Here is an 88449-nt window from a genome sequence, read left to right on the forward strand (position 1 = left end):
CCGACATGAGCACAACCCCGGGTCACAGATACACCACGCTAACGGACGCAACCCATAGCGGACGCGCTTGGAGTGGCTAAACCGGTGAACGCAACTATCTTGTCGTCTCCGCTACCAATCGATCCAGCTGTACCGGGAGCCTACGGAATTCTCAGCCTGGAGACCCCCTCCGATTGGGAGAAACTCTCTGGCCGCCCGCTTACATCCGAGCAACGCGCAGTCCTCGAGCATGGCGGAGTTTTAGTTCGCGACCGTGACCTGATGCAAGGCCATCACGTCGAACTAAGCGAGCAACAAGAGGACATACCACGCCTACCTGCCATGCCGGCGGATTTCGGCGAGTATTGGAAGAAACAAGTGGGAGCGCTCATGCTCACCGACGCCGCCGAAAGCCAGAAGATCAAAGGCTCAAGCAGCCAAATAATCCTTACCGGGCTATCACCGCAACAAGTGGCGGACCTTCCAAAACTCGCCGCGAGACTGGGCATCCCGCCCGAAAGCATCGCGTTGCCCACGCATTACGGTGCGTCCACACCAACAGTGTTTTACCTCAGCCTGCTCGCGGCAGTAGCTTCAGCCGTGGCGCTGTCGATTGCCATATCGCAGGCCATGCGGCGCGATATGAGAGCAATCCACGTTTCCTTCCGGCTACTTGGTCTAGATACGAGATGGAGCCGAAACACGCTCATTTGGGCACTCACTGGGACCGCATGCATTGGCCTATCCCTCGGCGTGTGTGCAGGCGTCCTTCCCCTGGCCATGTACGGAGTCATCCTTGGCGAAGGGTTCATCGTCGCTGTTGATTGGCCATCTCTGGCTGCGGTAGCGGTTGGGATAGGGCTCGGTCTCAGCGCCAGAGCAATCGCCCAGAGACGAGGGCCCAGCTAGGCCCTGCCCTTAGTCGATTTGGGCAGCAAAACGACGGGACCGCACCTGCCCTGCAGCAGTGTGCGGTCCTTGTCTTAGCCTTCAGGCTCGGAGGTAAGGAAGAATTACTTCTCCTCGGTCTCCTCGGCGGAGGTCTCCTCAGCCTCGGCCTTGGTTTCCTCTGCCTCAGCCTCAGCGGCCTTGGAAGCGGCAGCGCGGGTGGCGCGGTTAGCCTCGGCGGTCACGGTCTCCTCGAGAACGAGGGAGATCTGGGACATCGGGGCGTTGTCGCCGGTGCGGTTCTCCAGCTTGATGATGCGGGTGTAGCCGCCATCACGGTTCTGGAACTTCTCAGCCAGCTCGTCGAACAGGTAGGCAACAACATCCTTGCGCGGGATGAGCTTGAGAACCTGGCGACGGTCTGCAACAGAGCCGCTCTTAGCCTTGGTGATGATCTTCTCGATGTACGGACGAAGAACCTTCGCCTTAGCATCGGTGGTCTTGATTGCGCCGTGCTCGATGAGGCTAGCTGCCAGGTTGCTCAGGAGGTGAGCCTGCTGGGTAGCGGAGCCGCCGAGACGGGGACCCTTCTTCGGGGTTGGCATAGTGTACTCCTCGTGTGCGGATAGTTGAGCGCGCGGCAGCGACTAGGCGCCACCGCAGTTCAGGGTGAATCTTTACTCGGAATCGTCCGCAGACGGATCCTTGAAGTCACCGGTTTCTGCGTCGTAACCCTCAAGCTGGGTCGGGTCAAAGTCCTCAGGGGTGTCCTTGAGAGCCAGGCCCAGGTTAGCCAGCTTGATCTTTACCTCGTTTATGGACTTCTGACCGAAGTTGCGGATATCCAGCAGGTCGGACTCGGTGCACTCAGCGAGCTCGCCGACGGTGTGGATCTCCTGGCGCTTCAAGCAGTTGTAGGAGCGGACGGAGAAGTTTAGGTCCTCGATCGGCATGCTGTAGGCGGCGATGTACTCCGTCTCCTGCGGGGACGGGCCAATCTCGATGCCTTCAGCAGCGGTGTTCAGCTCGCGAGCCAGGCCGAAGAGCTCGACCAGGGTGCCACCGGCGGAAGCCAGGGCGTCGCGGGCAGAAATCGAGTTCTTGGTCTCGACGTCGATGATCAGCTTGTCAAAGTCGGTGCGCTGCTCAACACGAGTTGCCTCGACCTTGTAAGAGACCTGCAGCACCGGGGAGTAAATCTGGTCAACCGGAATGCGGCCGATCTCACCAGTGGTCGATGCAGCAGGAACGTAGCCACGGCCACGCTCGACGACGAGCTCCATTTCCAGCTTGGCAGTGTCGTTGAGGGAGGCAATGTGCAGATCCTTGTTGTGGATCTCCACGCCAGCCGGCGGCTGGATGTCTCCCGCGGTGACCTCACCCGGGCCTTCCTTGCTCAGGTACATGACCACCGGCTCGTCGGAGTCGGAGGACAGCACCAGACCCTTTACGTTGAGGATGATCTCAGAGACATCTTCCTTCACACCGTTGATGGTGGTGAACTCGTGGAGAACACCATCGATCTTGATGGAGGTCACTGCTGCACCCGGGATGGAGGACAGCAGCGTACGACGCAGGGAGTTACCGAGGGTGTAACCAAAGCCCGGCTCGAGCGGCTCAATGATGAACTTGGAACGAGACGAGTCGATGAATTCCTCGGTGAGCTGAGGACGCTGTGAAATGAGCATTGAATTTCTCCTTGTCGGCGACCGCTATATGACGCCGGTAGAAGGGGTAAAGATAAAGGTTTCGAAGATTCCTGATTGGTCGCACACCCCGCAACGGAGCTGCGACCACACAGTTTACTTCGAGTAAAGCTCGACGATGAGCTGCTCCTGCAGCGGGACGTCGATCTGAGCGCGCTCGGGCAGCTGGTGCACGAGGATGCGCAGGGTGTCCGGAACGACCTGCAGCCAGGCCGGGACGTTGGCGTCGATCAGGCGGTCCTGAGCCTCTTCGAACCATTCCATCTTCTGGGAACGCTCGCGGACATCGATGATGTCGTACTGCGTCACGCGGAAGGAAGGAACGTTGGTCTTCTTACCGTTAACGGTGAAGTGACCGTGGGAGACCAGCTGACGAGCCTGACGGCGGGTGCGAGCCAGACCAGCGCGGTAGATCACGTTGTCGAGGCGGGACTCCAGCAGGACGACCAGGTTGTCACCGGTCTTGCCCGGCAGGCGGTTAGCCTCGGCGTAGTAACGACGGAACTGACGCTCGAGCACACCATAGGTGTACTTTGCCTTCTGCTTCTCCTGGAGCTGCAGCAGATACTCAGATTCCTTGATGCGGTTGCGGCCAGCCTGTCCCGGGGGGTACGGGCGACGCTCAAACGCCATGTCGCCGCCGACCAGGTCGACGCGCAGACGGCGGGATACGCGGGTAGCGGGGCCAGTATAACGAGCCATTGTTTTACCTCTTCCTTTCCCTTAAACCTTGCGGCGCTTGGTCGGACGGCAGCCGTTGTGCGGCTGGGGGGTGGCATCCGTGATCGAGGAAACCTCGAGGCCTGCAGCCTGCAGGGAACGGATGGCGGTCTCGCGGCCGGAGCCCGGACCCTTGACAAAAACGTCAACCTTCTTCATACCGTGCTCCATTGCCTTGCGGGCAGCGTTCTCAGCGGCCATCTGAGCGGCGAACGGAGTGGACTTACGGGAACCCTTGAAGCCGACGTGGCCGGAGGATGCCCAGGAGATCACAGCACCGTGCGGGTCCGTGATGGACACGATGGTGTTGTTGAAGGTGGACTTGATGTACGCGTGGCCTGCGGCCACATTCTTCTTGACGACGCGACGTCCAGTACGACGTGCGCCGGAGCGAGTCTTCGGAGGCATATGCTACTTCTTCTTTCCTGCGATCGTCTTCTTGGGACCCTTACGCGTGCGAGCGTTGGTCTTGGTGCGCTGACCACGAACGGGCAGGCCACGACGGTGGCGGATGCCCTGGTAGCAGCCGATTTCAATCTTGCGACGGATATCAGCCTGGACCTGGCGGCGGAGGTCACCCTCGACCTTCCAGGAAGCTTCAATTACGTCACGCAGCGCCGACAGCTGATCATCGTCAAGGTTGTCGGTGCGCAGGTCCGGAGAAATGCCAGTCTTTTCCAGCAGTTCCTTGGCTCGGGCGGGGCCGATGCCGTAGATGTAGGTGAGAGCAACCTCCATGCGCTTGTTGCGCGGGAGGTCAACACCAGCTAGACGTGCCATGTGGCTTGTCCTTTCGGGTTGTTACGATGGTTTTCTCCTCATCCGTCCCGCTCCATGCGGCGCTTCGCCCGGTCCGTGCCGGGGCTGTGGGCCACTTACCAGTGCGGGCTCAGGCCATCGCAGCCTGAGGTAGAAAAGACGCCGTACCCGGCGCCCTGGGTGAGGAGGCTAACAGTGTTTACTTGTAGCGGTAGACGATGCGTCCGCGGGTCAGGTCATAAGGAGACAGCTCCACCACCACGCGGTCCTCAGGGAGAATGCGGATGTAGTGCTGACGCATCTTGCCCGAGATGTGAGCAAGAACCTTGTGCCCATTGTCGAGCTCGACACGGAACATTGCGTTGGGCAAGGGCTCGATAATACGACCCTCGACCTCGATTGCGCCTTCCTTAGCCATAACCTCTACTTTTCTGGTGCCAGACAAGTGCTGGTCACCTGCATGTTTGCTGTCTACTGCTGCGGCGATGCGCTGTCATAGCGGCGGTGTTCAGATGATGTTCACCGTCCCGCGCATACACCAGCGGTTAAGCATACGCGCATGTCGCGCGTTTTCCAAACCCTATTTGCCCACGGCAACGCAGAAACCCTGGCCCACGGCAACGCAGAAACCCCGGGCCGTCACGGGAACGGGCACCGGGGTCGGATGCTCTTGAGGTTGAGGTGGGCTTAGTAGATGAAGACCTTAGAGCCCACCGGCACCTCGTTCCAGAACTTCACGGCGTCCTGGTGGGTGAGGTGGATGCAGCCGTTGGAGAGCACGTTCGGGTCGCCCTCGTGGAAGGCGTGGCCGTTGTTGGTGAAGTACATGGAGTAAGGCATCGGAGCGTTGCCGAACTCGCGGGAGATCTCATTCTCCACCTTGCGGTTGATGTAGAAGGTGCCGGACGGGGTCTCCTCGCCGGGCTTGCCGGAGGAGATCGCGGAGGCCACGTAGGAGACGTTGCCGCCCTCCTGCAGCCACGTGCGGCGGCCGTCGAGGTCCACGCAGACGCGGGCGTCGGCCGGACAGGGGCCGCGGTCGAACTCATTGGCGCGGCGCTCCTCCTCCGCCTTGCGCTTGGCGGCCTCGGCAGCCTCACGCTCGCGGGCGATCTGCGCCTCCTGAGCGGCGCGGATCTCGGCGTTCTTCTGATCGATGAGACCCGGGAAGAGGGCGTTGACTGCGGCGTCGACAGCCGGCTGGATGGCGTCGGCGGCCTGCGGGTTGCTCTTCTCCACAGCGTCCAGGATCTGGTTGCGGGTGTTCCAGGCCTGCTCGCGGGTCTGGCCTACGAAGTTGTCGAGCTGAGCTTGGGCGTCGGAAGAAAGGTTCTCAATGCTCGGTACGGTCTGAGCGGATGCGGCAGGTGCTCCCAGTAGGGAAAGAGCAATCATGCCGGCGGTTGCAGGGGCAAGGACTGCGCGACGTGCAGGGAAGGACACGCGGCGGAAGCTGTTTTTCGACATAGGGGGAAGTATAAACCTAATCTGTGAGTTTGCATACTGAAGCTGCGCATAGCGGCCTCAGCCTTTTCTTAGAAACGTGCCCGGTACCGGGTCCCGTGACGGGCCCTAGTAGCGGGGCGTGAGGATGCGCGGGCCCTCGGCGGTGGCGGCGACGGTGTGCTCCCAGTGCGCGGCCCAGGAGCCGTCGGTGGTGAGCACCGTCCAGTCGTCGTCAAGCACCGCGCTGTCCTCCGTGCCCAGGGTGAGCATGGGTTCGATCGCCAGCACGCTGCCCTCCTGAATGAGGGGGCCGCGGCCCGCCTTGCCCTCGTTGGCCAGGTAAGGGTCCTCGTGCATCTCGCGGCCGATGCCGTGGCCGCCATAGCCGTCCACGATAAACAGCGCCACGCCAAACTTCTGCTCGGCGCGGTAGGTGGCCTGCTCGAGGGCGGCGGAGACATCGGTCAGGCGGTTGCCCGGGACCATGGCCTTGAGCCCCTCGTAAAGCACCCATTCGGTGGCCTCGTTGAGAGCCTGCGCCTCGGCGGAGAGCTCGCCCACGCCGAAGCTCCAGGCGCTATCGCCCACCCAGCCGTCGAGGGTGGCGCCGCAGTCGATGGAGACGAGGTCTCCCTCGGCCAGCACGATGTCCGCAGAAGGGATGCCATGCACGATGACGTCGTTGACGGAGGCGCAGATGGAGCCGGGGAATCCCCCGTAGCCCTTGAATGTAGGAACCGCGCCGGCCTCGCGGATGACCTGCTCGGCCACGGCGTCGAGTTCGAGCGTAGATACGCCAGACGCCGCAGCCGCGCGGACTGCCTGCAGGGCGCGGCCGACAATCTCGCCGGCGGCCTGCATGGCGTCAAGCTCGCCCGGGGTGCGGGCGGGGATGCGCTGGTTGCGGCGTCGAAAACCCATGAGCTACTTGCCCATCGCCTTGAGGGCGCGCTGGTTGATCTCCTCAACCTCGCCCTCGGCCTTGACCGGGATGATGGCGTCGCCGTAGTGCTGGATGAGCGGGAAGGTCTCGTCGCGGTAGACACCGAGACGGGTGCGGATGGTCTCCTCGTTGTCATCGGCGCGGCCGCGGGCGAGCATGCGCTCCACCACGACGTCCTCGGAGACCTCGAAGTTGAGAACGCCGTCGAGCTTCAGGCCCTTATCGGCGAGCAGCTTCTCCAGGATGTCAGCCTGCTCCACGGTGCGCGGGAAGCCGTCCAGGAGGAAGCCCTCGGCGGCGTCATCCTGGTTGAGGCGGTCCTCCACCATGCGTGCGGTGACGTCGGTGGGCACGAGCTTGCCTGCGTCGATGTAGGACTTAGCCTCGACACCGAGCGGGGTTCCCTCACCAATGTTGGCGCGGAAGAGATCGCCGGTGGAAATGTGCGGGACGCCGAGCTTTTCGCTCAGGATTGCTGCCTGGGTGCCCTTACCGGCACCGGGAGGGCCAAGGAGTACGTAACGCATTACTTGAGAAGTCCTTCGTAGTTGGATTGCAGGAGCTGGGATTCAATTTGCTTGACCGTGGTCAGCGCAACGGAGACCATAATCAGGATTGCGGTACCGCCGAAGGCGGAGGTACCGCTTGCCGACGCCGCTCCCACGCCCAAATCCAGCAGGATGTTGGGGAGGATGGCGATGAGCGCCAGGTACAGGGAACCCACGAACAGCAGACGGTTCATGACGTAACCCAAGTACTCCGCCGTCGGGCGGCCCGGACGGATGCCCGGGATAAATCCACCATACTTCTTCATGTTGTCCGCCTGCTCCGCGGGGTCATACTGCACGGAGACGTAGAAGTAGGAGAAGAAGATGGTGAGCACGAAGTAGAGCACGATGTACTGCCAGGAGCTCGGCGCCTGCAGGTGAGCAATGACGTTGCGCTGCCACCAGTTATCCGGCACCACGGCGGAGCCGGAGTTGACAATCTGCGTAATGAGCACCGGCATGTAGATGAGCGAGGAGGCAAAGATGACCGGGATAACGCCGGCCTGGTTGACCTTGAGCGGCAGGTAGGTGGAGGAGCCACCGTACTGGCGGCGGCCCACCATGCGCTTGGCGTACTGCACCGGGATGCGGCGCTGGCCCTGCTCGATGAAGGTAATGCCCACGACCAAGACGATGAGGCCAGCGACGACCATGGCCAGGACGAGGCCGCCGTTGTTGTTGTAGATATTCACGCCGTCGGTAGGCAGGCGGGTAGCAATACCGGCGAAGATGAGCAAGGACATGCCGTTGCCGATGCCCTTCTCCGTGATGAGCTCGCCCATCCACATCACCAGCACAGCACCCGCGGTCATGGTGATCACCAGGACCACGAGGGTGAAGAAGTTGCGGTCTTCCGCCAGCACCGGCACACCCTGACCCAGCAGCTGCTCGCGGTCAGCCAGCGCGACGATGCCGGAGGACTGCAGCAGTGCCAGCGCGAGGGTGAGGTAGCGCGTGTACTGCGTCATCTTGGCCTGGCCGGACTGACCTTCCTTCTTCAGCTGCTCGAAGCGGGGAATGACCACGGTAAGCAGCTGCACGATGATGGACGCCGTAATGTAGGGCATGATGCCGATGGCGAAGATCGACAGCTGCAGCAACGCACCACCTGAGAAGAGGTTGATGACTGAGTACAGGTTGCCGGACTCCTCGGTCAGCGTACGAAGACGGCCAGCGATGGACGCGTAATCGACGCCGGGGGACGGAATCTGCGCACCGACGCGGTACAAAATGATCATCACCAGGGTGAAGATGATCTTCTTGCGTAGGTCGGCGTCCTTAAAAGCCTGGACAATGGCGGACACTACAAAATCCTCCTGGCCAACCGCTGCCACAGACCGGAAACCCGGCCCGCAACGCACGGAGGTGGATACTCATCTGTCCCCCATGCCCGTGCACAAAAAGGGGTTCAGGCAGGGCATAAGGAACGGTTGGACACTTTTGACCTCACTACCCTACCAGCAGTGCACTGCGGCTTCCTACTGGGGGCGTCTTAAGGAAGTGTCTGGCCACGTCGCGCTCTCTCCGGTTTCGGAAGTGCGTCAAGAGGTTTAACATCTGAAATATTGCCCTCGAGCAATAAAATTCTATAATTCTCGACCCCCTCGTTCCCTCCGGCACCGAGCCAGGTTGCTCGAGGCTGGAATGGTAGCGGAACCTGGACGGCCGTTATTGGTGTGACATCGACGTACTAACTGACTAAGAGGAAGAGATGGCCAAGAAGTTCACCCCGATGACTGTGGCAGAAATTATCGACTGCTTTGTCCCCGCGCCCAACCCCTTCCGGTGGGAGGCCTTCGACGGCTCCTCCACCGGACCGAGTGATTCCCCCTTTACCGTCAAGATCAACAGCCTGCAGGGCCTGTCCTACATCGCCACCCACCCCGGTGACGTCGGCTTTGCCCGCGCCTACGTCACCGACGGCATCACCGTCGAGGGCGAGCACCCCGCTCACCCCTACGGCATCTTCGACGCCCTGCACGCCATGTATGACAAGTTCCGCACCCCGGACGCCCGCACCCTGGCGCGCATCGTGCGCTCCCTGGCCTCCATGGGTGCGCTGCAGATCCAGCCCGTACCCGAGGTGGAGCGCGCCTCCTGGCTGCGCCGCAAGCTTCACGACGGCCTCTCGCGTCACTCCAAAGAGCGCGACGCCGAGGTGATCTCTGATCACTACGACGTGGGCAACGACTTTTACGAGCTCTTCTTGGGCAACTCCATGACCTACACCTGCGCCTACTACCCCAGCCCGGAGGCCACCCTCGACGAGGCCCAGGAGAACAAGTACCGCCTCATCTTTGACAAGCTGCGCCTCAAGGAAGGCGATCACCACCTCGACGTCGGCTGCGGCTGGGGCGGCATGGTGCGCTACGCCGCGCGCCGCGGCGTGCACTCCATCGGCGTGACCCTGTCCAAGGAGCAGGCCGAGTGGGGCCAGGCCAAGATCATCGAGGAGGGCCTGGAGGAGTTCGCGGAGATCCGCTTTATGGACTACCGCGACGTCACCGAGAGCGGCTTCGACGCCATCTCCTCCATCGGGCTCATCGAGCACATCGGCGTGCAGAACTACGCGGACTTCTTTAGCTTCCTGCACGGCAAGCTCAAGGTGGGCGGCATGATGCTCAACCACAACATCACCTACCCCGATAACCACAAGACCCCCAAGGGTGGGTTCATCGACCGCTACATCTTCCCCGACGGCGAGCTCACCGGCTCCGGCACCGTGACCAAGCGCATGCAGGACGCCGGCTTCGAGGTCATCCACACCGAGTCGCTGCGCTTTGACTACATGCGCACCCTGCACGCCTGGTGCGAGAACCTCAAGGAGAACTGGGATAAGGCCTGCTCCCTGGTGGGCCTGCCCACCGCCCGCCTGTGGGCCATCTACATGGCCGGCTCCGAGTGGGGCTTCGAGCACAATGTGGTCAACCTCTACCACTTCCTCGGCGTCAAGCTCGACGAGTCCGGTTCCCGCGCCGGCGTGCCCGAGCGCCGCTGGTGGAACGACAGCCGCTTCCCCGCCGAAGAGGCGGAGGAAAGCCACAGCTAGGAAGGAGTGCGGATGAACATCTCAGATCTCAAGGAATTGCAGCCCCGCTCGGTGGATGCAGAGGACATCCGCCCGGTGGGCTGGGCGGCGCACCGGGAGGGCGTCGACAAGCTGCTCACGAGCTTCCGCGCGGTGCCGCGAGGACAACGCGTGCGCCTGGCCAAGAAGACCTCCAACCTCTTCCGCGCCCGCAGCGAGCAGCAAGCCGGTCTCGACGTCTCCGGGCTGGGCGGGGTCATCGCCATCGACCCGCAGGCGCGCACTGCCGACGTGCAGGGCATGTGCACCTACGAGGACCTCGTGGACGCCACCCTCCCCTACGGGCTTATGCCCTTTGTGGTGCCGCAGCTGAAAACCATCACCCTGGGTGGAGCGGTCACCGGCATGGGCGTGGAATCCACCAGCTTCCGCAACGGGCTGCCCCACGAATCCGTCATCGAGATGGACGTGCTCACCGGCACCGGGAAGATCCTCACCTGCTCGCGGGAGGAGAACGTGGATCTCTTCCGCCTCTTCCCCAACTCCTACGGCTCCCTGGGCTACGCGGTACGCCTCAAGATTGAGCTGGAGGAGGTCCCACCCTTCGTGGAGCTGCGCCAGCAGCGCTTCCACGACCTCGAGCAGCTCAGCCGGGTGCTCGCGGAGGTCTCCGAGTCCCACACCTTCCAGGGCGAGCCGGTACACGGACTCGACGGCGTGGTCTTCTCCGAGGAGGAAAGCTACCTGGTCTTTGCCCGCTTCACCGAGGAGGAAGGCCCGGTTTCCGACTACACCCGGGAGAAGATCTACTACCGCAGCCTGCAGCACGAGAAGGGCATCCGCCGGGACCGGCTGAGCATCCGCGATTACATCTGGCGCTGGGATACGGATTGGTTCTGGTGCTCGCGCGCCTTCGGTGCGCAGAACCCCACGGTACGCAAGGTGTGGCCGCGCCAGCTGCGCCGCAGCTCCTTTTACTGGAAGCTGGTGCGCCTGGACCGCAAGTACGAGCTGGAGTACAGCTTCATCAAAAAGCCCAAGGGCCTGCCGCGCGGTGAGCGAGTGGTGCAGGACATCGAGGTCACCCCGGAGAACCTCCCGGAGTTCCTCCACTGGTTCTTCCACGCCTCCGACATCCAGCCGGTGTGGCTGTGCCCCATCCGCCTACGAGAGGGCGTCGAGGAGCTCGTGGGCACCGGGGATATTGCCGCGCGTGCGGAGTCCCCCTGGCCCGCCTATCCGCTCAAGCCCGGCACCACCTGGGTCAACGTGGGCTTCTGGTCCGGAGTGGAGGGCAATCACGTGGATCCTTCCGCGCCCGGCAACGGTGCCTTCAACCGCATCATTGAGGCCAAGGTCAGCGAGCTGGGCGGGCACAAGTCCCTCTACTCGGAGGCCTTCTACTCCCCCGAGGAGTTCGCCGAGCTCTACGGCGGGGACCTGCCGCAGCGCATCAAGGAGGTCACCGACCCCGACGGGCGCTTCCCGGGCCTCTACGAGAAGACCGTGGACGAGGCCTAAGCCAAGGCCTCAACCGAGGCCGAGGTCGCCGGGCCCCTCGGAAGCGCATAGCAAAAGTCCCGCCGCCACTGTGACAGTGACGGCGGGACTTAAACGTTATTCCAAGCCCTACTTGGCCCTACTTGGTTGCAGTGGCGGTGCCGCCAGCAGCCTCAATCTTCTCGATTGCGGACTTAGAGAACTTGTCAGCGGTGACATTCAGCTTGACGTTGATGTCGCCGTTGCCCAGAACCTTGACCGGCTGGTTAGCGCGGACGAGGCCGGCAGCTGCGATGTCGGCAACAGTGATGTCGCCGCCCTCTGCGAACTTAGCGGCCAGGTCAGACACGTTAACAACCTGGTACTCGACGTGGTTCGGGTTCTTGAAGCCCTTGAGCTTCGGCAGACGCATGTGGATCGGCATCTGGCCACCCTCGAAAGCAGCCGAAACCTGCTTACGAGCCTTGGTGCCCTTGGTACCGCGACCAGCGGTCTTACCCTTGGATGCCTCACCGCGGCCGACGCGGGTCTTGGGTTTGTTTGCTCCTGCGGATGGGCGCAGGTCGTGCAGCTTGATGATATCAGCCATGGTTTACTCCCCTGCCACTTCTTCAACGGTGACCAGGTGGCGCACCTTCTGAACCATGCCGCGGATGATCGGGGTGTCCTGCTTAACCACAGTGTGACCGATGCGCTTGAGGCCCAGGGCCTCGATGTTCTTGCGGTGGTTCGGCTTGGTGCCCACGAGGCCCTTAACCTGAGTAATCTTCAGAGCCATTGCTTATGCCTCCTGACCTGCGCGCTTACGCAGCATCTGGGCCGGTGCGACCTCCTCGAGGGACTTGCCGCGGCGAGCAGCAACTTCCTCGGGGCGAACCAGCTGCTTGAGGCCGTCCACGGTGGCGCGGACGACGTTGAGAGCGTTGTCGGAGCCCAGGGACTTCGACAGAATGTCCTGCACACCAGCGCACTCAAGCACCGGACGTGCAGCACCGCCGGCGATGACACCAGTACCCGGAGCGGCCGGCTTCATCATGACGATGCCAGCTGCGTCGCGACCCTCAACCGGGTGGGTGATGGTGCCAGCAATCATCGGGACGCGGAAGAAGTTCTTGCGAGCCTCCTCGGCACCTTTCTGGATTGCGGCCGGGACTTCCTTGGCCTTGCCGTAGCCGACGCCGACCATGCCCTGGCCGTCGCCCACCACGACGAGAGCGGTGAAGGACATGTTGCGGCCACCCTTAACGGTCTTGGAGACGCGGTTGATGGTGACTACGCGCTCGATGTACTTATCGCGCTCGTTGTCCTGCTGATTGCGACGATCGTTGCGACGACCGCCGTGGCGACCGCCGTTGTTGCGGTCGTTGTTCTTCTCGGCGGAGCGTCCGCCGTCACGCTGTTCACGGTCCGACATTAGGCGTTCCTTCCGTTGATGTTTCCGTTTGCCATGATCATTAGAACTTCAGACCACCTTCACGAGCGGCGTCGGCAAGAGCTGCCACGCGGCCGTGGTACTTGTAGCCTGCACGGTCGAAGACAACTGCCTCGATGCCAGCGGCCTTGGCGCGCTCAGCGATGAGCTCGCCGACCTTGGCGGCCTTTGCCTTCTTGTCGCCCTCAAGCGCGCGCACGTCAGCTTCCATGGAGGAAGCAGCGACCAGGGTGTGGCCGGCCAGGTCGTCGATGACCTGGACGTGCATGTGGCGGGAGGAGCGGTGGACAACCAGACGCGGTGCCTCAGGGGTGCCGCGCAGGGTCTTACGGATACGGAAGTGGCGGCGGGCACGTGCCTCGCGACGACGCGAGGAGATGTCCTTGCCAATCGGGGTGCGCTTTGCGTTCTCAGTGTTAGCCATTGCTTACTTACCCGTCTTTCCGACCTTGCGGCGGACCTGCTCGCCGTCGTAACGAATGCCCTTGCCCTTGTAAGGATCGTCCTTACGCAGGCGGCGGATGTACGCGGCAACCTGTCCGACCAGTTGCTTGTCAATACCAGAAACGGAGAGCTTGGTAGCGCCGTCCACAGCGAAGGTGATGCCCTCCGGAGCCTCGATGAGGATCGGGTGGGAGTAACCCAGGGAGAACTCGAGGTCCTTGCCCTTCTGCTGGACACGGTAGCCGACACCGAAGATTTCCATCTTCTTGGTGTAGCCCTCGGTCACGCCAACAACGGCGTTGTTGACGAGGGAGCGAGACAGGCCGTGCAGTGCGCGGTTCTTGCGGTCGTCGTTCGGGCGGGAGACCTTGATCTCGCCGTCCTCGACAGCCACGGTGATGGGCTCCGGAACCTCGACGGTCAGGGTGCCCTTAGCGCCCTTAACCTCAACGTCCTGGCCATTGATCTTGATTTCGACGCCGTTCGGGACGGCGATTGGTGCTAGACCGATACGAGACATGTGTCAATCCTCCCTTACCAGACGTAGGCGAGAACTTCTCCGCCTACACCCTTCTCCTGAGCCTGACGGTCGGTCAGCAGACCCTGAGACGTGGAGATGATAGCCACGCCCAGGCCGCCCAGGACCTTCGGCAGATTGGTGGACTTTGCGTACACACGCAGACCCGGCTTAGACACGCGGCGCAGACCGGACAGGGAGCGCTCGCGGTTGTTGTACTTCAGCTCAAGGGTCAGCTCGCGGCCCTCGACGGAGTAATCAGCGATGTAGCCTTCCTGCTTCAGGATCTCGGCAATGTTGGCCTTGATCTTGGAGGTCGGCATCGACACGGAGTCGTGGTGCGCGTGGTTAGCGTTGCGCACGCGCGACAGCATGTCGGCGATAGGATCAGTCATGGTCATGGATGTGACCGTTACCTTTCTCGTTGCGGTTCCCTGTGTTTCTCCTAAGGACAACGTGCGATTCCTTAGGGCAACGTGCGATGCGCCAGCATCGCACCCACCAAAGCGTTTTCCGTGTGATTTCGGGCTACTCACGCTCCCCACGGTCAGTACCGTGAGGCGCTCGCCACCCTTTGATTCAGACAACGGTCCGCTATCTACGGCGGGGGGCCTACAACAAAGTTGATGTGTTCAATTCTTACGCGGCTTGACACTTTCTGCAGTTCAGGGCGCCAACTCCCGGGCGTGATTGCCTCCGGAAATAGGCATGCTGGAACCTCAGCGCAAGTCCGTCGACTGACTCTACCGCCTCAGCTGCGGTTTTCCAAACTCGTCGCAGGTCGCGCGCTAGAGTGGCACCATGACTGAATCTGCTGATCCCATCCGCACCGCACACCAGTGGCTTGAGGAGGCCGCAGAGATCCTCGGGGTGGAGCCCGCTGAGGCCACCGCGCTCATCCGCGAGCTGCTTGATCTCACCAAGGACGTCGCCCACACCCAATCCCGCCCGGCCGCGCCCTTAACCGCCTACCTCGTGGGGCTTGCCTCCCAGGACAGCGACTCCGCCCGGGAGAGCATCACCAAGCTCAAGGAGGCGCTGAACAAGTGAGTGGGCGCGTCAATGCCACGTTCGCGGTGACCAAGGTGCGCCTCGATGACACCGGCGGCGTGGCACAGGTGGATACCCGCGGGGACGTCGTGGCCGGCGAGGAGCCGCTGGAGATCCGCGTGGGCGGCACCACCATCACCACCACGATGCGCACCCCGGGCCACGACGTCGAGCTGGCCCACGGCTTCCTCCACTCGGAGGGCCACATCGCCCGGCTTAGCGACGTCTCCGAGGCCCGCTACTGCGCCGGCTCCACCGTGGATGGGAAAAACACCTACAACCTGCTGGACGTGGACTTGGCCACCCACATTCCACTGAGCATCCAGGACGTGCGGCTGACCACGACCACCTCCGCCTGCGGGGTGTGCGGCACCTCCTCCATTGAGGAGCTCACCAAGCGCAGCCGGTACGAGATTCCCCACATCCCCATCGACCCGCAGGTGGTAGCCGCGCTGCCGGGGAAGCTGCGCGCTGAGCAAAAGCAGTTCCGCAAGACTGGCGGCATCCACGCCGCGGGCGCATTTACCCTCGACGGCAAGCCTGTGGTCATCCGCGAGGACATCGGCCGCCACAACGCCGCGGACAAGGTCATTGGCCACCTGCTCATGGAGGACCGCCTGCCGGCCAGCGATCTCATCCTCGTGATGAGTTCTCGTGCCAGCTTCGAGCTGGTGCAGAAGGCCGCCATGGCCGGTTTCGGCATGCTGGTCGCTGTCTCCGCCGCCTCCTCCCTGGCCGTGGAGACCGCCCGCGAGACCGGCATGGCGCTGGTGGGTTTTGCCCGCGGGGATCGCTTCAATATCTACTCGGGTGAGCTGGCTACGCCCTAGGCCCGAATTGTGAAGGCCTCGCCTCCAGCATGAGGGACGAGCCTCCGGCCTTAGGGTCGAGCCTCCGGCGCCGGGTTCTTGCGGGGACGAATCACCGCATTAGGCAAGGTGGGCGCCGGCAGCCAGGCCATGCCCTGAGCGTTGCGGTCAGGCCCGCCCTTGCCCACGTAGCCCTCGACCTTGCCGAAGCGCTCGGTGCGCTCATTCCACTCTTCGCGCAGCGCGCGGATCTCCTCGTCGCTGCGCGCGATGAAGTTCCACCACATGACAATTTCCTCCCCGAAGGGCGTGCCACCCAGCAGCATCGCGCGGGCGGGCTCGGCACCGGTGTTCTCAAGGTGCAGGGTGCGGGCCCCGCAGCCGGTATAGCCCAAGGCCGCGCGCTCGATGGAGATGCCTTCAAGGGTGAGCTCGCCGGCATCGAGAAGCAGAGCGTGCTCAAAGTCCGGATTGACCTCAAGCTCCACGCGGGCCCCGGGCTCGAGGGTGAGCTCCGCGCCGAGAACCGGGCTGAAGGACTCCACGGGGCTGCGGGAGCCCGCGCATTCACCCAAGAAGACCAGGATGCTGCCCGCCTGCTCCCCGTTCTCATCGCGCAGCGGGGTACGCGGCGGAACGTAGTGCTCAAAGGCGCGCGAGGCGTGGTTGCGGGCGGAATCGGGAAGTGCGAGCCACAGCTGCACGCCGTGCAGGATGGTGGTGGCCTCTGTGGAAACCTCACTGTGGCAGATGCCTGCACCGGCGGTCATGAGGTTGACCTCGCCGGGGCGCACCAAGCCGGTGTGCCCGCCGGAATCGTGGTGCTCGATCTCGCCGGAGAAAAGCCAGCTCACCGTCTGCAGCCCGGTGTGCGGGTGCGGTGCGACGTCCATGCCACCGGTGACGGAGACATCATCCGGCCCGTAGTGGTCCACGAAGCACCAGGGCCCCACCATCGAGCGCTTCCTCTGCGGCAGCGTGCGCCGCACTGTCATCGCCCGCGGGCCGCCCAGGGGAACCTCGCGGGAGGTGATGATTTCTACTGGCACGAATTCACCGTGTGCCAAGTGCCTACCTGCCACGGTGCTGGGCTCGCCGCCGCAAACGTGCTCTTCGCTGTGCGCTTCCATGTTGCTCATGGCTACAGCATAGGCAAGGAAGGCTGGGTTGTTGGCCCGGTGCGGGCTTCCCTGTCCCAGGCAGCCCCAGCCATATGTGCACTCACGCCCTCAATCGAAGGTTCCGGTTTTCAGCGCATTCCCGTTAAGCGCCTTTCCTGCGCCCCGTTTCACAGCCCGGCCCCACGGGGCCGGGATGCCAACAGGATTCGACTTTCCTCACCACACATCGGCCGAATCCGCCCGGATCCCCGGCCAATGTAGTGAGGAAAGGTCAACATTCTTCACCGCCATCACCGCACAGGCTCTGGCGCGGACTCCTCCGGCGGGGAAGTTTCCCTCAGCCGGGCCGCAGCGGGAACAACGTGCAGCAGAGCGGGCAGCCCCGGGCACGGTACGTTTTGACGAGAAAGCGGGTTGTGGGAACGTTTGCACACGCCGATGTTTGCGAAAACGTACCGCGGCTGAGGCGAAAATGCGGCTGCGGGACGCGGGCGAAGCGCACGGGCGAAGAGAAAGAAGAGAAAACCGAAAAAGCGGCCCGGATAGAATCCAGGCCGCCTCGTGGCTTAGGCAGCGCCAGAACGCGCCGCGTGAAGGGAGGGAGAAGGTTTAGTCGCGGTACGCCTCCGGGCCCTTGTTGAGCCAAGCGTAGACGCCGCCGATGAGCAGGCCACCGCCGATGAAGTTACCAATCCACACCAACACCCAGTTGAGCAGGGTGTTGCCCACGGTAAGAGCGGCCGGTAGCGGATCGGAGCCGAAGAAGGTGAGGGAGAACAGGCAGAAGTTCGCAATGACGTGCTCCAGGCCCAGGCCAACGAAGGCGCCGATAATTGGCAGGATAACGAAGAACTTGGAGACGATATCCTTGGCAAAGATGGCGCCAACGATGCCCATGTTGACCACGAAGTTCGCGGCGATGCCCTCGACGAGCATGCCCTGCGGGGACTTGGTCAGCTTGCCCTCAGACAGCGTGACCAGAAGGTGCGTGGGATCCATGTTGGCGAACTTGGCGGACATGCCCATGATGGCGGCGAAGATGACCGCGCCCACCAGGTTGAAGATGGTGGTAATGAGCAGCAAATAGAAGGCCTTGCCCCAGGAGACCTTCTTGTTCACTGCGCCGTAGACCATGTACATCATGTTGCCGGTGGCTAGGTCGGCACCGAGGATGAGGATGGCAAAAAGGCCAAGGCCGAAGAGCAGGGCGAAGACGACGCCACCCAGGCCCGAAGCAACGCCTTCGACGGCATTGCCCACCACGCCGGCAAAGGCGGTGCCGATGCACAGGTAGACACCGGCGAGAGTCGAACGCACGGCGAAGCGGCCAAAGGACTGGTCAAGGAGAGTGACCTTCTTATTGACGGCAGCTGCCGCGGAATCGTTGAGAGACACGTGTTATTCCTTCTAGTAGCAGGTGTATCCGCGATAACGCTACTCCTTTGACCGAAGCAGCGCCAAAGTTTGGCAAGAATAACTGCACCGCACACCCGGTTTTCTTAAGATCCGGGCGCCTAAGCAGGCCCGACGTTGAGCAGAGCCTGAACGGCAGGCGCGAGACAGCAAAGACAAACCCCGCTGCCGCGCCCGAGACGTTGACTGGGCGCAGCAGCGGGGCTGCGAAAGCTAAGCCGCTAGCTTACTTGAAGGGGAAGCCGAGCTCCTTGAGGAGGCGGCGGCCTTCGTCGTCGTTGGTAGCGGTGGTCACGACAGTGATGTCCATGCCGCGCGGGCGGTCAACCTTGTCGATGTCGATCTCGTAGAACATGGTCTGCTCGCTGAGGCCGAAGGTGTAGTTGCCGTGGCCGTCGAACTGGCGGTCAGACAGACCGCGGAAGTCGCGAATACGCGGCAGAGCGATGGTCAGCAGGCGGTCCAGGAACTCCCACATGCGGTCGCCACGCAGGGTGACGCGGGCGCCGATGGGCATGCCCTCACGCAGCTTGAAGTTAGCGATGGACTTCTTAGCGCGACGCAACTGCGGCTTCTGGCCGGTGATTGCGGTGAGATCCTCGAGGGCGCCGTTGATCAGCTTGGAATCACGTGCAGCCTCGCCAACACCCATGTTGACGACGATCTTGGTGATGCCCGGGATCTGCATGACGTTGTCGTACTTGAACTCGTCGTTCAGAGTCTTACGGATTTCCTCGCGGTAGCGGGTCTTCAGACGCGGAGTGTAGTTCTCGCTCATGATTAGATGTCCTTCCCGTTGCTACGTGCGATGCGGACCTTCTTGCCGTTCTCATCGAAACGGTAGCCCACGCGGGTCGGGTTGCCCTCGGAGTCAACGATGGCCACGTTGGACACGTGGATCGGAGCTTCCTGGGTCACGATTCCGCCGGACTCGGCGCCACGCTCGGTAGCGGAGTTAGCAACATGCTTCTTAACGCGGTTAACGCCCTCAACGAGGACCTTTTCGCGAGACGGGTATGCCTCGATGACCTTGCCCTTCGCGCCCTTATCCGGACCCGAAATGACGATCACCATATCGCCCTTATGAATCTTCATAGGACTAGATCACCTCCGGTGCGAGAGAAACGATCTTCATGAACTTCTTGTCACGAAGCTCGCGGGCAACCGGGCCGAAGATGCGGGTACCGCGCGGCTCGTTGTCACCCTTCAGAATGACAGCTGCGTTCTCATCAAAAGCGATGTAGGAACCGTCCGGACGACGGGTCTCCTTCTTAGCGCGAACGACGACAGCCTTGACGATGTCGCCTTCCTTCACGTTGCCGCCGGGAGCGGCATCCTTGACAGTGGCGACGATGACGTCACCGATGCCAGCGAAGCGTCGGACAGAGCCGCCGAGAACGCGGATGCACAGGATTTCACGTGCACCAGAGTTGTCGGCGACGCGCAGACGCGATTCTTGCTGAATCACTATGGGTCTCCTGACCTGGTTTTATGTGCGACAAGATTTCCGGCCTTGCCACACGCGGTCTACTTGCTTGCGTAGTGAAAAGCTCTGCAACGAACGCGCCTGAAACTTGAAGCTTCAGGCTGTCGAGGGGTCTCGGGGCCGCGGTTCGGAAACGCACCGCTGACGCCGACCGGCTTGACACAACTAACCCATCGAACCACATCCGCTGCGAAATGCCAAAACCCCATCGCCGGCCCATTCCCCACCCAGCCGGAGAGGGGCGCACGACGATGAGCCCCGTAAGGGCCAGGAGCCGACCGCCGAGGAGAAAGGCCGCTTCCGAGCAGATGCTGGCTGAGAACAAGGACGCCGTGCTTGAGCAGGGCTGCTAGCTTGCCGACGCCCCGGGCGCCACCATCGCGGACGTGCCTCATATAGGCGTTAAATGCTGCGAAAATCCCCCATAAAGGGCGGGAAACCTCCTAAGTTTCCCGCCCTTTATGCACGCCCGCACTCGCAAAGCGCCTGCCAGGCCCATTGTTTTGGCTCGGAGCGGAGAAAATCCGCTGGCAGATGACCCTTTCAGCACTCTTTAAGAGTTGCCTTAGAACATTCCAATAATTACGCTAGACAGGAAAGCAATTTAAGAGTTCTCCCTGCGCACCGCGCTCCTCATCCCCTGAAAGCTGAGCCTCCATGACCACACGTGCTGTCCGTTCCCTGATCGCTTCACTCGCCGCGACCTCGCTTCTCATCGGCGGAGTAAGCGCCGCGCCGAGCGCTGTGTCTCAGCAGACCCCGCCCGCCAACGCCGTCACCCAGGGCATCCCCGCCACCGGCAACCTGCACATCCACAAGGTGCTGGGCCTGCCGCAGGGCGCCCAGTCTAACGGTACGGAAATGACCGTCGATGGTGAGAAGGGCGTGGGCATCACCTTCAACGTCTCACGCGTGAGCAACGCCGACGGCCCCATCGACCTGACCACGCAGGACGGCTGGAAGGCCATCTCCGGCATCCAGCTGCAGGAGAACGGCGCGCTGCCGAATGGCTTCACCAAGGGGGAGACCAAGAACGCTGAGACCGGCACCGACGGCTCCGCCAACTTTGACAACCTCGCCGCCGGCCTCTACCTCGTGGAGGAGCCTTCCAACCAGCTGGACGCCAACGGCAAGGCCGTGACCCCGTCTGCGCCCTTCCTGGTCACCGTGCCGATGACCAACCCGGATGGCAATGGCTGGCTGGACACCGTGCACATCTACCCCAAGAACCAGGTCACTGAGGCCCCCACCAAGAAGATCAACCAGATCATCGACAACAACACGGGCGCCGGTCTGCACGTGGGTGACTCCATCCAGTACCAGGTTGATTCCACCGTCCCGGTGATTTCCAAGCCCACCGAGGGCGCAGACGGCAAGCTCGAGCCGGGCACCGCTCTGCCGGATGCCTTCACCATCACCGATAAGCTGCCGGCAGCGCTGGGCCAGCCCACCAACATCAAGGTCACCTTCGGTGGCACCGAGCTGCAGCAGGGCGATTTCACCACCACTTCCTATCAGGTAGATGACCGCTGGGTCCTGCGCGTGCAGATTGACCCGAACACTCTGAACGCCGGAAATGCCGTCGAGGCCAAGCAGGTCTCCGTCACCTTCGACGCCCCGGTGGAAAGTATTCCGCAGACCCTCGACAACGTCGCCTGGGCCCTGCCGGATGAGATCACGGACCCTGAGCCCTGGGATCCGGAGAACCCCGGTAACACCCAGCCGGGCACCAACCCAGGTACCTCCACCGGCGGCGATAAGGACACCGTCCCGGCAACGCTGAACTTTGCCGACATCGCGGTCAACAAGACTGATGCCGCCAATGACCAGACCAAGCTGGCCGGCGCCGAGTTCCAGCTGCACCGCTGCGACGCCAACGGCAAGGTGGTCGGCGACGCCATCACGCTGGGCACCGGCGATCAGGCCAAGGATAAGTGGACCACCTCGGACCAGGGCTCCTTGGTCATCAAGGATCTCGCCTACAACACCAAGGCTTCTGATGGCACCACTACCGACATCTGGAAGACCTTCCAGGGCTTCGAAAACTCCACCCAGTTCTGCCTGGTGGAGACCAAGGCCCCGGCCGGCTACGCGCTGTCCTCGGCGCCGGTGCTGCTGACGTTCACGGACCCGGTTGCCAACGACAACCAAGATACTGAGGTCAACGAGACCCGCTACAACGCCACCGCGGACATCCAGAATGCCAAGACCAGCGGCATCCTGGACCGCCTGCCGCTCACCGGTGGCGCGGGTATCTGGCTCATCATCGCACTCGGCCTGGCTCTGGCCGCCATCAGCATCGCCCTGTCGCGCAAGAAGGCCTAACGGCCCCGGCGCGGCCGGCGTGACACGACGAAGCACACACCAACCCAAGGGAGAGGATGCACCATGAGCACCGCCAGTGATGCTAACTCCTCCCCGCAGGAGGTAGAGAGCACCCGCGGCCGCGCCCGCAGCATCCTCTCTATCGTGTTGCTCATCGCCAGCCTGCTGGTTCTGCTCTATCCGGTGGTCACCACCTACTACCAGAACCAGAAGCAGGCTGACATCGCGGACGCCTACCGCAACTCCACCATCCAGGGCAAGGATTTCTCCGAGCTCATCGAGGCGGCACACGCCTACAACGCCGAGAGCGCCGGAGCGCCCATCCTGGACCCGTGGCTTGCGCGCGTGGCCAAGAATAACCGGCCCTACCAGGATTATCTGGAGCAGCTCAACGTCACGGGGAACCCTAAAGACCCCATGGGTGTCATCGCTATCCCCAGCATCAAGGTCAAGCTTCCCGTGTACCACGGCACCGAGCCGGACGTTCTGGAGCGCGGCATCGGCCACCTCTACGGCTCCTCCCTGCCGGTGGGTGGCGAGGGCATGCACTCCGTGCTCACCGCGCACACCGGGCTGGCGCATGCCACGCTTTTCGACGACCTCGATGAAGTCGTCACCGGTGACCGTATCTACCTCAACGTGGCCGGCCAGCAGATGACCTACGAGGTGGACAAGATTGAAACCGTCCTGCCCACCGAAATCTCTTCCCTACAGCCAGTTCCCGGCAAGGATCTTCTCACCCTGATTACCTGTACCCCCTACGGCATCAATTCCCACCGCCTCCTCGTGCACGCCCACCGCGTGCCCAACGATGACGCCGCTGCCCGCGACGCCTTCAACGGCGGATCGAGCATCCAGTGGTGGATGCTCCTGGTGCTCGCGCTCATTGTCTTGATTGTCATTGCCTACTTTGCCCGGAGGAGGATGAATGCGCACCACGCCCCTCGCCACCGCAGCACTCGTTCTGCTGCTTAGCGCTGCTCCTGCCTCGGCCACGATGATCAACGTCGAGCTGGACCCCGGAAACCCCTACGACGATATCCCCCAGATCAACGTCGACGACGTGCCCATTGTGCTTATCGACGCCGCCGGTCACCGCACCACCCTGCGCACCGTCGGCGGCGCCGTGGATTTCGGCGACGTCGCCGACGGCCACTACACCCTGACCTTCCCCGAGAACCCCGAGTACAAGACGGTGGAGTTCTCAGTTCCCGTCATCGATCCGCAGACCGGCAAGGAACTGCCGGGTGTGCGGGTTTATCCCAAGCACGAAAGCGGCAGTGGTGACGGTAACGGTGAGGGCGACGGTAACAACGGCTCTGGCGGCAGCGGCAACAACGGTGATGCGCCGAGCACCCCGATCATTCCGCCGTGGGCTGAGCCTACCTACCCCGGTCAGCCGAGCACGACTGCCCCGGGCACTCCCTCTTCCCCAGCGCAGCCGCCTGCCTCCTCGCAGGCGCAGGCTCCAGGGCCACAGCCGGACTCGCCGCGCTGGCCGGGCTTCTTGGCCTCCACCGGCGCCAACGTGTGGTGGCTGATCGCAGGGGCGGTCCTGGCCATCCTGGCGGGCCTTGGCCTGCTGGGCGGTGGCAGACGGCGGGAGAGCCACAACACGCAAGAAGACTCGATGCAGACAGGAGATGAACAATGACACACTTTCAAGCGCTCAGCGCACGAGTGATGGCGTTGCTCGCTGTCTTCATCGTCTGCGTGGCCACGGTGGCGGTTGCCCTGCCGCTTGCCACGGAGTCCGCGCCGACTGCAGAGGCACAACAGGATCCACCGAACAACGAGGACCTCGATCCCTGGAAGAAGCCAGCTAGCGGTACCTGCGGTACTTCGACAGCCGTGGTGATCGATAGCTCTTACAACGGCTGGTACCAGTACCTTCACTTTGGTCCTGCCGAGTACCCTCAAATTTTCACGCAGATGCTCCAGCCGGGGCTCGAGAGCTTGCTGCAGCTTGACCCGAGCGCCAACGTGGGTATTTATACCTATGACACGGTGTCCCCCGCAGAAAGTGCTAAGGCGGGTAATCTGAGCGAAACCCCAATTGCAGATCCCAACAACCCTGGCCAGCTCAACCCGACGGTGCTCAACAGGCTTAAGGATAACGGCCGCCGCGCGGACATCGCCTCCCACAACATGCACGCCGGCCTGCTCGCAGTGCTTGAGGATGTCAATAAGGGCGCCCGCTATGACCAGGTCATGGTGCTCTCCGAGTGGGGCCCTACCGCGATGCTCAATCCGGATGGAACTGTCAACGACGGTAACCGCGTCTACGGCGTTGGCCAACAGGAGCTCGATGCCACTAAGGGCGTCATCAGGCAGCTGGCCGCCAAGGGTGTACAGGTCATCCCCGTTGGTTTCGGTACTCAGTTCGACCCGAACTCCAAGGGCACCTCGGTTCCAGGCAACTACGAGCAAAATCCTAAGGACGCCAACCCCCTCAAGGGTGATTCTTATGGCTTCAAGATTTTCCAGCCCGATGGCTCGGCGCCCTACTATTTGACCGGCCCGAACCTCCTAAAGGAGCTGACCTCGGCGTCGATCTCACCCAATAATTACTACGGCGTCTGGGTTCCGAATAATCCGGAGATTCTCACCACGAACACGGGCCGTAAGGGCCAGAAACTGAGCATCACGGACTTTCTCAGCCCCTGCCTTTCTGCCAGCCTCAACGTAGTGGATAAGGACCAGAAGCTGCTTGAGCGCGTGACCGGGCGCGACGTTGAAATCGTCCCCGATCCCGCCAAGTCCTACAAGGCCACGGTCACCACGAATGCCGCGGACGGCTTTGCCCGTGAATCTGTTCCCAGCCTGCAACCTACCTCGCAGGCCACGATGACCTACACTCTCAACGAACCGCTGGAGATGCACGCGGATGTCCAGTGCTTCGCGCAGTACCCGGGGTGGGGTGCGTGGCTTGAAGTGGGAGATGAGAAGGTCACCCAAGAAGGCAACAAGCTCACCGTGAGCTTCACACGTGAATTGGACTGGGCCTATCATTGCTCCTTCATGCTCAGAGAAACCACCCAACTATCAGTGACCAAGCTCGTGCAGGCCAACGAGGCCGTCAACAACGAGGTCGGCGCGGAGGCCTACGGGCAATTCCACTTTGCCTACCGCTGCGAGGACACCTCGGCGCCCTACTCGCAAGATGAGCCCTTCACACTGGAGGGCACCATCTCCCCGGCCTTTGCTGAAGGATCCCAGCTGGCTGGTGACTACGAGGGCGACGTCGCCCTACCCCACACCATCGACAAGCGCATCCCCGTCGGGGCCAGCTGCACCGTCACCGAGGTAGAGCCGCGTACTCGGTCCGGGTACTTCTCCAGCGCCACCAACTGGGAGCTCAACGGCAAGCAGGTCCCGGGAGAGATCAGCAGTACTGTCCCTGACGGCGGGTACCAGTGGTTCGTCGACAAGCAGCTACAGCCCTACTCGCCGCAGAACGCCGATAAAAACCCGCAGACCACCTTCGAGGCCCAGCCCGCCCAGCGCGGCGGCAACATCGCCCTGAAGGCCACCAACGTTTATGACTCGCCCCAGGTGACCCAAAAGGTCAACGTCACCGTGGACAACGCCGAGGTCTTCCGCGGCGGCAGCACTGATCTCGCCCCGAAGTCCGTGTGGGTGAACTACCGCTGCCGCTACATCCCCAACGCGGCAAACCGGCCAGAGGCCTCAGAGAACCCCGACCAGTTCCCCGTCTTCATCCCCAGCGGCGGCGAGAACCCCATCGAGGTCCCGCTGGCAGAATCCAACGGCACGCTCAGCGGTAGCGTCACCCTGGGTTCCTTCCCGGTGGGTACGCAGTGCCTCTACGAGGTCACCGGCAAGCCGAGTGCAGACGGCTCCTCTGCGGAGCCCATCGCCAAGGGCTTCACGCTGGCCAAGCCGCAGTGGTCCTCCCAGGCCTGCATGAAAAACAACGACCCCAACCTTGGCGATACCTCCCTGGGCTACACCGAGACCCCGCGCGAGTGCCCGGCCAACTATTCCTACGCCTACCCGGAGCTCAACCAGAACGGTGAAGACCTCACCATGGCTGCGGATCTCACCTTCCGCCGCAACCTGCGCCAGGTGGACGTGTACAAGGAGCTCGCGGGCCAAGCAGGCGCCGAATTCGACGGCAGGGACTTCCCGGTCACCGTGACCTGCACCCAGGCAGGCGATAACACCTGGCAGCTCTTCGGTCCGAAGGACTTTGTCATCAACTCCGCCAAGCCGCTCGAGGTGGCGGATGTGCCCGTCGAATCCGAGTGCCACATTGAGGAGAAAATGCCCGAGGGCTTCGACTCCGAAAGCTATGAGTTCACCCTGCCGGATCCCGTCACTGTCGCCGTCCCGGCACCTGAGGCCGTCGCGGCCTCCGCTGCGGCTCCCGTTGAGGCCACGGTGAAGAACACCATCGAGGACAACTACGGTCAGCTCACGTTGAACTACGAGGTCAACACCGACAACGTTGACGTGAGCAACCCCAACGACCTCACCGCCGTGGACGGCACCGTCACTGCCATGTGCACACTGCCCGACGGTGAAAACCTCACCCTGAACAAGACCATGAGCCACGGTGACTTCTGGGAGGTCCTGCCAGAGGAGGGCTATAGCCAGCGCTACGACGCCACCCAGGGCCTGCCGGTGGGCACCAAGTGCGCCATCGGCGTGACCACCACCGAGGACCTTGAGGCCCTCAACGTCGAGCAGAAGCCCGGCACCACGCTGCAGTACGCGGAATACACCGTGCGCGAAGGTGCCAATGACTTAAGCGTGCAGCTCGTGCTCGATGAGCCGGCCAAGGTCTTGGAAGTTGCGTTCTCCCGCGCCCCACTGCAGGCTCCCGACGCCGCCACCTACATGCCGCGCGAGTACACGGTGGACTACATGTGCATTCCTAACGACGGGTCCGCCCCCAACGTGGGCCAGGAAACCGTCTACGCCTCGGCTGCCGACGGCCCTCAATCCATCTTCGTAGACAACGTCCGCGGCGGCGAGAACTGCACGGTCACTGTGGAAGAAGGCAGCGCCGACAAGCCCTACACGGACGTCTTCTCCCGCGAGGTTCTCTTCACCGCTGGGCCTCCCAGCAATAAGGAGGAGACCATCACCGCAGGCGGCCCGGCGAGCTTCGATCTGACTATTGGGCCGGGCAACCAGAGTGAGCTGATCCAAGCCCAATTCACCTACCGGCCTATTCTGGCGGAGCTCAACGTGTCCAAGGCGCTCAACGTCACCCAGGATGGCCAACCGCTGAGCCCGGATGATCCCGTCTACCGAGCCGTGTTCAAGGACCCCACGTTTAGGTCCTCGGTGGTGTGCACCCGCAACGAGAAGATGCTGCTGCAGACCGCCGTGCAGTTCGGCCCCGCCGCACCGGCCATCCTCAAGGTTCCCGCCGGCAGTGAGTGCACGCTCACCGAGACTCCCCGCACGACTGTCTCCACCGGCGCGCCGGAGGTGAGCGTGGACGTTGAGGGCACCACGACCCAGGGCAACGAAGCCACCCTGCAGGTAGGCACCGGCACGGGCGCCACCGCGCCGGCTGTCACGGTGACCAACTCCTATGACGTCAAGACTGGTTCGCTGCATGTGAAGAAGAAGGTCGATGGCACCGGTGTGGCCACTGTCTCCGGGGACAAGCAATTCCCGGTGGCCTGGACTTGCACTCTCAACGGAGTGGAAGTCTCCCGCGGCGAGTTCAGCATGGGCCGCTTTACCTCGGCCGTCGACAGGGCCATCGAAGAGATCCCGCTGGGCGCAGCCTGCCGCCTGAGCGAGGACCCCGCCAAGGTCAAAGACCCCGAGTCCATCGATCCGAACAACCAGGGCGATGCCTATTACTCCAAGTGGAGCACTCGCTGGGCCGTTGACGAGAGCGAGACCGGCTTCGAAACAGAGAAGCGCTGCACGGATGTCGACGAATGCGCTGTGCTCCCGGATACCCCGAATAGCGCTGAGTACTCCATTCTCTCCCCTGGCTTCAACTACACCGCCATTTTGTGGAACACCTACGATTACCTCACTGTTCCGGTGGGCGTGAGCAAGTTCCTGGATGAAGCCCAAGGCCAGAAGCTGGCGCAGAACACTGATCTTGCTCCGGCCTCGGGCACGCTGCGTTGCACCCACCCCTCCTTTGCGGGACTGGCCCCAGACCACCCGTTCATCGCCGATCCCACGCGCACCGCCACGGTGAAGTTCCCGCAGGGCGGCGGTCAGGGCGCGCTGACCTACGCTTCGCAGTCCGCCACTGGCGGCTCCTCTCAGGTCACCAGCGAAACCATGTCCGTGCCCGCCAACTTCGTGTGTACCTTCGTGGAGGACGAGCCACAAACGCAGTTCTCCGTGGCCGGTGCGAACGGCACCCGCATCGCCGTGGGCAGCACGGTGGACACCAGCTTCGCCACGGAAACAGTGAACAACGGCGCGGCCCCGCAGCCAGGTACCACCCCCTCCCCCATCGAGGGCAAGCGCGGGGCGACGTTCACCGTGGACAGCGAGCTAGTGCGGGATAACACCGCCCTCGCCGGTGACGCTGCGGGCGACCGCCAGACCCTGATGGTCACCAACGCTTACACGCTGGATACCGCGAGCATTACCGCGGAGTTCCACACGCAGCGCGTCGGCGCCGGCGACGTCTCCGAGTGGCTACCAAATACCCTCAAGCCCACAGTGCGGTGTACCGATCCACTGTTGGGTATCCGCGAGGAAAAGACCCTAGAGCTAGACGAGGGCGCCGCCGCCACCACGGTGGGTGACTACACCGTCGGCACCTCCTGCGAGGTCACCTCCCATGCCGAGGACTTGATTGGAGATCAGAGCTTCATCAACGTCGGCGGCCTGGCGGTACACACGCGCGGCAACGAATACGAGGCCCTTATCTCCCGCGTGCCGGTCACCACTGATCTCCACGTCCAGCCGCTGCGGCCTGGCTCTGACCGTGTCATTCTCGCGCCCACCTACACTGTGCTGCAGGTGGCACCCGCGGTGTCCAAGACCTTCACTGGGTATAAGGCCTCAGAGGTGGTCACCGACGCCGACAGCTTCGACTTCAACTACGAGTGCACCTTTGACAACCTCGTCGACGGCCAGCCCGAGCCCTTCGCTCCGCGTGGAACGTTTAGTATGAGCCAGCTAGCGGGCAACTGGGCCGCGCCCAGCACTATGCCCCAGGGCTCCGAGTGCGTCATCACGGAGCAGGCCCCGCCGAAGGACGTGCAGGACCGGCTCGACGCAGAGAACCTGCGCATGACGCCCTACTACACCACCTTGAGCGATGGCGGCGAGGAGTTCATCCACGCCCTCGGCGCCGACGGCGTCACCCTCAACGAGGACATGCCGCTAGCCGCCATCACCAACGGCATCTACCGCAACGATGCCGAGGTCCAGGTGCAGAAGGTCCAGGCGGATCTCACCACCGCCCTGGGTGGCGCGGAATTCTCCATCTACCACGCCGCTGAGGACGGCTCCGTGGGTGAGAAGGTCTCTGACATGACCACCGTGGCCGGCACCGCCGGCGAAGTGAGCAACACGTTTACCACCCGCCTGGAGCCGGGCACCTACTTCCTCGTGGAGACCAAGGCCGGCGAGGGCGCGTCCCTCCTGCCGGGCGCGTGGAAGTTCACGGTGGCTGCGGCCAACGATCCCTCCTTCGCGGACCTGCAGATTTCCATCAAGGGCCTGACGGAGAACTCCGGTCTTATCACCCTGGTGGATGCAGAGCCCGAGGCCAACAAGCCGGCCATCATCCAGGTGGCCAACGTGGCACAGGGCAAGCTTCCGCTCACAGGCAGCAGGGCCTTGGTGCTCTGGCTTGGTGCTGGCCTCGCGCTGGCAGCAGCGGCACTGTGGCTGAGGAAGCGCAAGAACTAGCAGCGGGCCACAGCGCCGCGCGGGAAACCGCATAGCGCCTCCGACTTGGAGAGAATAGAGCTATGCGTTTCTACCCCGCGCGTGCCCTTGCCGTGCACGCAGTTCTGTTTATCCTCGTGCTCCTGGCCTTCGTGTGGCCGGTGATCTTTGGCCAGTCGGCGCTGCTTCCAGTCCCCTTCTCCGGCGTCCTGAGCATCCTCGTTGCGCTCGCCCTGCTTGGCGACGCCTCCTACAAAGCCTTCGCCCCCACCCAACGGCCCAGCCGTGGCCTGCGGCTGCTCAGCGCGATTGCGGCGGTGGCTCTCCTGGTGGGCTGGGCCGTGTGGCTCTACATCTACGGCAATTTTGACAGCGCCGGCACCGTGGCCTACCGCGTCGGTACCTTCTGTCTTTCCGTGGGCGCGGTGCTCAATCTCTTCTGCGTGGCCATCTCTACGCTGGACCTGCTCAACCGCCCACCCCGCGCTTAACTCGCACACCCGACCCGCTCTGGCGGCAGCCCACCGCGCCAAACACACCAGGCCGAACACACCGCGCCTGACTTTCACGCCCGCGGTACGTTTTCGCGGCTAAGCCTCAACAAACCTCGCTTTTCGGGCGCTTCCCCGCAAAAACGTACCGCCGCTCCGCCGACCACGGTGCTGCTGACGCTGTCCGCCCTTCCGTCCGGCAAGCAAAACACAAGAAGACCTCACCCGAAGAATCGGATGAGGTCTTCTCTGCTGTGTAATGAGGGCAAGCCCTCACAGGCTTAGCCTGACAGGCTTACTTAGCCTTCTCCACGATCTCGACGAGACGGAAGTGCTTGTCCTTGGACAGCGGGCGGGTCTCGGCGATGAGAACGCGGTCACCGATACCGGCGATCTCGTTCTCGTCGTGTGCCTTCACCTTGGAGTTGGAGCGCATGATCTTGCCGTACAGGGCGTGCTGCTTGCGGTCCTCAAGCTCCACGACGATGGTCTTGTTCATCTTGTCGGACACAACAACACCGATGCGGGTCTTGCGGGCGCCCTTTTCCTTCTTAACGTTCACGTTAGCCTCACTCATGATTAAGCCTCAGCTCCCGGAGCAACGGACAGGCCCAGCTCGCGCTCGCGCAGAACGGTGTAGATGCGGGCGATGTCGCGCTTAACCGTGCCGATGCGGCGGTTGTTGGTCAGCTGGCCAGTGGCCTTCTGGAAGCGAAGGTTGAAGAGCTCTTCCTTCGCGTCCTTCAGGCGGGACTCCAGCTCAGCGTTGTCAAGCTCACGAAACTCGTGTGCGGGGGTACCGGTTGCCATTAGAACTGGTCCTCCTTCTTGATGATGCGGACCTTGCAAGGAAGCTTCTGACCTGCACGGCGCAGAGCCTCAATTGCGGTGGCCTCGTTCGGGTAGGACATCTCGAAGAGGATGCGGCCCGGCTTCACGTTGGCCACCCACTTCTCAACCGGGCCCTTACCGGAACCCATACGCACGCCGAGCGGCTTCTGGGTCAGCGGACGGTCCGGGAAGATGTTGATCCACACCTTGCCACCACGCTTGACGTGGCGGTTGATGGCAATACGTGCGGCCTCAATCTGACGGTTGGTGATGTAGGCCGGCTCCAGAGCCTGGATGGCGTAATCACCGAAGTTGATGCGGTTACCGCCCTTGGACACACCCGAACGCGTCGGGCGGTGCTGGCGACGGTACTTAACGCGCTTAGGAATCAGCATGGATTAGCCCTCCTGCTTCTGCTGTGCGCGCTGACGACGCTGGCCACCACGGCGCGGACGACCACCACGGTCGCCACGGCCACGGCCCTGCGCCGGAGCGTTCAGTTCGGACTCGCGGACGCCACCGACAACGTCACCCTTGTAGATCCACACCTTGATGCCGATGCGGCCGAAGGTGGTGTGGGCCTCTGCGGTGCCGTAGTCGATCTCAGCACGAAGGGTGTGCAGCGGCACGCGACCCTCGTGGTAGCGCTCGGTGCGGGACATCTCAGCGCCGCCGAGACGGCCGGACAGGAGGATCTTAATACCCTTGACCTGCGGCTGACGCATAGCGGACTGGATGGCCTTGCGCATCGCGCGGCGGAAAGCAACACGGTTAACGAGCTGCTCAGCGACCGACTGTGCAACCAGGGTTGCGTTGGCGTCGATCTGCTTGACCTCGAGAATGTTGAGGGCGACCATCTTGCCGGTGAGCTTCTCCAGCTCGCGGCGGATGCGGTCAGCCTCAGCACCGCGGCGGCCAATCACGATGCCCGGGCGGGCGGTGTGAATGTCCACGCGGACGCGGTCGCGGGTGCGCTCGATGACGACGTCGGCAATGCCGGCGCGCTCGAGGCCGTTCTCCAGGTACTGACGAATCTTGATGTCTTCGGCTACGTAGTTCGCGTAGTCCTTATCGGCGAACCAGTGGGTCTTCCAGTCGGAAGTGATGCCCAAACGTAGGCCGTGAGGATGGATCTTCTGGCCCATTACTTGGCCCCTTCCTTCTGGCTCTCGACAACCACGGTGATGTGGCTGGTGCGCTTACGAATCATGAATGCTCGGCCCTGTGCGCGCGGCTGGAAGCGGCGCATGGTCGGACCCTCGTTGGCGTATGCCTCGGAGATGACCAGGGTGCGCGGGTCGAGACCGAAGTTGTTCTCGGCGTTGGCGGCTGCGGAAGCAACGACCTTAGCGACCGGCTTAGCAGCGCCCTGCGGAGCGTACTTCAGGATTGCAAGAGCTTCAGCAACGGACTTGCCGCGAACCAGGTCGATGACGCGACGTGCCTTCATCGGGGTAACGCGGACGTAGCGGGCCGTTGCGGATGCGGAGGTGATGGTGTCACTCATCGCTTATCGACGTCCCTTCTTATCGTCCTTGACGTGACCCTTAAAGGTCTTGGTTGGTGCGAACTCACCGAGCTTGTGGCCAACCATGGAATCCTCCACGAACACCGGCACGTGCTTGCGGCCGTCGTGGACGGCGAAAGTGTGACCGATAAAGTCCGGGAGAATGGTCGAACGGCGAGACCAGGTCTTGATGACCTGCTTGGTGCCGGCCTCGTTCTGAGCATCTACCTTGTTGAGGAGGTGCTCATCGACGAACGGGCCCTTCTTCAGGCTGCGTGGCATTGTTTACCTCCTCTTAGCGCTTCTTGTTCGGGCGACGACGGCGCACGATCATGTTGTTCGAGTAACGGTTCGGGTTGCGGGTGCGACCCTCCTTGTGGCCCCACGGGGACACCGGGTGACGGCCACCAGAGGTCTTACCCTCACCACCACCGTGCGGGTGGTCGACCGGGTTCATGACGACACCGCGGACAGTCGGGCGGACGCCCTTCCAGCGCATACGGCCGGCCTTGCCCCAGCGGATGTTCATCTGGTCGGCGTTGCCAACCTCACCCACGGTGGCGCGGCAACGGATGTCGACGCGGCGGATTTCGGTGGAGGGCATACGCAGGACTGCGTACTTGCCTTCCTTACCCAGCAGCTGGATGGAGGCACCAGCGGAGCGGGCCAGCTTAGCGCCAGCGCCCGGCTTGAGCTCCACAGCGTGGATGGTGGTACCGGTCGGGATGTTGCGCAGCGGCAGGTTGTTGCCCACCTTGATATCTGCGTTAGCACCGGACTCGACGACCATGCCCTGCTTCAGGCCCTTGGGGGCGATGATGTAGCGCTTCTCGCCGTCTGCGTAGTGCAGCAGGGCGATGTTGGCGGTACGGTTCGGGTCGTACTCAATGTGAGCGACCTTTGCGGGGATGCCGTCCTTGTCGGTACGGCGGAAGTCGATGAGACGGTAACGGCGCTTGTGGCCACCGCCGATGTGGCGGGTGGTGATGCGGCCGTAGTTGTTACGACCACCGGTCTTGCTCAGCGGGCGCAGCAGGGACTTCTCCGGAGTAGATCGGGTGATCTCCTCAAACATAGAAACGGAGGATGCGCGGCGACCCGGAGTTGTCGGCTTGTACTTACGAATAGCCATAATTCTTCCTTATCCTTTCAACTCTTCGGTGGCGATTAAGCGCCGCCGCCAAAGACGTCGATGGAGTCGCTGCCTTCACGAAGCGTCACGTAGGCGCGCTTGGTGGACTTACGCTGACCGAAGCCGGTGCGGGTGCGCTTGCGCTTGCCTGCACGGTTCACGGTGTTCACGGAGTCGACCTTCACGCCGAAGATCTGCTCGACGGCATCTTTAATCTGGGTCTTGTTGGAGTCCGTGGAGACGTAGAACGTGTAGACGTTCTGCTCCATCAGGCCATAAGACTTCTCGGACACGACGGGAGCGATGATGACATCGCGCGGGTCTACGACCTTAGCCATTACTTCTCCTCCTTAGCTTCCTCGTTCGCGCCCTGGGCACGAGCGACGAAGGTGTGCAGAGCCTCCACGGAGAACACGACGTCGTCCGAGTACAGGACGTCGTAGGTGTTCAGCTGGCCAGCGTCCAGGATCTGAACGTTGGGCAGGTTGTTGGCGCTGCGGCGAGCGTTAATGTCCTCGCGGCCGATAACCAGAAGCACGTTCTTGCGCTCGGTCAGGCGCTCGATGAAAGCCTTAGCCGCCTTGGTGGACGGGGTCTGGCCCGGGACGAGCTCTTCGATAACGTGGATGCGCTCGTTGCGAGCGCGGTCAGACAGCGCACCGAAGAGAGCAGCCTTGATCATCTTCTTGGGGGTGCGCTGAGCGTAGTCGCGCGGAACCGGGCCGTGAGAAATGCCGCCGCCGGTGTAGTGCGGAGCGCGGATGGAGCCCTGGCGTGCGCGGCCAGTGCCCTTCTGACGGAACGGCTTGCGACCACCGCCGCGGACCTCGCCGCGGGTCTTGGCCTTGTGGGTGCCCTGACGTGCTGCAGCAAGCTGAGCGTTGACAACCTGGTGCATCAAAGCGATGGATGCCTCGGTGTCAAAAATCTCGGCCGGCAGCTCGACGGAACCATTGGTCTTGCCGTCAGCGGTCTGGACGTCTAGCTTGAGGTTGCTCATGCGTGTGCACCGCCCTTCACTGCGGTCTTAACGGTGACGAGGCCACCGCGCGCACCCGGGATAGCACCCTTGATGAGCAGCAGGTTGGACTCGGCATCGATCTTCTGAATCTTCAGGTTCTGGGTGGTCACGCGGTCCTGGCCCATGCGGCCAGCCATGCGCTTACCCTTGAAGACGCGGCCCGGGAAGGATGCGCCACCAATGCCACCAACGCGGCGGTGTGCAGCCTGGTTACCGTGGGCAGCGCCCTGTCCACGGAAGTTGTGGCGCTTCATGGCGCCAGCGTATCCGTGGCCCTTGGAGGTGCCGGTGACGTCAACGAAGGTCACGCCCTCGAAGATGTCCACCTTGACCTCCTGGCCGACCTCGTATGCAGAGGTGTCATCCATGCGGATCTCTGCAACGTGGCGACGCGGGGTCACGCCAGCCTTCTTGAAGTGACCAGCGGCCGGCTTGTTGGCCTTGCGCGGGTCGATCTCGCCGAAGGCGATCTGGATGGCGTTGTAGCCATCGGTTTCTGCGGTACGGATCTGGGTAACCACGCACGGCCCAGCCTCGACGACGGTCACCGGCACAACGCGGTTCTCCTCGTCGAAGACCTGGGTCATGCCGAGCTTGGTGCCCAGAATGCCCTTGATCTCGTTTTCACTCATTGTTAGTTCTCCACCAAATACGTTGTGTCGATCGCTTACTGGATATTCACGTCGACGCTTGCCGGAAGGTCGATGCGCATCAGAGCGTCAACGGTCTTCGGGGTCGGGTCGAGAATGTCGATGAGGCGCTTGTGAGTGCGCATCTCGAAGTGCTCGCGAGAGTCCTTGTACTTGTGGGGAGAACGAATAACGGCGTATACGTTCTTCTCGGTTGGGAGCGGCACCGGGCCGACAACACGAGCACCCGTACGGGTCACGGTCTCGACGATCTTCTTAGCAGAAGCGTCGATGGCCTCGTGGTCGTAGGCCTTCAGCCGAATGCGGATCTTCTGTCCCGCCACGCTTATCCTCTTCCTCGCTTCCCCACTTTCACATTCCCGGCCTATCCGGGGCGTGAAGCGGTGGGAAATTGCTTCTCGATTTCTCTATAACGTTGTCCGGGCTTGGGGCCTAGCACAACGCCAGTGGTCTGACTGTCATGACAACCAAGAGCGCAACCTGGCAAATGCACAAGTGCAGCACTCATGACGGGGTACAAGGCCCGTAGTCATATCAAGTCGAAAGAAGACGGGGCGGTCACAGGTGTCACCACTGTCTTTTTCGTATACTGCCGCTGTTTATTTGCCATGCCCCTTCTCCGGTTCATCATCTCGGGATGTCACTGCTCAAGTCGCGGACCTAGCCCGATCAGATGACCTTCTCGCCTCACCCTGAAAGGATGCGACAGCGAAGGTGTCATGTTCGCTTTACCAGCAATAACGCCGTCTCCACATCCGTGGCTCGCTACGTCACTGTGTTAAAGCAACCTCTGTATTTAAGCACGTCGCGGCGTATTTTCCAAACTTCTTTCCCAACCGTGCCCAAGATCACGTTTTGGCCACGTTTCGCGCCCTCGCTCACATTCACCCCATAAGCGTGAGTGAGCGCGTTAATCCCGTGGTGATGTGTTCCTGTGGAAACAAGCTGGGAACACCAGAGTCTAAGAGGAAAGGCACGTACATGGCTGAGAACAACTCCACCCCTGCTACCCAGAACACCACCCAGAACTCCCCCGCCAACGCTGAGGACTCCACTGCCCAGGCCCCGGTGCACAACAACCGCCTAGAGACAGAACACGGCACCACCACGATTGACGACGTCGTCGTGTCCAAGATCGCCGGAATCGCCGCCCGCGAGGTCTCCGGTGTTGCCGCTCTGGGTGGCGGCGGCGCCCGCATGATGGGCTCCATCCGCGAGTCCTTCGGCGCCTCCGAGGACGTGCGCCAGGGCGTCACCGTGACCGTGGCCAACGGCGTGGCCTCCGTGGAGATCGCCATCATCGCCGAGTACGGCGTGGCCATCCACGAGCTGGCAGAGGCCATCCGCCGCAACATCATGAACGCGGTCGAGCGCATGACCGGCCTGGACGTGGACCGCGTGGATGTCGTCGTGCACGATGTCAAGCTCCCGCGCGAGGAGTCCTCCTCCGAGTCCAACACCACCCCGGCGGTTACCCAGGGCCAGGCTTAAGTGGCGAACAACACCTCCACGACCCCCACGCGGTACGGCCAAGCCCAGGAGCGTAGCGAACCCCGGGATCGCATCGAGCTGAGTGTGGCAGACGCCCACGCGATTGTTGAGGCCGTTAGCGCCCTGCCCGGCGTGGCCTCGCTCTACGGCGGGCGCTTCGGTGAGGTCGCCGCGCTCTATCCGGGCGAGCGGGTGGCGGGCATCTCGCGGCCGAACGTGCGCGACGATTCCCACCTGAGCGTCCACATCGTGGTCGACGTGGACGCCGACATCCCCCTCTATGAGCTCGCGGAGTCGGTGCGCGGGGCCGTCGCCACGGCATGGCCCGCCGTGCGCATTATCGACGTCACGCTTGCCGACGCCACCTCCAGCTCCGCGCAACGCACCCCTACAGAAGGACAATCATGAAGAACTACACCACCCTGGGCGTCATCGCCGGTTTGGTTTTAGCATTTTTCATTCACCTTGGTCTGTGGCCCACGGTGCTCGCCGTTCTGCTCGCCGCCATCGGCGGCGTGCTCGGCGCCCACTTCGACGGCCGCATTGACCTCACCGCCGTGTGGAACGGCGTGGTGGGCAAGGACCAGGGCCGGGGATAGCACGCAGATGACCCAGACACCCTCGAGCACCGCCCCGCAGCCCGCCGTCGGCGAGACCCGCCTTTCTCTGCGCAGCATGGAGCGCGTGGTCAGCGCCGCCATCGCGGAGGTTCCCGGCACCGCTCAGATCGACGCCAAGCTGGCCGGCCTGGCCGGGCGGGCCTTCCCGCGCTTGCTCGTGCAGATGGATCCGGACACCCGCATGGTGGCTGTCGACGCCACCATCGCCGTGACCTGGCCCGCCCCGGTGACCGACGTCGCCGTGGCGGTGCGCACGAGCATCCGCGAGGCCGTGGCCAACCACACCGGCTTTAGCACCACGCGCGTCAACGTTACCGTTGGCGGTGCGGTGCCAGGCGAGCCCACCACCGCGGAGCAGCTCGCTGCACACTCCAGCCGCGCCGCTCGCCCCCCGCAGGTGGCCACGCCCTCCTCGCTGCACGCCATCGCCGTCGATTCCCACGGCCCAGTGCGCAGCATTGAGGCGCCCCGGCCGGCGTCGGTGCAGGGCGTGCAGTCCCCTGGCGAGGTCCAGGTCCGCAGCGTCGAGGCACCGCGCCCGGCCGCCGTGCGCCACGTCGACGCACCAGAGCCGCTCCGCTTGCGCGGCGTCACCACACCCGCCCCAGTGGCGGTGCGCCACCCGCAGCCCACCCCGACGCAGCCGCCACTGGCGCCCATTGTGGTGCGGCCCTCCGCGGATCAGTCGTACCCGGTCTACGCACCCCAACCGCAGCCCCTGCGTGCCATCACCATCACCCCGTACTTTGACAGGAGGCAGCCATGAGTTCCGAGAATCTCCCCGTGGGATTTGGGCAGCGCCCGAAGGCCTCACCTCCCGCGCGCGGCTGGACGGTAGTCCTGGGCGTGGCCTTCCTCGCCCTGGCCGCGGTGACTGGGCACGAGGCCTGGGTGGTGGCCGCCAACGAGGGAGGAACCCCCTGGCTCCAGCCGCTCATCGATCTCATGGCCCGTGGCGAGCTGGAAACGTGGATGCTCTACGTCGCCGGTGCAGTGGTGCTCCTCGGGCTCATCCTGCTGTGGGCCGCACTGGCACCCCGCAAGAACACCCACGTGCGTGTGAGCTCCGATACCGCCTCCATCTGGACCCGCGCGGTGGACATCGCCCGCCTCTCCTCGGCCACCACCCGCCGCGTTCCGGGCGTCGTGGCGGCCCGGAGCCGAGCGCTCATGAAGGCCAAGAAGCCCCGGCTCACCGTGACGGTCACCGGCGATGTGGCCGATTCGGAGCTGAAGGGGCGCGTGAGCACCGCCCTCGAGCAGGCGCTAGCGCGCGTCGAGGCCCAACCGCAGCTCACCATCGAGCTGGAAAAGACCCCGGAGGTGGGCGAGAATGTCTAAGACCCTAGCTGGCCTTGACCGCACCCTGCTGGCCGTTCTGGGCCTGCTGCTCATCGCAGGCGGATTATGGCCCATCCTGGCCTACTTCGATGTCCCCTTTGCCGAGTCCGCCGCCAAGTGGATCAACCACGACGCCTGGGGCCGCGTGCCGCAGGCCGGCTGGTGGGCCTACGCGCTGGCGGGGGCCACGCTGCTCATCGCGGTCAGCGGCCTGTGGCTCATCATCTCCAACCTGAAGCACAACCGCTTTAGCACCGTGGAATCCGCCGCCTCCAACAAGGAAGGCACCATCAGCACGGACATGGCTGCTATCGCCGGCGCCATCGCGCAGACCCTCGAGCAGCTCGACGGCGTGGACAAGGTCAAGACGCTCGTAGCCTACGACCGCGCTCGCCCCACGCTGCAGTACGTGCTCACCGCTAATCCTGACACTCCGATGCAGGAGATCGTGGAGCGCATCGAGTCCAACGAGCACAGCTTCCGCGCCGCCTTCCCCGACGCCGACCTCGACACCGTGTACAAGCTTCACTACACCAAGGTTCAAACGCTCAAGGCCTAACGGCCGGACCCTGCCAGGGCGGCGCCTCCGCCAGCAGGATCTCCTGCACGCTGCCCCACTGGGCGCGGGTGCCGCGTGCCAGCTGAACCTCGAGTGGGCGGCCCACCTCCCCGGTGACGATGCGCTGCCAAGCAAACTCCTCGCGCTCCAGCTGCCGGTTGCGCTTGGTGTAAACGCGCAGTCCATGATCGAGGAAGATCGTCTCTTCCTCAGTGCGGATGAACCAGGCCCTCTCCCCCACGCTGCGCCGGTTGAGGCCGGTGAGCGGGCGGGCGTCCTCGCCAAGCCGCGTCACCGAGCTCACCACGCCAAAGCGATGCTCGAAGCCCTCGGCGTCACACACCACGAGCGGGCGGTTCGGGCCCACCGGTCGCAGCGAGGAATAGGCCCACGCCGTGGGCTGTCCGGCCACACGCAGCGGGCGCACCACCACCTGCGTAGCGCTCAGCGTCACGCGGTGAGACTCCGTCACCGCCAACCACAGTCCTTCTGCGGCCCGCCGAGTCTCGGAGTCCAGGGGCAGCAGCGGCGGGCGCACCGCCGCCATCTCCTCAAGCTTGGCAATGAGCTCCTCATCCTCCACACCCCACCCGTAGCCTTCTGCGGCGAGCATGGCAAAGAAGGTGCTCAGTGAGACGTCGGGCTGGCCCTCCCACGCGTTGCGCAGCGCCGCCAACGTGCGCTCTTGGCGCCTCGGATCAGTCATGACTTCCAAGCCTAGTGCGCGGGAGTTCCGAGCATGCAAAAAGCCACGTCCCTCCAATGAGAAACGTGGCTTTGCAAGCTCTACTCAGCTAGCAGTGTGCACTGCCAGCCGTGCAGGTGAACCAGGAATTAGCCCAGGATCTTGGTGACGCGGCCGGCGCCGACGGTGCGGGAGCCCTCGCGAATAGCGAAGCGCAGGCCCTCGTCCATAGCGACCGGCTGGATGAGCTCGACGGTCATCTCAACGTTGTCGCCAGGCATAACCATCTCGGTGCCCTCCGGCAGCTTGATGACGCCGGTGACGTCGGTGGTGCGGAAGTAGAACTGCGGACGGTAGTTGTCCATGAACGGGGTGTGGCGGCCGCCCTCTTCCTTCTTCAGGACGTAGACGGAACCCTCGAACTTGGTGTGCGGGGTGTAAGCGCCCGGCTTGATAACGACCTGGCCGCGCTCAACCTCTTCACGCTTGGTACCACGCAGAAGCAGACCGCAGTTGTCGCCAGCCTCGGTGTAGTCCATCATCTTGCGGAACATCTCGATACCGGTAACGGTGGTGGACATGGACTTGTCCTTGATACCGATGATCTCGACGTCCTCGTTGACGTTCAGGGAGCCACGCTCAACACGGCCGGTAACAACGGTGCCACGGCCGGTAATGGTGAAGATGTCCTCAATCGGCATCAGGAACGGCTTGTCCAGCTCACGGACCGGGTCCGGGATGGAGTCGTCGCAAGCCTGCATGAGGTCCAGGATGGACTGAACCCACTTCTCCTCGCCCTCGAGGGCCTTCAGAGCGGAGATGTGAACGATCGGAGCTTCCTCGTCGTAGTCCTGCTCGGCGAGCAGCTCGCGGATCTCCATCTCAACGAGCTCGATGATTTCCTCGTCATCAACCATGTCGCACTTGTTCAGAGCGACCAGGATGTAGGGAACGCCAACCTGGCGAGCCAGGAGGACGTGCTCACGGGTCTGCGGCATCGGGCCATCGGTTGCAGCGACAACCAGGATAGCGCCATCCATCTGAGCAGCGCCGGTAATCATGTTCTTGATGTAGTCGGCGTGGCCCGGAGCGTCAACGTGTGCGTAGTGGCGCTTCGGGGTGGAGTACTCAACGTGGGAGATGTTGATGGTAATACCGCGCTCCTTCTCCTCAGGAGCCTTATCGATGGAATCGAAAGCGAAAGCGGTGTTCTCTTCCGGGTACTTGTCAGCCAGAACCTTGGTGATGGCTGCGGTGGTGGTGGTCTTGCCGTGGTCGACGTGTCCGATGGTGCCGATGTTCACATGCGGCTTCGTACGCTCGAACTTCTCCTTTGCCACTGTTTGTCCTCCTGGACTCTATGGCGGCTGCGAATCTCACAGCCACGTGGTTTGTATTGCCATTGGCACTTCGGGCGTTCACCCAACAGCGCTAATGACGCTTTCTTTACGTGCCAGTTACTCGATCCTAGATTTATGCCGCGGTTTTTTCAAACCGCCTCAATAGGAGGTAACCCCCGCACATACATGGCGGACGCTGACCCTCGACAAGAATCTTTCAACGGATCCTGGAGGGTAACGGCCAGCTCAACCAACACCACATCGGGTGCAAGTTCAGCGGACCCCTACCCCACCAGTTCCTCCCGGTGCACCTGCGCGGCGCGGTAGCCACTGGCTGGGCTACCGGCCTTCACACGCAGGCACGGTGCGGAGGGATAAGACCGTGCTTAGGCCTTGGCGCCGGTGCGCTCCTCGATGATCTCCTGAGCCACGGAGGACGGAACCTCAGCGTAGGAATCGAAGACCATGGAGAAGTTTGCGCGGCCAGCGGTGGAAGAACGCAGGTCACCGATGTAGCCGAACATCTCGGACAGCGGAACCTTAGCGCGCACAACCTTGGCGCCGGAGCGATCCTCCATGGCGTAGACCTGGCCACGACGGGAGCTGATGTCACCGTTGACGGTGCCCATGTACTCCTCGGGGGTGACAACCTCGACGGCCATGATCGGCTCGAGCAGAACCGGCTTAGCCTTAGCCATGGCCTCCTTGAAGACCTGGGAGCCGGCCAGCTTGAAGGCCATCTCGGAGGAGTCGACGTCGTGGTAGGCGCCGTCTTCCAGGGTGGCCTTGATGTTGACCATCGGGAAGCCAGCCAGGTAGCCGTACTGCATGGCGTCCTGGATACCGGCGTCGACAGACGGGATGTACTCCTTCGGCACGCGGCCACCGGTGACGGAGTTCTCGAACTTGTAGGTTGCGGACTCGCCCTCTTCCAGGGTCTCCGGGTCCGGGTTGTACGGCTCGAAGCTGACGATGACCTTTGCGAACTGGCCGGAGCCACCGGTCTGCTTCTTGTGGGTGTACTCGAGGGAGGAGACGTTCTTGCGGATGGTCTCGCGGTAAGCAACCTGCGGGTTACCGATGTTCGCCTCAACCTTGAACTCGCGCTTCATGCGGTCAACCAGGACGTCGAGGTGGAGCTCGCCCATGCCGCCGATGACGGTCTGGCCGGTTTCCTCATCGAGCTCGACGGTGAAGGTCGGGTCCTCGGCGGCCAGCTTCTGGATAGCGGTACCCAGCTTCTCCTGGTCAGCCTTGGTCTTCGGCTCGATGGAGACCTTGATAACCGGATCCGGGAAGTCCATGGACTCGAGGATGATCTGGTCATCCTTGTCACACAGGGTGTCACCGGTGGTGGTTTCCTTCAGGCCAATGACGGCGTAGATGTTGCCGGCATCTGCCTGCTCCACCGGGTTCTCCTTGTTGGCGTGCATCTGGAAGAGCTTACCGATGCGCTCCTTCTTGCCCTTGGTGGAGTTCATCACCTCGGTACCCGGGGTGACCTGGCCGGAGTACACGCGGACGAAGGTCAGCTGGCCGAAGAACGGGTGAGCAGCAATCTTGAAGGCCAGTGCGGAGAACGGGGACTCCACGGAAGGCTTACGGGTGAGCTGCTCCTCCTCGTTGCCCACGGCGTGGCCGACGACCTCGCCGATGTCCAGCGGGTTCGGCAGGAAGTCAACGACGGCGTCGAGCAGCGGCTGGATGCCCTTGTTGCGGTAAGCGGTGCCACAGTACACCGGGTAGATCTCGGAGTTCACGGTGAGCTTGCGGATAGCGCCCTTGATTTCCTCCATGGTGAGCTCTTCGCCACCGAAGTACTTCTCCATGAGCTCTTCGTCGGATTCAGCGACGGTCTCGAGCAGCTTCTCGCGGTACTCCTCGGCCTTCTCCTGCAGGTCGGCCGGGATCTCCTCGATGGTCGGCTCGGTACCAATCTCCACCTTGCCGCGCCAGGTCAGAGCCTTCATCTCGAGCAGGTCGATGACGCCGTCGAAGTCATCCTCGGCGCCAATCGGCAGCTGCATAACCAACGGCTTAGCGCCGAGGCGGTCAACGATGGTGCCAACGGTGTAGTAGAAGTCAGCGCCCAGCTTGTCCATCTTGTTGACGAAGCAGATACGCGGGACGTCGTACTTAGCAGCCTGACGCCACACCTGCTCGGACTGCGGCTCGACGCCCTCCTTGCCGTCGAACACGGCAACAGCGCCGTCGAGAACGCGCAGGGAGCGCTCGACCTCAACGGTGAAGTCCACGTGACCCGGGGTATCGATGATGTTGATCTGGTTGTTCTTCCAGAAACAGGTAACAGCAGCGGAGGTAATGGTGATACCGCGCTCCTTCTCCTGCTCCATCCAGTCGGTGGTAGACGCACCGTCGTGGGTCTCGCCTACCTTACGGTTGATACCGGTGTAGAAGAGAATACGCTCGGTAGTGGTGGTCTTACCAGCATCGATGTGGGCCATGATGCCAATGTTGCGGACCTTGTGCAGATCCTTGAGCACTTGTTGTGCCACGGTTGTACCCCAACTTATTTGTCGTCGACGCCGCGCCAGTACGCAACCAGCGCTTCACAATGACGTCTGTATGGATAGGTCTTTTACTATTTTGCCACGTCTGGGCTTCTCAGGCAGCCTGGGCCACCAGTAACCCGACGATACAGTTTAATGCACCGCCACGCGGTATGCCTGCCAAGAAAAAATGGCCCGACAACGATGATTCAGTTTGATTTGGCACGCGCCGCGCGCGAAACGCGCGGACGCGGCGTACACAGACGGAAAGTCGTTGTTCGGACCATAGGCACAAGCTAGCGAAGGAATTACCAGCGGTAGTGGGCGAAGGCACGGTTGGCCTCAGCCATCTTGTGGGTATCCTCGCGACGCTTCACGGAAGCACCCAGGCCGTTGGATGCGTCCAGGATCTCGTTGGCGAGACGCTCGATCATGGTGTTCTCGCGACGCTGACGGGTGAAGGTCACCAGCCAACGCAGAGCCAGGGTGTTGGCGCGGTCAGGGCGAACCTCAACCGGAACCTGGTAGGTAGCGCCACCCACGCGGCGGGAACGAACCTCGAGGTCCGGGCGAATGTTGCCCAGAGCCTTCTCGAGGGTGCCGACCGGATCGGTACCGGTCTTCTCACGGCACTTCTCCAGAGCGCCGTAGACGATGCGCTCAGCGGTGGACTTCTTGCCGTCCTTGAGCACCTTGTTGACGAGCATGGTGACCTGCTCGGAGTTGTAAACCGGGTCCTTGACTACAGGACGCTTCGGTGCAGCATTCTTACGCATTGTTGATTACTGTCCCTTCTTTGCGCCGTAGCGGGAACGAGCCTGCTTACGATCCTTCACACCCTGGGTATCCAGAGCACCACGGACGATCTTGTAACGAACACCCGGGAGGTCCTTCACACGACCACCGCGGACGAGCACCATGGAGTGCTCCTGCAGGTTGTGGCCCTCGCCCGGGATGTAAGCGGAAACCTCGATGCCGGAGGTCAGGCGCACACGGGCAACCTTACGCAGAGCGGAGTTCGGCTTCTTCGGAGTAGTGGTGTACACACGGGTGCACACGCCACGACGCTGCGGGGAGCCCTTCAGCGCGGCGGTAGCAACCTTCGTGCGCTTATCGTGGCGGCCCTTGCGGACCAGCTGCTGAATAGTTGGCATTAATCAGTCTTTCTGTTGATGGGCGCCAGCGAAGAAGCATCTACACACGCAAAAATGGGCGCTCTTTTCCGGGGCGCTTCCGCGTGTCCAGAACGCATCTTCAGGTGGCAACCTTAAATGTGATCAGACTCTTCACTAGGCGCCACAACGTCAAAGCGTCAATGCGTCAAAGCGTTAGAGCACCAGACGAGCAGCGCATAGTGAACTGCTCCAAAACCTAGCAAAACAGCAGCCAGAGATCCAAATCCCCGCTTTAGCTCCACTCCCAGGAGAGCTCGGCGGGCACCGCGAGGGTATCGAAGTACTCCTGCTCCTGGCGCTCCCAGGTCTCAAACCACTCGTCGTAGCCGGGATCCCGGGTCACCGCGCGCTCGCGGCGCTTCTCGCGGGGCCCGGAGATCCGCACCGTGACCACGGAGCCGCGCTCCTTGGCGGCGGCAATGTTGGCCTCCGTCACCGTGCCCACCCCCTCGACGATGAGGTCATCGCGCACGTCCAGGCTGGCCCACTCGCCGGGGGCGTTGGCCTCCCAGTCCCAGCGCCAATAGCCCGGGTTGCTGGCGCGCAGCACCTGATCAGCCACCATGAGCGAGCCCTTTTCCAGCCCGTACCAGCCGGGATAGAACTCGGCGAGGTGCACCACGCGCCACTGGGTCCGCTCCGCCAAGGAGACAGCACTCCAGGTCTTACCGGCGCCCGAGGGGCCGTCGATAAGCACGGTCACCGGCTTGAAGGGCCGCTTGCGGCTGGCGGCGAGATCGCAGATCTGATCGAGTAGGTGGGCTAACTCTGTGTCGTAGTCAGCAGGCATTCCTCTTCATTCCTGTGCGGGAGATAGGGCTCGGGGCCGGGCGGGGTTCCTCGCTAAAGGCCGAAGAACCTCCATGCCCCAATAGATACCGAAGTTACCACCGGCACAGCCGCGATGAGGACGGTAAGGCCCAACGCCCACCAATCGCGGGCGCGCAGGCGGGACTCGCGCGCCCAGGTGCGGCGCCCACCGCCCGGGGGCGTGCGGCCAAATCCGCGGGCCTCCATCGCAGTGGCGAGCTTGCCGCCGCGCCGCAAGGCCAAGACCAACAAGCCAAAGGACATGCTGGCCACGCGCTGCAGGCGGTTCGAGGTGGTCAGCCCGCGGGCACGGCGCGCGCGGCCCATGGCCTGCCAGTCATCGCGAAAGCAGCTGACCAGGCGTACACCTGCCACCGCGCCGATGACAAAGCGCTCGGGCAGGTGCCAGACTTGGGAGAGGGCGTCGCCAAGCTCGGTGGGGTTCATCCCGCGCGCCAGCACGATGACCGGTAGGGCCACGGCGAGCACACGCAGCGTGATGGCAACGGCGAGCTCGACGGAGTTCTCACTGATGGTGATCAGCCACAACTCGGCGTAGATCTCGCCTCTGGGCGCGCCGTAGAGCAGCATCGAGATGCCTGAGAGCGGCGCGGCAATGAACAGCGGCCAGGCCAGCTTGGCCAGGCGCAGCCAGCCGATGCCGCAGAAGGGTGAGAGAACAAGAGTAAGAGCAAGAGAGACACTGGCGCTGACCCAATCCACGCTGAGCAGTAGCGGGGTGGTGAGGATGATGATAAGCGCCAGCCGAGTGACAGGGTTGAGAGAATCGATGCGCGCACTATTCATGGCCGGCCTCCAGGTGAACGCGGTGGTCACCGAGGGCCTCGATGAACAGCTCGTCGTGGGTGACGGCGGCGAGCGTGGTGCCGGCCTCGGTGAGCTCGCGCAGCATCACCACGAGCTCGGCAAAGGTATGCGGATCCTGGCCAAAGGTGGGCTCATCAAGCAGCACCACCTTCGGTGCGGAGACCAGCGCGGTGGCCACGGAAAGCCGCCGCTTCTCCCCGCCGGAAAGCGTGAAGGGGTTGGCGTGGGCCAGCCGCGCCAGATGTAGGCGTTCCAGTAGCTCGTCGATGCGCGCCTGGGGGATCTCCTCCCCCATGACCTTGGGCCCGACCCGCATCTCCTCCATCACGCTGCGCGCGACGAACTGGTGCTCGGGGTTTTGGAAGACGTAGCCGATGCGGTGCGCGAGCTGCTTGGAGCTCCACTGCTCCGGGCTGCCTGTGGCGCCATTGCGCACGGCCTCGCTCATGCCGATCTTCCCGCCGTGGGCGGGCAGGAGCCCGGCGATGGTTTCCAGGAGCGTAGTCTTGCCGGTGCCGTTGGCTCCGGTGATCACGGTGCAGTGCCCCTCCGGTAGCTCGAGCGTGCGCGGCGGGCCGAAGCGGGTCACTAGGCCCGTGGTCCACAGCGCCGCTGGGGTGCCCGGTGCGGGCTTGCTTGCCGACGCCAACGGGCGCACCCTCCGCTTGGCCGTCACCGTGGCGAAGTCGCCGTCCTCGACAACGCGCCCCTTCTTCAGCACCACGGCGCGGGGAATGAAACGCTCCCAGTTGGCGTACTTGTGCTCGACCACGATAAGCGTGGCGCCGGTGGCCTCCACCGCGGCGTGCACTGCTTCGATGACCTCGGCTGCGCCCTCGGGGTCGAGGTTCGCCGTGGGTTCATCGAGCAGGATGAGGCCCGCTCCCATGGCCAGTACCCCCGCGAGTGCCAGGCGCTGCTTTTGCCCGCCGGACAGCCGCGAGGTGGGATGATCCACGGGGAGGTGGAGCCCCACCATGTCGAGGGCCTTGTCCACGCGGCGCCAGATCTCCTGGCGCTCCACGCCGAGGTTCTCGCAGCCGAAGGCCACGTCGTCGCCGACGCGGTTGGCAATGACCTGCGAATCCGGATCCTGCAGAACCAGCCCCACCGGGATCTCGTGGCCTGGTTCCTGCTGGCCGTAGTGCTCGCTGCGCAGCAGGATGCGGCCTTCTTGGGTGCCCTCATCCTGCCCGCCGAGCACGCCGGCTAGCGCGGCGAGCAGCGTGGATTTGCCGGAGCCAGAATCGCCGCAGAGCAGAATCCGCTCCCCTGGCTCCACATGCAGGTCAACCCCGCGAAGCGCAAAACCCTCCCGGCCAGCCTGCGACCAGCCAAAGTTCTGCGCATCTACCTCAATTCCCACCATTAGACGTGTTGTTCACGCCCCACGGCGAAGCGATCCAAAGCACCCGCCTTGGCCAACGCCTTGACCAGGTAATAGGACAGCGCGCCGGCCAGGATTGCGCCGGAGATCAGCAGGCAGACCAGGTAGATCACGTTGAACTGCAAGCTCTTGCTGATGTTGGCGCTCAGGAAGAGCTCCAAGATGTAAGCGCCCAGGCCAGCTCCCGCGCCGGACAGGGCGGCCACGGTGAGATCGAAGCGCTTGTAGGCAAAGATGAGCAAGACGATTTCCACGCCCAGGCCCTGGGCCAGACCGGAGTAGATGGTCTCCGGACCCCACTGGCTGCCCAGTGCGGCCGAAATGCACGCCGCCAGGGTTTCTACGAAGATGGCCGCGCCCGGCTTGCGGATGACCAGGCCGCCCATCACGCCGGCCATGAGCCAGATTCCGGTGGCCAGGCCGCCCAGGCCCGGGGTCAAGGCATCCATGGCGTTGAACCACGCGTATCCCACGGTGTTCCAGATCAGGAAGAGGAAGCCACAGGCAACGCCCAGGATGGAAGCAACAATGATATCGACGACGCGCCAGCCGCGACGAGGTGTAGTAGACATATTTTCCCTCACGCCGGTATTACCCGGTTCAGGTTCGACGGTTCGCTGCAGCATCGCAGCATCTCAGCACCCAGCGGCAACGCCACTGGAAGCACCCGTATTTTCCAACAATTGCCCGATTAGACTAACACACCACACACGAGACCTATGCGGCGGGGAGCATCACCGGCAGGGTGATGCCAGTTCCCTCCCCCACCCAGCACCGAGGGCACACTCTGCGGCGGCTGGGATGAGTTGTACTCGCCGTAGGAGTTCGCCGGGTATGCCATGAGTGACACCTTCAGAAAGCCAAAGCGCAGTTCACGCGTGGGGAACCAGTTTACCGAGGTCTAACTGCCCACCACTGCGCACGATATGCGAAGGTGACCAAGAACAAAGCCGCCTCCCCTCGCCCGGTTCCATTCAGGAAACCCAGACGCCGGGAGGCGGCATTGCCTGTCAGTAGCCAGCAGACCGTGCGTGGCGTACCAAGGCGCGCGTGGCGGCGCGCGCCCTAGTTAGAAGGTGAAGTCCTCATCCAGCGGGACAGAAGCACCGGTGAACTCACCGAAGCCATCGTCGCCGTAGATGGAATCACCGTAGGTCGGGATCGAGTACGCAGCGTTGCGTGCGGCCTCGGTCGGCTTGACCGTGATGTTGCGGTAGCGCGAGATACCCGTACCAGCCGGGATCAGCTTACCGATGATGACGTTCTCCTTCAGGCCGATGAGCTGATCGGAGCGCTTGTTGATGGCGGCGTCGGTAAGCACGCGCGTGGTCTCCTGGAAGGAGGCCGCGGACAGCCAGGACTCGGTAGCCAGCGAGGCCTTGGTGATGCCCATGATCTCCGAGCGCAGCTGGGCTGGCTCGCCGCCCTCAGCAACCTGTGCGGCGTTGACCTGCTTGGCCTCAGAGAGGTCAACCAGAACGCCCGGAAGGAACTCCGTGGTACCGGACTCAATGACGGTACCGCGGCGCAGCATCTGGCGGATGATGATCTCGATGTGCTTATCGTGGATGGCCACACCCTGTGCGCGGTAGACGGCCTGCACCTCGTCGATGAGGTGCTTCTCCACACCACGGCGGCCGAGGACCTCCAGCACGTCGTGCGGATCGGCAGCACCACGCATGAGGCGGTCACCAATGTTGACGTGATCGCCATCGCGCAGGGAGCGCTCGATCATGGCCTCCGGGTTGGACTCCATCGGGCGGCGGACCTGAGCCAGGCCCTGGCGCTTGGAGAGCTTCTCGTAGACCACGTTGTCCGAGCCGTCATCCGGGGTGATGGTCAGGGTCCAGAAGTTGCCCTCATCGGACAGGGACACGGTGCCGTCCACGGAGGCGATCGGCGCGCGGTTCTTCGGGTTACGAGCCTCGAAGAGCTCCTGAACACGCGGCAGACCACCGGTAATATCGCCACCGACACCACCCTGGTGGAAGGTACGCATGGTCAGCTGGGTACCCGGCTCACCAATGGACTGCGCGGCCACGATGCCCACGGCCTCGCCGATGTCCACCAGCTTGCCGGAGGCCATGGACTTGCCGTAGCACTTCGCGCACACGCCGGCCGGGGTCTGGCAGGTCAGCACGGAACGGACCTTGAGGTCGGTCACGCCAGCTGCCACCAGCTTGTCGGTGAGCTCCTCAGTGAGGTCCTCGCCGGCAGAGGCCAGCAGCTCGCCGTTCTCGTCCTTGACGTCCGTTGCAATAACGCGGCCGGACGCGGAAGTCTCCCACAGCTCGTGGCGGACGAAGGTGCCATCGGCCACCTCAGCGCCGATCGGGACGCGCACGCCCTGACGGGTGCCGCAATCCTCCTCGCGGACGATGACGTCCTGGGCCACGTCCACCAGACGGCGGGTGAGGTAGCCCGAGTCGGCGGTACGCAGAGCGGTATCGGCCAGGCCCTTACGGGAGCCGTGCGAGTTGTTGAAGTACTCCAGCACCGAGAGGCCCTCGCGGAAGGAAGTCTTAATCGGACGGGTGATGTAGTCACCCTTGGAGTTCACAACCATGCCCTTCATGCCGGCCAGGGTCCAGATCTGGCGCATGTTACCGGCAGCACCGGACTTCACGATCATCGGGATCGGGTTGTCATCCGGGTAGAGGTCCTCGACGGCCTTACCCACGGTGTCGGTGGCGTCCTTCCACAGCTCAACCAGGCGGTCGTAGCGCTCGCGCTCGGTGAGAGCACCCTGCTCCCAGTACTTGCGCTCGATGCGCTCGGCTTCCTTCTCGTAGGACTCGAGCACCTCGGTCTTGTTCGGCAGAACCAGAACGTCGTCCATGGTGATGGTCACGCCGGAGCGGGTTGCCCAGTAGAAGCCGGCGTCCTTCATCTTGTCCAGCACCTGAGCCACGGTGATCATCGGGTACTTGGCGGCGAGGTCATTAATGACATCACCCAGCAGGACGGTGTTCTTCGCACCACCCTTACGCACCATGACGCCCTCGAGGTACGGGTAGTTCCACGGCAGCAGGTCATTGAACATGATGCGGCCCAGGGTGGTCTCAGCAAGCCAAGCCTGGCCCTTCTGCCAACCATCCGGGAACTGCTCCGCCTCCACCTCTGCCGGCGGGCGCAGGTGGGAGATACGGACCTTGATCGGGGCCTGCAGGCCCAGCACACCCCGGTCGCGGGCCATGATGGCCTCGGCGTAGGAGGAGTACACGCCCTTCTCCGGGCCGTTCTCATCAGCCGGAGTGTAGCGGCCCTCGCCACCAATCTCATCCGGGCCCTTATCCATGGTCAGGTAGTACAGGCCGGTGACCATGTCCAGACGCGGCATCGCCAGCGGCTTACCGGAGGCCGGGGAAAGAATGTTGTTGGAGGCCAGCATGAGCACGCGGGCCTCGGCCTGTGCCTCAGCGGACAGCGGCAGGTGAACTGCCATCTGGTCGCCGTCGAAGTCGGCGTTGAAGGCCTCACAGGCCAGCGGGTGCAGCTGGATGGCCTTGCCCTCGACCAGCTTCGGCTCGAAGGCCTGGATACCCAGGCGGTGCAGGGTCGGTGCACGGTTGAGCATCACCGGGTGCTCGGAAATGGCCTCTTCCAGAACGTCCCACACCTCGGGGCGCTGGCGCTCCACCATGCGCTTGGCGGACTTGATGTTCTGGGCGTAGTCGTTCTCCACCAGGCGCTTCATGACGAAGGGCTTGAAGAGCTCCAGCGCCATGAGCTTGGGCAGGCCGCACTCGTGCAGCTTGAGCTGCGGGCCAACGATAATCACGGAACGGCCGGAGTAGTCCACGCGCTTACCCAGCAGGTTCTGACGGAAGCGGCCCTGCTTGCCCTTGAGCAGGTCAGACAGGGACTTCAGCGGGCGGTTGCCCGGGCCGGTCACCGGACGGCCGCGGCGGCCGTTATCGAAGAGCGCGTCGACGGACTCCTGCAGCATGCGCTTCTCGTTGTTTACGATGATCTCGGGGGCGCCGAGGTCGATCATGCGCTTGAGGCGGTTGTTGCGGTTGATCACGCGGCGGTACAGATCGTTGAGGTCGGAGGTGGCAAAGCGGCCACCGTCCAGCTGCACCATCGGGCGCAGCTCCGGCGGGATCACCGGGATGGCGTCGAGCACCATGCCGGCCGGGTCGTTGCCCGAGCGCAGGAAGGCCGCGACGACCTTGAGGCGCTTGAGGGCACGCATCTTCTTCTGGCCCTTGCCGTTGTTGATGATCTCCTTGAGCTCCTCGGCCTCAGCCTCGAGGTCGAAGTTGCGGATGAGGGTCTGGATGGCCTCTGCACCCATGCCGCCGGTGAAGTAGTCCTCGTAGCGGTCAACCAGCTCTTCGTAGATGGTCTCATCGATGATCATCTGCTTCGGAGCCAGCTTGATAAAGGTGTTCCAGATTTCATCCAGGCGGGCGATCTCGCGCTCGCCGCGCTCGCGGATGTGCTGCATCTCCTTGTCGGCAGCGGTCTGGACCTTGCGGCGGGCGTCGGCCTTGGCGCCGGCGGCCTCCAGCTCGGCCAGATCCTGCTCGAGCTTGGCTGCGCGCTCGGCGATCTCGGACTCGACATCGTCCTCGACGTCCTTCTTCTCCAGCAGCATCTCTGCCTCGAGAGTGGACTGATCGTTGTGGCGGGCTTCCTCGTCGACGGAGGTGATGATGTTCGCCGCAAAGTAGATGATGCGCTCCAGGTCCTTCGGAGCGAGATCCAGCAGGTAGCCCAGGCGGGAAGGAACGCCCTTGAAGTACCAGATGTGGGTCACCGGAGCGGCCAACTCGATGTGGCCCATGCGCTCACGGCGCACCTTGGACTTGGTCACCTCGACGCCGCAGCGCTCGCAGATGATGCCCTTGTAGCGCACGCGCTTGTACTTACCGCACTGGCACTCCCAGTCGCGGGTGGGGCCGAAGATGCGCTCGCAGAACAGACCGTCCTTCTCCGGCTTGAGGGTTCGGTAGTTAATGGTCTCCGGCTTCTTAACCTCGCCCTTGGACCAACGGCGGATGTCATCGGCAGTGGCCAGGCCGATGCGAAGCTCGTCGAAGAGATTTACGTCAAACACGTAATGTCTCCCTTTCATCCCCTTCAGAGGGGAAGTTGATGGCTTTTAAAGAATCTTTTCTGTAGTTCAGTTCGCCCGCATGGTGCGGACCAAAGGCATTAGGCGATGTCGGCGTCGGAACGCTCGTCGCGGGACAGGTTGATACCCAGCGACGGGCCACCATCCATGTCGTCCTCGTCGGAACCGGACAGCTCCATCGGGGTGCCGTCGGTGGAGAGGACCTCCACGTTGAGGCACAGGGACTGCAGCTCCTTGAGAAGAACCTTGAAGGACTCCGGGATGCCCGGATCCGGGATGTTATCGCCCTTGACGATGGCCTCGTAGACCTTAACGCGGCCGACGACGTCATCGGACTTGATGGTGAGCAGCTCCTGCAGGGTGTAGGCAGCGCCGTATGCCTGCATTGCCCACACCTCCATCTCGCCGAAGCGCTGGCCACCGAACTGTGCCTTACCACCCAGCGGCTGCTGGGTAATCATGGAGTACGGGCCGGTGGAGCGTGCGTGGATCTTCTCGTCCACGAGGTGGTGCAGCTTGAGCATGTACATGTAGCCCACAGAAACCGGGTACTTGTAGGGCTCGCCCGAGCGGCCGTCGAAAAGCTGCGCCTTGCCGTGCTCGTCGACGAGCACGTCGCCGTCGCGGTTCGGCTTGGAGGAGGCCAGCAGGCGGGAAATCTCCTCGTTGGAGGCACCGTCGAAGACCGGGGTGGCGGTCAGGGAGCCAGCCGGGACGTCGTAGAGCTCCTCGGGCAGAGTCTTGAGCAGCTCGGCGTTGGCCGGATCCTCGGTGTCGATCTTCCAACCAGCGTGCGCCAGCCAGCCGAGGTGAACCTCAAGTACCTGGCCGATGTTCATACGACGCGGCACACCGTGCGTGTTCAGGATGATGTCCACCGGGGTGCCATCCGCCATGAAGGGCATGTCCTCCGGCGGGAGGATCTTGCCCACCACGCCCTTGTTGCCGTGGCGACCGGCCAGCTTATCGCCGTCCTGGATCTTGCGCTTCTGGGCAACGTAGACGCGGATCATTTCGTTGACGCCCGGGCTCAGATCGTCGTCGTCCTCGCGGGAGAAGCGGGACACGCCGATGACCTTGCCGGTCTCGCCGTGCGGCACCTTCATGGAAGTATCACGCACCTCGCGGGCCTTCTCACCGAAGATGGCGCGCAGCAGGCGCTCCTCCGGGGTCAGCTCGGTCTCGCCCTTCGGGGTGACCTTGCCCACCAGGATGTCGCCCGCGCGCACGTCGGCGCCGATGCGGACGATGCCGCGCTCGTCGAGGTCACGCAGGACGTCGTCGGAGACGTTGGGGATCTCGCGGGTGATCTCCTCCGGGCCCAGCTTGGTGTCACGAGCGTCGATCTCGTGTTCCTCGATGTGGATGGAGGTCAGGATGTCCTCTTCCACGATGCGCTGGTTGAGGATGATGGCGTCCTCGTAGTTGTGGCCTTCCCACGGCATGAACGCCACGAGCAGGTTGCGGCCCAGCGACATCTCGCCGTTGTGGGTACCGGGGCCGTCGGCCAGCACCTGGCCGGCCTCGACGCGCTCGCCGAGGGAGACCAGCGGGGTCTGGTTGTAGTTGGTGTTCTGGTTGGTGCGCTCGAACTTGCGCAGCATGTAGGTATCACGCTGGCCCTCGTCATCCATGATGGTGATGAGGTCCGCGCTGACGTTCTCCACCACACCGGCCTTCGGGGTGATGATGAGATCGCCGGCGTCGTACGCCGCGCGCTGCTCCATGCCGGTGCCCACGTAGGGGGCCTCGGAACGCACCAGCGGCACAGCCTGACGCTGCATGTTTGCGCCCATGAGGGCACGGTTGGCGTCGTCGTGCTCAAGGAAGGGAATCATGGCGGTGGCCACGGAGACCATCTGGCGCGGGGAGACGTCGACGTAGTCCACGCCGGAGGCGTCAGTCACGCCGATATCGCCGTCCTTGAGGCGGACCTCGATGCGGTCGCCGGTGAGGCGGCCCTCGGCGTCCTTTTCCACCTCGGCCTGCGCGATGGCGTACTTATCCTCTTCGTCAGCGGTGAGGTAGACGACCTCGTCGGTGACCTTGCCGTCGACGACCTTGCGGTACGGGGTCTCGATGAAGCCAAAGGCATTGACGCGGGCGTAGGAGGCCAGGGAGCCGATCAGGCCAATGTTCGGGCCTTCCGGGGTCTCAATCGGGCACATGCGGCCGTAGTGGGAGGCGTGCACGTCTCGCACCTCGATGCCGGCGCGCTCACGGGACAGACCGCCCGGGCCCAGCGCGGACAGGCGGCGCTTGTGGGTCAGGCCGGACAGGGAGTTGTTCTGGTCCATGAACTGGGACAGCTGAGAGGTGCCGAAGAACTCGCGGATGGCCGCGGAGACCGGGCGCACGTTGATCAGCGAGGTCGGGGTGATGGACTCAGCGTCCTGGGTGGTCATGCGCTCGCGCACGACGCGCTCCATGCGGGACAGGCCCACGCGAACCTGGTTCTGGATCAGCTCGCCCACGGTGCGCAGGCGGCGGTTTCCAAAGTGGTCGATGTCATCGGTGTGGATGGAGATCATCTCACCGTTGGGAGCCTTCATCTCACGCTCGCCGGCGTGCAGGCGCACCAGGTACTCGAGGGTGACAGCAATGTCTTCCTCGGTCAGGGTCATGAGACCGTCGTGGTCGCCGCCCAGGCCCAGCTTGCGGTTGATCTTGTAGCGGCCAACCTTGGCCAGATCGTAGCGCTTGGCGCGGAAGAAGGAGTTATCCAGCAGCGCCTGCGCAAGATCGCGGGTAGGCTGCTCGCCCGGGCGCTGCTTGCGGTAGATTTCCAGCAGTGCCTCGTCGGTGTTGGACACGCCATCGGACTCGAGGGTGGACATCATGAGCTCGGAGAAGCCGAAGCGCTCCTGAATCTGCTCGGCGGTCCAGCCCAGTGCCTTCAGCAGCACGGTGACCGGCTGGCGGCGCTTGCGGTCGATGCGCACGCCGACGGTATCGCGCTTGTCGACGTCGAACTCCAGCCATGCACCGCGCGAAGGGATGACCTTCACGGAGTGCAGCGGGCGCTCCGTGGACTTATCGATGGTCTGGTCAAAGTACACACCCGGGGAACGCACGAGCTGCGAGACGATAACGCGCTCGGTGCCGTTGACAATGAAGGTGCCCTTATCGGTCATCATCGGGAAATCGCCGATGAAGACGGTCTGGGACTTAATCTCCTGGGTGTCGTTGTTAATGAACTCTGCGGTGACGTACAGCGGCGCGGAGTAGTTGATGTCCTTCTCTTTGCACTCGTCGACGGTGTTCTTCACCGGCTCGAAGCGCGGCTCCGACAGGGACAGGGACATGTTGCCCGAGTAGTCCTGAATCGGCGAGAGCTCCTCGAGGATATCCTCCAGGCCGCTGGTGACGCGTGCCTCGGGGCCGCGCTCAGCCTGCTCGCGCTCACGCCATTCCGGCGTGCCGATGAGCCAAGAGTAGGAATCGAGTTGTAGATCAAGGAGGCCCGGGACAGCGATGGGCTCGCTGATTTTAGCGAAGGAGTATCGCTTCGGGGCTCCAGGGATATTGGCCACTGACTTGGTCTGGCGGGAGACTGCCAAGATGGGTCCTTCCAGTACCTCTGGCGGCTCGCGCTCCGTCCTGGCCGACGAAGCACAAAACCGCTGGTAAATTTAGCATTCGGTCTGCTGTGGAGTATCTGGGTTCAGAATGCACAAAATCACCTTGTCAAGCCGGTTGTGCCAAAACCGCTTGAAAGGCTAAATGTGTACCGAAAATCCAGATTCCAGCGCAACCAAATAGCATAGAGGAATTTACCTGCCATGTAAAGGCGCACGTGCGGGGCATTTGCTTAACGACGTCCCGCCTGCTAGTTCCCGCGCTATCTATCCCCGCGGTGCGCGCCTACCTTAGCACTGCGCCGGCCAAAGGCGCCTAGCGCCCCCGCCGCACCCAGCAACGCAAGGAGAGCACCGACAGCAATACTGCCCCAGCGCACTGCCGTGCCCACCTCGGGGCTGAGGAACTCCGCCGCCTGCTCCAAAAGTGCTGCGCGATCCTCCTCGCTGGTGGAACCCGTGAACACAAACTGCGATTCGCGGCCGGCACCGGTGCGGTCTCCCCAGTAATCATCAATAGCCATGTCCATACCCACCACGAGGCCAGTTTCCTGATCCACGTAGAAGTCACGGGAGCCCATATGGAAGAGGTAGCCCTGCTCGGTGGAGCCATCCTCGTTGGTCAGCGTGGTCGTGGTGTTGCCCGCGAAGACCGTCGCGGTGTTCACCGGCTCGATCTCCTGGTGGTAGCGGTAGACCGTGCGGCCGTCGATCTCCATCTCTTCCTCAAAGACGGCGTCGACAGCCTTGCGCAGGATAGGATCGAAGGCCGGGTAGGTGGTCTGCTCGGCGTGGGCAGGGAACTTCAGCCAGTAGCCGTCCACGGTGACCTCTGCGGTGGGGCTGCCAATCGTGTGGGAGAGCACCGCCGGGCCCTCGGCCTCGCCGCTGAGGCGATCGATGCCATACGTCCACACCCGCGCCATGCTGAGGTCTTCCAGGTTGCCCGAATCCCCACGGATAGCGGATTCACCAATGCGCAGGGTGGCCATGTTCTTATCGGCCGGGTCCTGCACGTCCATGTTGAGCTGATAGGTCATCGGCCCCTCGTAGAGCGAGGTCCCCTCCCCCGTCACCATCTGGGACTTGGCGTTGTCATCCTTGAGCGTCCACGTGGTGTTCTCAATGTCGAGCGGCAGCCGCGGGCTAAAGCTCAGAAAGCTCGGTGCGACAAGCCCGGCTGCCACCAGTGCGACGCCGAGGCCGAGCAACAAGACGGAGAGGATTCGGGACTTGGGGAGCATGGTGGCTTATCCTACCGGTTCGAATACTCAAAGCACACTCAGCATGCCAGCCTCCACAACCATTCGCTGCATTGACCTAGACCTAAAACACTGGTTGTATCGATACCCAGAAGTGCGCCGCGTCACATGCTGCTGGCACACTCGACTACTTCACCTCTGTTGACAATGGAAGGCTGCGCCGATGACCAGTGCCCCCCAAGAAAGAGAAACATGGACTTTCGCCTCTATCTCTGGTCCGATCTCCTAGCGCAGGTTGCCGGGGTCGGGGCAGGTCTGGCCACACCGGTGGTGACCATGCGCTTGAGCGAAAGCCTCACGCTCGCCGGGGTGTACGGAACTATCACCGGTATTGCGGCCCTCGCAGGCGGCGTTTTTGGCGGGGCACTTGCAGATATGCGGCGGCGCAAGCCCCTTATTATCTGGACAAATGCTTTAGCGGGGTTTCTCAACCTCGCGATGGCAGCGCTCATCCTTACCGGCGAGTTTCGCCCCTGGGTGTTTGGCACGCTTCTCGGCTCAATGATGTTCTTCTATAGGGTAGGCCAAGCTTGTGCCGATCCATGCCTGCCCCAAGTGGTCAGAGAAGAGGAACTGGCAGCCAAGCAGGGAATCATCCAAGCCCGCCTGCAGTTTGCGGGTCTGGTTGGACCAGCCGTTGGTGGCCTCCTTTTGGAAATCAACTTGGCACTACCCTTTGCGTTTGTCGGCCTAGCCAACTTCCTGACCATCATTTTCTTCCTTTTCATCCGGACCAACCTGGATCCGGCAAAGAAGGCGGAGAGTAAGTTGCTGCGCACAACGAGGGATGGGCTGACCATCGTTGCCCGCTCTTCCCTCTTACGAGGGCTTATCGCCATGCAGACCCTCTCCAATTGCGCGATCAATGGTTCTCTTTTCATGGCAATTCTCATCCTTGAGGCCGGCAATAACCCGGGCTGGGTCACCGGCCTAGCGCGCACCGCTATCGGTCTCATCGGCATCCTCGGAGCACTCTCAACAAGCTGGCTACAAAAGAAGTTCTCCTTTGCCGCCTTGCAAGTAGGAACGTGCGTATGGATTGCGGTCTCCATTGCCTGCGGCGCCCTCTTGAGCCCGGGGCTATGGATGATCATCCCGTTGGGCCTCTCAGTACTCACTGCTCCCGCGGCTGGAGCAGTGACCTACGCAGTGCTTCATAAACTCATGGCCGAAGAAACCTTTGGCCGTGTGACCAACATACAAGTGAGCACCGTCGTGTCTCTTTCCAGTGCTTGGAATACGCCCTTGGCGTCGCTGTCCCAGCGCTGGACGCTGACAGCGGGGATGTGGGCGAACGTCGTTGCCGGGCTGCTGGCGCTACCGTCTGCCTTTATCTTCGTGCGCCACGTCAAGCGCGCCCTTTCTGAAACGGACACCACCAGCGCCTGACGGGAGCAACTGCTTCACCACAGAAAAATCCCGGCCTCACCCCACACAGAGTGTGGGAGCAAGAACCGGGATAGTTCACGCACAGCGATGCCGCTCGGGGCATCGATGTGGAGTGTAATTCAGGTGAATTACTTGAGCTCGACGGAAGCGCCAGCCTCTTCCAGCTTGGCCTTAGCAGCCTCAGCGTCGTCCTTGGAAGCGCCCTCGATGATGGCCTTCGGAGCGGACTCAACGAGCTCCTTGGCTTCCTTCAGGCCCAGGCCGGAGACGATCTCACGGACAGCCTTGATGACGCCGATCTTCTTGGCGCCGGCGTCGGTCAGAACGACGTCGAACTCGGTCTTCTCCTCCTCAGCAGCGCCACCGGCAGCCGGTGCGCCTGCAGCTGCGACTGCAACCGGAGCAGCAGCCTCAACGTCGAAGACCTCCTCGAACTCCTTAACGAACTCGGAGAGCTCGATGAGGGTCATTTCCTTGAAAGCTTCAATGAGCTCGTCCTTGGTGAGCTTAGCCATGGTAAGCATCCTTTCTTAGTGCGGGCCGGATAGTGTTTCCGCGTCCCAAGTGTGATTGTTGTGTGCGCCTTATGCGGCGTGATTAAGCTTCGGCAGCCTTCTTGTCCTGCAGGGCCGCAGCGGTGCGGACCATCTTGGTAGCAGGAGCGTTGAATGCTGCAGCAGCCTTTGCCATAGAACCCTTCATGGCGCCAGCCAGCTTGGCGAGAGTGGTCTCGCGGTTGTCCAGCTCGGCGATGGCTGCGACCTGGTCGGCAGACAGTACGTTGCCGTCCATGTAGCCACCCTTGACGACGAATGCCTTGTTGTCATCAGCGAACTTCTTGATGACCTTTGCAGCATCCACTGCCTCGCCCTTGATGAACGCAATAGCGGTCGGGCCAGTCAGCTGCTCGTCAAGACCTTCGATGCCAGCTTCGTTGGCAGCGATCTTGAAGAGGGTGTTCTTGGCGACGGAGTACTCAACGTCAAAGCCGAGGTTGTTACGCAGCTCCTGGAGCTGAGCAACGGTCAGGCCGCGGTACTCGGTGAGAACGAGGGAGCTCGAGCCCTCGAGCTTCTCCTTCAGAGTTGCGAGGTCCGCAGTGTTCTTCGGGTTTGCCATTTTCTACTTCGCCTCCTTTCGAAACATCTCTTTGGTTTTCCGCCGAGGCTTCCGCATCAGGCAACATCCGGGGATGCACCCAATGAAAAAGCCCCGTGCAAGAGCACAGGGCGCGCGACACGATGTGTCGCGTTGTATCGCAAAGTGTCTCCTGCGTGGGCCGCCCCATAAAGGTTGGGGACCTTCGATCCGCTGAGCGGATGACCGACGGTCTTCGGTGAACTTCGACTCGACACCGCTAAGCGATGCCGTTCAAACTTCGCTAGCTACCCTACATCCGCGCTGCACAAAAACAAAATCGCGCCCCGCCGCCCCAAACAAAATCGCACCCTCCGCACCGGCGGCGCGGCCAAACGATACACATGCAGCCTCAGCTAGCCACCCGAACCCACAAGGCTGAACCTGGATAGCTGAACCTCGACGTCGCCAAGCGCAGCGGGCTCGCCGTCGGCATTCGCCACTTGGAGGTTCAGCTTTCCAGGTTCAGACATCTAGGATCTGAGACATTGAGGATCTGACTCCTTGCTCTTCCAGTAGAGCCAGACACACATTTTGGCTCTTAACCCAGAAAAGCCGTGAGCCCCAGCCTTGCGGCCGGGGCTCACGGTGTCTCTCTAGGTGTCTTGTCTATCGGTCGGTTTCTCACGCCGCCCGCCCTGCAAGACTCAGGGTGTTCTCTCTATCTCTCATGCGCCTCTCTCAAACGCACATAAGTAAGTATGGGGTACCGACCTTGAGAAGCAATGACCCTACACTGCCAAGTCCCTGAGGGTTCCTGCCAGTTTCCTGCCAGTCACGGCTTGCTAGGGGGCTCAGGTTCTAGGCATAAGCAAGCATAGGCAAAGCCCCGAGCGGCTCATACCCAATGAGCTGCTCAGGGCTGCGGGCGACGGGAAGTCGCCGAGCGTGCTTACACAGTGTGATTACACCGTGTACCTACACCGTGGATTTACTCGGCGTAGTTCTTCTGCACGGAAGCATCCACCGCGATGCCCGGACCGAAGGTGGTGGACATAGTGGCCTTCTTGACATAGACACCCTTGGCGGAGGAGGGCTTCAGGCGCAGGATCTCGTCGTAGAGAGCGCCGTAGTTCTCAGCCAGCTTCTCGGCGTCGAAGGAGGCCTTGCCGATGATGGCGTGCAGGTTAGCGGCCTTGTCCACGCGGAAGGAGATCTTGCCGCCCTTGACGTCGGCAACTGCCTTAGCAACGTCAGCGGTCACGGTGCCGGTCTTCGGGTTCGGCATGAGGCCACGCGGACCCAGGACGCGGGCAACGCGGCCAACCTTAGCCATCTGATCCGGGGTGGCGATGGCGACGTCGAAGTCGATGTTGCCTTCGGTCACGGCAGCGATCAGCTCTTCGGTGCCGACGATGTCAGCGCCAGCGTTCTTGGCGATCTCAGCCTTCTCGCCCTCAGCGAAGACGGCGACGCGAACGTCCTTACCGGTGCCGTTAGGCAGGGAGACGGTGCCGCGAACCAGCTGGTCAGCCTTGCGCGGGTCAACGCCGAGGCGGAAGACAACGTCCACGGTGGCGTCGGTGTTCTTGGAGGAGGTCTCCTTGGCCAGCTTGGCGGCCTCGAGCGGGGAGTACTGGCGGGACTTGTCCACCAGCTCAGCGGCGGCGCGGTACGCCTTAGACTTCTTGGTGCTCATGTGATGCAATTCCTTTTCTTGGATTGATGTGGTCACGGCGGGCCGAAGCTGGCCCTACCACGTGAAGAGGTGACGGTTAGCGGCGCTTACTTAGCCGGGATGCCGTCGACGGTGATGCCCATGGAGCGAGCGGTACCAGCAATGATGCGGGCGCCGTTCTCGATGTCACGAGCGTTGAGGTCCTCGAACTTGGTCTGTGCAATCTCCTTGCACTGTTCCCAGGTCACGGAGCCGACCTTGTCGGTGTGCGGAACGCCGGAGCCCTTCTTGATGCCAGCGGCCTTGAGCAGCAGCTTGGCAGCCGGCGGGGTCTTCAGCTTGAAATCGAAGGAGCGGTCCTCGTAGACGGTGATCTCAACCGGGACCACGTTGCCACGCTGGGACTCGGTAGCGGCGTTGTAAGCCTTGCAGAACTCCATAATGTTGACGCCGTGGGCACCCAGTGCCGGGCCAACCGGCGGAGCCGGGTTAGCGGCGCCAGCCTCGATCTGCAGCTTGATGAAGCCAGTAACCTTCTTCTTCGGAGCCATCGAATTACCTCTTTCCTGTGTTACCGGACGCTGCCACGATGAATAACAGCGACCGTCCGGATGCTCACCTTGCGTGGGCCACCGGGGAGAACGTTTAAATTATCTGCGCACGCCAAAGGCGCACGGCGTCCAATCTTAAAACACCGTGCGCCTTGCTTCCAAATCGCGCTGTCCGCTTGGCAGCGACCCATTTTCCCAGGCCGCGCGCCTGCTCCGGGCTACTTAGGAGATGCGCTCGATCTCCGTCGGGGACAGCTCCACCGGGGTCTCGCGCCCAAAGATGGACACCAGGCCCTGCATCTTGCCGGTCTCCGGGTCAATCTCAGAGATAGTGGCGGAAACCGAGGCCAGCGGGCCGGAGAGGATGGTGACGGCCTCGCCCACCTCGAAGTCGTGCGCGTAGGCCTTCTTCTGCTCGGCCTCCGGCATGGCGATGACCTGCTCGCCTTCGGAGGCAGCGGCGTTGGACTCCGCGGCGGAAACGGTGTCGTTCGGCAGCAGGAACTTGGCCACGTCGCGGATCTTCACCGGGGTGGCGTTGCCCTCGTTGCCCACGAAGGAGGTCACGCCGGGGGTGTCGCGGACGACGGACCAGGCGGCGTCGTTAAGCTCCATGCGCACCAGGACATAGCCCGGCAGCAGCTTGCGCTTGACCACCTTCTTCTTGCCGTCCTTGTTCTCCAGGACCTGCTCGACGGGCACGACGACGTCAAAGATGGAGTCCTCCACCTCAAGGGTCTGCGCACGCATGTCGAGGTTGGTCTTCACCTTGTTCTCGTAGCCGGAGTAGCACTGGATGATGTACCACTTGCCCGGCAGCTTCTTCAGCTCGCGGGTGAACTCGCGCAGGCGACGCCGGTACTCGCTGTCATCGGAAGCCTCCGCGGTCTCTGCGGCTGCGGCCGACTCGGCCTTGCCGGCGCCTTCCGCTTCAGCGCCCGCTGCCTCGCTATCCCCTGCCGGGGCATCCTCCTCTGCGGTGTCTTCTGCCGCCGGGGCCTTGCCGCTTTCCGCACCCGGCTCGGCGGGAGCCTCGAAGCTCGGGGCGGGGGCGGCAGCCTCGGCCTCCGCGGACTCGGCGGCAGCAACGGCCTCGGCAGCCTGCTCCTGCACGTTGTTCATCATGGCCTGTTCGAGGGAAGTCTCGGCGTTGTGCTCATCGCTCATGGTTGTGTGCTCCATCTATATGTCACGCGGTTCTGCCCGCTTGCGTCGATTTTCGCTTGCTTGCTCTGGTGCTCTAGCCTACCCGCGCCGGCGAGCGACCTCGTTCTCGCCGAGGCCCCAGCGCGGTTGTGCGTGCGGTCCATGTGAGCAAAAAGTATCCCGCCGTTCCTTGCGGAATCCGGCGGGATGAAAGCTTATGGTGGGCTAGTTTACCTAACGGGTGAGCACTGCTTCAACTCCGAGGCCAGCCAGCGTGTCAACGCCCCACACCAGCGCGGTAAGGACGATGAGGAAGGCGAAGGTCACCAAAACGTACTGGACCATTTCCTTAGTGGTAGGCCAGACGACCTTCTTCATTTCGGAGGCCACTTCACCCGGGAACGCGGCTACGCCGCCGCCTGGGGTGGAGGAATCTTTCTTGTCCTCGACGCGCACAACGCGCTTGTCTTCGTAGGACTGGGTGGAGGTAGTCGCTGCCCCCGAGAGTTGACGCTTGCCGGTCGGGCGTGCTGCACCGTTGCTCGGCTGACGTTCATCACTCACAGCTGGTTCCTCCTTGGAAAAGTTTTGGCAGGGGCGACAGGACTCGAACCTGCAACCTACGGTTTTGGAGACCGTTGCGCTACCAATTGCGCCACGCCCCTATGCGTACGTCTTCAAAAGACAGCACGCACAACCCTACCAGAACGACGGTCCTGCAAAGAAACCGCCTGCCCTTGGGCTGGAGTCGGTAGTAAAAAAGCGCCTAGACTTCAGGCGCCTTTCTTTCCCGGTAGCGATGGCGAGAATTGAACTCGCGACACAGCGATTATGAGTCGCTTGCTCTACCACTGAGCTACACCGCCATAATCATCCCAACACGCTGTGCAGACATGATTGGAGCCCCCTGACAGAATCGAACTGTCGACCTTTTCCTTACCATGGAAACGCTCTGCCGACTGAGCTAAGGGGGCACAGCCTCTTTGAGTAACGAGTTTTCCTCGCTGTGCTCTCGTTGAAGCCTTGAAAAGATTAACCCGAATGCGCCTCATTGCACAAATCCGCAGCTAGGCAACGAAAAACCGGCCCTGTTACTGCACGCTTTTGCGTCCTTGGCGCGTGTACTGTGCCCAAGGAAGAATCCGGAACTCCACACCGGGGCGGCGGAACGCGAAAGACCCCGTGAACCTGAGTTCACGGGGTCTGCTGTGCCAGGTAGAAGATTCGAACTTCTGAAGGCAATGCCGGCGGATTTACAGTCCGCTCCCTTTGGCCGCTCGGGCAACCTGGCGTGCACTTAACGTGCGATTAGGTACTTTACTATGAAGCCCTACCTGAGATGCAAATCGGCAGGTAAGCCGGGCAAACCACCGAGGGCTGACGGCAGACGCTGCCCTAGCTAGCCCACGCGCTGCACGGTGTAATCCGCCAGCTGACGCAGCGCCTCGCTCGCCGAGTTTTCCGGCAGCAGTGAAAGCTGCCCTTCCACCACACGCAGGTAGCCGTGCACGTCCGCCATGGCCTTCTCGCGGCCCTGGGAGCGGCGCAGCAAATCGATGGCGCGTTCGACGGAGGCGTCGTCCTCCAGCGGGCCGGTGAGCAGCTCACGCAGCTCGTCGCCTACCTCGCCTTCCTCCTCCAAGGCGTAGAGCACGGGAAGGGTAAAGACTCCCTCGCGCAGATCCGTTCCCGGCACCTTCCCGGATTCGGCAGGGTCGGAGAAGATATCGATCACGTCGTCCACAATTTGGAAGATCATGCCCACCGCGGCACCGATCTGGCCCAGCGCCGCGCAGTGCTCCGGAGCCGCGCCCGAGTGGTAGGCACCCAGATAGCCCGCCGAGGCAATAAGCACCGCGGTCTTTTCCCGGATCACCGTCATGTAGTGATCCACCGCGTTGGCCTCCCCCGCGCCGACGGTCTCGCGCATCTGGCCCGTCACCAACTCCTCGAAGGTATCGGCAAAGTGCGCCACCGTGTGCGTATCCAGCTGGCTCATCAGCCGAGAGGCGTGGGCCAGGAGGGCATCGCCAGCCAGAATGGCCACCGAGTTGGTCCAGCGGAAGTTAGCAGATTGCACTCCACGGCGGCGCTCTGCCTCATCCATGACGTCATCGTGGTAAAGCGTGGCCACGTGCACCATCTCCACCACCGTGGCGGCCTTGATCACGTTGGGCGAGCCCGGCTTCTGGCCGTATTCGGAGGCCAAGAGCGCCATCATGGGACGGAAACGCTTGCCCCCTGCCTCGGAAAGGTGCACTACCTTGTCCCGCAGGAAATCCTGCCCGCGGTCAATTTCCGCGTGCAGCAACTTTTCCACCTCAGCCATACCCGCGTTAATGCGCTCGGTCAGCTGCGGATCACCCAGATCCACCTGCGTGGTATGAGTTTGGCCGTGAGTCATTAAAAGCGTTCCTTTTAACTCAAAGATACGAGTGATAATCGATTACTAACCGTATCCCATTGGGCGGGCCTAAACACACTCAAGGTCAGTATCTCGTGCAATGATAGTCCCCATGTCGGAGCAGATCGATTCCCCTTCCACGGCCCGTGAGCCCCGCCCGCTTGGCAGTGAACCCATCACCGGCCCCATCACCACTGAGCTCGCCGTCATCGGCGCCGGGCCCGCTGGCGCCGCCGCAGCCATCCACGCCGCCCGCGCCGGCCACGAGGTCCTCCTCATTGATTCCGCTTCCTTCCCGCGCGATAAAACCTGCGGCGACGGCCTCACCCCGCGCGCGATGCACCAGCTCGACGTCCTCGGCATCGAGGTCAACCCCGGATACCGCAACAAGGGCCTCAAGCTCTTCGGCTACGGCGGCAGCGTCACCGCCCCCTGGCCACAGTGCTACCCCGCCACACAGGGCACGGCGATGAAGCGCCACGAGTTCGACGCGCTCCTTGTCCAGCATGCCGTCGACGCCGGCGCCAGCCTCATACAGGGCACGGCCACCCAGCCGCGCGTGAGCTGCAACCGCGTAGAGTCCTTCCAGGTGGGTTCCACCACGGTGCGCGCCCGCTGGGTAATCGTCGCCGACGGCGTGCGCTCGACCTTTGGTAAACAGCTGGGCCGCACCTGGCACAAGGACGAGGTCTTTGGCATCGCCGCGCGCAGCTACGCCACCTCCCCGCGCGCCGACGAGCCCTGGATGCACTCCCACGTCGAGCTCAAGGACGCCGCGGGGAAGGTGCAGCCGGGCTATGGCTGGATCTTCCCCTTAGGGGCCGAGGCCGGGGCCGTCAACATCGGTCTGGGAGCACTCTCCACCGCGGAGCGCCCCGCCAAGATCAACACCAAGAAGCTGCTGGATTTCTACGCGGCCCAGCAGCGCTCCGAGTGGGGGCTGGGCCCGGTGCAGCACGTGGCCTCCGCGATGCTGCCGATGGGCGGCGCAGTCTCCCACGTGGCGGGCGCCAACTGGATGCTCATTGGCGACGCCGCCGCCTGCGTCAACCCCCTCAACGGCGAGGGCATCGACTACGGGCTGGAGACCGCCGCGCTGGCAGTCGAGATGCTGGGCGCCAAGGACCTCACGCTGGCCTGGCCCGATCTTCTGCGCGCGCACTACGGCGAGGCCTTCCTGCTGGCGCGCACCGCGGCCCGGCTGCTGACCTACCCACAGTTCCTGCCGGTAGTGGGGCCCGTGGCCCTGCGCGGGCCGGTGGGTGCGGCGCTCATGCCGGCGGCCGCGCGGCTGATGGGCAACCTCATCACGGAGGCGGACCGCGACCTCATCGCGCGCGCCTGGCGCCTGGCCGGGCGGGGCGTCGCCGCCGCGCGCAGCGGCAGCCCGCTCTGGGCCGCCTTTGACAGCTAATCCTTGGGCTCGACCTGTCCCTTGGGCTTCACCGCGCTGTGCAGCGCCACGATGCCCAGGGTGAGGTTCTGCCAGCTCGCCTCCGACCACCCATTGCGGTCGATGGCGGCGGCCAGCTCCTCCTGCTCTGGCCAGGCGCGGATGGACTCCGCGAGGTAAATGTAGGCATCCGGGTTGGAGGAGACCACCCGGGCAATCGGCGGCAGCAGGCGGGTGAGGTATTCCTTGTACACCGTGCCGAACAGCGGCACCACCGGCTTGGAGAACTCCGCCACGGCCAGGCGCCCACCCGGCTTGGTCACCCGCGCCATCTCACGCAGACCCAGCTCGAAATCGTGAATATTGCGCAGGCCATAGGAGATGGTCACCGCGTCAAAGGTGTTATCCGGGAAGGGCAGCTGCATGCCATCGCCGGCCACCTTGGGCACGTCGCGCTGGGCGCCCGCCGCCAGCATTCCGCGGGAAAAATCGCAGGCCACGCACCACGCGCCGGACTTGGCCAGCTCCACCGTGGAGACCGCGGTGCCCGCGGCGAGATCGAGGACCTTCTCCCCCGGCTGCAGGTTGAGGCGCTCGCGAGTGCGCTTGCGCCAGTACGCGTCCCGGCCAAAGGAGAGCACCGTGTTGGTGCGGTCATAGTTCTTGCCCACCGCGTCAAACATGCGCGCGACGTCGAAGGGCTTCTTGTCCAGGTCTGCCTTTGAGTTGTTTTTCACCACGCCGCTAGTTTAGGCCACGGCTCGCTTAGGCCACGCGCGCCCCCAAGGCGCGAGCCGCCCAGCGCGGCAACTCGGGGCGTTGGCCGATGATGGTGAGGGGGACCTGACGGACATCGTCAAGCACCTGCTCGTAGTAGCCCACCAGCTGCTCACACAGGGCCTGCCACGTCTTGGAGGAGATGGACTCGCGGGCGTTGGCGCGCAGCTCCGCGTGAATCTCCGGGTTGAGCAGGGCGTCCACCGCGTTGGGCAGGTCCTCCACGAAGGTCTCCACGTTCAGCAGCAGGCCGTTGTAGCCCTCCTCGATGAGATCCACCGGCCCGCCCGCGCGGGGCCCGATGGTGGGGACGCCGGAGGCCTGCGCCTCCTGGATGGCCTGGCAGAAGGTCTCGAACTCGCCGGCGTGCACAAAGACGTCGAGCGAGGCGTAAGCCTGCGCCAGCTCCTCCCCGCCCAAAGCCCCCAGGAAGATCGCACCGGGCAGCTGGGCCTCCAGCAGCGGGCGCTCCGGGCCGTCACCGACGATGACCAGCTGGATATCCTCGCGGCCCACCAGCGCGGCCAGGCGGTGCACGCCCTTTTCCGCAGCGAGGCGGCCGACGAATCCCACCACCTTTTTCTCCGTGCCATCCGGGCGGCGCAGGTTCCACGAGGCGCGCAGGGACTCGCTGCGCTTGCTGGGGTGGAAGCGCTCGGCGTCCACGCCACGGCCCCAGTGGTGCACGTTTTTAATGTGGTGCTTCTCCAGCTCCGCGATGGTCAGCGAGGACGGCGCCAGGGTGAGCTGGCAGGCGTTGTGGATGGTGCGCAGCCACTCCCAGGTGGCATACGCCAGCGCGGAGGCGTGGTACTTGGTGGCAAATCCGGCCACGTCCGTCTGGTACACCGCCACGGAGGGGATGCGCAGCTGGCGCGCGGAAAAGGCACCGGCGGCGCCGAGCACAAACGGGCTGGCCAGGTGGATGATGTCCGGCTTGAAGGCGCGCAGGGTTTCATCCACCGCGGTGGTGGGCACGCCCACCGGCAGGGAATCGATCATCGGAATGCGCACCGTGGGCACGCGCACGATGCTGAAGCCGAGGTAGTCGGGGATCTCCTCCTGCCCGGGGCGCGCGCCCGGGGCGATCACGATGGCCTCATGGCCCTCCGCGCGCAGGTGTTCAAGGACCCGCAGGACGGAATTGGTCACGCCGTTGACGTTGGGCAAGAAGGATTCAGCAACGATGGCTACACGCATGCTGCCCATCATCCCCCGTGCTCATGGTCGGGCGGTAACGCGGGTGGAAAGTTTTGGTGAACATTACTTTCTGCGCGCGGTGAGCCGGGAGACCAGCCACCACAGCGCACCCGCCACCGCGGTGGCCACTGCCACAGAGGAGAGCGCCGGGATGAGCGAGAGCGTCCACTCACGCCCCTCCACCTTGACCAAGTCCGGGTTGCTGCGCGAATAAGCCACCCACACCTGTTGGCCCTCACCGAGCCCCGTGGGATACAGCAGCCCGGTGGGCGGCGAATGGTAGATGCCCTCGGAATCCTGGTAGTCCACCGAGGTGCGCATCCAGTCCACCGAGCTCACCGTGGCCAGCGCGCGCCCGGGGTTGGAGTTGATCTCGCGGTCATTGAGGTAGGCGCCAATGACCATGCCCACCATCCCCACCAGGGCCGCCGCGTAGAGCACGAGGATCAGCTGGTGCAGCCGGCGCCGAAACACCGCCGGCGAATAATGCGGGGCGGCCTGACGTGGCGGCACCTAGGAGCCCACCTTCTCAGTCAGTTCCTTCTGCAGGGCGCGGCGCGTGGCCCGCGTGGTGTGTGCTTCCACCACGGTGATGCCCGTGGAGTGCTCCTTGAGCTCCGCCAGGGTATCCAGCAGCTCCTGCACGGTGTGCGCCTCGCGGTAGTCCGCCCCGCAGGCCTCCGCCAGCTTAGCGACGCCCACCCCATGCGGGGTGCCAAACGCCTTCTCAAAGGAAGCACGGAAGGGCTCCGCCCCCTGCTCGAGGACCTCGAAGATTCCGCCGCCGTCGTCGTTGGCCACCACGATGGTGAGGTTCTCCGGGCGCGGGTTATCCTCCGGCAGGATGAGGGAGGTGGCGTCGTGGAGGAAGGTGACGTCGCCAAGCAGGGCCACCACGCGCGGGGCGCGCCAGGCCTCCGCCTCGCGGTGCTGGGTAGCCAGTGCCACGCCAATGGCCTGGGCGATGGTGCCATCGATGCCGGCGGTGCCGCGCGGGGAGAAGGTATCCACGCCGTCGAAAGGCAGGCCGATGAGGGAGGCATCACGCACCGGGTTAGAGGCGCCGAGCACGAGGGTATCGCCCACCGAGAGCGTATCCCCCACCGCGGCCGCCGCGTGCAGCCCGGTAAAGCCCAACTCCTCGTTCTCCAGGACCTCGCGCACAGCACTGGAGGCCATCTGTGCTGCGCCCTCGCAGATCTTCATCCAGTCCTTCGTGGGCTCGCCGCTGACCTTGACGGTGGTGCCCAGGCGGGCGGACTCGCCGCGCGGGTTAGTGAAATCCTCCGTGCGCGAGAGGCAGACGAGCTCGATATCGGGGTCATTGATGAGCGCGAGCACGCCGCGGTGCAAGGTGGGGTGCCCCACGACGATGACCTGCTCCACCTTGGTGTTGACCACGTAGTCATTGGCGGAGACCTGCTCGCGGCGGAAGATGTGCGCGGCCGCGGGGTGCACGGGGTGATAGGGCGCCGGCGCGGTGGGCTCGGCGATGGTCGGCACGTCCTCGAGGCCCTCGACCTCCCAGGCCTCGTCGCCAGCGATGACCAAGGTGTTGCGGCTCACATCCACGTCCACGCTGCCATGATCCACCCAGCGCGGAAGCGGGGCGCGGCGCAGGGTGGTGTCACCGACACGCGCAGGCAACCCCTCGCCCACCAGTGGAGCGTCGAAGGCGACGTTGATGTGCACCTGCAGGTCCTGGGTGAAGCGCTGGGAGATATAGGCCACCTGCTCGGTGGAGGTGACCTGCGTAGTCTGCGCGTAGTGGGCAAAGATGCCCTGCTGCTCGATGGTCTGCGAGGCCCCCGTGCCCACCATTCTTTCCGGGCGGTCGGCGCTGATGATGGCCAGCGGGACGTGCGCGTAGTGCGCCTCGATGAGAGCCGGGTAGGTATTGGCCACCGCGGTGCCGGAGGTCATCACCACGCCGACGTGGCGGCGCTGCACGCGCGCCATGCCCAGAGCACAAAAGGCGGCGGAGCGCTCATCCAGGCGGGTGTGCACGCGGATGTCTTCGCGGGCCAGCAGGGCCAGCACCAGCGGGGCGTTGCGCGAACCGGGGCAGACGATCACATCGGTGAGGTGCCGGGCCAGTTGCGCGGCGACGGCTTCGGCCAGCGTCATGGAATCAGTCATGCTGGCCAATCTTACCCGCCTGGGATCAGCGCCTCTTAGGCGTCGTTGGTAGCGCCCTGCCCGCCGGCGCCGGAGTCACCGAAGAGATCATTGAGCAGCCCCTCCAAATCCTGGGTGCCCTGATCCAGCTGATCCTGCAGCTCCGTGGGAACCTCGGTGGGCAGGGTGGGCTGGCGGTCCTCGGCGGGGGCCTCCTCCGTCTCGGTCACGGTGGTGGGCACCTCCTCGGTGACAGTAGCGGTCTCGGTCACTGGCTCCGGAGCGGGCTTGTCCGCCTCGGAGGACGCCGAGCGCCACATGAAGAAGAAGGCCACGGCGGCCACCACGGCGATGGCGGCGATCGCAGCGAACACGCCGGCCAGTGCCCCGCCGCCGCTCTTCTTGCCCTTGTCTACCTCGTAGCTGGAGGGAACCGGATCAAAGTCCTGCGGGCTGTAGGACTGCTGGCCGGTCTGACCGTAGCCCTGCTGGGAGCCATAAGCCGAGCCCGGGCCCGGCCGGCCAAAGCCCTGCTGGCCTGGTGCCTGCTGGTTCTGGGAGGGAAAGACCTGGCGCGGGCGATCCTCCGGCTGGCCGAAGGCCCGCGTCTCATTGCTATCGGCGTTGCCGCCCACGCGCCCGAACTGGCGGGTCTCCTCGTTACCGTTATCGGCGGGGTTGGGCCTTCCAAAATTCTCCGGCATAACTGACGTCCTTACTTAACCTGGATGCTTTATTTCTGCTTCTATCTCTGCTTCTGCGTTGCGGCTAGTGTACCCGGCCAGCCAGCGTGCGTCCGGTTGGAGTGTTCCCTTCCGCCACCTGCGCAGGGGTGCCCTCGGCCACGATGCGCCCACCCTCGGCGCCGGCGCCGGGGCCGAACTCGATGATCCTATCCGCCGCGGCCAGCACCGCGGGATCGTGCTCCACCACGATCACCGTCTGCGAGGACTCCACCAGCTTGTGCAGCTCCGCGTTGAGCAAGGCGATATCGGCCGGGTGCAGGCCGGTGGTGGGCTCATCGAGCAGATAGAGCGTGTGCCCCTTGCGCGCGCTGCGGGAGCGCTGCAGCTCCGTGGCCAACTTGATGCGCTGCGCCTCGCCGCCCGAAAGCTCCGGGGAGCCCTGCCCCAGGCGCAGATAGTCCAGCCCCACCGCCTGCAGCGTCTCCAGGGAGCGCAGGATCTTCGGCTGCTCGCTGAAGACCTCGAGGGCCTCGGCCACCGTCAGCTCCAGCACCTCAGCGATGGTCCTGCCCTCCCAGCGCACCTCGAGGGTCTCCTCGTTATAGCGCCGGCCCTGGCACTCCGGGCACACCGTGGTGGAGCCGGGCAGGAAAACCAGCTCCACCTCGATGCTTCCCGCGCCCGCGCAGGTGGGGCACTGCCCCTGCTTGACGTTGTAGGAAAAACGCGAGGCCGTCCACTTCCTTTCCTTGGACTCCGGCAGGGAGGCAAAGAGCTTGCGCACGTGATCGAACAGCCCGGTGTAGGTGGCCAGAGTCGAGCGCGAGGTGCGCCCGATGGGCTTCTGGGTAATGCTTACCAGGCGCTTGACCTCCTCGAAACCGCGGGTCTCACCCACCGACCACTCGGGCGCGGGGCCCTCGTCCTCCTCCACCGCGGCCGCGCGCAGAATCCCGGCCAGCGCCCCAAGCAGGCTGGACTTGCCCGAACCGGACACCCCGGCAATCGCGGTGAACTGGCCACGGCCCAGGCTGATGTCGAGGTTTTCGATGTTGCGCGCGTTCAGGCCCGCAAGCTCCAGCTGCCCGGTGGCCTTCCTGGCCGTGGCGTTGAGCTCCAGTGCGCGGTGGCGCAGCGCGTGGGAGGTCGGGGTGTCGGCGTCGTAGTCACTCACCGGGCCGGAGTACACCACCTCGCCGCCGTGCTCGCCGGCCAGCGGGCCGACGTCCACCAGCCAATCGGCCTGGGCCACCAGTTCCATATCGTGCTCCACCAAGACCACGCTGTTGCCGGCCGCGATGAAGCGGCGGCAGATCTCCAGCACCGCGCTGCGCTCCTGCGGGTGTAGTCCCGCCGAGGGCTCGTCCAGCACGTAGGTCACCCCGAAGAGCCCGGAGCGCAGCTGCGCGGCCAGCCGGATGCGCTGCATCTCCCCTCCGGAGAGCGTGGCGGCCGGCCGGTCCAGGCTCAGGTGACCCAGGCCCAGCTCCAGCGCGGATTCCACGGCGGGCAGCAGCTGCTTGAGCAGCAGGTCCTCCGCACTGCCGGGCTCGGGGCTGCGCGCGGTGAGGGTGCGGTGGACATCGTCCAGCGGCAGAGCACTCAGGGCATCGATGGGCATGCCGGCATACGTCACCTCCAGGGCCCGCGGGTTGAGGCGGCGGCCCTGGCACGTGGAGCACGTGCGGGTCTCCATGAAGCTCAACGCCCGTTTGCGCAGGGATTCCGACTGCGTCTCGCGCACCGTCTTGGTGAGGTAGCTCGCCACGGAGCGCCACGTGCCCTCGTAGTTGCGCTGAATCTGATCCGCCCCGCGCCGCGGCTTGACCGTGACCACGGGGCGCTCCTCGGTAAAGAGAATCCACTCGCGGTCCTTGCGCGGCAGCTCCTCCCACGGTGAGTCCAGATCAAAGCCCAGTTCCTGCAGGATGTCGTGGAAGTTCTTGCCCGCCCACGCGCCCGGCCAGGCGGCGATAGCGCCTTCCTCGATGCTCAGGCTTGGGTCCGGCACCATGGTCTGCTCGGTGGGCTCGTGCACCACGCCGGTGCCCTGGCAGGTGGGGCACATGCCCTCAGGCGTGTTGGGGGAAAAGGAATCCGAGTACAAGCCCTCCGGGTTCTCCCCGGCGCGCGAATACAGCAGGCGCACGGTATTCGACATGGTGGAGATCGTGCCCACGGTGGAGCGCGCCCCGCTTGACGACGCCCCCTGCTGCAACGCCACCGTCGGCGGCAGCCCCGCGATGTCCCCCACCTGGGGATCGACCGCCGAGCTAATCAGCCTGCGCGCAAAGGGCGCCACCGATTCCAGGTAGCGGCGCTGGCCCTCACCATGGATGGTGCCGAAGGCCAGCGAAGATTTGCCGGATCCGGAGACCCCCGTAAAAGCCACGAGCATGCCGCGTGGGAAGTCCACGTCGACGTTACGCAGGTTGTGCAGGTGGGCGTCGCGGACGCGGATCTGACCGGTATCGAGGGCTGTGTCTGCCTGGGCTGTGTCTGCGGAACTCATGTGGCCCAGGGTATCGCGGCACTGCGTTTCTCAGTTCTCTCGAGGCTCAGCCCTCTCAAGCCGCCCCGCTCCTCTCACGTCTCACAGCTCCCAAAGCTCACAGCGCTCATCAGACGGAGACATACAAGCATTGCGGGCCAAAATCGAACTTTTCCGTTTTCACTACATATTCGTTAAGGGCGCTCCCCTAGCCATCACCTTCAGCAAGACCACCAGACCACAGCCCCCGCCACGCCACAAGAACAACCACGACTCCCCATCGCTCACCATTTGACTTTTCCTCACTACCTTCAGGTCAACCAAAACGCTTCGAATCTGCGCTGTAGTGTGCGCGCAGAGCAATCTAACGAATCAGCGATGGCTTCGAGGCTGTCCCCGGTGGTAGCATGCCTGATAAAGGCCTTAAATGATGCGGCTTGCGTGACCAGTGAAATCGTGCGCAATGACGTTTCCGTCGGTGACAAATAGACCTGCAGTGAGCAAAAACGGATTGATACCCCGTCGGTGAATCTAGGCGAGGCATCAATCTCTGAGTACGCACGAATTTGCTCATTTCCGGAGTCTCACCCATTGAAGTGGTGATCGGAATTGTGCACCTATCAATCTGCGTTTTCTTGATGCCCAGGCTCCTAGTCAGTCTTCCTACTGAGGAACGCAGCTGCTAATATGAGGACCCCGGCTTTCAATGCGAATGGGACGAGTAAAATCGGCGGAGCACTCCTTGACGGTTTTTGTCGTCAAAGTGGGTTTCAGCTGAATCCGCCAGGGTTATCAGCGAGACAGCTCTGCCCGGGAGGCCAGCTAAGCTTGCGAATCCGGCAATATAGTTCTCTGCGGCAACTCTATCGTCCAGAGAATCGTAGAATTTCTTAGCCTGGCAATTATCCATTTCCGCAGTGGACTGATATACAGTGACCTGCGCTCCAGGAGCGCCGCCCGTATACATGCGTTCTGTGTAGGAGTTATTTCCGTGGCAATCTTGCGCAATGGCAGGGGAAGCTACCACTGGGAAAACGAACCTGCGACTACCGATGCACCAACGATCAATCGGCGCATCTTACTTTTTCCTCAACGTCATTTTTTCCTCCTAGATTGTTGGTCATTTCAATAATAAGAGACACCACGATTCCCGCCCCTAGCGATATATAAAAGGAAAGACTGTTTGAAAGGCCAAGGGAACTCAGTAACAGGAACGTCACTATTGACACGATGACCAGAGAGCTCGTGGATATCAGGTATTCTTTCATTTTTCTCCTAGAACCTTCTCCTAGCACCTTGTTGTAGCTTTACAGCCTCAACTACAGCAAGGCCTACGGGCCATTAAGCCGCCCTAGACGGTCCGTAAGATGATTTGAAGAGTCTTTCCTCAAATCACCTTAGCTACAAACGTAGCATTGATCTACTTATATTGATCTAATTATTCAGCGCGATAATCATTTATTAATCTACTTATTCAGCACGATAATCATTCGTATTACCTCTGACAGGGAACTCATTAATGCAGTTAGGGCCCACCGTGAGGGAGCCGAAGCATTCAAGCCCCTAGCCTAGGCTATAGATGCAGAAATCGCTGGAGCACTTAACCAGTACGATCCAGAGCTTATCGATGATGCTCGCGTGTCGTGTGGACTGCCCCAAGTAAAATCGGTACATGACGAAATAGCTTTCAGACATGACTCAAGACTGGTCACCGCCTGCCCCAGCAAGCCCTTGCTCAGAACACTCGCCGAGTCCGCCCCGGTGGGCACCTCCTCCCAGTGGGAGCGCAAGGTCATCCACCATCTGTGCGGACGCGGCCTGAATCCTCGGCCCAACGTCAAGCTGGGCAGTTACTACTGGGACCTCTATTTCAAGAAGTCACGTACCGTTGTCGACCTCGACTCCATCTACTTCCATGCTCCGGGCACCAACCACGACACATTCCTCATCGGCCTGTGGAAGCACAACCAGGCGGTCGAATTAGGCTGGTCACCGCTACATTTCAGCGACGAATGCACCCAATACCACATGGGCTATGTCCTCGACATGATTGAGAGAGTAGTCAAGAATTCTGGCACTGCGCTGCTCACCCCGGCCTGGCGTTTCCACGAAGGGGTCAGCCTTCAGTCCCACGAGCGCTAAAGGTGCAGCCATCTAAAGGTAGTTCCAGCACTCGCGCACGCGCTGGAACCACCAATCCCTGCGCTCAGCCGGCGCGGCTAGGGCCTCGAGCCGCGCGGGGTCGGGGGAAAGCATGGTGGCGGGTAGGTGGCCGTCGACAAGCGGGCGGGGCTCGGTGACGTCCTCCAGGAAGAGCGAGCCGGTGGCCAGCCCCGCGGCGGCCGGGGTGACGTCGATGTCCTCGTCATCGATGATCTTCGGCAGCGCTGCCACCGCCGCCAGCCCCATGTTGATGCCAATTGAGGTGTCCAACGCCGAGGCCACCGTGATATCCATGTGGCGCTGGCGCAGCTGCTTAGCGATGTCCAGCACCCTGCGCACCCCACCCAACGGCGCGGGCTTGACCACGGCCACGTCCGCCGCCTGCAACTCCGCCACGCGGAAGGGATCCTCGACCTTGCGGATGGACTCGTCGGCCGCGATGCGCACGAAAAGCCCGGCGCGCATGAGGCGGCGGCGGACCTCGGCGAGCTCCTCCGCGGTGGCGCAGGGCTGCTCCATGTAGTCCAGCGGCATGAGCGCCTGGGCGGCCTCGACGGCCTCGTCCACGCTCCAGCCGCAGTTGGCGTCCACGCGCAAGACAGGCACGCGGCCCTGGGCGGTGATGTGCTCGCGCACAGCGTTGACGCGGGCGACGTCCTCGGCAAGGCTCTGGCCGGGCTCGGCGACCTTAATCTTGAACGTGCGGCAGCCCGGGTAGCGCTCCATGACCTCCGGAACCTGGGCGGCATCTACCGCAGGGATGGTGCCGTTGACCTCGACGGTGTCGCGCACCGGCTCGGGGAAGCCTTCGTAGGCGGCCTCCAGGCCAGCGGCCAGCCAGTGCGCGGATTCCTGCGGCCCGTACTCCAGGAAGGGAGCGAACTCTCCCCAGCCGGCGGGGCCTTCGATAAGCAGGGCCTCGCGAGTAGTGATGCCGCGGAACTTCACGGCCAGGGGTAGGGCGACGACGTGGGCGCGTTCGAGGACTTCTTCAACGTTCATGGGATTCAGCCTAGCCAGCAGCGCATCCCGAGGATCCCTCCCCCACGGAGGAGCCTGCCGAATAAGCCGGAACGGGAAGATTGCGGATACGCTAATAAGCATGACTTCCCAGCGAGAATACTCCACATCCAACCCCTTCAAGCCGGAGCTGTGGGCCCCGGTGGAGGGCTTCGAGGATCTGACGGACATCACCTACCACCGCCTGCGCGGGGACAAGCGCGAGGACGGCATCGTGCGCATCGCCTTCGACCGCCCAGAGGTGCGCAACGCCTTCCGCCCGCACACGGTGGATGAACTCTACCGAGCCCTTGACCACGCCCGCCGCACCCCGGACGTGGGCACGGTGCTGCTCACCGGCAACGGTCCCTCCGTCAAGGACGGCGGCTGGGCGTTTTGCTCCGGCGGTGACCAGCGCATCCGCGGGCGCTCCGGGTATCGCTACGCCACCAGCCACGAGCACAATGACGCCGAGGCGGATGCATCCACTGTCGACGTCGCCCGCGAAAAAGTCGAGGGCGGCCGCCTACACATCCTGGAGGTCCAGCGCCTCATCCGCACCATGCCCAAGGTGGTCATCGCGGTGGTCAACGGCTGGGCGGCCGGCGGCGGGCACTCCCTGCACGTGGTGTGCGACATGACCATTGCCTCCCGCCAGGAGGCACGGTTCAAGCAGACCGATGCCGACGTGGGTTCCTTTGACGCCGGCTACGGCTCGGCCTACCTGGCCAAGATGGTGGGCCAGAAGTACGCCCGCGAGATCTTCTTCTTGGGCCGCACCTACGATGCCCAGCGCATGTACGAGATGGGCGCGGTCAACGAGGTGGTGGACCACGCCGAGCTGGAGGACGCCGCTATTCAGATGGGCCGCGAGATCAATGGCAAGTCCCCCACCGCGCAGCGCATGCTCAAGTTTGCCTTTAACCTCACCGACGACGGCCTCATGGGCCAGCAGGTCTTCGCCGGCGAGGCCACCCGCTTGGCTTACATGACAGACGAGGCCGTCGAAGGAAAGAACTCCTTCCTGGAAAAGCGGGATCCCAACTGGGATCAGTTCCCCTACTACTACTAGTTTGGCCGCCCCCGCGGCGGCGGGGGTACCATCGGCGATATGCACAGCGAAGAATTTAATGAGAAGCACCCAGGTGTGGAAAACACCGTGGTCAGCAACGTAAACGTTCCAGAACTCGCCCGAGAATTCATCGCCACTACCTTCGAAAACTATGCGCCGCGCACCTACGCGCCGCGGGCTGACTTCCTCTTCCGCCAGGAGGATCGCAGCCCGGTCAGCGCCACCCCGATCCCCGCGCAGGGTCGCAACCTGCAGGAGGCCACCGAGGAGCTCTCCAGCATCCTCGAGCGCGATGCCAACCTGCGCCACCCGCGCTACTTCGGATTCATCCCCGGCCCGGCGCAGTCGGTGTCCTGGCTGGGCGACGTCGTCGCTACCGCCTACAACCCGCACGCCTCCAACTGGACCCACTCGCCGGGGGCGAGCGTGCTGGAAAAGCAGGTCATCGACTGGGCCTGTGAGGCCGCGGGCATCGACGGCCCTCGCAGCGGCGGCATCCTGCTCTCCGGCGGTTCCGTGGCCAACCTCACCGGGCTGATGGCCGCGCGCGAATCCCGCGTGGATCCGGATGACATTGCCAAGGCCACCGTCTACACCACCAACCAGACGCACTCCTCGGTGAACAAGGCCCTGCGCATCCTCGGTATCCCGGCCTCGCACACACGCACCCTGCCAGTGGATGAGCACTTCCGGATGGTCCCGGCGGATCTACGCGCGGCCATTCAGGAGGATCTGGAGCAGGGGCTGCAGCCCTTCGCTGTGGTGGGCACCTGCGGCACCACCAACACCGGCGCCATCGATCCGATCAACGAGATCGCGGGCATCTGCGAGGAGTTCGATCTGTGGTTCCACGTCGACGGCGCCTTCGGCGCCAGCGTGCTGCTCAGCTCCCGCCGCGCGGATGCCGCGGGCATCGAGCGGGCGGACTCGATTACCTGGGACGGCCACAAGTGGCTCTTCCAGACCTATGGCCTGGCCATGCTCCTGGTCAAGGACACCTCCACGCTGGTCAAGGCTTTTAGCGCCGGCGGCGAGTACCTGCAGGACGTCGAGGGCGGCTCCGGCAACCCCGACTGGTGGGATCTTGGCCCCGAACTGACCCGCCCGGCCCGGGCGCCGCGCCTGTGGCTGACCCTGCAGACAGTGGGCACCGAGGCACTGACCAAGATGATCGATTCCTCCATCGCGGTGGCGGAGACCTTTGAGAAGGAAATCTCTCAGGTGGAGGGCATCTCCATTGTCACCCCGGCCACCAATGCCATTGTCACCTTCACCACCGGTGACGCCGATACCAACGTCCGCCTGGCCGAGTACCTGCGCCACTACAACATCGCCGGCATCTGGACCACCACGCTCAACGATGAGAACGTGCTGCGCCTGTGCACCATCTCCCCCGACGAAACCGAGGAGGACATGACCGCGCTGGTGGCGGAGATCCGCACCGCGCTGCACAACGTCACCGCAGCGACTGACTAATATCAGTGCGCGTGACTCATATCCTTGCCCCGCTCAACGTCGATCCGCATGACCCCGCAGCGCTGCTGCCCGAGCTCGAATCGGCGATAGCGGGGCAGTCGACGTTCCTGCCCCTTCCGGCCGGCGATGTCACCCGCTCCACCTTGCTGCGCAACACCCAGCGCGCCGGCGAGCCGATCTCCGCGGACATCGCCCTGGTGGTGCCCACCTCCGGATCCACCGGCACCCCGAAGGGCGCGCAGCTTAGCCCGGCTAACCTGGTGGCCAGCGCGGACGCTACCCACCACGTCTTGGGCGGGCCGGGCCAATGGCTCTTGGCGATGCCCGCCCACCACATCGCCGGCATCCAAGTCCTGGTCCGCTCCTTGGTGGCGGGCGTGGACCCGCTCTGCCTCGACCTCAGCGCGGGATTCAGCATCCCCGAGTTCGCCCGCGCCGCCGCGGAGCTCGACCGCACCGGGGACCGCACCTACACCGCTCTTACCCCGATGCAGCTGGCCAAGGCCATGGATTCCCTGGCAGGAATCGAGGCCCTGCGCAGCTTCGAGGCCATCCTGGTGGGCGGGGCGGCCATCAACCCGCAGCTGCACGCCGCGGCGAAGGAGCTCGACATTCACGTGGTGACCACCTACGGTTCCTCCGAGACCGCGGGTGGCTGCGTGTACAACGGCCGGGCGCTGCCGGGCACCCAGGTGCGCGTGGAGTCCAGTGGGCGCATCTTGCTCGGCGGGCCCACCATCGCCCACGGCTACCGCAACGCGCCCGGGCACCAGGCCTTCGCCCACCCGGGGTGGTTCGCCACCTCCGATAGCGGTGAGCTCGACGCCCATGGTGTGCTCACCGTGACTGGGCGGCTGGATAACATCATCGACTCCGGTGGGCTGAAACTGCACCCGGAGGTCCTCGAGCAGGAGATCCTCGCCGTGGCCGGGGTGGAGAGCGTGTGCGTGGTGGGCGTGCCCCACCCGCGGCTGGGCCAGGCCATCATGGCGGCCTACACCGGCACCGCCTCCATCACCGACATCCTCGTGGCCCTGGAGGAGGCGGAGCTTCCCCGCTGGCAGGTGCCCAAGGAGCTCAAGCGCCTCAGCGAGATGCCGGTGACCGGCCCGGGCAAGGTGGACCGCCAGGTCGTCACGGCCCTGCTGAGCTAGGTCAGCCGATCCTGCTTGTGTGAAAAGCCGCACACTTCCACCTTTTGAAGTTCAACCTCTTGAACTTTCTAATTCATAGCGTCTAATCTCTGCTTGTTAGGTTTCATTCTCAACAAGGAGAGGCACCCATGAAGAACACCACCGTGCGACTCGGCCTGGCGCTTGCCCTCACACTCGGCCTGAGCGCCTGCGCCTCCGCCCCCGAGCCCGGCACCAGCACTGATACTGAGCCGGGCTCCCCGCTCAAGGCCGTGGCCACCACCACCCAGATCTGCGACTACCTCACGCAGATCTCCCACCACGCAGAGGAAGCACTCGATCTGACCTGCCTGCTCGCCCCCAACGCCTCCGCGCACGAACACGAGATGACCCCGCAGCAGATGCAGGCCCTCTCCCAGGCGGACTACCTCTTCCTCAACGGAGTGGACCTCGAGCACTTCCTCGACAACGCCATCGAATCCTCCGGCTTCCAGGGCACCAGCGTTGACACCTCCCGCGGCGTCGACGTGCGCCCCTGGCCCTTCCCCGGCGAGGACGGCGAGGCCCCCGAGTTCACCCACGACCCCCACATCTGGACCTCCCCCAAGAACGCAAAGATCCAGGTACACAACATCGTCGACGCCCTCGCCCAAGACGATCCCTCCTGGAGGCAGGCCGGCGAGCACTACCTGCAGCAGCTCAAGGACCTCGACTCCTGGGTGGGCACCTCCATGGCCTCCGTGCCCAAAGCCAAGCGCGTACTCTTTACCTCGCACGATGCCTTCGGCTACTTCTCCCAGGACTACGACGTGACCTTCATCGGCTCGGCTCTGTCCGACTTCAACAACCAGCAGGACGCCACCTCAGCCCACATCGAGGCCGCGGCCACGCAGGTGCGCGAGTCCGGGGCCACCGCCATCTTTGCGGAGAACTCCAACAACTCGAAGTCCATCGAGGCCATCGCCCGGGCCGCGGGGGTGCGCGCCATCACTGACAGCGACGCCCTCTACGGCGACTCCCTCGGCGTGCCCGGCAGCCAAGGCGAGACCTACATCGGCTCCATCCTCCACAACGTCTCCACCCTGCTCAAGGCCTGGGGCGGCGAGCCCGCTCCCATCCCGGTGGGCCTGGACGCCACCCGATGAGCCGCGAAATCCTGAGCCTGCGCGGCGTCGACTGCGGCTACGCAAGCACCACCGTGCTCCGCGAGGTCTGCCTCCACGTCCACGCCGGCGAGGCCATCGCGCTGCTCGGCGCCAACGGCGCGGGCAAGTCTACCCTGCTCAAGGCCATCGCCGGCCTGGCCACGCTGCGCGGCGAGCACCACCTGCACGGCACGGTGGGCTACGTGCCGCAGCACCACGGCTGCGATCCCACCTTCCCCATCACCGCGGGCAGGGTCGTCGAGCTGGGCCTGCTCAGCCGCGCCCGGTGGTGGCAGCGTATGGCTCCATGCGGCGGCTGCGCCCGCGCATAGCAGAGGCCCTCGAGCTGGTGGGCATGAGTGCGCACGCCCGCACCCGCTGGGGCGAACTCTCCGGCGGCCAGCGCCAGCGGGTCCTCATCGCCCGCGCGCTGGCCGCCTACCCGGACCTCCTCCTCATGGACGAGCCCTTCAACGGCCTGGACCAGGAGAGTCGCGAGACCCTACTGGGCATCATCACCAGGCTCAAGGAGCGCGGCGTGGCCCAGCTCATCTCCACCCACGATCCCCTGCTGGCCCAGCGCACCTGTGACACCAGTGTGCTCGTCCTGCACGGCCGCACACAGCTGTTGGACACCTCGACGGCCCTCGGGCGCTACCTCAGCAGCTCTTCGGAGGCGCCATGATGCTCCTGCTTAGCGCGCCCTACATGCACCGCGCCGCACTCTTCCTACTCTGCGTGGCCCTCACCGGCGCGGTCTTGAGCGTCGTGGTCAACCTCCGCGGCATGGAATTCAGCGTCGAAGCGCTCGTGCACTCGGTCTTTCCCGGCATCGTCGTCGGCCTCGCCGTCGCCGGCCTTCCCGGCATCCTGCCCGGGGCAGCGCTCGCCGCCTTGCTCACCGTGCTCGTCCTGGCGCGGCTCGATACCCGTGCCGATCACGAGGCCGGCACCGCCGTCGTGCTCACCCTCATGTACGGCATCGGCGTGCTCATCAGCCTCAAGGTGGGTGATCGCTCCGGCCAGCTCGAGGCCCTCATGTTTGGCAGGCTTCTCGACGTCACCGCCACCCGCATCGCCCCCTCCCTCGCCCTGTGCGCCGTGGCCGCCCTGCTCATCCTGGCCACGTGGCGCGCGCAGCTGGCGGTGGCCTTCGACCGCGAGGCCGCGCGCGTGACGGGGCTGCGGGTGAACTGGGTAGATCTCGGCGCCAACATCGCGGTAGGAATCTTCGTCGTTGCCGCCAGCTCCGCCATCGGCGTGCTGCTCGTCCTCGGCTTCGTAGTCATCCCCGGCCTGGTGGGCCGGCTGCTAGCCCGCTCGGCGGAGACCATGGCCGCCTGGGCGCTCCTCAGCGCGCTCGCCGCCGTGGCCGCGGGCCTGTGGCTCATGCTGAGCTTCCACCAGGTCTCTCCGCAGGCGGCCGTGGTGCTCGTGCTCGCGCTGAGCGTTCCACTGGCACTGGTGGGGAGGCGCGCATGGGTGTCCTAACGCTGCCGATCCTCGAGGCCCTCGCCGTGGGCGCGCTCTCCGGGCTGGTGGGCACGCTCATGGTGCTCGGCCGGCGGGTCTTCTTCGCCGAAAGCCTCTCCCACGGCATGTTCCCCGGCGCCGTCCTAGGCGTGGTGGCCGCCGATGCGCTCGGCGCGCACCTCAGCGACGGCCTCATCGTCGGCTCCGTGCTCGCCTGCCTCCCCCTCGCGCTGTTCATGCACCACCTCAGCACCCTGCCCGGGGTCTCCTCCACCGCCGCCGCCGGCACCACGCTCACCCTCGGATTCGCCCTGGGCATCTTCCTGCTGCGCCTATTCCAGCCGCTTCCCTTGCACGTGGATAGCTTCCTCGTGGGTTCGCTGACCACCGTCAACCACCGCGACGTCCTCATCGCCACCGCCGTGGCGGGCCTGAGCCTCCTCATGCTGCTCGCTTGGCGACGCCCCCTCATCCACACCTACTTCGACCCCCTCACCGCCGCGCACCCCACGGCCTTCGACGCCCTGACCCTGGCTCTTATCTGCGCGACGATGGCCGCAGTCATCCCCGCGGTGGGCACCATCCTCTCCCTGGCCCTGCTCGTCGCCCCCGCCGCCGGGCTGCGCCCGTGGGTGCGCTCGCCGGAGGCACTCCTGGTGGCCGCCGCGGCGGTGGGCATCGGCCTGGCCCTCGGCGGCCTCCTGCTCGCCTCCGCGCTGCAGGTCTCAGCCGGCGGGAGCATCGCCCTCCTCGCCGGGGCCTTCTACCTGCTCAGCCTCGCACTTCGCGCTTTAGGCTAGGCTCACGGTCATCGCCCGCGCGGCCACCTCCGCCAGCGAGAACTCCCCGCTTCCCGCGCGCACGCTGAGCAGCCCCGCCACCCGCGACTCCACAGTGAGCGCCTCGCCCACCGCCACCCCGAAGCGGTCGAGGTAGCGCAGCAGCTCCGGGTCCTCATCGCTGACCCGCTCGATGGTGACTGGGGTGTGCAGGGGGGCGTCGTCAAGCGTGAGCGTGCCCAGATCCTCGATCTCCCCGCCCGGGTTGGGAATCGGATCCCCGTGGGGATCACGGGTGGGAAAGCCCAGCAGCTCATCGATGCGCTCAATGAAGCGATCCGAGCAAGCGTGCTCCAGGCGGTCGGCGTCCTCGTGCACCTCGTCCCAGGAATAGCCCAGCTTGTTCACCAGGAACGTCTCCATGAGGCGGTGGCGGCGCACCATCTGGATGGCCAGCGCCCGGCCCTGCTCGCTCAAGGTCATGCCCGCGTAGCGCTCGTGGACCACCAGGCCCTGCGCCGCCAGCCGCTTGATGGCCTCGGAGGCGGTGGGAACCTTCTGCTCAAGCCGCCCCGCCACATCTTTGAGCGCAACCGGCTTACCGCCGGAGAGCTCAGAGAGATCCCACAGAACCTTGAGGTAGTCCTGGGTGCGTTCGGGCAGATCGCTTAAGTGCATGCAGACCATCGTAGTTGCTCCTGGTGGCTACCCGGGCCACCGCGCGTGGCACAATAACTGACATGTCACTTTCTGCCTACCCCGCCACCGCCAAAGATTGGTTCCAAGGCGCGCGCCCGCACACCTGGGCCAACGCCTTCGCCCCCGTGATCGCCGGTACCGGCGCTGCCGCCTCCGCGGGCGGTTTCCACGCGGGCCGGGCCATCTTGGCGCTGGTGGTGGCCTGGGCGCTTATCATCGGCGTCAACTACGCCAACGACTACTCCGACGGCATCCGCGGCACCGACGATGACCGCACCGGCCCCCAGCGCCTCACCGGCGGCCAGCTGGCCAAGCCGGATCACGTCAAGTACGCGGCGTTTCTGAGCTTCGGTGTGGCCGGCGTGGCGGGCATGGCGCTCTCGCTGGCGGCCAACGCGCCGTGGCTCATCCTCGTGGGCCTGTTCTGCGTGGCCGGCGCCTGGTTCTACACCGGGGGCAAGAACCCCTACGGCTACCGCGGGCTGGGTGAGGTGGCCATCTTCATCTTCTTCGGGCTCATCGCCGTGCTGGGCACCGAGTTCACCCAGGCCGGGCGCATCTCCTGGACCGGCCTGGCGCTGGCGGTGGGCGTCGGCGGCATGAGCTCCGCGGTCAACCTGGCCAACAACATCCGCGATATCCCCTCCGACTCCGCCACCGGCAAGATCACCTTGGCCGTCAAGCTTGGCGACGCCCACTCCCGCACCCTCTTCACCCTCCTCCTACTGGTGCCCGTGCTGCTCACCGTGGGGATCGCCTTCGATTCCTGGCTGGCACTCATCGCGCTGGCCTACCTCCCCTTTGCCCTGCGCTCGGTGCGCACCGTCAACCGCGGGGCGCGCGGGGCGCAGCTCATCCCGGTGCTCGGCATGACGGGACGCGCCATGCTTGTGTGGGCCCTGCTCAACGCGATTGCCCTCGCAGTGGTGTAAATGCTGGGGGTTATCACCGGTTTTGCCATCATCCTCAGCGTCATCTTCATTGGCTGGCTGCTGGCGGCGCGCAAGGTCATCCGCTCTGATTCTGAGCGGCTCATGTTCAACCGCGTGGCCTTCTACGCGGCCACGCCGGCGCTGCTGTTTAGCTCGGTGGCCAACTCCGATCCGGGCGTGGTGCTCTCGCCTGTCATCCTGGTGATCATCGCCGCGACGGTGGTGGTGGCCGCCATCTATGCCGCGGTGAACTGGCGGCGCGGCGTGGCTGAGGTGGCCTCCGGCGCTGCGGCGGCCAGCTACTTCAACTCGGTAAATATCGGGCTGCCGGTGTCCACCTATGTGCTGGGCGATTCCACCTACGCCATCCCGGTGGTCTTCGTGCAGATGGCCCTGTTCACCCCGCTCATCCTGGGGGCGCTGGGCGGCAACTCGCTGCTGGGCGGCATCAAGACGGGCCTGCTCTCGCCGATGGTGGTGGCCTCCTTCCTGGGCTTCATCGTGGCCTGGCAGGGGTGGACAATTCCCGATCCCATCATGGCCCCCATTGAGCTCCTCGGCGGGGCTTCCATCCCGATGATCCTCATGAGCTTTGGCGCCTCGCTCAACACCTCCGGGGTGCTCTCCGATAAAGCCTCGCGCCCGCAGACGATCCTGGCCACCTGCCTCAAGCTGGTGGGCATGCCCGCCATCGCCTTTGCCATCTGCCTGCTGTGCGGGCTGGATGCCGATACCACCTACGCCGCGGTCATCCTGGCGGCCTTGCCCACCGCGCAGCAGGTCTACAACTACGCCGCCACCTTCCAGCGGGCCACCACGGTTGCCCGCGATACGGTCTTCATCACGACCTTCGCCTCGCTACCAGTGATGCTGGTGATCGCGCTACTGTTTGGGCGCTAGCCTGTGGATAACGCGCCCTGGGTAGGCGCGTCAGGCGGAGTTATCCACAGATTGAGGCTTTCGGAGAAATTCTTCCTATTTTTCCTTGACGCTGGCTTTTAGTCTCGGGGTCATGAACGAACAGTTAGAGGCTTATCTTGCCGCGCAGTCTGCGGGTATGGCTATCATCCAGGGGGCAGCCGGGCTATCGGCCGCCGAGTTGGTGGAGGCCGGGTGCAGTAAGCGCGAAGCCGAAGAGTTGGTGCATTTAGCCCAGGTCTACTTCGGGCCCACCACATTCACGAGGCGGCAGCGTAAGGCCCAAGCCACCACACATAGCCTGTCCACCCTGAAGTTGATTGAGTCTTATGCCAAGAAGGTCAAGGGTAAGGATGCTGCCTGGCAGTTGCGCTTGAAACTCTTGGCGTTGACAACCAGTCAGCAGATCATTGCTACTGCCCGCAAGGGGTTGCGTCCGTTAGCGTGGTGTATCTGTGACCCGGGGTTGTGCTCATGTCGG

At 63.6% G+C, this 88449-nt stretch carries 87 protein-coding genes, 4 tRNA genes, 2 pseudogenes and 1 riboswitch; of the genes and pseudogenes, 29 read left to right on the forward strand and 64 right to left on the reverse strand.

What is annotated here, in order from left to right:
* Positions 1-992 precede the first annotated feature (992 nt).
* The 10 genes from rplQ to secY form a co-directional block, all read right to left on the reverse strand.
* A complete protein-coding gene (rplQ, locus tag Q4E25_RS06705) occupies positions 993-1472 on the reverse strand; it encodes a 50S ribosomal protein L17 (RefSeq protein WP_303155454.1) in 480 nt (159 codons plus the stop codon).
* 72 nt (positions 1473-1544) lie between these two features.
* On the reverse strand, positions 1545-2555 hold the full coding sequence (locus Q4E25_RS06710; RefSeq protein WP_303155457.1) for a DNA-directed RNA polymerase subunit alpha: 1011 nt from the start codon (positions 2553-2555) through the stop codon (positions 1545-1547).
* 114 nt (positions 2556-2669) lie between these two features.
* Complete coding sequence (gene rpsD / locus Q4E25_RS06715; protein ID WP_303155459.1) at positions 2670-3275, reverse strand: 30S ribosomal protein S4; 606 nt, start codon at positions 3273-3275, stop codon at positions 2670-2672.
* Positions 3276-3296: 21 nt separating this feature from the next.
* Entirely contained in the window at positions 3297-3701 is a 405-nt protein-coding gene (gene rpsK / locus Q4E25_RS06720) for a 30S ribosomal protein S11 (protein WP_303155462.1), read from the reverse strand.
* 3 nt (positions 3702-3704) lie between these two features.
* Positions 3705-4073 carry a 30S ribosomal protein S13 gene (rpsM, locus tag Q4E25_RS06725; protein WP_303155465.1) on the reverse strand — a complete coding sequence of 123 codons (369 nt, stop codon included), beginning with the start codon at positions 4071-4073 and terminating at the stop codon, positions 3705-3707.
* Positions 4074-4251: 178 nt separating this feature from the next.
* Positions 4252-4470, reverse strand: coding sequence for a translation initiation factor IF-1 (infA, locus tag Q4E25_RS06730; protein WP_004566852.1), 219 nt, complete (start codon positions 4468-4470; stop codon positions 4252-4254).
* A 269-nt stretch (positions 4471-4739) separates the two neighbouring features.
* Complete coding sequence (locus tag Q4E25_RS06735; RefSeq protein WP_303155515.1) at positions 4740-5519, reverse strand: L,D-transpeptidase; 780 nt, start codon at positions 5517-5519, stop codon at positions 4740-4742.
* 105 nt (positions 5520-5624) lie between these two features.
* Positions 5625-6419, reverse strand: coding sequence for a type I methionyl aminopeptidase (map, locus tag Q4E25_RS06740; protein WP_303155518.1), 795 nt, complete (start codon positions 6417-6419; stop codon positions 5625-5627).
* 3 nt (positions 6420-6422) lie between these two features.
* Entirely contained in the window at positions 6423-6968 is a 546-nt protein-coding gene (locus Q4E25_RS06745) for an adenylate kinase (protein WP_303155520.1), read from the reverse strand.
* Positions 6968-8293, reverse strand: coding sequence for a preprotein translocase subunit SecY (secY, locus tag Q4E25_RS06750; protein WP_303155523.1), 1326 nt, complete (start codon positions 8291-8293; stop codon positions 6968-6970). Before secY ends, Q4E25_RS06745 begins: the two co-directional genes overlap by 1 nt.
* A gap of 407 nt (positions 8294-8700) precedes the next feature.
* Here secY and Q4E25_RS06755 point away from each other — a divergent pair, with 407 nt between their 5' ends.
* Both Q4E25_RS06755 and Q4E25_RS06760 read left to right on the forward strand, forming a co-directional pair.
* The gene (locus Q4E25_RS06755; RefSeq protein ID WP_303155526.1) at positions 8701-10038 is read left to right on the forward strand and encodes a class I SAM-dependent methyltransferase; all 1338 of its coding nucleotides are present in this window, start codon (positions 8701-8703) and stop codon (positions 10036-10038) included.
* Between the two features lie 12 nt (positions 10039-10050).
* Positions 10051-11538: an FAD-binding oxidoreductase gene (locus Q4E25_RS06760; RefSeq protein WP_303155528.1), complete on the forward strand. Its 1488-nt coding sequence runs from the start codon at positions 10051-10053 to the stop codon at positions 11536-11538.
* Positions 11539-11656: 118 nt separating this feature from the next.
* Here Q4E25_RS06760 and rplO read toward each other — a convergent pair whose 3' ends face one another.
* From rplO to rpsH, 6 genes are read right to left on the reverse strand one after another with little or no spacing between them, the layout of a single operon-like run.
* Positions 11657-12106, reverse strand: a complete 450-nt coding sequence (rplO, locus tag Q4E25_RS06765; RefSeq protein ID WP_303155530.1) for a 50S ribosomal protein L15 — start codon at positions 12104-12106, stop codon at positions 11657-11659.
* A gap of 3 nt (positions 12107-12109) precedes the next feature.
* Positions 12110-12295 carry a 50S ribosomal protein L30 gene (gene rpmD, locus Q4E25_RS06770; protein ID WP_042529338.1) on the reverse strand — a complete coding sequence of 62 codons (186 nt, stop codon included), beginning with the start codon at positions 12293-12295 and terminating at the stop codon, positions 12110-12112.
* 3 nt (positions 12296-12298) lie between these two features.
* A complete protein-coding gene (gene rpsE / locus Q4E25_RS06775) occupies positions 12299-12931 on the reverse strand; it encodes a 30S ribosomal protein S5 (RefSeq protein ID WP_303155534.1) in 633 nt (210 codons plus the stop codon).
* A 40-nt stretch (positions 12932-12971) separates the two neighbouring features.
* Entirely contained in the window at positions 12972-13373 is a 402-nt protein-coding gene (rplR, locus tag Q4E25_RS06780) for a 50S ribosomal protein L18 (protein ID WP_303155537.1), read from the reverse strand.
* 3 nt (positions 13374-13376) lie between these two features.
* Positions 13377-13913, reverse strand: coding sequence for a 50S ribosomal protein L6 (rplF, locus tag Q4E25_RS06785; protein ID WP_303155540.1), 537 nt, complete (start codon positions 13911-13913; stop codon positions 13377-13379).
* Positions 13914-13927: 14 nt separating this feature from the next.
* Entirely contained in the window at positions 13928-14311 is a 384-nt protein-coding gene (gene rpsH / locus Q4E25_RS06790) for a 30S ribosomal protein S8 (RefSeq protein ID WP_303155542.1), read from the reverse strand.
* Positions 14312-14711: 400 nt separating this feature from the next.
* On the opposite strand from rpsH, the gene Q4E25_RS06795 reads away from it, so the two are divergent.
* Both Q4E25_RS06795 and fdhD read left to right on the forward strand, forming a co-directional pair.
* Complete coding sequence (locus Q4E25_RS06795; RefSeq protein ID WP_303155543.1) at positions 14712-14960, forward strand: DUF6457 domain-containing protein; 249 nt, start codon at positions 14712-14714, stop codon at positions 14958-14960.
* Positions 14957-15790 carry a formate dehydrogenase accessory sulfurtransferase FdhD gene (gene fdhD, locus Q4E25_RS06800; protein WP_303155544.1) on the forward strand — a complete coding sequence of 278 codons (834 nt, stop codon included), beginning with the start codon at positions 14957-14959 and terminating at the stop codon, positions 15788-15790. The genes Q4E25_RS06795 and fdhD overlap by 4 nt, the downstream gene beginning before the upstream one ends.
* A gap of 50 nt (positions 15791-15840) precedes the next feature.
* Here fdhD and Q4E25_RS06805 read toward each other — a convergent pair whose 3' ends face one another.
* From Q4E25_RS06805 to rplN, 5 genes are all read right to left on the reverse strand, one after another.
* Complete coding sequence (locus Q4E25_RS06805; RefSeq protein WP_303155547.1) at positions 15841-16908, reverse strand: pirin family protein; 1068 nt, start codon at positions 16906-16908, stop codon at positions 15841-15843.
* Between the two features lie 591 nt (positions 16909-17499).
* Positions 17500-18285, reverse strand: a complete 786-nt coding sequence (locus Q4E25_RS06810) for a formate/nitrite transporter family protein (protein ID WP_303155549.1) — start codon at positions 18283-18285, stop codon at positions 17500-17502.
* Between the two features lie 244 nt (positions 18286-18529).
* Positions 18530-19081 carry a 50S ribosomal protein L5 gene (gene rplE / locus Q4E25_RS06815; protein ID WP_303155551.1) on the reverse strand — a complete coding sequence of 184 codons (552 nt, stop codon included), beginning with the start codon at positions 19079-19081 and terminating at the stop codon, positions 18530-18532.
* 2 nt (positions 19082-19083) lie between these two features.
* A complete protein-coding gene (rplX, locus tag Q4E25_RS06820; protein WP_303155554.1) occupies positions 19084-19398 on the reverse strand; it encodes a 50S ribosomal protein L24 in 315 nt (104 codons plus the stop codon).
* A 4-nt stretch (positions 19399-19402) separates the two neighbouring features.
* A complete protein-coding gene (gene rplN, locus Q4E25_RS06825; RefSeq protein WP_303155557.1) occupies positions 19403-19771 on the reverse strand; it encodes a 50S ribosomal protein L14 in 369 nt (122 codons plus the stop codon).
* Positions 19772-20446: 675 nt separating this feature from the next.
* Here rplN and Q4E25_RS06830 point away from each other — a divergent pair.
* The 5 genes from Q4E25_RS06830 (at position 20447) to Q4E25_RS06850 (ending at position 30459) form a co-directional block, all read left to right on the forward strand.
* Positions 20447-22114 (forward strand): SpaH/EbpB family LPXTG-anchored major pilin, encoded by a 1668-nt coding sequence (locus Q4E25_RS06830; RefSeq protein ID WP_303155560.1) that lies wholly within the window; start codon positions 20447-20449, stop codon positions 22112-22114.
* A gap of 63 nt (positions 22115-22177) precedes the next feature.
* Positions 22178-23089 carry a class C sortase gene (locus Q4E25_RS06835; protein ID WP_303155562.1) on the forward strand — a complete coding sequence of 304 codons (912 nt, stop codon included), beginning with the start codon at positions 22178-22180 and terminating at the stop codon, positions 23087-23089.
* Positions 23043-23768, forward strand: coding sequence for an LPXTG cell wall anchor domain-containing protein (locus Q4E25_RS06840; RefSeq protein WP_303155564.1), 726 nt, complete (start codon positions 23043-23045; stop codon positions 23766-23768). Before Q4E25_RS06835 ends, Q4E25_RS06840 begins: the two co-directional genes overlap by 47 nt.
* Positions 23765-29989, forward strand: a complete 6225-nt coding sequence (locus tag Q4E25_RS06845) for a DUF5979 domain-containing protein (RefSeq protein WP_303155567.1) — start codon at positions 23765-23767, stop codon at positions 29987-29989. Before Q4E25_RS06840 ends, Q4E25_RS06845 begins: the two co-directional genes overlap by 4 nt.
* 62 nt (positions 29990-30051) lie before the next feature.
* Positions 30052-30459, forward strand: a complete 408-nt coding sequence (locus Q4E25_RS06850) for a multidrug transporter (RefSeq protein WP_303155570.1) — start codon at positions 30052-30054, stop codon at positions 30457-30459.
* A 295-nt stretch (positions 30460-30754) separates the two neighbouring features.
* On the opposite strand, the gene rpsQ is transcribed toward Q4E25_RS06850, so the two are convergent.
* Genes rpsQ through rpsJ form a run of 11 tightly spaced genes read right to left on the reverse strand, consistent with a single transcriptional unit; the run spans position 30755 to position 35923 of the window.
* Positions 30755-31036, reverse strand: a complete 282-nt coding sequence (gene rpsQ / locus Q4E25_RS06855; RefSeq protein WP_303155572.1) for a 30S ribosomal protein S17 — start codon at positions 31034-31036, stop codon at positions 30755-30757.
* Positions 31037-31038: 2 nt separating this feature from the next.
* Entirely contained in the window at positions 31039-31269 is a 231-nt protein-coding gene (rpmC, locus tag Q4E25_RS06860; protein WP_237791507.1) for a 50S ribosomal protein L29, read from the reverse strand.
* A complete protein-coding gene (gene rplP, locus Q4E25_RS06865; RefSeq protein WP_303155578.1) occupies positions 31269-31685 on the reverse strand; it encodes a 50S ribosomal protein L16 in 417 nt (138 codons plus the stop codon). The genes rpmC and rplP overlap by 1 nt, the downstream gene beginning before the upstream one ends.
* Before the next feature lie 3 nt (positions 31686-31688).
* Complete coding sequence (rpsC, locus tag Q4E25_RS06870) at positions 31689-32435, reverse strand: 30S ribosomal protein S3 (protein WP_303155580.1); 747 nt, start codon at positions 32433-32435, stop codon at positions 31689-31691.
* The gene (rplV, locus tag Q4E25_RS06875; protein ID WP_042529297.1) at positions 32435-32797 is read right to left on the reverse strand and encodes a 50S ribosomal protein L22; all 363 of its coding nucleotides are present in this window, start codon (positions 32795-32797) and stop codon (positions 32435-32437) included. The genes rpsC and rplV overlap by 1 nt, the downstream gene beginning before the upstream one ends.
* 3 nt (positions 32798-32800) lie before the next feature.
* The gene (gene rpsS, locus Q4E25_RS06880) at positions 32801-33079 is read right to left on the reverse strand and encodes a 30S ribosomal protein S19 (RefSeq protein WP_010189646.1); all 279 of its coding nucleotides are present in this window, start codon (positions 33077-33079) and stop codon (positions 32801-32803) included.
* A gap of 13 nt (positions 33080-33092) precedes the next feature.
* Entirely contained in the window at positions 33093-33929 is an 837-nt protein-coding gene (rplB, locus tag Q4E25_RS06885) for a 50S ribosomal protein L2 (protein WP_303155583.1), read from the reverse strand.
* 35 nt (positions 33930-33964) lie between these two features.
* On the reverse strand, positions 33965-34267 hold the full coding sequence (gene rplW / locus Q4E25_RS06890; RefSeq protein ID WP_303155584.1) for a 50S ribosomal protein L23: 303 nt from the start codon (positions 34265-34267) through the stop codon (positions 33965-33967).
* Complete coding sequence (gene rplD / locus Q4E25_RS06895; RefSeq protein WP_303155587.1) at positions 34267-34929, reverse strand: 50S ribosomal protein L4; 663 nt, start codon at positions 34927-34929, stop codon at positions 34267-34269. Before rplD ends, rplW begins: the two co-directional genes overlap by 1 nt.
* Positions 34926-35582 carry a 50S ribosomal protein L3 gene (rplC, locus tag Q4E25_RS06900; protein WP_303155590.1) on the reverse strand — a complete coding sequence of 219 codons (657 nt, stop codon included), beginning with the start codon at positions 35580-35582 and terminating at the stop codon, positions 34926-34928. The genes rplD and rplC overlap by 4 nt, the downstream gene beginning before the upstream one ends.
* Positions 35583-35617: 35 nt before the next feature.
* Positions 35618-35923: a 30S ribosomal protein S10 gene (gene rpsJ, locus Q4E25_RS06905; protein ID WP_003848085.1), complete on the reverse strand. Its 306-nt coding sequence runs from the start codon at positions 35921-35923 to the stop codon at positions 35618-35620.
* Between the two features lie 658 nt (positions 35924-36581).
* On the opposite strand from rpsJ, the gene Q4E25_RS06910 reads away from it, so the two are divergent.
* From Q4E25_RS06910 to Q4E25_RS06935, 6 genes are read left to right on the forward strand one after another with little or no spacing between them, the layout of a single operon-like run.
* Entirely contained in the window at positions 36582-37091 is a 510-nt protein-coding gene (locus Q4E25_RS06910) for an Asp23/Gls24 family envelope stress response protein (protein WP_303155727.1), read from the forward strand.
* Positions 37092-37499: a hypothetical protein gene (locus tag Q4E25_RS06915; protein WP_303155728.1), complete on the forward strand. Its 408-nt coding sequence runs from the start codon at positions 37092-37094 to the stop codon at positions 37497-37499.
* Entirely contained in the window at positions 37496-37690 is a 195-nt protein-coding gene (locus Q4E25_RS06920) for a DUF2273 domain-containing protein (RefSeq protein WP_303155730.1), read from the forward strand. Before Q4E25_RS06915 ends, Q4E25_RS06920 begins: the two co-directional genes overlap by 4 nt.
* Before the next feature lie 7 nt (positions 37691-37697).
* Complete coding sequence (locus Q4E25_RS06925; protein WP_303155732.1) at positions 37698-38477, forward strand: Asp23/Gls24 family envelope stress response protein; 780 nt, start codon at positions 37698-37700, stop codon at positions 38475-38477.
* On the forward strand, positions 38474-39052 hold the full coding sequence (locus Q4E25_RS06930; RefSeq protein ID WP_303155734.1) for a DUF6286 domain-containing protein: 579 nt from the start codon (positions 38474-38476) through the stop codon (positions 39050-39052). Before Q4E25_RS06925 ends, Q4E25_RS06930 begins: the two co-directional genes overlap by 4 nt.
* Positions 39045-39611: an alkaline shock response membrane anchor protein AmaP gene (locus Q4E25_RS06935; protein ID WP_303155736.1), complete on the forward strand. Its 567-nt coding sequence runs from the start codon at positions 39045-39047 to the stop codon at positions 39609-39611. The genes Q4E25_RS06930 and Q4E25_RS06935 overlap by 8 nt, the downstream gene beginning before the upstream one ends.
* On the opposite strand, the gene Q4E25_RS06940 is transcribed toward Q4E25_RS06935, so the two are convergent.
* From Q4E25_RS06940 to Q4E25_RS06995, 12 genes are all read right to left on the reverse strand, one after another.
* Positions 39601-40317, reverse strand: a complete 717-nt coding sequence (locus tag Q4E25_RS06940; protein ID WP_303155737.1) for a hypothetical protein — start codon at positions 40315-40317, stop codon at positions 39601-39603. The genes Q4E25_RS06935 and Q4E25_RS06940 overlap by 11 nt on opposite strands.
* 128 nt (positions 40318-40445) lie before the next feature.
* Complete coding sequence (tuf, locus tag Q4E25_RS06945) at positions 40446-41636, reverse strand: elongation factor Tu (protein WP_303155739.1); 1191 nt, start codon at positions 41634-41636, stop codon at positions 40446-40448.
* 386 nt (positions 41637-42022) lie between these two features.
* Entirely contained in the window at positions 42023-44152 is a 2130-nt protein-coding gene (gene fusA, locus Q4E25_RS06950; RefSeq protein WP_303155741.1) for an elongation factor G, read from the reverse strand.
* Between the two features lie 302 nt (positions 44153-44454).
* Complete coding sequence (rpsG, locus tag Q4E25_RS06955; protein ID WP_303155743.1) at positions 44455-44922, reverse strand: 30S ribosomal protein S7; 468 nt, start codon at positions 44920-44922, stop codon at positions 44455-44457.
* A gap of 6 nt (positions 44923-44928) precedes the next feature.
* Entirely contained in the window at positions 44929-45300 is a 372-nt protein-coding gene (gene rpsL / locus Q4E25_RS06960) for a 30S ribosomal protein S12 (protein WP_303155745.1), read from the reverse strand.
* A 253-nt stretch (positions 45301-45553) separates the two neighbouring features.
* A complete protein-coding gene (locus tag Q4E25_RS06965; protein ID WP_303155748.1) occupies positions 45554-46111 on the reverse strand; it encodes a hypothetical protein in 558 nt (185 codons plus the stop codon).
* Between the two features lie 53 nt (positions 46112-46164).
* A complete protein-coding gene (locus tag Q4E25_RS06970; RefSeq protein WP_303155751.1) occupies positions 46165-46938 on the reverse strand; it encodes an energy-coupling factor transporter transmembrane protein EcfT in 774 nt (257 codons plus the stop codon).
* Complete coding sequence (locus Q4E25_RS06975; RefSeq protein WP_303155754.1) at positions 46931-48328, reverse strand: ABC transporter ATP-binding protein; 1398 nt, start codon at positions 48326-48328, stop codon at positions 46931-46933. The genes Q4E25_RS06970 and Q4E25_RS06975 overlap by 8 nt, the downstream gene beginning before the upstream one ends.
* Entirely contained in the window at positions 48328-48918 is a 591-nt protein-coding gene (locus Q4E25_RS06980) for an ECF transporter S component (protein WP_303155757.1), read from the reverse strand. The genes Q4E25_RS06975 and Q4E25_RS06980 overlap by 1 nt, the downstream gene beginning before the upstream one ends.
* Positions 48906-49027, reverse strand: a riboswitch (TPP riboswitch). Its footprint overlaps the gene before it by 13 nt.
* Positions 49028-49415: 388 nt before the next feature.
* A complete protein-coding gene (locus Q4E25_RS06985) occupies positions 49416-53411 on the reverse strand; it encodes a DNA-directed RNA polymerase subunit beta' (protein ID WP_303155759.1) in 3996 nt (1331 codons plus the stop codon).
* Positions 53412-53509: 98 nt separating this feature from the next.
* Positions 53510-56989: a DNA-directed RNA polymerase subunit beta gene (locus tag Q4E25_RS06990; RefSeq protein WP_303155762.1), complete on the reverse strand. Its 3480-nt coding sequence runs from the start codon at positions 56987-56989 to the stop codon at positions 53510-53512.
* Positions 56990-57270: 281 nt separating this feature from the next.
* Complete coding sequence (locus Q4E25_RS06995) at positions 57271-58251, reverse strand: DUF3068 domain-containing protein (protein ID WP_303155764.1); 981 nt, start codon at positions 58249-58251, stop codon at positions 57271-57273.
* Between the two features lie 210 nt (positions 58252-58461).
* Between Q4E25_RS06995 and Q4E25_RS07000 the strand changes: the two genes are divergently transcribed.
* On the forward strand, positions 58462-59658 hold the full coding sequence (locus Q4E25_RS07000; RefSeq protein WP_303155766.1) for an MFS transporter: 1197 nt from the start codon (positions 58462-58464) through the stop codon (positions 59656-59658).
* A gap of 128 nt (positions 59659-59786) precedes the next feature.
* On the opposite strand, the gene rplL is transcribed toward Q4E25_RS07000, so the two are convergent.
* The 11 genes from rplL to Q4E25_RS07055 form a co-directional block, all read right to left on the reverse strand.
* Positions 59787-60173, reverse strand: coding sequence for a 50S ribosomal protein L7/L12 (gene rplL / locus Q4E25_RS07005; protein ID WP_303155768.1), 387 nt, complete (start codon positions 60171-60173; stop codon positions 59787-59789).
* A gap of 82 nt (positions 60174-60255) precedes the next feature.
* Positions 60256-60777 carry a 50S ribosomal protein L10 gene (gene rplJ, locus Q4E25_RS07010; protein WP_303155770.1) on the reverse strand — a complete coding sequence of 174 codons (522 nt, stop codon included), beginning with the start codon at positions 60775-60777 and terminating at the stop codon, positions 60256-60258.
* Positions 60778-61726: 949 nt separating this feature from the next.
* Positions 61727-62434, reverse strand: a complete 708-nt coding sequence (rplA, locus tag Q4E25_RS07015; RefSeq protein WP_303155772.1) for a 50S ribosomal protein L1 — start codon at positions 62432-62434, stop codon at positions 61727-61729.
* 86 nt (positions 62435-62520) lie between these two features.
* Positions 62521-62964 carry a 50S ribosomal protein L11 gene (gene rplK / locus Q4E25_RS07020; protein WP_303155775.1) on the reverse strand — a complete coding sequence of 148 codons (444 nt, stop codon included), beginning with the start codon at positions 62962-62964 and terminating at the stop codon, positions 62521-62523.
* 222 nt (positions 62965-63186) lie between these two features.
* On the reverse strand, positions 63187-64131 hold the full coding sequence (gene nusG / locus Q4E25_RS07025; RefSeq protein WP_303155777.1) for a transcription termination/antitermination protein NusG: 945 nt from the start codon (positions 64129-64131) through the stop codon (positions 63187-63189).
* 213 nt (positions 64132-64344) lie between these two features.
* Complete coding sequence (gene secE, locus Q4E25_RS07030) at positions 64345-64674, reverse strand: preprotein translocase subunit SecE (RefSeq protein ID WP_303155780.1); 330 nt, start codon at positions 64672-64674, stop codon at positions 64345-64347.
* A 25-nt stretch (positions 64675-64699) separates the two neighbouring features.
* Positions 64700-64775, reverse strand: a tRNA-Trp gene (locus tag Q4E25_RS07035).
* A gap of 129 nt (positions 64776-64904) precedes the next feature.
* Positions 64905-64976 (reverse strand) — tRNA-Met (locus Q4E25_RS07040).
* A gap of 32 nt (positions 64977-65008) precedes the next feature.
* Positions 65009-65084 (reverse strand) — tRNA-Thr (locus Q4E25_RS07045).
* Positions 65085-65319: 235 nt separating this feature from the next.
* Positions 65320-65401, reverse strand: a tRNA-Tyr gene (locus Q4E25_RS07050).
* 108 nt (positions 65402-65509) lie between these two features.
* Positions 65510-66514, reverse strand: a complete 1005-nt coding sequence (locus Q4E25_RS07055) for a polyprenyl synthetase family protein (RefSeq protein ID WP_303155782.1) — start codon at positions 66512-66514, stop codon at positions 65510-65512.
* A 100-nt stretch (positions 66515-66614) separates the two neighbouring features.
* Between Q4E25_RS07055 and Q4E25_RS07060 the strand changes: the two genes are divergently transcribed.
* Complete coding sequence (locus Q4E25_RS07060) at positions 66615-67928, forward strand: geranylgeranyl reductase family protein (RefSeq protein ID WP_303155783.1); 1314 nt, start codon at positions 66615-66617, stop codon at positions 67926-67928.
* Here the strand turns inward: Q4E25_RS07060 and Q4E25_RS07065 are convergent.
* From Q4E25_RS07065 to Q4E25_RS07095, 7 genes and pseudogenes are all read right to left on the reverse strand, one after another.
* Positions 67925-68644 carry a demethylmenaquinone methyltransferase gene (locus Q4E25_RS07065; RefSeq protein WP_303155785.1) on the reverse strand — a complete coding sequence of 240 codons (720 nt, stop codon included), beginning with the start codon at positions 68642-68644 and terminating at the stop codon, positions 67925-67927. The genes Q4E25_RS07060 and Q4E25_RS07065 overlap by 4 nt on opposite strands.
* Positions 68645-68672: 28 nt before the next feature.
* On the reverse strand, positions 68673-69884 hold the full coding sequence (locus Q4E25_RS07070; protein WP_303155786.1) for a glycosyltransferase family 1 protein: 1212 nt from the start codon (positions 69882-69884) through the stop codon (positions 68673-68675).
* A gap of 63 nt (positions 69885-69947) precedes the next feature.
* Positions 69948-70397, reverse strand: a complete 450-nt coding sequence (locus Q4E25_RS07075; RefSeq protein WP_368502615.1) for a DUF3592 domain-containing protein — start codon at positions 70395-70397, stop codon at positions 69948-69950.
* Positions 70398-72023 carry a 2-succinyl-5-enolpyruvyl-6-hydroxy-3-cyclohexene-1-carboxylic-acid synthase gene (menD, locus tag Q4E25_RS07080; RefSeq protein WP_303155789.1) on the reverse strand — a complete coding sequence of 542 codons (1626 nt, stop codon included), beginning with the start codon at positions 72021-72023 and terminating at the stop codon, positions 70398-70400.
* A 35-nt stretch (positions 72024-72058) separates the two neighbouring features.
* Complete coding sequence (locus Q4E25_RS07085) at positions 72059-72706, reverse strand: hypothetical protein (protein ID WP_303155792.1); 648 nt, start codon at positions 72704-72706, stop codon at positions 72059-72061.
* A gap of 64 nt (positions 72707-72770) precedes the next feature.
* The gene (locus Q4E25_RS07090) at positions 72771-75200 is read right to left on the reverse strand and encodes an excinuclease ABC subunit UvrA (RefSeq protein WP_303155794.1); all 2430 of its coding nucleotides are present in this window, start codon (positions 75198-75200) and stop codon (positions 72771-72773) included.
* A 296-nt stretch (positions 75201-75496) separates the two neighbouring features.
* A pseudogene (locus Q4E25_RS07095) lies at positions 75497-75625 on the reverse strand (IS256 family transposase); the annotation flags it as partial.
* A gap of 1285 nt (positions 75626-76910) precedes the next feature.
* Here Q4E25_RS07095 and Q4E25_RS07100 point away from each other — a divergent pair.
* Positions 76911-77321, forward strand: a complete 411-nt coding sequence (locus Q4E25_RS07100; RefSeq protein ID WP_303155795.1) for a hypothetical protein — start codon at positions 76911-76913, stop codon at positions 77319-77321.
* Positions 77322-77333: 12 nt separating this feature from the next.
* Here the strand turns inward: Q4E25_RS07100 and Q4E25_RS07105 are convergent, their stop codons facing one another.
* On the reverse strand, positions 77334-78353 hold the full coding sequence (locus Q4E25_RS07105) for an o-succinylbenzoate synthase (RefSeq protein WP_303155823.1): 1020 nt from the start codon (positions 78351-78353) through the stop codon (positions 77334-77336).
* A 91-nt stretch (positions 78354-78444) separates the two neighbouring features.
* On the opposite strand from Q4E25_RS07105, the gene Q4E25_RS07110 reads away from it, so the two are divergent.
* From Q4E25_RS07110 to Q4E25_RS07145, 8 genes are all read left to right on the forward strand, one after another.
* The gene (locus tag Q4E25_RS07110) at positions 78445-79413 is read left to right on the forward strand and encodes a 1,4-dihydroxy-2-naphthoyl-CoA synthase (protein ID WP_303155796.1); all 969 of its coding nucleotides are present in this window, start codon (positions 78445-78447) and stop codon (positions 79411-79413) included.
* 39 nt (positions 79414-79452) lie between these two features.
* The gene (locus Q4E25_RS07115; RefSeq protein WP_303155798.1) at positions 79453-80889 is read left to right on the forward strand and encodes an aminotransferase class I/II-fold pyridoxal phosphate-dependent enzyme; all 1437 of its coding nucleotides are present in this window, start codon (positions 79453-79455) and stop codon (positions 80887-80889) included.
* 11 nt (positions 80890-80900) lie between these two features.
* Positions 80901-82043 carry an o-succinylbenzoate--CoA ligase gene (gene menE / locus Q4E25_RS07120; protein WP_303155801.1) on the forward strand — a complete coding sequence of 381 codons (1143 nt, stop codon included), beginning with the start codon at positions 80901-80903 and terminating at the stop codon, positions 82041-82043.
* Positions 82044-82171: 128 nt separating this feature from the next.
* Complete coding sequence (locus Q4E25_RS07125) at positions 82172-83167, forward strand: metal ABC transporter substrate-binding protein (protein WP_303155803.1); 996 nt, start codon at positions 82172-82174, stop codon at positions 83165-83167.
* The gene (locus Q4E25_RS07130) at positions 83164-83499 is read left to right on the forward strand and encodes an ATP-binding cassette domain-containing protein (protein WP_303155805.1); all 336 of its coding nucleotides are present in this window, start codon (positions 83164-83166) and stop codon (positions 83497-83499) included. Before Q4E25_RS07125 ends, Q4E25_RS07130 begins: the two co-directional genes overlap by 4 nt.
* Before the next feature lie 23 nt (positions 83500-83522).
* On the forward strand, positions 83523-83852 hold the full coding sequence (locus Q4E25_RS07135; protein WP_303155808.1) for an ATP-binding cassette domain-containing protein: 330 nt from the start codon (positions 83523-83525) through the stop codon (positions 83850-83852).
* Complete coding sequence (locus Q4E25_RS07140; protein ID WP_303155811.1) at positions 83849-84658, forward strand: metal ABC transporter permease; 810 nt, start codon at positions 83849-83851, stop codon at positions 84656-84658. Before Q4E25_RS07135 ends, Q4E25_RS07140 begins: the two co-directional genes overlap by 4 nt.
* Entirely contained in the window at positions 84646-85440 is a 795-nt protein-coding gene (locus Q4E25_RS07145; RefSeq protein ID WP_303155813.1) for a metal ABC transporter permease, read from the forward strand. Before Q4E25_RS07140 ends, Q4E25_RS07145 begins: the two co-directional genes overlap by 13 nt.
* Here Q4E25_RS07145 and Q4E25_RS07150 read toward each other — a convergent pair.
* Positions 85432-86097, reverse strand: a complete 666-nt coding sequence (locus Q4E25_RS07150) for a metal-dependent transcriptional regulator (RefSeq protein ID WP_303155816.1) — start codon at positions 86095-86097, stop codon at positions 85432-85434. The two genes, Q4E25_RS07145 and Q4E25_RS07150, sit on opposite strands and share 9 nt — an antisense overlap.
* Positions 86098-86159: 62 nt before the next feature.
* Between Q4E25_RS07150 and Q4E25_RS07155 the strand changes: the two genes are divergently transcribed.
* The 3 genes and pseudogenes from Q4E25_RS07155 to Q4E25_RS07165 form a co-directional block, all read left to right on the forward strand.
* The gene (locus Q4E25_RS07155; protein WP_303155818.1) at positions 86160-87050 is read left to right on the forward strand and encodes a 1,4-dihydroxy-2-naphthoate polyprenyltransferase; all 891 of its coding nucleotides are present in this window, start codon (positions 86160-86162) and stop codon (positions 87048-87050) included.
* Complete coding sequence (locus Q4E25_RS07160) at positions 87051-87950, forward strand: AEC family transporter (RefSeq protein WP_303155820.1); 900 nt, start codon at positions 87051-87053, stop codon at positions 87948-87950. It abuts the gene before it with no gap.
* Positions 87951-88062: 112 nt separating this feature from the next.
* A pseudogene (locus Q4E25_RS07165) lies at positions 88063-88449 on the forward strand (hypothetical protein); the annotation flags it as partial.

It is taken from the genome of Corynebacterium sp. (assembly GCF_030532325.1).
Classification (GTDB): Bacteria; Actinomycetota; Actinomycetes; order Mycobacteriales; family Mycobacteriaceae; genus Corynebacterium.

Bases quoted from the DNA above. Each gene is read 5' to 3' on its own strand.
- Q4E25_RS06835 (WP_303155562.1), top strand. From the start codon at position 22,178: ATGAGCACCGCCAGTGATGCTAACTCCTCCCCGCAGGAGGTAGAGAGC.
- Q4E25_RS07060 (WP_303155783.1), top strand. From the start codon at position 66,615: ATGATAGTCCCCATGTCGGAGCAGATCGATTCCCCTTCCACGGCCCGT.
- rplD (WP_303155587.1), bottom strand. From the start codon at position 34,929: ATGAGCAACCTCAAGCTAGACGTCCAGACCGCTGACGGCAAGACCAAT.
- Q4E25_RS07145 (WP_303155813.1), top strand. From the start codon at position 84,646: ATGGGTGTCCTAACGCTGCCGATCCTCGAGGCCCTCGCCGTGGGCGCG.
- rpsE (WP_303155534.1), bottom strand. From the start codon at position 12,931: ATGTCGGACCGTGAACAGCGTGACGGCGGACGCTCCGCCGAGAAGAAC.
- rplB (WP_303155583.1), bottom strand. From the start codon at position 33,929: ATGGCTATTCGTAAGTACAAGCCGACAACTCCGGGTCGCCGCGCATCC.
- map (WP_303155518.1), bottom strand. From the start codon at position 6,419: ATGGGTTTTCGACGCCGCAACCAGCGCATCCCCGCCCGCACCCCGGGC.
- Q4E25_RS07160 (WP_303155820.1), top strand. From the start codon at position 87,051: ATGCTGGGGGTTATCACCGGTTTTGCCATCATCCTCAGCGTCATCTTC.
- Q4E25_RS07150 (WP_303155816.1), bottom strand. From the start codon at position 86,097: ATGCACTTAAGCGATCTGCCCGAACGCACCCAGGACTACCTCAAGGTT.
- rplK (WP_303155775.1), bottom strand. From the start codon at position 62,964: ATGGCTCCGAAGAAGAAGGTTACTGGCTTCATCAAGCTGCAGATCGAG.
- Q4E25_RS06710 (WP_303155457.1), bottom strand. From the start codon at position 2,555: ATGCTCATTTCACAGCGTCCTCAGCTCACCGAGGAATTCATCGACTCG.
- rplW (WP_303155584.1), bottom strand. From the start codon at position 34,267: ATGGCTAAGGTCGTAGACCCGCGCGATGTCATCATCGCTCCCGTCGTG.
- Q4E25_RS07000 (WP_303155766.1), top strand. From the start codon at position 58,462: ATGGACTTTCGCCTCTATCTCTGGTCCGATCTCCTAGCGCAGGTTGCC.
- rplP (WP_303155578.1), bottom strand. From the start codon at position 31,685: ATGCTGATTCCTAAGCGCGTTAAGTACCGTCGCCAGCACCGCCCGACG.
- menD (WP_303155789.1), bottom strand. From the start codon at position 72,023: ATGACTGATTCCATGACGCTGGCCGAAGCCGTCGCCGCGCAACTGGCC.
- rplR (WP_303155537.1), bottom strand. From the start codon at position 13,373: ATGGCTAACACTGAGAACGCAAAGCGCACCCCGATTGGCAAGGACATC.
- rpsD (WP_303155459.1), bottom strand. From the start codon at position 3,275: ATGGCTCGTTATACTGGCCCCGCTACCCGCGTATCCCGCCGTCTGCGC.
- rplJ (WP_303155770.1), bottom strand. From the start codon at position 60,777: ATGGCAAACCCGAAGAACACTGCGGACCTCGCAACTCTGAAGGAGAAG.
- Q4E25_RS06920 (WP_303155730.1), top strand. From the start codon at position 37,496: ATGAAGAACTACACCACCCTGGGCGTCATCGCCGGTTTGGTTTTAGCA.
- rpsG (WP_303155743.1), bottom strand. From the start codon at position 44,922: ATGCGTAAGAATGCTGCACCGAAGCGTCCTGTAGTCAAGGACCCGGTT.
- rpsL (WP_303155745.1), bottom strand. From the start codon at position 45,300: ATGCCAACTATTCAGCAGCTGGTCCGCAAGGGCCGCCACGATAAGCGC.
- Q4E25_RS07115 (WP_303155798.1), top strand. From the start codon at position 79,453: ATGCACAGCGAAGAATTTAATGAGAAGCACCCAGGTGTGGAAAACACC.
- rplF (WP_303155540.1), bottom strand. From the start codon at position 13,913: ATGTCTCGTATCGGTCTAGCACCAATCGCCGTCCCGAACGGCGTCGAA.
- Q4E25_RS06805 (WP_303155547.1), bottom strand. From the start codon at position 16,908: ATGAGCAACATGGAAGCGCACAGCGAAGAGCACGTTTGCGGCGGCGAG.
- Q4E25_RS06735 (WP_303155515.1), bottom strand. From the start codon at position 5,519: ATGTCGAAAAACAGCTTCCGCCGCGTGTCCTTCCCTGCACGTCGCGCA.
- Q4E25_RS07135 (WP_303155808.1), top strand. From the start codon at position 83,523: ATGAGTGCGCACGCCCGCACCCGCTGGGGCGAACTCTCCGGCGGCCAG.
- Q4E25_RS06925 (WP_303155732.1), top strand. From the start codon at position 37,698: ATGACCCAGACACCCTCGAGCACCGCCCCGCAGCCCGCCGTCGGCGAG.
- rpsK (WP_303155462.1), bottom strand. From the start codon at position 3,701: ATGCCTCCGAAGACTCGCTCCGGCGCACGTCGTACTGGACGTCGCGTC.
- Q4E25_RS06995 (WP_303155764.1), bottom strand. From the start codon at position 58,251: ATGCTCCCCAAGTCCCGAATCCTCTCCGTCTTGTTGCTCGGCCTCGGC.
- rpmC (WP_237791507.1), bottom strand. From the start codon at position 31,269: ATGGCAACCGGTACCCCCGCACACGAGTTTCGTGAGCTTGACAACGCT.
- rplA (WP_303155772.1), bottom strand. From the start codon at position 62,434: ATGAGCACCAAGAAGTCTAAGGCGTACCGCGCCGCCGCTGAGCTGGTG.
- rplX (WP_303155554.1), bottom strand. From the start codon at position 19,398: ATGAAGATTCATAAGGGCGATATGGTGATCGTCATTTCGGGTCCGGAT.
- Q4E25_RS07070 (WP_303155786.1), bottom strand. From the start codon at position 69,884: ATGCGTGTAGCCATCGTTGCTGAATCCTTCTTGCCCAACGTCAACGGC.
- Q4E25_RS06795 (WP_303155543.1), top strand. From the start codon at position 14,712: ATGACTGAATCTGCTGATCCCATCCGCACCGCACACCAGTGGCTTGAG.
- Q4E25_RS06980 (WP_303155757.1), bottom strand. From the start codon at position 48,918: ATGTCTACTACACCTCGTCGCGGCTGGCGCGTCGTCGATATCATTGTT.
- Q4E25_RS07090 (WP_303155794.1), bottom strand. From the start codon at position 75,200: ATGAGTTCCGCAGACACAGCCCAGGCAGACACAGCCCTCGATACCGGT.
- rplL (WP_303155768.1), bottom strand. From the start codon at position 60,173: ATGGCTAAGCTCACCAAGGACGAGCTCATTGAAGCTTTCAAGGAAATG.
- rpmD (WP_042529338.1), bottom strand. From the start codon at position 12,295: ATGGCTCTGAAGATTACTCAGGTTAAGGGCCTCGTGGGCACCAAGCCG.
- Q4E25_RS07085 (WP_303155792.1), bottom strand. From the start codon at position 72,706: ATGCCGGAGAATTTTGGAAGGCCCAACCCCGCCGATAACGGTAACGAG.
- Q4E25_RS06760 (WP_303155528.1), top strand. From the start codon at position 10,051: ATGAACATCTCAGATCTCAAGGAATTGCAGCCCCGCTCGGTGGATGCA.
- Q4E25_RS06935 (WP_303155736.1), top strand. From the start codon at position 39,045: ATGTCTAAGACCCTAGCTGGCCTTGACCGCACCCTGCTGGCCGTTCTG.
- Q4E25_RS07055 (WP_303155782.1), bottom strand. From the start codon at position 66,514: ATGACTCACGGCCAAACTCATACCACGCAGGTGGATCTGGGTGATCCG.
- Q4E25_RS06940 (WP_303155737.1), bottom strand. From the start codon at position 40,317: ATGACTGATCCGAGGCGCCAAGAGCGCACGTTGGCGGCGCTGCGCAAC.
- Q4E25_RS06910 (WP_303155727.1), top strand. From the start codon at position 36,582: ATGGCTGAGAACAACTCCACCCCTGCTACCCAGAACACCACCCAGAAC.
- rpsM (WP_303155465.1), bottom strand. From the start codon at position 4,073: ATGGCACGTCTAGCTGGTGTTGACCTCCCGCGCAACAAGCGCATGGAG.
- rplE (WP_303155551.1), bottom strand. From the start codon at position 19,081: ATGAGCGAGAACTACACTCCGCGTCTGAAGACCCGCTACCGCGAGGAA.
- rplQ (WP_303155454.1), bottom strand. From the start codon at position 1,472: ATGCCAACCCCGAAGAAGGGTCCCCGTCTCGGCGGCTCCGCTACCCAG.
- rpsC (WP_303155580.1), bottom strand. From the start codon at position 32,435: ATGGGCCAGAAGATCCATCCTCACGGCCTACGTTTGGGCATCACTTCC.
- Q4E25_RS07125 (WP_303155803.1), top strand. From the start codon at position 82,172: ATGAAGAACACCACCGTGCGACTCGGCCTGGCGCTTGCCCTCACACTC.
- rplO (WP_303155530.1), bottom strand. From the start codon at position 12,106: ATGGCTGATATCATCAAGCTGCACGACCTGCGCCCATCCGCAGGAGCA.
- rpsH (WP_303155542.1), bottom strand. From the start codon at position 14,311: ATGACCATGACTGATCCTATCGCCGACATGCTGTCGCGCGTGCGCAAC.
- Q4E25_RS06840 (WP_303155564.1), top strand. From the start codon at position 23,043: ATGCGCACCACGCCCCTCGCCACCGCAGCACTCGTTCTGCTGCTTAGC.
- Q4E25_RS07130 (WP_303155805.1), top strand. From the start codon at position 83,164: ATGAGCCGCGAAATCCTGAGCCTGCGCGGCGTCGACTGCGGCTACGCA.
- Q4E25_RS06745 (WP_303155520.1), bottom strand. From the start codon at position 6,968: ATGCGTTACGTACTCCTTGGCCCTCCCGGTGCCGGTAAGGGCACCCAG.
- infA (WP_004566852.1), bottom strand. From the start codon at position 4,470: ATGGCTAAGGAAGGCGCAATCGAGGTCGAGGGTCGTATTATCGAGCCC.
- rplV (WP_042529297.1), bottom strand. From the start codon at position 32,797: ATGAGTGACACCATCACCTCCGCATCCGCAACGGCCCGCTACGTCCGC.
- Q4E25_RS06755 (WP_303155526.1), top strand. From the start codon at position 8,701: ATGGCCAAGAAGTTCACCCCGATGACTGTGGCAGAAATTATCGACTGC.
- Q4E25_RS06830 (WP_303155560.1), top strand. From the start codon at position 20,447: ATGACCACACGTGCTGTCCGTTCCCTGATCGCTTCACTCGCCGCGACC.
- rpsQ (WP_303155572.1), bottom strand. From the start codon at position 31,036: ATGAGTGAGGCTAACGTGAACGTTAAGAAGGAAAAGGGCGCCCGCAAG.
- Q4E25_RS06965 (WP_303155748.1), bottom strand. From the start codon at position 46,111: ATGCCTGCTGACTACGACACAGAGTTAGCCCACCTACTCGATCAGATC.
- Q4E25_RS07110 (WP_303155796.1), top strand. From the start codon at position 78,445: ATGACTTCCCAGCGAGAATACTCCACATCCAACCCCTTCAAGCCGGAG.
- Q4E25_RS06845 (WP_303155567.1), top strand. From the start codon at position 23,765: ATGACACACTTTCAAGCGCTCAGCGCACGAGTGATGGCGTTGCTCGCT.
- Q4E25_RS06930 (WP_303155734.1), top strand. From the start codon at position 38,474: ATGAGTTCCGAGAATCTCCCCGTGGGATTTGGGCAGCGCCCGAAGGCC.
- rpsS (WP_010189646.1), bottom strand. From the start codon at position 33,079: ATGCCACGCAGCCTGAAGAAGGGCCCGTTCGTCGATGAGCACCTCCTC.
- Q4E25_RS07140 (WP_303155811.1), top strand. From the start codon at position 83,849: ATGATGCTCCTGCTTAGCGCGCCCTACATGCACCGCGCCGCACTCTTC.
- Q4E25_RS06970 (WP_303155751.1), bottom strand. From the start codon at position 46,938: ATGAATAGTGCGCGCATCGATTCTCTCAACCCTGTCACTCGGCTGGCG.
- nusG (WP_303155777.1), bottom strand. From the start codon at position 64,131: ATGAGCGATGAGCACAACGCCGAGACTTCCCTCGAACAGGCCATGATG.
- Q4E25_RS06975 (WP_303155754.1), bottom strand. From the start codon at position 48,328: ATGGTGGGAATTGAGGTAGATGCGCAGAACTTTGGCTGGTCGCAGGCT.
- Q4E25_RS07155 (WP_303155818.1), top strand. From the start codon at position 86,160: ATGTCACTTTCTGCCTACCCCGCCACCGCCAAAGATTGGTTCCAAGGC.
- Q4E25_RS06850 (WP_303155570.1), top strand. From the start codon at position 30,052: ATGCGTTTCTACCCCGCGCGTGCCCTTGCCGTGCACGCAGTTCTGTTT.
- rplC (WP_303155590.1), bottom strand. From the start codon at position 35,582: ATGAGTGAAAACGAGATCAAGGGCATTCTGGGCACCAAGCTCGGCATG.